Here is a 115,343-nt window from a genome sequence, read left to right as displayed (position 1 = left end):
GGCCGATTTGGCACGTCGTCGTGGCTGCTGGCAAGATATGACGATCCCCGTCCGCTGCCACCCCAGCCGGTCGGGAGATCCGGTGATCACGATCACCCCGGCACCATGCCCGGACACACCCGTCCGGTTTTCTCGCTCGACGATCTGTGCAGCGACACGCTCTTTCCAAACCGTCGAACCCTTGCCTGAATGATGTCGAACGACGACAGTGGCACAGTGCGTTTCGACGGCGTGGTCAGCGCATCTCAGAGCCCCCGAAAACCATTAATACCTATTACCGAACGGTAACCGTCAAACGGTTGAGTCCGCACCGAGCAGGAGTGAAATCGTGTCACCCGTGACTGAAGCAGTGAACGCCACCGCGACCCCGTCGACCAATGCGGCGAATCTGGCCGACATCACCACGGAAGAAATTTTCGCGGGTCACCTCGGTGGCAAGCTGTCGGTCGAACTCACCGCACCACTCGAGACCCAGCGCGACCTGTCCATCGCCTACACCCCCGGGGTGGCGAAGGTGTGCCTCGGCATCGCCGAGGACGAATCCCTGGCCAAGACCTACACCTGGGCCGAGCGCCTGGTCGTGGTGGTCTCCGACGGCACCGCCGTACTCGGCCTGGGCGATATCGGCGCGCGCGCCTCGCTGCCCGTCATGGAGGGCAAGGCGGCGCTGTTCAAGAAGTTCGCCGGTCTCGACTCCATCCCGCTGGTGCTCGACACCAAGGATCCGGACGCCATCGTGGAGACCCTGATCCGCCTGCGCCCGAGTTTCGGCGCGGTGAACCTGGAGGACATCTCCGCCCCGCGCTGCTTCGAGATCGAGAAGCGCGTCATCGAGGCGCTGGACTGCCCGGTCATGCACGACGACCAGCACGGCACCGCCATCGTGGTGCTGGCCGCCCTGAAAGGCGCGGCCGCACTGCAGCAGCGTGACATGTCCGCCATGAAGGTCGTGGTCTCCGGTGCCGGCGCGGCCGGTGTGGCCTGCACGAACATCCTGCTGGCCGCCGGTGTCTCCGACATCATCGTGCTCGACTCCAAGGGCGTGGTGAGCCAGGACCGCACCGACCTCAACGAGGTCAAGGCCGAACTGGCCCAGCGCACCAACCCGCGCAATGTCACCGGCGGCGCGGCCGAGGCGCTGGCGGGCGCGGACGTGTTCCTCGGGCTGTCGGCGGGCACCGTCGCCGAGGAGCTCATCGCCGCCATGGCGCCCGAGTCCATCGTCTTCGCCATGTCCAACCCGAATCCGGAGATCCACCCGGAGGTGGCCGCCAAGTACGCCGCCATCGTGGCGACCGGCCGCAGCGACTTCCCGAACCAGATCAACAACGTGCTCGCCTTCCCCGGTGTCTTCAAGGGCGCGCTGGACGCCGGAGCCCGCCGCATCACCGAGGGCATGAAGGTCGCCGCCGCCGACGCCATCTTCGGTGTCGTCGCCGACGAACTCTCCGCCGACAAGATCATCCCGAGCCCCCTCGACCCGCGCGTGGCCCCGGCCGTCGCCGAGGCCGTCGCGGCCACCGCCCGCGCCGAGGGCGTCGCGTAGCCCGCAGACGTTTCACGAGGACGGGGTCCGGCTCCAGGGAGCCGGACCCCGTCCTTCGCTTCGGCCGCCCCACATTGTCGCCGGATACGCGGTGGGTTCTGGAGTCCCCGGCGGGTGCGGGGGCACTGCACCGAATCTTGTCCGGTGCTGGTTGCCGCGGGTGGCGGCGACCGGGATGCCCGCGACGAGGCCGTCGCTCGGTGGCGGGCGTTGTCGCGGCGTGCGCGGCTACAGGGCGTGCGCGTCGAGCCAGGCGCGGGCCAGGTCGGCGGGAGAGGCGTTGTCGTCGCGGACCTGACGGACCATGGTGGCGAGGTCGGCGGTGGTGAGTTCGCCCGCCACATAGTTCAGTTTCCGGGTCTGGTCGCCGGTGAGCGCACCCTTGCGGAGGACGGGGAGGACCTGCTGGGCGCGGAAGGCGTAGTCGGGGTCGGCGATGGTGGTGAGGGTCTCGGGGGCGGGGCCGGGCAGGAAGGTCGGCGGGACCGTGAGTACGGCCGCCTGGATGTCGCCGGACAGGAGGGCGGCGCGGGCCGCGCTGTCGTCGGCGTACTCGGTGACCTGGGTGAGGTTGCAGCCGTAGGTGTTTCGCAGCGGTTCCCGCACGTCCCGGTCGGGGTCGAGGGCGGGGCGCAGCGGATCGGTGGGTGGACCGGTGGTGATGCCCACCCGCAGGTCGGCGCAGCGGGGAGCCAGGTCGGTCAGGGTGGCGGGGAGATTCTCGATGGTGCGGGCGGCGACCGTGACGCGCAGATCGGTGCCTTCGGCGGAGTCGGAGACCACCAGGCCCTCGGGCAGGGCGGCGTACACGCCTTCCAGGACCTTCGCCGGTGCGGTCGCGGTGGCGTCGGGATGCAGTGCGCGCAGCAGGTCGCCGGTGTCGTCGCTGGTCACGGTGATGGTGGCGGCGTCGAGTGCGGCGAGGTACTCGGCGCGGGTGCCGAGATCGGGTGCGACGGCGGTGCGGGCTCCGGCCCGCGCCAGCGCGCCCGCGTAGATCTCGGCGACCACCCGGGCCTGCGCGGAATCACCCGCGCCCACCACGATGACCGGGCCGTCGTCATCGCGAGCACAGGACGTCATCGCCGCCGACATCACCACCAGGGCCGCACCGAGCAGCCGACCGAAACCATTCCGCCCGAAGCGAACCGTTGCGCCGAACATGTGCGACAGTCTGCCTGGCGATGGCACGGGCGGTGGACAGCGGCACACTCGATTGCGCGAAACGCCCAGCAGAAGCCAGCGACAATTCGGCGAGCCAGGCAATATGGACACTCATGAGCGGTCCGGTCTTCCCATCCCGTGGCCGCTGTCGATCCGCTGGGATGTCGGAAGGACAGTTGTGAAATCCCCGATCACCACGCGTGGCCGCCGCGGACTACGCCCCGCTTTCACCGTTGCCCGGGTGGTCGCCGCGGCCGTCGCACTGGCGGCCGCCATGGCGCTCACGGCGTGCGGCGACTCCGATCCGCTCTCGGGCGGTGGCGGCAGCTGCAGCACCGACGAGAATCAGGTCACGGTCGGATCGGCCAACTTCCCGGAATCCGAGACTGTCGCCAACATCTACGCGGAAGCCCTGCGCGCCAACGGTTTCAGCGTCGACACCAAGCTCAATATCGGTAGCCGCGAAGCCTACGTCCCGGCGCTGCGCAGCTGCTCGATCGGCCTGGTGCCCGACTACACCGGCAATCTGCTCCAGTACCTGGACGCCGAGGCGACCGCCACCTCCGCCGACGAGGTGAACGCCGCGCTCGCCGCCGCGCTGGGCGATCAGCTCGCCATCGCCGAGCCGGCGCCCGCCCAGGACTCCGACGCCGTGGTGGTCACCCGCGCCACCGCCGACCGCTGGAACCTGCGGACCATCGGCGATCTGGCCCCGTACTCGGCCGAGGTCAAGTTCGCCGCGCCCGCGGAATTCCAGGAGCGGCCGGGCGGTCTGCCGGGGCTGAAGGAGAACTACGACCTCGACATCGCGCCGAGCAACTTCGTGCCGATCGCCGACGGCGGCGGCCCGGCCACGGTGCGCGCGCTCGTCGAAGGTCAGGTGACGGCCGCCGACATCTTCACCACCTCGCCCGCCATCGCGGAGAACGACCTGGTGGTGCTGGCCGATCCGAAGAACAACTTCGCCGCCCAGAACGTGGTTCCGCTGTTCAACGCCGCCAAGAAGAGCGACAAGCTGGTGGCCGTGCTCGATGCCGTTTCGGCGAAACTCACCACGGAGGAACTGATTTCGCTCAATACCGCGGTCTCGGGCGCGAGCAAGACCGAACCGGCCGCCGCGGCGGCGGACTGGGTGCGGGCGCAGGGGCTCGACAAGCCGATCGCATAGGGAGGACCACGTGTCCGATATCGAGTTCCGCGGTGTCACCAAGACCTATCCGGACGGCACCACCGCCGTACACGATCTGGACCTGCGCATCGACTCCGGTTCCTTCACTGTCTTCGTCGGCCCGTCCGGCTGCGGCAAGACCACCTCGATGCGCATGATCAATCGAATGATCGCCCCCACCTCGGGGACGATCACCGTTGCCGGACAGGATATTTCGGCGACCGACCCGGTGAAGCTGCGGCTCGGTATCGGCTACGTCATCCAGAGCGCGGGCCTGCTCCCGCACCGCACCGTCCTCGACAACGTGGCCACGGTGCCGGTACTCCAGGGGGTGCGGCGCAAACAGGCGCGCCGGGCGGCGCTGGAAGTGCTGGACCGGGTCGGCCTGGATCGCGGCCTGGCGCAACGCTATCCGTCACAGCTGTCCGGTGGTCAGCAGCAGCGCGTGGGGGTGGCGCGGGCGCTGGCCGCCGATCCGCCCATCCTGCTCATGGATGAACCGTTCAGCGCGGTGGATCCGGTGGTGCGCGCCGAACTCCAAGCCGAAATGCTGCGGCTGCAAGCCGAATTGCACAAGACCATCGTGTTCGTCACCCACGACATCGACGAAGCGGTCACCCTCGGCGAACGCATCGCGGTCTTCGGCCCGGGTGGCGTGCTCCAGCAGTACGACACCCCCGACCATGTGCTGGCCCAGCCCGCCAACGACTTCGTCGCCGAATTCGTCGGCCGCGACCGGGGCTACCGGGCGCTGTCGTTCCGCTCCGCCGACACCGTGCCGGTTCTCGGCATCGCCACCGCGACCGAGGACCAGGTCGGCGGCCTGCGGCTGCTGCTCGGTGACTGGGTGCTCGTGGTGGACTCCGAACGCAAGCCGCTCGGCTGGATCGACGTCACCGGGGTGGAGGGCTTCCGCGCCGGAAACTCGCTGTCCGACTGCATGTCCGCGGGCGGCTCGCTGTTCCCGCCGGACGGCGACCTGCGGCTCGCGCTGGACGCCGCGGTCTCCTCGCCGTCGGGAATCGGGGTGGCCGTGGACGAATCCGGCGCGGTGCGCGGCGGCATCGACGCCGGCGACGTGCTCGAGGCACTGGCCCGCCAACGCTCCGGCGAGGACGCCGACCGCAACAAGCACTACTTCCAGGAATCGTCGACCGCCGACCGGGAGTCGTGATGACACGCCCCACGCCGGCCCGCGGCACCGCCCCACCGACTCCCGCCGCCGCACTGCTCACGTGCGTCCACGACTCGCCCGCGGTGGGCAGCGCGCGATGAGGTACCTCATCGACAATTTCGGCGAGATCGCCGGATACACCCGCACCCATCTGGTGCTGGCGCTGGTGCCGCTGCTGCTGGGCCTGGTGATCGCCATTCCGGCGGGTGCGGTGGCGCACCGGATTCCGTGGCTGCGGCGGGTAACCGTCACCGCGGCCGGGGTCGCCTACACCATTCCGTCGCTGGCGCTGTTCGTGATTCTGCCTCCGCTGCTGGGCATTTCGACCATCGACCCGTTGAACGTGATCATCGCGCTGACCATCTACTCGGTGGCGCTGCTGGTGGTGGCGGTGCCCACGGCGCTGGATTCGGTGCCCGCGGCGGTGCTCGACGCCGCCGACGCCATCGGCTACGCCAGCCTGCGCCGGGTGCTCACCGTCGAATTCCCGCTGGCGTTCCCGGTTTTCGTGGCGAATCTGCGGGTGGTGGCGGTCACCAATATCTCCATGGTGACCGTGGGCGCGCTCATCGGCGTCGGCGGTCTCGGCAAGCTGTTCACCCAGGGGTATCAGCGCGACTATCCGGACGAGATCATCGCGGGCATCATCGTGGTGCTGGTGCTCGCCCTGGTGATCGACCGGCTGCTCTACCTGCTGGGTCGGCTCGCCACGCCGTGGCTGCGCACCGGTCGTATGTCCGGCATGCGGCAGCGGATACGCGGTGCGGTCGATCCGGCCAAGGGCCCGGCGGCCCCGAACGGTGCCGCGGCTGCCTCGAAAGGCAGTGCGGCATGAATCTTTTCGTCCAAGCCTGGGAGTATCTGAGCACGGCCGACAACTGGTCCGGCCCGGCCGGTATCGCCGCCCGCCTGCGCGAGCACCTCTGGTACAGCTTCCTGGCCGTCGCCCTGTCCGCGGCGCTGGCGGTGCCGCTGGGCATGGTCATCGGCCACACCCGGCGCGGCTCGGCCTTCATCGTCGGCTTCGCCAACGCCATGCGCGCGTTGCCCACCCTCGGTCTGCTCACCTTCCTGGTGCTGCTCATGGGGCTGGGTCTGGTTCCGCCGCTGCTGGCGCTGATCACCGTGGGCGTTCCGCCGCTGCTGGCCGGGGCCTACGCCGGGGTGGCGAATGTGGACCCGCTGGTCGTGGACGCCTCCCGCGCCATGGGGATGCGCGAGTATCAGATCCTGCTGCGCGTGGAATCCCCCAATGCGCTGCCCATCCTGCTGACCGGGCTGCGCGCCGCCACCCTCCAGGTGGTCGCCACCGCCACCATCGCGGCCTACGTCAATCTCGGCGGGCTCGGCCGCTACATCTTCGACGGTATCGGCCTCTACCGATACGACCGGGTGCTGGTGGGCGCGATCCTGGTCGCCGCGCTCGCCCTGGCATTGGACGGCCTGCTCGCGCTGGCCGTGCGGGCGTCGGCTCCGGGCGTCGGCGGCTTCCATCCGCTATCGGCCCGCAAATCCAACCATTGACCCCCGCTGTGAGGTGGGTCACGATGGATTCGGCCCGAAGTAGTGCCGGATTCACTCACCCCACCCTCAGGAGGATTGTTGTGAAGGCCATGAAGGCACGCGACATCATGCACCGGGACGCCACCTGTGTCCCGGCCGACGAAACCCTGGACAGGGCCGCGCAGCTGATGCGCAATATGGACGTCGGCGCCCTGCCCATCTGCAATAACGATCGCCTCATCGGCATGCTCACCGACCGCGACATCGTGGTCCGCTGCATCGCCGAGGGCCACGACCCGAGCCGGGTGCGGGCGGGCGATCTGGCGCAGGGCACCCCGCGCTGGGTCTCGGCCGACACCGATGTCTCCGAGGTGCTCGAGATGATGGAGCGCGCGCAGATCAAGCGCCTCCCGGTCATCGACACCAGGAACGGCAAACGCCTGGTCGGCATGATCTGCGAATCCGACCTGGCCCGCAATGTGAGCGACGAGCAGCTCGCCCACTTCGTGGAGGCGGTCTCGGTACCGCACTGAGCACGTCTGCCCCGACCGGTCCGGGACGGCGGTGGCTGTCTGCTCCCGGTCCGGTGCGGCCCGCGGCGGCGGTACGGATGCGCCCGGTACCCGGTCGGTGCGGCTCAGCCGCGGCCGCGTAGCGTGACCGCCCCGGCCGTTGCCTGCGGTCGGGTCGCCGGGCGGCGGTAGTCCGCGCGCGACGCGACGGCGGTGCGTGCCGTCGGCGGTGGTCGGTGGTGGTCGGTGTCGGGTGTCGGTGGCGGTGGGATGGACGGTGTCGGTGTTCGGCCGGTCAGGCGCGCAGTGCCGCCGCGAGCACCGGATTCAGCGCCAGGGCGGGGAGGGAGTCGACGAGCGTGTCGACCAGCGCCTCGCGGGGGATGGGTTCCTCACGCAGCCAGGTGAGGGTGGTCTCCTCGACGAAGGCGATCCAGCCGCGCACGGCCAGGCGCAGGCGGGGGCGGTCCGGGTCGTCGACGGCGATGGGGGATTCGGTGAGGATGCGGTCGACGAGCGCGAGGCGGGTCTGGGTGACCAAGGCGACCAGCTCGGGGCTGGCGCTGGCCGGGCCGCGCAGCAGGGCCAGATAGGAGGTGCGGTTCTCGCTGACGTAGTCGACGTAGCGTTCGATCGCGTCGCGCAGCATGTCGTAGAGCGGGAGGGTGCGGTCGGGTGCGGTCCTCTCCAGGAGTTCGGCATTGGCGTATTGGACGATCGCCAGGTGGAAGTCCTGTTTGGACGGGAAATAGTGGAACAGCAGGCCGCGTGAGATCCCGGCCTGGGCCGCGATCTCTCCGATGGAGACGTCTTCGAGTGCGCGTCCGCGCAGCATCTCCACGCCCAGCGTGATGAGCTGTCGGCGGCGCTCCTCGGGGCTCAGGCGCACACGCTTGGATACTGTCCGGTCCCGGCTGCGTTCCCTACTCACCACACCGATACTACTGAACGTGAGTCAATACTGTTGACTCCCGCTCAATAAGCCCTTACGCTCGCTTATATGAGTCGCAAGGTTACAGACAAAGCTGTCGGCAACCGGCCTGCCCGTCACTCCCGCATCGTTATCGTGGGCAGCGGGTTTTCCGGTCTGGGCATGGCGATCCGCCTGAGTCAGCAGGGGCACGACGATTACCTCGTGCTGGAACGCGGACACGATGTCGGCGGCACCTGGCGCGACAACACCTACCCGGGCGCGGCCTGCGATGTGCCCTCCCAGCTGTACTCGTACTCCTTCGCGCTCAACCCGGACTGGAGCCGCTCCTTCTCCAAACAGCCGGAGATCCAGCGCTACATCCAGGGCGTCGCCGACTCCTACGGCGTACGCGACCGCCACATCTTCGGTTGCGAGATGACCGGCGCGCAGTGGAACGACGCCGCCGCGCGCTGGGACATCCAGACCAGTCAGGGCGCGTTCACCGCCGACATCCTGATCTCCGCCGTGGGCGCGCTGTGCGAGCCCAACCTGCCGGATATCAAGGGCATCAACGAATTCCAGGGCGAGATCTTCCACTCCGCGCGCTGGAACCACGACGCCGATCTGACCGGCAAGCGCGTCGCCGTGATCGGCACCGGCGCATCCGCGATCCAGATCGTGCCGAATATCGCGAAGCAGGTCGCGCACCTGGACGTGTACCAGCGCACCGCGCCGTGGCTGCTGCCGCGCATGGACCGGCCCTACCTGGCCCCGGAGAAGCTGGCGTTCAAGTACATCCCGGGTGTGCAGGCGCTCGCCCGCGCCGCCATCTACGCCGCCCGCGAGACCCAGGTGGTGGGCCTGGCCAAGTTCCCGCCCGCCATGCGCATTCTGGAGACCATCGCCCGCGCCAAGCTGCTCGCCGAGGTGCGCGATCCGGAGTTGCGCCGCAAGGTCACCCCGAACTTCCGCATCGGCTGCAAGCGCATGCTGATCTCCAACGACTACTACCCGGCGCTCTCCCGGGACAACGTGGACGTGGTCACCGACGGCATCAAGGAGATCACCGGCAACTCCATCGTCACCAAGGACGGGGTGGAGCGCGAGGTCGACGCCATCGTGGTCGCCACCGGCTTCCACGTCACCGACTCCCCGGTGTTCGAGACCATCGCCGGTCGCGACGGCCGCACCCTGGCCGAGATCTTCGACGCCACCGGTCAGCAGGGCTACAAGGGCTCGACCATCCACAATTACCCGAATATGTTCTTCCTGCTCGGCCCGAACGTGGGCCTGGGCCACACCTCGATGGTGTACATGATCGAATCGCAGATCAACTACATCGCCGACGCCGTCGCCACCATCGACAAGCAGGGGCTGCGCACCGTGGAGGTGCGTCAGGACGTGCAGGACGCCTTCAACGCCGAATTGCAGAAGAAGCTGGTCGGCTCCGTGTGGAGCACCGGCGGCTGCGCCAGCTGGTATCTCGACAAACACGGCAACAACACCACGCTGTGGCCGGACTTCACCTTCCGGTTCCGTAGTCTGCTCGAGAAGTTCGACGTCGCGGCGTACGACACCACGACCGCCGCCGTCGCCAAGGCATCCTGAATCCGTCCACCCCAACCGAAAGAGTGACCGTGAGCAACGACGCTTACTTCCAGGACAAGGTCTGCGTGATCACCGGCGCCGGATCCGGCATCGGCCGCGCCCTCGCCGAGGCGCTGGCCCGGCGCGGTGCGAAACTCGCGCTCTCCGATATCGATACCGAGGGCCTGGCCGAAACGGCGCGCCGCTGTGAGAAGTTCGGCGTGCAGATCAAGTCGGACCGGCTCAATGTGGCCGAGCGTGAGGCCGTGCTGCTCTACGCCGACCAGGTCAAGGAGCATTTCGGCAAGGTCAACCAGATCTACAACAATGCCGGAATCGCCCACCACGGCGACGTGGTCGCGACGCAGTTCAAAGACATCGAACGCATCATGGACGTCGACTTCTGGGGAGTCGTCAACGGCACCAAGGCATTTCTGCCGTACCTGATCGAATCCGGTGCGGGCCACGTGGTGAACGTGTCCAGCCTCTTCGGCCTGATCGCGGTCCCCGGCCAGAGTGCCTACAATGCCGCCAAATTCGCGGTGCGCGGCTTCACCGAGGCATTGCGCCAGGAAATGCTCATGAGCGGTGACCCGGTCAAGGTGACCTGCGTGCATCCGGGCGGCATCAAGACCGCCGTGGCCCGCAACGCCACCGTCGCCGAGGGCCTGGATCAGAAGAACCTGGCCGCGCTGTTCGACAGCAAGCTCGCCATGCACACCCCCGAGATGGCCGCCGAGACCATTCTGAACGGCGTCGGCAAGGGCCACGGCCGGGTGTTGATCGGTTGGGAGGCAAAGGTTCTCGACCTGTTCGTGCGCACCACCGCCTCGTACTACCAGCGCATCGCCGCCGTCGTGCAGAAGCGCGCCCTGCCCTGAAAGTGATCATGCCCGAGATCTCGCTGCCGCTGCCCGTCGCCCGCGCGGTACTACGACCGCTGTTCCGTGTCATGCTCAACGCCCGGCTGCCGTTCACCGTGCAGCGCCGGCTCATGGACGCCGGTGCGGCCGGTCAGCTGCTGCCGCGCGGCACCCGGGTGGAGCGCATCCGCCTGGGTGAGCGGCCCGCCGAAAGGCTCACCGCCGGACCGGTTTCCGACGCCATCACCGTGCTGTACCTGCACGGCGGCGGGTACACGGTCGGTTCTCCCGTGACGCACCGCGCCCTGGCCGCGGTGCTGGCCCGGGAGATCGGCTGCCGGGTGCACGTGCCGGACTACCGGCTCGCGCCCGAACATCCCTTCCCGGCCGCGCTCGACGACGCAGAGGCCGCCTTCCTGGATCTGGTCGCCACCGGTTACCGGCCGGAACGCATTGCGGTGGCCGGTGATTCGGCCGGCGGCGGACTGTCGCTGGCCTTGGCGCTGCGGTTGCGGGACCGGCACGGGTTCACCCCGGCCGCGCTCGGACTGATCGCGCCGTGGTCCGATCCCAACGAGATCCCCGAGCGCGCCAGCGATCTCGTGCTCACCAAGCCGTGGTCGCGCGCCTGCGCCGACGCCTATCTGGGTGACGCCGACGGTCTCGACCCCGGGTACGCGCCGCTGCTCGGCGACCTGCACGGCCTGCCGCCCACCTATGTGCAGGCCGACGTGGACGAACTGCTGCACGGTCAGTGCCTGCGGTTGGTCACGAAACTGGAATCTTCCAATGTTTCGGTCGACTTCAGCGAGAGCCGTGGGCTCTGGCACGTCTCCCAAGCGCAGGCAACTCTGGTAGAAGCCGCCGCGCAGGTGACCCGCGAGCTCGCGGAGTTCCTACGGCAGGCCCTGCGACCTGCGCAAACACGGTCCATCGGATAGTGTCCGAGCACCCGTGACCCCGGCCCGGCGGCCTGCCGCGGAACGTGTTCCGCAGGTCCCGCCGGGCGCTGCGCCGGAGCGTGGCGTAAATTACTGGCGAGTTAACCCACTGTGGAAGGGCAGCGATGCGAGAGTTCGAAGTCCCGGCTACCTACACCATTCCGGAGAACGCGAACATGTCGGACGGCGCGTTCCGGCATGCGAAGGAGACGCCGAACCTGGTCGTCTTCAACACTCCGGACGGTAACGGCGGCTGGAACGACGTCACGGCCACGGAGTTCGCCAAGACCGTGACCGATGTCGCCAAGGGGTTCGTGGCCTCCGGCATCGAGCTCGGCGACCGCGTCGCCATCATGGCCGCGACCAGCTACGAGTGGGTGGTGCTCGACTTCGCCATCTGGGCCGCCGGCGGCTGCACCGTCGCCATCTTCGACAGCTCCTCGGCCGAGCAGTGCCGCTGGATCCTGTCCGACTCGGCCACCAAGCTGATCGTCGTCCAGAACGAGCAGCACCGCGCCACCATCGGCGAGATCGAAGGCGGCCTGGGCGACCTGGGCGAGGTGCTCCAGATCGAGGGCGGCGCGGTCGCCGAGCTGATCAAGCGCGGCGCGGACCTCGACGACAGCGTGGTGCACGAGCGCCGCGCCCAGGTGAAGGCGGCCTCCCCGGCCACCCTGATCTACACCTCCGGCACCACCGGCCGCCCCAAGGGCGTCATGCTCTCGCATGCCAACCTGTACGCCGAGTCGGCCGCCGACCGCTCCGCCATGAGCGAATTCCTGCGGCCCGACCGCAAGTCGCTGCTGTTCCTGCCGCTGGCGCACGTCTTCGCCCGCGCCGTGGCGCTGGCCGCCTTCGACGCCGGTGTCACCGTGGCGCACACCGCCGACTGGACCACGCTGGTCGAGCAGTTCGGCAAGTACAAGCCGGACTTCATCCTCTCGGTGCCGCGCGTGTTCGAGAAGGTGTTCAACGGCGCCAAGCAGAAGGCGCACGACGGCGGCAAGGGCAAGATCTTCGACGCCGCCGCCGATGTGGCCGTGCAGTACTCCGAGGCGCTGCAGAACGGCGGCCCCGGTTTCGTGCTCAAGCTCAAGCACACCGTCTTCGACAAGCTGGTGTACGGCAAGCTGCGCGAGGCCATGGGCGGCCGCTGCGCCTCCGCCGTCTCCGGCGGCGGACCCCTGGGTGCGCGCCTGGGCCATTTCTTCCGCGGCGCGGGCGTCACCATCTACGAGGGCTACGGTCTGACCGAGTCCACCGCCGCCGTCAGCGTGAACACCCCCGAGCACATCAAGGTCGGCACCGTGGGCCGTCCGCTGCCGGGGCACGGCGCGAAGGTCGCCGAGGACGGCGAGCTGCTCATCAAGGGCCCGGTCGTCTTCGCGGGCTACTGGAACAACCCGGAGGCCACCGCCGACGCGTTCGCCGACGGCTGGTTCAAGACCGGTGACCTGGGCGCCATCGACGAGCAGGGTTTCATCTCCATCGTCGGCCGCAAGAAGGAGATCATCGTCACCGCGGGCGGCAAGAACGTCTCCCCGGCCATGCTCGAGGACTCGCTGCGTCAGCATCCGCTGATCAGCCAGGTCATGGTGGTCGGCGACGGCCAGCCGTTCGTCGGCGCGCTCATCACCCTCGACCAAGAGGCGCTGCCCGGCTGGAAGGACCGCAACGGCGTTCCGGCCGACACCGCCATGGAGCAGATCATCGAGAACCCGAAGCTGGTCGCGGAGATCAACGAGGCGGTGGCCGCCACCAACAAGCTGGTCTCGCACGCCGAGGCGATCAAGAAGATCCGCATCCTGCCGGTCGACTGGACCCAGGAGGGTGGCGAGCTGACCCCGAAGATGTCGCTCAAGCGCGCGGTGGTCATGAAGCAGTACGCCACCGACGTGGACGCGATCTACAACTGAACACCGATGAGTTCCGGCCGCGGCCGTCGTCTCCATTGCGGGGGCGGCGGCCGCTGCAGTTTCCCCGACCCGCCAGCGCGTGAGGAGGCATACCGTGAACCTGAACCCGTACCTGATCTTCAACGGCAACGCCGAGGAGGCGTTCACCTTCTACCAGAGCGTCTTCGGCGGCGAACTGGACATCACCCGCTTCGGCGAGATGGGCGGCGGTGACGAACTCCCGGCCGAGTCCAAGCACCTCGTCGCCCACGTAGCCCTCCCGCTGCGCGGCACCGCCCACCTGCTCATGGCCTCCGACTGCCCACCCGGCGAGACGGTGAACACCACCAACCCGCCCTACGCGGTCTCGGTCGACCTCGACCTGCGTGAGGAAGCCGAACGCATCTTCACCGAACTCGGCGCGGGCGGCGAGATCACCATGCCCTTCGGCAAGACCGAATGGTCGGAGGCGTTCGGGATGGTGACCGACAAGTTCGGGGTGCCGTGGATGGTGGGCTTCAGCCCGGTCGAGTAGCCGGGCGGGGTAGCCGCTCCCGGCGCTGTTCCCCATCGAGTCCGCCGCCGACAACGCACGCGTTCGCTTCACGTGAGCGCGTCATCGCCAGTCGGCGGAGCTCGACCTATGCCTGGATGACCTCGATCCCCACCAGTGCGCCCAGTGAGTCGCAGCTGGCCCAGGACTGGTTCTGCCCATAGTGTGCCGGGCCGTACTTCCAGTAGGTGAACGGTATGGGCCATGCGACGCAGGTGAGCTTCACCTGGTGCCAGGTCGGCAGCTCGCAGGTGGACATCCCGCCGGTGTTGAAGATGTTGTACACGTGACAGTTGGCCTGCCATACCGGCACGTCAGCCTGTGCTGTGCCGCCACCGGCGAGTACGGTGGCCGCGGCCGCGCCGGTTACGACGGCGCTGGCGGCGAGTCGCTTCGCTGAAAACATCCCGAACCTCCTGAATGGGTGATGCCAGACACATCGGGTTGGGGTAGCTGTCGTGTTACTGACTGTCTCTGTCGGTCGTGCGATGCCGCCGTGTCCCCGGAACGTCATCACATGTCGGCGCGGGCGAGCGCCTCGGCTTCCATCGCGGCTATGAAGTCGGCGACGTACGATCCGTAGATACCCCAGCTGTTCACACCGCCCAGCTCGACGAGGCGGAGCACGCCGTCGAGGCCCACACCGACGTCGACGGTGACCATGGTGGAGCCGTGGGCGAGTAGTCGGGCCGCCGCGGCCTCCGCGAAGCCACGGACATGATCCGGGACCGGAAGGAACGGCTCGATCGGGTACGAGCTTCCGCAGACGAAACGGCCGTTACGGCAGAAACACCGGTACTCACGCTCGAAGCTCACAACCTCGGAGACGACGACGAGCTCGTCGCGGTATTGGTCGTACGTCTGGAGCCAACGCCCCAGCTCTGCGATCGCATGCACGCCGGCGGGGAACAGCTTGTAGTTCGTATCGCTGCGAACGAAGACCTGGTCACCTCCGAACATGCGCCGGAGCGGTAGCTGGGGAACCGCCGAGAACGGCATGAACACGGCGGTCCGTCCGAGCAGGTCGTACACGTGGCGGTAGTAGAACGAGCAGCGCAGCGTCGCGTAGTCGTCGAACACCGCTTCCCCGAGCCCCGGAACGCGACGGAGGCTCCGCATCGTCGGCATCGTGCCGTACCCGACGACCGCGCGGCCCTCGTGGACGCCCGGCCAGCGGCCCATCATCGCATCATGCGGTTCCACGATCAGCGGGTCGTCGAGCGCGGCCGCGACGAGAGCGGAGCCGGGGAAGTCCTCGTGGAGATCGATGATCCATTGCGGTCGCATGACGCGATGCTATGCACGCCGGGCCGTCTGCAACCGGGATGGGGCAGAACATGATTCGAGATTCGACCGCGATATCCGGTGCGGTTTGTGCGGTCGGCGGACGATCATGGCTTTCACAGCTCAGGATTCGGTGTAGTCGTCGATTCTCTGGGTGATGAACGCGCCCAATGCCCTCCCGATGTCGTCTGCGACCCGGTAGTACATGGTGTCCACCTGGTGCAGTGGGACTGGTTCGGGATGGCCATCGAGGGTGGCCTGTTCGGTAGCGAAGTATCTGTCGAAGACCTCACGCGGCCCGGTGAGTATCGGGCGTTCGCCGCCCCAGGCCGGGAGCTGTGACGTGGCGTGGGCGTGATGCGCTGCCGACAAGCAGGCAGAAGCCAGTTCCGGTTGCCCCAAGAGTCGCAGTGTGCCGGGGAGATAGAACAGCTCCGAGGGATGGTTGTACAGGAACTGTTCGAAGCCGCCGTTGCGAATCTCGTTGTCGTACAAGGACATGATTACGACGATCCCCACCGGGGGTGGCAGCCTGTCGAACGGGATGCGCGGACCTCCAGTGCGCCATTCGGTTGGGTAGGACGAGTTGTCCCAGAAGACCAGGTCGGCGATTGTGGCGATTTCGCCGTCAGCGGCGAGGTCCAAGAGCCGTCGTCGATCGGTCGCCGGTAGTCGATGCTCCATTGCCGTAAGATAGCCAAATGTTAGCCTTCTGGCCGTGAAGACATGTGTGATGTGACATATAAAGCGCTTGTCGGCTGCTGTAGTAACGATGCTCGATATTAACTGTAACTATGAACCTCGCAACCGCTCTGGCCGCCCGCTCTGAATCGTCCATTCCCGAAGGAAAAGGTCGATGAGGGATGCTGTGCCGCCGATCAATCCGGACCGGGGTGCCACCTGCTGGACCTCGCTCGCACCGACGACTGTTTCGACCTCGATGATGACTTGGAGTCGTACTGGGCGGCGCAGCATCAATACGACTCGGACCTCGCTGACCTACAGACGGCTTTGCGGGAACGCTGGGGCGAGGGCGAACTGCTGACGCTGTGGGGCGACTCCGATCTTCCGCCTCCGGTTCCAGGTCGCTGAGTACGCGCCGGTGCTACGGATGATTGCGGACTACATTCCGGCATTGCGGATTTGGCGGCGCGGTGAGCGATGGATCGGCGTGTTCGTGGGGCAGGAGGACAAGGAACTGCCCCTACAGTTGCGGGTCGCCGTAGGGCTGGTCAGTGAGCTCCCGTGACGTGTCCGTGTGTCGGGGGTTGGAGATTGCTCCGTCGTGGTGGCTGCCGACGTGTGGGGCGTCGCGGGGCTAGGGTCGTCGATCATGGAACTTCTCCTGGCGATCGCGGTGCCGATGGCGGTGCTGGCGGGGTGTTGGTGGGTGTTTCGGGTTGTTCGGGGGAGGCAGCGGCGGGGTGTGCTGACCAACATGCCTCCGCGCACGTATGGGGATCTGATGCTTCCGGGGTATGACCCGACCGAGAGCAGGGCCGCCGAGAACTACGTCGAACAGGTCGACGACGATGGGCGGCCGCCTGGATTTCGGCTCGGCGACAGTTGACGGGGTTGTTCGCGAACCGTCTCGACACCCCGGACGGCGTGATCGCTCACGACCACTCGCGATACCCGCGCACCTGTCAGCAGATCCACACCACTGGCCGCGCAGCGGGCGGCCAGCTCGGTTGCTCTCGCTCGCGGTGTCCTCGATCGCCGCCCGCAGCCGAGTCCAGCCCGCCTCAACGTCGAACGGCGGCTCGGCCTCCGCGAGGTACCGGTCGTACGCCGGTACAGCGCCTTGATCGTGGCGTCGTTCATGGTCGGTCCCCGGCGTTGATATCGACCACGGATTCCGGTTCGACGTCGATCACCTCAGGGCCAGCCAGCAGGCTGAGCGCGTCCCGTACTTCGCCGCCCAGCTCCCGCAGCTCCTCCTCGGTGGTGACGGGCCAGCCGTCCTCGCCGACAGGCCAGATGCCGTCGTCACGGTGCTGGTAGGAGATGTGCCCGGTCATGCGCGGCTCCGGTTCGAGTCGGGCACGATCTTCCCGGCGTCCACGAGCACCTTCCACGCGGCAGCCTTGGTCTCGCACGTGTCGGGGTGGCAGTCGATGTGCACCTGCATGGCCAGGCGGGGGTCACGGCGCGCCCATTCCCGGTTGTGGTGATTGAGGTACTCGAACCGCATCGTCACCACCCCCGCAATGGCAGGTAGGTGCGCTGCGACTCAACCTCCAGCCGCGCCTGGAGCTGCGCGAACGGCAGGCCGTGGCGTGGCGGGGCGGCTGGTGGCCGTGGGTAGCGGCGAAGGCGAGTATGCCCGCGATGAGCAGGACGAAGGCGAGGAGTTCCATGGTCACACTCCCGCTGGGACGTCGAGGTGTGCACGGCCGATCGGTGTCTCGATGTAGGCGCGGCCGCGGCGGCTGAGCATCCAGGTCTCACGCCATATGCCGACGCCGGTGACGAGCAGTCCCAGGTAGGCGAGGCGGTCGATGGCGTGGCGGGCGGCTCTGGTGGATATGTCTGCGCTGTCAGCGATGCGGTCGGCGGTGAGATGGCCGCCTGGGGCGAGTGCGGCGAGGACACGCGCCTCGGTCGTGTTCATACCGGTTCCTCCGGTGTGTGCCGTGGCAGATATGAATGCGGCCCTGGCAAGGAGTGGAAAAATTCCGGAGCGGACGGGGTGATCGGCCAGGCCCTAGACGGTAACCGGGAACTCTTGCCGGAAGGCCCACCGGTCGGGCGGATACACGGCCTCGTCGAACTCGATCGGACTATCCCCGCTGTCGTACGCGACGAGCCAGTAGACCAGCACTGCTGACGGGTTCGGCAGACCGAGCACCTCACGCTCCTCGTCGGTGGCCTGTCGCGCCGACACCTGGTCGCGTGCATACAGGGACCGCAGGCCGAAGACATCCGACAGGTATGGAAGCGTCCCGCCGCGAATCCCCTCGGTGGTGTCGAGGAGTCGTGGCGCATCCTTGGTAAACGCGGCGGGGAACCATGAGATCGACAGCTCGGTCGGGCCGCTGATCACGTTCCGGATGATGCGACGCCGCTGCGCTACCTGTGCGCCCACCTCGAGCCCCAGGGCTGACGCGACGTGCGGCGGAGCATCCAGGATGCTTGCCGAGGCGAACTCGACCTTCTCTGTCGGCGAGTACATCGTGCCCATTGCTGCTGCGCGCTCGTATCGCTCACGGGCTCGCGGCGCCGCGTGAGGCTCCAGTACGAAAGTGCCCGACCCCCGCCGGCTTTCGACCAGTCGCTGCTGGCGGAGCACCTGCAGCGCCTTGGCCGCGGTCGGGCGCGCCACCTTCCAATCCGTGGCCAGTTCACGTTCGGAGGGGACCTCGTCGCCCGGTGCGAGATCGCCTCGCACGATCTGGTCGCGGAGGTGTCCGGCGATCTGTAGGTACTTGGGAAGTACCTCCTCGATTTCTGGCAACGCAATCCTTCGGTGAGTACCATATGCCACTAGCCACTATACGGACCTGAAGCAGATGTCGGGGTAGTGATGCATTCCGCGTTAGCGATCGCCGCTGGTGGTGGAGGCGACGCCATCACCGCCGCCATGCTCGCCACTGCCGTGCCGGAACTGCGGGTTAGCGCGATCATGAGCTATTCGTGGGATCGGTTCATGATGGACCCCGCGCCGGGCCCGCGAACACGCGCCGACTTCCAGGGGCTGGTCGAACACTGCGGGGTAGCGACGATCTCGGAGACGTCCACACTGCGGAAAGGGACGTCCACGCTGCCGCGATTGGCGGGCAGCATGGTGCACCCGCTGCTGTTGCTCGAGGCGGAGAACGGCGCGGCCGGGATGGCCGCAAGTATCGGCAAAGCGGCGCGGATGTTCAGCGCCGACGAGTTGATAGTGGTCGACGTCGGCGGCGACATCATCGCCGAAGGCCACGAGAGCGGACTTCTCAGTCCACTGGCCGATTCACTCGCTCTCGCCGCTGCCGTGATGACCGGGCTCCCCACTCGCGTGCTGGTCGCTGGCCCCGGCGTCGATGGCGAGCTGTCGCCGAGCGAGGTGCACGCGCGGTTCGCGGACCTTGGTGCGTACCAGGTCGCGAGCCTGACACCGGCAGATGCTGCGCCGTTCGCCGACCTCTGGTCCTGGCACCCATCCGAGGCGACCTCGCTGCTCGCGATGGCGGCCGACGGCTGGCGTGGCGTGGTTGAGACCCAGCGTCGCGCGGTCATAGACCTGACCGACGATACGACCGGGATCTACGAAGTGGACGGTCAGGCGCTGACGAAGTCATCACTGGCAGGGCTCCTCACATCGACGAGCAGTCTGGACCAGGCGGAGCAGATGTTGCGAAATCGCCGCGGCGGCCGGAGTGAACTCGATATCGAACGTCGCAAGGCTGCCGGCGAGCATTCCGAAGTCCGGGTGCCGACCCCCCGATCATTGAACGTCATCGACGCATACGGCAGCCATGCGCGGGACCGCGGTATTGATGCGCTTACTTTGCGACGCGTCGCCGAGTTGGTCCATGCCATCAGTCCGGCCACCACCCTGAAGCTGCGGGAGCTTCTGGCCTCGCAGCGCCGCGGGAACTTCTATCCGCCGCTGTATCGAGTCGGTTCGGCTAGCAGTGGTTTGTAAGCGCGTCTTCGATCACGGAACTGTTCCTGACGATTGTGGTGCTGGCGGGCTGTTAGTGGGTGTTTCGGGTCCTTCGGGGCCGGCACCGCCAGGGTTGTGGTGACAGCCGATTCACTTCCGAACGGACCGAACGGCGGGTGTGTGGACGCGGTCCAGGAAATCGGCGATGAGCGGGGCGATCTCGGCGAGGTGGGTTTCCAGGGCGAAGTGGCCGGTGTCGAAGAGGTGTAGTTCGGCGTCGGGGAGGTCGGTGCGGTAGGCGTGGGCGCCGGGGGCGGGGAAGAAGGGGTCGTTCGCGCCCCAGGTGATGAGGGTGGGGGGTGTGTGGGTGCGGAGCCAGGACTGCCATTCGGGGTAGCGGCTCACATTGGAGTGGTAGTCGAAGGCGAGGGCTACCTGTGCTTCCTTACGGCCGGGGAGGTCGAGGTAGTGCTGGTCCAGGGTCCAGCCGTCGGGGGAGAGCAGGGTGGGGTCGGGGACTCCGTGTTCGTACTGGCCGCGGGTGCCCTCCAGGGTGAGCAGCTGGCGGATGGCGGCCTCCGCGCCGTCCTGGTCGGGGCGCAGCGCGATGAAATCCTTTGCGCCGTCGGAGAGACCGGCCTCGTAGGCGTTGCCGTTCTGCACCACGAGGGCGGAGATCCACTCGGGGTGGCGGGCGGCGAGGCGGAAGCCGACCGGTGCGCCGAAATCGAAGACGTACATGGCGAAGCGGGTCAGGCCGAGGTCCTGCACGAAACCCTCGGTGATATCGGCCAGCCGGTCGAAGGTGTAGTCGAAATCGGCTGGGGTGACGGTGTTTCCGAAGCCGGGGTAGTCGGGGGCGATGAGTCGGTAGCGGTCGCCGAGTAGGTCGATGAGGCGGCGGAACTGATGTGAACCGGAGGGGAAGCCGTGCAGGAGCAGCAGGACGGGGGCGTCTGCGCGGGTGGGGGCCGATTCGCGGTAGTGGACCTCGACACCGTCGACGGTGCGGGTGCGGTAGTGGACCAGGGGGAGGGCGTTCATCGGATTCACATGCTTTCTAACGGAGATGATGCATTAGTTTCTAGCTTGCCCGGTTCTAATGTGTCAAGTGCTTGAGTTAGCATTAGGGAGTGATGGAGCTCGAACCGCTGATCGGCGAACCGCTGGCCCTCGACCTGGTGAACACCCGGCCGGTCGGCGGTGACCTGCTGGAAACTCCGGAACAGCTGGCGCACTGGCTGGCGCTGGAGGGCGACCGGCTGCCGGAGTCGGCGGCCGTGCGTCCCGGACCCGCGGAGCTCGAAGCGGTGCGGGCAGTCCGCGAACACGCTGCCGCCGTACTCGACGCCGTGCTGCACCACCGCCGCCCCCCGGCGGCGGCGCTGCGCGGACTGCACGAAGCGCAATCCGCCGCGCCCGCCATTCGACGGTTGGACTGGAACGGCGCGACACTGACCGCCACCCCGCACCGCGCGGGGAACGCGGCCGCCCGCCTGGCCGCGACCCTGGCCGACGCCGCCGCGGACCTCTGCACCGACCCCGCGGTGGCACGCGTGAAGCGTTGCGCCGCAGACGATTGCGTCATGCTCTTCCTCCCCGCCCACCCCCGCCGCCAGTGGTGCTCCGCCGAACGCTGCGGCAATCGCGCTCGCGTGGCCCGCTACTATCGGCGACACAGAGCCGACCCGCGCTGACCGATCGCGCCCTAGACTGCCGAAATGGGCTCGAGTACGGTCGGTTTCGGGGAACGCGGCATATCGGCACGACTGCTGACCCCGCGTCGGCTCGCGAAGGTCATGAGTCTCGCTCCGCCACTGCTGTTCCTGGGCGTCCACGTGGAACCGTTCGCCGACGACTGGACCTCGGTCACCGTGCGCCTGCGGGTGCGGCGCTGGAACTCCAATCACAATGGCGCGGCGCCCGGCTGGTCGCTGTTCGCCATGACCGATCCCTTCTTCGGCATGATGGCGCAGGGACAGCTCGGCGGCGCGTACCGGGTGTGGAACACCACCGCCGAGATCGACTTCGTGCGACCCGGCCGCGGCACGGTGTACTCGACCATGGAGATGCCGCGCGCGGTGGTGGACGAGATCCGTGAGCGGACCGCCGACGGCTCCAAATCCGAGACCGAACACGAGGCGCGCATCGTGGCCGCCGACGGCGAGCTGGTCGCGCGCGCGAGCCAGCGGCTGTACGTGCGGCGGGCGCGGGAGAGCGGCGTACCCGCATCGCCCTGACACGCCGTATCGCCGCGGGCCGTGACGTCACCGGAATGTCATAACTTGCCGCAGCTCAGCGGCTCGCACCGGCAGTAGGGTCGGAGGCGTGGCCGAACGGGAACTGCGGGTAGCGAGTGGCATCGTGGCGGCCGGGGCGATCCTCGGCGCGGCCGAACTGCTCGCCGCGATCGTCGCCGTGCAGAGCGCGCCGCTGGCCGCCGTCGGGGCCGGGGTGGTCGACCACACGCCGGACACGGTGCGCGAGTGGGCGATCGACACCTTCGGCACCAGCGACAAACTCGTGCTGTACCTCATCATGGGCGCGGTCGCGGTGACCGTGGCCGCCGGTGCGGGACTGTTGGAACGGGTGCGCCGACCGATCGGATCCATCCTGTTCGGGGCCTTCGGCGTGCTGGCGGCGGTGGCGGCACTGGACCGTCCGCAGGCGGTCTGGACGTGGGCACTCCCCACGCTCGTCGGCGTACTCACCGGGATTGCGTTGCTGCGCACATTGACCCGCCGGATCGCAGACCTAGCGGAGCGGACGAGCGCCCAGGAGCCATATCGCGCGTCCGGAACCGGCGGCACGAGAGCCGATGTGCCCGCCCGTCCGCAGGGTGTCGACTTCGCTGTGGATGGCCACACGTCGCCACCGCGCCGCACAGCGGAGCCGACCGGCGGTGACCACAACGCGCGGGCGGGAGACTCCGATCAGGCCGGACCTATCGCGGAGCCACATCCCGGTGTTCGTCCGGAGCCGAGCCGTGGAAGTGACGAAGGCGGTGCCGAGTCCGGCCGCGAGACCGTCTTCCCCGAACCGCTCGGCCCGCCGCTGGCGAGTGACCTCGCTCGGGCGGGCGGCACCGCGGCATCGGGCGGCAGCATGAGCACGGGCGGCGGTCCGGTTGAGCGTGACCGCGGCACGGCGCCCGCGTCCACCGTTGCCGATTCGGCCCGCATGGACCGGCGGGCGGCGGTACGCGGCATCGCCGTCGCGGGGGTGGCCGCGGTGGCGGCCGGGGCGGTCGGCCGGTGGCTGGGGGCGCGGGCCAGGGATGTGTCGGGGGAGCGGGCGGCGGTGACCTTGCCGCCGCCGAGCGACCCGGTGACGGTGCTCGAGGGGGAGGCGGATCTGCGGCTGCCGGGGTTGACGCCATACGTCACCCCCAATGCCGACTTCTACCGGATCGACACCGCGCTCATCCTGCCGCAGGTCAGCACGGACGACTGGGCGCTGCGCATCCACGGCATGGTGGATCGGGAAATCCGGCTGACCTACGCCGATCTCGCGACCCGGCCCGCCATCGAGCGGCTGGTGACGCTCGCCTGCGTCTCCAACCCCATCGGCGGGGACCTCATCGGCAATGCCAGCTGGCTCGGATACCGCTTGGACGAACTGCTGGCCGAGGCCGGGCCGCATCAGGACGCCGATATGGTGCTCTCCCGCAGCGCCGACGGCTGGACCGCGGGCAGCCCGCTGTCGGTGCTCACCGACGGCCGCGACGCCATGCTCGCCGTCGGCATGAACGGCGAACCGCTGCCGGTCGCGCACGGCTACCCGGCCCGGCTGGTGGTCCCGGGCCTGTACGGCTACGTCTCCGCCACCAAATGGGTCACCGAACTGGAGGTCACCAGATTCGATCGCGCCCAGGCGTATTGGACCCGGCGCGGCTGGTCGGCGCGCGGTCCGATCAAAACCGGCACCCGCATCGACACCCCGAACTCCCGCTCCCGGCTGAGCCCGGGACGGGTGGTCGTCGCCGGTATCGCCTGGGCGCAGCATCGCGGCATCCGCGCCGTGGAGGTCCGCGTCGACGACGGCGACTGGCAGCCCGCTCGGCTGGCCGCCGAACCCTCCGTGGACACCTGGCGGCAATGGGTCTTCGAATGGGACGCCACGCCCGGCGACCACACCGTCACCGCCCGCGCCACCGACGGCACCGGCGCGGTGCAGACCGCCGAACGCCGGGACGTGGTGCCCGACGGCGCGACCGGACACCCCCCGGTCACGGTGCGAATCGGCTGAGTTGTACCTCTGGGTCGGACTTTGATGGCAGAGTGTCAGCTGATTTCGTGAGGCCCGGGACAATCCACCGGGTACGCCCAGAGCAGTTCGGCCAACCGACAGCCGGCACGCGTGCATGACCGTTGACGGCACCCGAGCCGTGCGCCGAAGTCACGGAGAGGCGGCACCTGCATGACCCGTGTTTTGGATTGGGCCCGGCCGGAGAACCTTCAGCCCGAGCCCATCACCCTCGATATCTGGAAGCAGCTGCCGCACGAGTTCCGCCGACTCGTCGAGGTGGTCAACGGTGACGCCGTGCGGGCCGACAAACCCACCCTCGCGCAGCGCAATGCGGCGCGGCGGCTGTCGTCCATGCTGGAGACCGGGGCCGAGAAGCATATGAACCGCTACAACGACGGCTGGCTGTTCGTGGCGACCGATCTCGATGTGCTGCTGTGGGATCTGCCGCGCGTCACCGTGCGCCGCCCGGACGTGGCGCTGTTCTGCGGTGAGCCCTCCGATTTCGGCCCCATGCCCGCCGCCCGCATCAAGATCGCGGTGGAGGTGGTGTCCCCGGCCACCGAGCGCGTGGACACCGCCGACAAGACCGCCGAATACGCGCTGGCGGGTATCCCCTGGTACTGGCTGGTGCGGATGGACGGCGAGCGGGTGGCGTCCATCGACATCCATGTGCTGGTGCTGCGCCAGTACCGCCTGCACAAGCGGCTCCGGGCCGAAGTGGACTCGACCCTGGTGGAGATGCCGATCGAGATCCGGGTGGACTGGCACCGCCTGACCGGCCTGCTGCTCTGATCAGCGCACCGAATCCGCCGTGGCGGGTTGGGTTTTCGGCCGGTCCGGGCTGGGGCGGCCGACGAACAGCGCGGAGGCCACGACCCCGACCAGCAGCACGCAGGCCGGAAGGTACATGGACTGGCTCAACGCCGTGCTGATCTTGTCCAGCACCTCCGGCGGCATCGCGCCCATTCCCGGCGCGCCCTCGCCGATCGGACTGTCCGACGGCAGCCCCTGCGCCGCGATGCGCGCCGAGAGCAGCGCGGCGACGGCGGCCGAACCGAGCACCGAACCCACCTGGCGCGTGGTGTTGTAGACGCCCGCCCCCGCCCCGGCCTGCCGCACCGGCAGATTGTGGGTGGCCGTGGTGGCCAGCGGCGCCCAGATGCAGGCGTTGGCGATACCGGCGATGCCGCCGATCACCAGGAACACCGGAATCGGCGTATCCGGCGTCATGAACACGGCGAAACCGAACGTCGTGGTCGCGAACAGGGCGAAACCGACGGTCGGAATGACGCGCGGCGGCGTCCGATCCGACAGCTTGCCGATGATCGGCGCGCACACGCCGGTAATGATGGCCATGGGGGCCAGCACCAGCGCCGACCGCGTCGGCGACAGATCCCGCACCTGCTGCAGATAGAAGTAGAACGGTACGAAGATCGCGGTCACCGCCGCGCCCATGGCGGCGATGCCCAGATTGGACAGCGCGAAATTACGGTCCCGGAACAGGCTCAGCGGCACCAGCGGTTCCCCGGTATTGCGGGCCTGATTGACCAGGAACAATCCGAGCACCACCACCCCGGCGACGATCAGCGCCCAGATGACGGCGTCCCAATCCCGGCTGTTGCCCTCCTGAATGCCGAAGACCAGCAGGAACATGCCGACCGCGCTGAGCGCCACGCCCACCAGATCGAACCTGTGCGAACTGGTGTCCAGGGCGGGCACCAGCCAGACGGCCAGACCGAAGGCGATGATGCCGACCGGCACATTGATGTAGAAGATCCACTCCCAGCCGTGCGAATCCACCAGGAAGCCACCCAGAATCGGGCCGACCAGCGTGGCCAGACCCGCGACGCCACCCCACAGCCCCATGGCCGCACCGCGCTTGTCCGGCGGGAAGGTGCGGGTGATGACCGCCATGGTCTGCGGGGTCATCAGCGCCGCGCCGAGACCCTGCACCGCGCGCGCCGCGATCAGCATCTCGATGGAGCCGGACATGGCGCACCACAGCGAGGAGGCGGTGAAGACGGCCAAGCCGAGCAGGTAGACGTTCTTGGGGCCGAAGCGATCTCCGAGGCGTCCGGTGACCAGCAGCGGTACCGCGTAGGTGAGCAGGTAGGCGCTGGTCACCCAGATGACGCTGTTGATATCGGCGTGCAGGTCGGTCATGATCGCCGGATTGGCCACCGCGACGATGGTCATATCCAGCAGGATCATGAAGAACCCGACGACCAGCGCGTACAGCGCCAGCCACGGATTGCGTCGAGTGGTCATGGTTGTCGTTCCTCGTCCGGGTGGTGGGGTGGGCGGTTCATGGTGTGGGAGGGGTGCCACCGCCTTTCCGAACCTCGTCGAAGATGTCGTCGGTGACGGCGGCGGCCCAGTCGTGCCCGAGCCGCTCGTCGGGGGCGGGCAGGCGTTCGCCGGTCTCCGGATCGAATGTCTCCCAGGGGAGTTCGCCGCTCTCCAGTTCGGCGACGAGATCGCGCAACCAGTCGATCTCGGTGGCCTGCTGGGCGCGCAGATAGTCCAGGACCATCCAGTAGCGGCGGGGCACACTCTTGCGGCGTACCCAGGCGCGCAGGGCGTCGAGTTCGGCGATGTCGCCGTCCAGCCGGGCGATGCGTTCGCGCAGCGCTTCGAGCACCTGTTCGCGGGGCAGATTGTGGGATTCGGCCAGCGCCACCGGGAAGATCGGGTACTCGCGCAGCGGCCGCCGGAGCAGTTCGGTGACCTGGCCGCGCAGGACGGCGCGGCCCGCGTCGGTCATGCGGTAGATGGTGCGTTCCGGGCGGTTCCCGGCGCGGTCGGTGCCCTCGGCGGCCGCGAAACCGTGCAGGGTGAGGCGGTCCACGGTGTGGTACAGCGACCCCGGCCGAATCTTGATCAGGTGGTCTTCGCGCCGGGTCATGAGCAGTTGGTACATCTCGTACGGATGCATCGGCCGCTCCTCCAGCAGGGCGAGCACCGCGATCGCCATCGGCGTCAGCGATGCGCCCGCCGACTTCCTCGTCACCACCACGCCCTCTCCGGACTATCCCGCGCCGTATATTCCATGCGGAATATACGGCGCGGGAGCCCGGGCGGCAAGGCGGTGTGAGAGCGCTCATGGCGGGGTAGCCGTGGTAGCGAAGGCCGTGGCGCGCTCAGTCCGGCAGCGCCCGGCGGTAGCGCGCGATCAGGGTGCGCAGCGCATCGGCCAGTTCCGGCGCGTCCACCACCTCGAAATCGGCGTCGAGCATGCCCACGTACAGGGCGAGCTGGAGCGGATGGTCCGAGCCGGGCGTGAAGGCGCACCGGTCCGCGCCCAGTGACTCGATCTGCACTGGAATCGGAAGCCGCTCCCGCACATGGCTTTCCGGAGCGTGCACGATGATCCGCGCCCGGTACCGCCACGTGCCCTCGCCGACCCCGCGCTCAACCCGCGCGCTGATCTCGTGATCGGGCGGCAGCGCGTGGGCGCGGTCCGCGGGGCGTGGCGAGCAGAACGCCGCTGGGGTGCTCGAGAGTGCCCGCGCCGGGCGAATGGCGCGAACCGGGGCGCGCATGGCCGTTGTTGCGCGGGCGCACCGAGGGCCTCCCATCGCAGATCGGGAACCATCGGGGGTTGCCCGGGTAGGGCGGTATGTGCTGGGGTGTGTGCACCGGGGCGCGGTCGGGGGATCGTCCCATATGGCGGGATTCGATGTTCGGCGGAAGAAGGGGCGTTCTTTGCCGACGGGTGGTGAGCGGGACAGGTACGCGATCGTTCGCGCCTGGTGGAACGATCCGGTGGACTACCGGTGGCTGCTGCGGACCTTGGCGGCGCGCTCGGCGGACTGGCCCGTGCGGATCGTGGTCGGCGCGGGCGGGGCCGTCATGGCGGTGATCTCGGTGCTCACCTGGTTGTCCCCGGCGGGACCGCACGGGACGGTGGGGTATATCGTCTTCGCGTTCGTGACCTGCGGGGCGACGCTGTGGGCGTTGCGCTGGTGGTTGGGGCCGTGGCCGGGGGAGAACGAATCGCTGCTGCTGATCGGGGCGGCCGACCTGCTGGTGGTGTCGGCCTGCCTGATGGATCAGGACCGGGTGTACGGGTCGATCGGCGCGCTGCTGCTGGTGGTCACCGGCGGTTACGTGAGCGTCTTCCACAGCCCGCGGGCGCTGGCCGCCCACGCCGCCTTCTCGCTGGCGTCGGTGATCGTGCTGGCGGCACGGCTGGCGGGGGAGAGCGGCGATGTGGCGCTGGCGGTCGCGATCATCCTGATCATGGCCGTTGCCATCGTGGTGGTGCTGCCCGCCGTGCACTTCTGCTACTGGGTGCTGCGCACCGACGCGCTCACCGATGCCCTCACCACACTGCTCAACCGCCGCGGCCTCGACTACTACCTGTCCGGCCGGTTCGGTGTGGACGACGGCCGCGCGGTCTGCGCCATGGTCATCGACCTGGACGACTTCAAGGCCGTCAACGACACCTACGGGCATTCGGCGGGCGACGACATCCTGGTCCACACCGCGGCCCGACTACGCGCCTGCGCCGACGGCGACACCCTGGTAGCCCGCAGCGGCGGCGAGGAGTTCGTCGTCCTCGCCCACCTGGACCCGGCCGCCGCCCGGGCCGCGGCCGAACGCCTCTGCCACGCCATCGCCACCATGACCGGCCCGCACACCCCCGTCACCGCCAGCGTCGGCGTGGCCGCCTTCGAACACGGAGCCACCGCCGACGACCTGCTGCGCTGCGCCGACGCCGCCATGTACCAGGCGAAACAGTCGGGCGGCAACACCGTCGTACTCGCGGGTCGATCCGCGGCCAACCCTCCGTCAGCCGCACTGGGCAGCGGGACACCTTAGCCTTGGCTGCGGTTGCGCACCTGTCCGGTCACGAGGGTTCGATTCGCAGTTGCCTCAGTTCGGGCACCGCACGCTGGATGGTGGCGAAGTCGGTGTCGTTGTGGACCACGGTCGCGTCGTGACGCAGAGCGACGGCAGCGATCTGGATATCCGTGGTCTGGGCACCGCGACCAGCACCAATCTTCCACAGCGCGCCGCGAATTCGGCTGACCTGCTGCTCTACGTCCGAATCTGTTGCGAGCCAGCGAAATACGGAACCGTAGAGCTCGGTGATGAAGGTCAGGTCTCGCTTGTTGCGAGCGCTGAAGCGAGCCTCGTCCATGGTCACCATCGAGGAGCACAGCACGCCCAGTACCGCCAGCTCGTCCACCTTTCGGCGAGTGGTCGGCTGCGACCAGTAGTGCGACATCACGGACTGGTCCAGGAGATAGCGCGGACGATCGCCGGGAAGTGTCACGACCGACCCGGTGCCGACGGGTCGTCGAGCTCCTCATCGGTGAGAAACGGATTGTGGTCCATGCGCTTCAGTCGAGTCAGCGCCTCACGCTGCCGGTACCCCTGGACCAGCTCCGTCATGGCGAGGTTGATGACGGCCTTCTTCGTGGAGAGTCCGGTGAGGCGCATCGCCTCTGCCAGGATCTCGTCGGGAATCTCGACGGTCGTAGCCATACGCACCTCCGTATTATGAAGAATCGATATTCATAATACGTGGACTTCGTGATATCGAGGTTGCCGTGGTGGAACGCATCCGGACGCCGCGGTGCCGGCCGCGAATCGTTCGAGTGAACGACGTCGGGCCCGGCACCGCGGACGGGGTACTGAGTCAGGCAGTAGCCGCGAACGCCTCTTCGATGATCTCCTGCTGCTCCACCGCGTGCACCTTCGACGAACCCGAGGACGGGGCCGACATGGCGCGACGGGAGATGCGGCGCAGCTTGCCGAACCGGGCCGGGAGGATCTCCGGCAGGTTCAGGCCGAAGAACGGCCACGCACCCTGGTTGGCGGGCTCCTCCTGGATCCACACCAGATCGGTGGCGTTGGCGTAGCCCTCCAGCGCCTCGTTCAGGCGGAACTTCGGAATCGGGTACAGCTGCTCGACGCGCACGATGGCCACATCGTCGCGGCCGCGCTTCTGCTTCTCCGCCACCAGCTCGTAGTGGAGCTTGCCGGAGGTGAGCAGCACGCGCTTGACCTTCGACCGGTCGCCGTCGCCGCTCTCGTAGGTCGGCTCCTCCAGGACGGTGCGGAACTTGTTGTCCGTGAAGTCCTCGATATCGGAGATCACGGCCTTGTTGCGCAGCATGGACTTCGGCGTGAAGACCACCAGCGGGCGGCGGATGCCGTCCAGGGCGTGGCGGCGCAGCAGGTGGAAGTAGTTGGACGGCGTGGACGGCACCGCCACGGTCATCGAGCCCTCCGCGCACAGCTGGAGGAACCGCTCGATGCGGCCGGAGGTGTGGTCCGGGCCCTGGCCCTCGTGACCGTGCGGCAGCAGCAGCACGACCTCGGAGAGCTGACCCCACTTGGCCTCACCGGAGGAGATGAACTCGTCGATGATGGTCTGCGCGCCGTTGACGAAGTCACCGAACTGCGCCTCCCACAGCACCAGCGCATCCGGATTGCCCAGCGAATAGCCGTATTCGAAACCGACGGCGGCGAATTCGCTCAGCGCCGAATCGTGCACCGCGAACCAGCCGGCGTTCTTCGACCCGATGTTGTGCAGCGGGGTGTACTCCGCGCCGCTCTTGCGGTCGATGATCACCGAGTGGCGCTGGGTGAAGGTGCCGCGCCGGGAGTCCTGACCGGTCAGGCGCACCGCGTGCCCCTCGTCGATCAGGGTGCCGAAGGCGAGCAGTTCGGCGAACGCCCAGTCCACCTTGCCCTCGTAGGCCATTTCGCGGCGGCGCTCCAGCACCGGCTTGACGCGCGGGTGCACGCTGAAGCCCTCGGGCACGTTCACGAACGCGTCGCCGATGCGCTGCAGCACCGTCTTGTCGACGGCGGTGACCATATTCGGCGGGATCTGCTGGTCGTCCTCCACCGACTCCGACGGCTCCGGCCGGTATTTCTCCAGCTCGCGAACCTCGTTGAAGACGCGTTCCAGCTGACCCTGGTAGTCGCGCAGCGCGTCTTCGGCTTCCTTCATGGAGATGTCGCCACGACCGATCAGGCTCTCGGTGTAGATCTTGCGCACCGAGCGCTTGGTGTCGATCACGTCGTACATCTGCGGCTGGGTCATCGACGGGTCGTCGCCCTCGTTGTGACCGCGGCGGCGGTAGCAGATGAGGTCGATGACGACGTCCTTGTTGAACTTCTGCCGGTAGTCGACGGCCAGTTCGGCCACCCACACGCAGGCTTCCGGATCGTCACCGTTCACGTGGAAGATCGGCGCACCGATGAACTTCGCGATGTCGGTGGAGTATTCGGTGGAGCGCGAGTACTCCGGCGCGGTGGTGAAGCCGATCTGGTTGTTCACCACGATGTGCACGGTGCCGCCGGTGCGGTAGCCGCGCAGACCCGACAGGTTCAGGGTCTCGGCCACCACGCCCTGGCCCGCGAAGGCCGCGTCGCCGTGCAGCATGAGCGGCACGACGGAGAAGTTGCGCTCCTCCTCGCCCTTGGTGGACAGGTCCTCCTTGGTGAGCAGGTCCTGCTTGGCGCGGACCAGACCCTCCAGCACCGGGTCCACCGCCTCCAGGTGCGAGGGGTTGGCGGTCAGCGACACCGTGATGTCGTTGTCGCCGAACATCTGGATGTAGGTGCCCTGCGCACCCAGGTGGTACTTCACGTCGCCGGAGCCGTGCGTGGCGGCCGGGTTCATATTGCCCTCGAACTCGGTGAAGATCTTCGAGTAGGGCTTGCCGACGATATTGGCCAGCACGTTCAGGCGGCCGCGGTGCGGCATGCCGATGACGACCTCGTCGAGGGCGTGCTCGGCGCACTGATTGATGACCGCGTCCATCATCGGGATGACCGACTCCGCGCCCTCCAGCGAGAAGCGCTTCTGGCCCACGTACTTGGTCTGCAGGAAGGTCTCGAACGCCTCGGCGGCGTTCAGGCGCGACAGAATGTACTTCTGCTCGGCGACCGACGGCTTCGCGTGCTTCTGCTCGACCCGGTCCTGAATCCACTGCAACTGCTCGGGATCGAGGATGTGGGTGTACTCCACGCCGACGTGGCGACAGTAGGCGTCGCGCAGGATGGACAGCACGTCGCGCAGCTTCATGCGCTCCTGGCCGTGGAAGCCCGCCACATTGAACTCACGGTCCAGATCCCACAGGGTCAGGCCGTGCTCGGTGACATCCAGATCCGGATGCGAGCGGAACTTGTCCTTGACCAGCCGTAGTGGATCGGTGTCGGCCATCAGGTGGCCGCGGTTGCGGTAGGCGGCGATGAGCTCCTGCACGCGCACGCTCTTGTCGACGCCGCGCTCGGTGACGTCGCGGCGCCAGCGCACCGGCTCGTAGGGCACGCCCATGCCGTGGAAGATCTCGTCGTAGAACTCGTCGGAGATCAGCAGCTGGTGGATGGTGCGCAGGAAGTCGCCGGACTCCGCGCCCTGGATGATGCGGTGGTCGTAGGTGGAGGTGAGCGTCATCAGCTTGCCGATACCGATCTCGGCGAGCTGGTCGTCACCCATGCCCTGGAACTCGGCCGGGTACTCCATGGCGCCCGCACCGATGATCGCGCCCTGACCCGGCATGAGCCGCGGCACCGAATGGTTGGTGCCGATGGTGCCCGGGTTGGTCAGCGAGATGGTGACGCCCGAGAAGTCCTCGATGCCCAGCTTGCCGTCGCGGGCGCGGCGGACGATGTCCTCGTAGGCACTGTGGAACTGCGCGAAGGTCATTCCTTCGCAGTTCTTGATGGCCGCCACGACCAGGGAGCGGTTGCCGTCCTTGCCGGGCAGGTCGATGGCCAGACCCAGGTTGGTGTGCGCCGGGGTGACCGCGTTGGGCTTCCCGTCGATCTCGGCGAAGTGCCGGTTCAGGTTCGGGAAGGACTTGACCGCCTGCACGATGGCGTAGCCGAGCAGGTGGGTGAAGGAGATCTTGCCGCCGCGGGTGCGGGCCAGGTGATTGTTGATGACCAGCCGGTTGTCGATCATCAGCTTCGCCGGGATGGCGCGCACGGAGGTGGCGGTGGGGATGGTCAGGGACGCCGACATGTTCTTCACGACCGCCGCGGCGGGCCCGCGTAGGACCTTGGCCTCATCGCTCGCGTCCGCCTTCGGCGCACCCGCGGTGGGGGCGGCGTTGGAGGCGGGGGCGGGAGTGGTCTGCGGGGTGCGCGCCTGCGCGGGAGCCGGAGCCTTGGCCTTGGCCGGTGCCGGGGCGGGCGCGGCGGCGGGCTTCGGGGCGGCGGGCTGCGGAGGGGCGGGAGCCGGAGCGGGGGCGGCGGCAGCGGCCGGGGCGGCGGCCTGGCTGTTGCCGTCGGCGTTGTTCTCCGGTGTGTAGTCGGCGAGGAACTCGTGCCAGCTCTCATCGACAGACGACGGGTCCTGTTTGTACTTCTGGTACATCTCGTCGACGAGCCACTGGTTCTGTCCGAACTGGTCTGTTGAGCTGCTCACAGCAGGTGTTCGCCTCATTTCGTTCTTCGCGCTGCGACGTTTGTGACGTGCCCGGCACGGGTAATCGGCAAGATTCGCGCCGATGCGCCCCCACTGAGGATATGCCCCCGCCCGATCGCCCGTGGGCGTGGACTACCACCGAGTGGACATCTCCCTTGGTGACGACTCGTCCTCGCCCGAGAATATTCCTTTCTCCGCACCCGCCGCAGCCCACAGGCGGGAGTACGTGCCCGCGGCGGCCAGCAGTTCGTCATGGGTGCCGATTTCGGTGATGCGGCCGTGCTCCACGACCGCGATCCGATCGGCCTGGGCGGCGGTGGCCAGACGGTGCGCGACAATGATCGCGGTCCGCCCGCGCGTCACCGATCTGCTCGCCACCAGCACCGATGCCTCGGCCGCCGGGTCGAGCACGGCCGTGGCCTCGTCGAGCAGCAGCAGATCCGGGTGCACCAGTTCGGCCCGCGCCAGGGCGATGAGCTGCCGCTGGCCCGCCGACAGCCCCCGGCCCCGTTCGCCGACCGGCTGCCCGAACCCGCGCGGCAGGGCCGCGATGGTGTCGAGCGCTCCCACCTCATCAGCCGCCCGCGCGATCTGTGAGGTGGTGGCGAAAGGTTTGCCAAATGAGATGTTGCTCGCCACGTCGCCGGTGAAGAGGTGAGCTTCCTGGGGCACCACGCCCAATCGGGAGCGGTAGTCGGTGAGCCGGTAGTCCCGGATGTCGACGCCGTCCACGTACACCGCGCCGGAACCCCGATCCCGGGGCATGTCGTAGAGCCGGGCCAGCAGTTTGACGATCGTCGACTTGCCCGCCCCCGTCGCGCCGACGAGAGCGAGGCTGCCACCTGCGGGGATGCGGAAACTCACCCCGTCGAGAGCCGGGGTAGGGGCGCTCGCGTACCGGAATCGCACATTCTCGAATACCACCTCACCGCGCAGTTCACCCTCGATCGGGACCGCGTTCCGCGGATCGGGCGCGATGGAGGATTCGGTGCGCAGCAGTTCGCCGATGCGCCGCAGGCCCACGCGCGCCTGCTGATAGCCGTCGAACAGCTGGGACAGCTGATGGATGGGCCCGAACAGCAGGCCCAGGTACAGCACGAACGCCACCAGCGTGCCCGCGGTCGTGGTGCCGCGCGCCACCTGCCAGGCCCCGGCGAACACCACGGCGGCCAGCGCCAGATCCGTCCACGCGCCGACGAAGGAGAAGAACACCGCGATGGCCCGCTGTGCCCGCATGCGGCTGGCCCGGTAGTCGTCGGAGTACCGGGCGAACCGGCGCGCGGCCAGGGGCTCGTGCCGGTACGCCTGCGCCACCCGCAGCCCCGACACGTTCTCCTGGAAGTCGGCGTTCACGGTGGCGGCGTGCTCGCGCGCCTGGCTGTAGGCCGAATTCGACACCCGCCGGAACACCCAGGTGGCCAGGGCCAGCGGCGGAATGGCGGCGAACACCACCAGCGCCAGCTGCGCGTCGATCAGCAGCAGCGCCGCCGCGATGCCCACCACGGTCAGCAGGCTGACCACCACCTCGGGCACGCCGGTCTGCAGGAAGGTCGACAGCGCGTCGATGTCGGTGGTCATCCGGGTCATGATCCGACCGGACAGTTCGCGCTCGTAGTAGTCCAGGCCCAGCCGCTGCAGATGCGCGTAACTGCGTACCCGCAGCCCGTACAGCACCCGCTCCCCGGCCCGCGACCCACACAGCAGCGCCACCGAGGCCACCACCCAGCCGACCGCGACCAGCGCCGCGCCGCCCCCGGCGGCCCACCCCAGCGCCCCGCTGTCCCCGGCGCTCACGCCGTGGTCGATGGCGAACCGCACGATGGACGGGAAGCCGACGCTCACCAGCGCGTCCAGCCCGAGCAGCAGCACGGTCGCCGCCACCAGCCACCGCACCGGCCGCAACGCCCGCCGCAGCCGGAATCCGGGGTCGGGCTCCCGCAACCGCCGGTCGTCCATCCCGGGCGACTCGGTGGCGGGCGCGAGTTTTCGCAGCGACCGCCGCACCTCCGGCGGCGTATCCGGATCGAACTCCTCGGCCTCGGTCGTGTCAGCCCGTGCCGGGTCGCGCCCGCTGTCCGGCACGGCGGTGCTCGCTTGCCGGCTGCGGCCCGAACCCCGGGTATCCGCGGCGAACCTGCCCTGCGGATCAGCGACCCCCACCCGGTGCCCGCCACGGGCCGGTCCGGCGGTCGCTGCGGCTCGATCGTCGCGTTCGGTATTCGCCGCTGCGTGATCCGACGTGGGGACGTGGTGGGTCGGCCCGGCGCCGGGTGGGTGATCGGCGAAGCTGTCGGCCGCCGGTCCGGTCGATCGGCGGTCCGAGCGGGTGTGCTGGCGGGAAGTCGCCGGGGGGAGTAGGCCGGAGGGATGGGCCGACATCCGCAGCGGACCCCGTTCTACGGGGTGCTCATGCTGCTGTTCGCCATGGTCGCCGGGCTGTGGGTGCGCGACTGGGCGGTCATGTGGTTGCGGGTGGTCGGGTTCGGGATGTTGTTCGCGGTGGCCGTCGCCGGATTCCTCATGACCTTCCGCGACTACTCCTGACGATGCGGTCGCCGCGGGCGTGCGCACGGTATCCACGCTCGCCGTGTCGGCTGGGTCGAGCACGGTCGTAGCATCGGGCGCGTCGAGCAGTGCGCGCGCATCGGCGGTCGGCGCGGTGAGGTCCGGGCCGGGGAGGCGGATGACGCGGTCGGCGCGGGCCAGGGTGGATTCGCGGTGGGCGAGGATGAGGGTGGTGCGGCCCGCGCGGCGGGGGAGGGCGTCGAAGATGGCCGCCTCGGTGAGGGCGTCGACGGCGGAGGTGGCGTCGTCGAGGACGAGGATGCGCGGATCGGTGAGCAGTGCGCGGGCCAGGGCGACGCGCTGGCGCTGGCCGCCGGAGAGGGTGAGCCCGCGCTCACCGACCACGGTGTCGTAGCCCGCGGGCAGCGCCTCGATGAATTCGTCGGCCGCGGCCACCGCGGCGGCGGCGCGGATCTCGGCCGCGGTGGCGTCGGGGCGGCCGAGGGCGATATTGGCGGCGATGGTGTCGGAGAACAGGAACGGCTCGTCGAACACCACGCCGATGGCCGAACGCAGGTCGGCGGCCCGCAGATCGGTGAGATCGGTCCGGGAGTCGCCGCCGCGCAGCACGATTCGACCGGCGTCGGGCGTGTAGAAGCGCGGCAGCAGCAGCGCGAGGGTGGATTTGCCCGATCCGGCGGGGCCGATGATCGCCACCGTCTCGCCCGGTTCCACCGTCAGCGCGAAATCGCGCAGGATGGGCTGCTCCGGATCGAATCCGAAGCTCAGCCCCTCGATCTCGATGCCGAGCGGCCCGTCGGGCAGGGCCACCGGATGTTCCGGATCGGTCCGGTGCGGTGCGCTGTCGATCACCTGGTGCACGCGTTCGGCGGCGGCGCGGGTCAGCTGCGCCATCACCAGCACCGAGGAGATGGTGCGGGCCGCCGCTGTCATGGTCGCCACATAGGCCGTGAACGCCAGGAAGGTGCCGATCCCGATCGACCCGTTCAACGCCAGCAGCCCGCCGACCGCGATCACGCCGACCAGCCCGGCCTGCGGGATGGCCGCCAGCGTCGGCGAGAACCGGGCGTCGAGTCGCGCCGCCCGCATGCGTTCGGCGAACAGCCGCCTGCCGTGCCCCTCGAGCACGCCGACCATGCGGGATTCCTGCCCGAAGCCCTTCACCACCCGGACGCCGGTGACGGTCTCCTCCACATGCTGGGCGAGATCGGCCGCCCGCTGCTGCGCCGACCAGGTGGCCGCGTACAGCCGCGGTCGAATCCGGTACACCACCACGGCGATGGCGGGCACCACCAGCAGCGCGGTGAGCGCCAGCGGCGGCGACAGCCACAGCATCACCGCCGCCGCCAGCACGAATTGCAGGGCCGCCATGGTCGACCAGGGCGCCATGGCGAGCAACCCCTGCACCAGTTGCAGATCGGTGATCGAGCGCGACACCACCTGCCCGGTGCGCAGCGCGTCCTGCCCCCGCCCGTCCAGCCGTTGCAGTGCTGCCAGCAGGTCCAACCGCAGCTCGTGCTGCACATCCAGGGCCAGCCGTCCCGCCAGCCAGCGCCGGGCGAAGGTGGCCGCGAACCGCCCCAGCGCGAGCGCGGCCATGAATCCGGCCATCACGCCGATGATCGCGGTATCGCCCGCCGTCGCCCCGTCCAGCGCGCGTTTGGCCAGCAGCGGCCCGGTCACCTCGACCATGGCCCCCGCGAGCAGGGCGGCGACAATGCCGAGCAGCACCCACGGATGCTCCCGGCACCGCGCCCACAATCGCCGAATCCACCCGCCGCGCGCGGATACCGCCGCCGGGCGGGTACTCGGCTCGCCAGTCTCGATCACAGTCATCTGTATCGACGGTATCTACCCGCACCGACGCGCTTTTGTTCCCGGCCGGACCGGGACACCGCTGGTGCGCCCGTCGACTAGAGGTCGCGCACGCGCAGGAACCACCAGGCCGCGGTCACCGTGCCGGCGGTCCACAGCAGCAGCACCACGATGGCGGCCGGGGTGTGGGCGATGAACGCGACATCGGCGAACGCGCCCGCGGTTGCGGTGGCGAGGGTGGCCGAGACCGGCAGGACGGTGGCGAAGCCCGGCACGCCCACCCCCTGCGCGACCACCCACACCAGCGGCTCCAGCAGCGTCCAGCCGACGACGACCGCCACGGCCTGGACGGGGGAGCGCAGCAGGTAGCCCAGCGCCGCGCCCAGCAGCGCCCAGCACAGCGCGCTCAGCAGCACGCCGCCGAGCAGTCCGAAGAGCCAGGCGTGCAGTTGCAGCCGCTCGCGGCCGAACAGCAGGAAGGCCCCGAGCCCGAGCACCTCGGTGAGCAGCACGGTGCCGACCGCGAAGGCCGCCGTCACAGCCATTTTCGAGCCGAACAGCAGATTCCGGTCCGGAGTGAACAGCGCGCTCACCGGCAGTGTGGCGTACCGGAATTCCGCCCCGGCGCCGACCGCGCCGAAGATTCCGGCCAGCACGATGGCGGCCGCCAGGGTCACCCCGACGGCGAGCAGCGCCGACCCCGCGGCCATCGGGTGTGAGATGCCGTCGCCGGCGATGGCCGTCTCCACCGTGAGCCCGGCGATGGTGAACACGATCGCGCCGACCAGCACCAGCGCCCCGGCCATGGTCCGGTTCATGCGCAGCGAGGTGACCTTGCGGACCTCGGAGGTACCCGCCTGGAGCACGGCGGGCGGCACGGTGCGGATCATCGACTACCTTCCGGTCGGAAACCTGTGCGGCACGGCGGATGTCACCGCGGCATCGCGTACAACGCCGGGGACGGTGGGGCGGGCGCGGCCCGGGTGAGGCTGGCGAGCACCTGATCCGGGTGGACGTGCTCGGCGCTGATCTCGGTGAGCTGCACCCGCGCCGCCGCGGCCGCCGCCTCCAGCCGGTCGAGGGTGACCTCGGCGACGGCGAGCCGACCGTCCGGCCGCATCACCGCGTCCGTGAAACCGTGGGCGGCGAGCGCGGTGGCCAGCGCGATCTGGCTGGAGGATTTGACCAGCAGCCGATCCGGGTGACTGCGCCGCAGCCGCGCCGGACTGCCCTGGTAGGCGATGGCTCCGCGGTCGAGCACGATCAACTCGTCGGCCATCGGCAGCGCCGCGCTGAGGGTGCGGGCGGTGAAAACGACGGTCCCGCCGCGCCGGGCGTGCGCCCGCAGGAACTCGGTGAGCCACGCCGTCTCCCCGGGATCCAGGCCCAGCGTCGGCTCGTCGAGCACCAGCAGTGGTGGATCGCCGAGGAGTGCGGCCGCCAAGGCCAGCCGCGTGCCCATCCCCGGTGTGAAGGACTGGATGCGCTGACCGCTCACCGTATCCAGGCGCACCAGAGTGAGCAGTTCGTCCACGCGAGCGTCGGAAACTCCCGCGGCACCGGCGAATACCCGCAGCTGGTCGCGAGCGGTGCGGGCGGGGTGCAGTCCGCGCGGGGTGAGCGCGGCGCCCACCGCCCGGCGTCCCCGCCGCACCCCGGAGCCGCTCGTGTGCACGGTGCCGGAGGTGGGCGGCAGCAGGCCGAGCAGCATGCGCAGCACGGTGGATTTGCCCGCCCCCGCCGGGCCGACGAGTGCCGCGACCGTTCCGGCGGGCACCACGAAACTCACGTCGCGGACCACGGTCTCGGTGTCGAAGGTCTTGTGCAGGCCCGCGACGGCGAAGGCGAGCGGCCGCGCCGGGCTCATCGCGCCTGCTTGTCTGCCGCGTCCAGTGCGGGCAGCGGGTCGGCGTCGATGACGTGCGGTTGCGGCCAGGTGCGCGGCGGGGTGCCGAATGCCTGCCGGGAGTTGTCGATGAGCCGGTGGCCCAGCGCCCGGTTGCCGAAACCGCCGACGGCGGCGCCGATTCCGGCGGGCAGCACCTTGCCGAACATGAGCGCGCTGCGTTTGGTGATGAACTGCACCAGGAATCGCTTGAGCAGCGAATCGTTCATGCTGCTGATGCCGGGAATCTTGTTGGCCAGCAAGGTGCCCCAGTTCTTGGCGGAGTGGCCGACGCTCTTCTGCACGATCTCCATGCCGCTCTCGCCGAGCACCACGGCGAGCACCAGCGCGCGGCGGCGCTCGTTGTCCTCGGGTGCGACGCCGTGCACGGCGGCGACGGCGAGGGTGAACACCGCGGAGGCTTCCAGGAAGAACGCGGTCTCCGCGGACATGGCCGCCACCGAGGCGATGGTGCCGACGCCGGGCACCGCGGCGGCCGCGCCGACGGCGGTGCCGCTGCCGGTCACCGTGGTCAGGTACAGCTTCTCCAGTCGCGCGATGATCTGCGCCGGGGACTCGTCCGGATGGGCCTTGCGCAGCCGTTCCACGTATTTCGCGACGGCAGGCGCCTGCACCTGTGATCCGTTGTCGAGCAGTGAGACGACCGTCTTCTCCAGTCCGCCCTTGAACATCGACAACACCCCTCTCCTCCGGTCCGCTGACCAGAACTCTATGGCACGAAGACAACGATCCGCGATGTACGGCGGTTCCGGCTCGGTCACCGGTGGTCTCCGGGACGAGCCGTTGTCGCCGTACCGGCGGGATACCTGTGCAATACCCAGAATGCGGCCTCCGGCTCGCCCGGTCCGCGTGGCGGACGCGACGCTCCGTGCGCGCGGGTGATGGCGCACCGCGTGCCGGGTGGTGGTGGTCCGCGTGGCTCGGTCGGACGGGGTGAGGGCGCGCATCGCATGCCGGGGTGGTGGTCCGCGTGGCTCGGTCGGACGGAATGGTGAATACCGCGTGCCGGTGGTGTTTGGCCCAAGTCACGCTCGGGCAGGTGAGGTGGTGAAGGTGCCGCGGGTCGCCGGTGGCCGTGGTGGACGGCGAGGGCTTCGTGCCGATGGGTGGTGGCTGTCGGTGCGCGGGCTTACCGTGATCAGGTGACCGGAGTGTCCGAGGGTGCTCGGGGCCTGCCCGATCCGCGCCTGCGACCGTATGTCCTCTCCTACGAGGGCTACCTGCTGCGCGGCTTCGAACCGGGGACGCATGTGGGTATGCCCGCGACCGCGCTGACCGTGCTGGTCACCATCGACGAGCCGGTGGAGGTGCCGGTGTCCTCGCATCCGAAGCAGGCCGGTGGCCGGTGGGACATGCTGGCCAGCGGATTGACCGTGCACCCGGCCCTGATCGCGCACGACGGTTTCCAGCACGGTATCCAGTTGGGTGTGACGCCGCGCGGGGCCCGCGCGCTGCTGGGCGTGCCCACCGCCGCGCTGGGATCGTGGCTGGTGGATCTGGATGACCTGCTGGGCGCGCGGGCGGTGGAGCTGCGGGACCGGATCTCGGGGACGACCGACTGGTCGGAGCGGTTCGCCGTGCTGGACGACATCCTGCTGCGCGAGGTGCGCCCGGTGCCCTGGGCCGACGAGCTCACGCGGGCCTGGGACCTGCTCTCCGGACCCGGCCCCGGGGTGCGGGTGGGTGAGGTGGCCGCGGAGATCGGCTGGAGCCGTCGGCATCTGGTCAACCGGTTCACCGCCGAATTCGGCATCTCGCCGAAGGACGCCGCCCGCATCGCCCGCTTCGAGCGTTCGCATCGGCTGCTGCGCCTGCCGGATGTGCCCGCGCTCGCGGAGGTCGCCGCCCGCACCGGGTACTACGACCAGGCGCACATGGCCCGGGAATGGCGTGAGTTCGCCGGGGTGCCGCCGTCGGTGTGGCGGGAGCGGGAGGTGTTCCCATTCTTCCAAGACCAACTGCCGTACGCGGCGGGATCCTCGCCCCATGACTGAATCGACCTCCACCACGCGGACCTCCACCACGCCGACGCCCGCCGCATCGACGTCCGCCGTGCACCCCGCCACCGCGATCTGGCCGTGCCTGACCTACCGCGACGCCCGTGCGGCCGTCGACTTCCTGGAGCGGGCCTTCGGATTCGAGACCCGCGCCTGCTACGCCGAGGGCGAGGTGGTGCACCACGCCGAACTGAGGTGGCCGGGCGGCGGCGGAGTCATGCTCGGCTCTTGGCGCGAGGATATGGCCGCCCGAGAGCTGCCGCCCGGCGCGGGCTGCGTCTACCTCGTCCTCGACGACGTGGACGCCATGTACTCCCGCGCCCGCGCGGCCGGGGCGAGCGTCACCCGGGAACTGCGCGACGAGGAGGGCTACGAGTCCCGGGGCTTCACCGTCCGCGATCCCGAGGGCGTGTACTGGAGTTTCGGCACCTACCGGGGACACGTCGAGCCCTGAAGAACGCGCCGCCGCACTCGGCCCGGGAGCGCCGATTCCGGGCGCTGTGGCGCGCCGTCCTACACGCCCACGATGTGGAGCGCCGGTGCTGTCCGCGCCGCGAGCGTCCCGCTATGCCCCGTGCTCGGGCGGTACGCGCTCCGCCTCGACCGGCGGCGGGGGTGGGGTGCCGTCGCCGAAGGGTTTGCCGCCCAGGGCTTCCCGTCCGTGCGGGGTGAGCCAGTTCGCCAGCTGCGGGCCCTTGGGCACGATCCCCGTCGGGTTTATGTCCCGGTGGACGATGTAGTAGTGCTGTTTGATCTGCGTGAAGTCGACGGTGTCCCCGAAGCCGGGCGTCTGGAACAGGTCGCGGGCGTAGGCCCACAGCACCGGCAGCTCGGTCAGCTTCTCGCGATTGCACTTGAAATGCCCGTGGTACACGGCGTCGAACCGGACCAGGGTGGTGAACAGCCGCACATCGGCCTCGGTAATGGTGTCGCCCACCAGATAGCGCTGGCCGCTGAGCCGGTCGGAGAGCCAGTCCAGCGCCGTGAACAGCCGGTCGTAGGCGGCGTCGTAGGCGTCCTGCGAGCCCGCGAACCCGCAGCGGTAGACGCCGTTGTTGACCTCGGTGTAGACCCGCCGGTTCACCGAGTCGATCTCGGCGCGCAGGTCCTCCGGGTACAGCAGCGGCGCGCCCGGCCGGTGGAATTCGGTCCACTCCGTGGAGAAGTCGAGCGTCATTCGCGCGTAGTCGTTGGTGACCACCTGCCCGGTGCGCTCGTCCACGACGGCGGGGACGGTGATGCCGCGCGGATAGTCGGGGTAGCGCGCGAAGTACGCGTCCGCCAGGAAGTGGATGCCCAGTACGGGATCCACGCCGCCCGGGTCGAGATCGAAGGTCCAGCTGCGCTTGTCGTGGGTCGGCCCGCAGAGGCCGAGGGACAGCACCGGTTCCAGCCCGAGCAGCCGCCGCACGATGAGCGTGCGATTGGCCCACGGGCAGGCGCGCGCCGCGACCAGGCGGTAGCGGCCGGGCTGCACCGGGTAGCCGTCGCGTCCGTCGGCGGTGATCCGGGTGGTGATGTAGTTGGTGTCGCGCGTGAACTCGCCGGGTTCGACGTAGCTGCCGCTCTGCGAAGTGTCCGAAGCCGAGGTAGTCACCCGGCCAGTCTGTCAGAAGGCGCGCACTCCCAGTAGGGCGTGACACCGTCCGCGGGCGGACTGTCGCCCGGTCGCGCCAGCGCCTAGATTCGCCCTCATGACCGACACCAAGCCGACCCGTCTCGAATACGTCACCACCGAGGGTGGCGCGCAGGCGGCGACCATCACCATCGCGCATCCGCCGCTGAACCTTTTCGACAAGGCCCTGATGGAGGCCCTCGCGGCCGATATCGCCGAGCTGTCGGCCACCCCGCCGCGGGCGCTGCTCATCCGCGCCGAGGGCAAGCTGGTGTCGGGCGGCGTGGATGTGCACATCTTCGACGGCCTCACCCCCGAGCAGGGCGCGGAGCTGTGGCGGACCCTGTTCGCCCGCATCATCCATCCGCTGGAGGCGCTGCCCTGCCCGGTCGTCTTCGCCGCGCACGGCCTCACCCTGACCGCGGCCTTCGAGGTCTCGCTGGCCTGCGATGTCATCCTGGCCGCGCCCAAGGCCAAGTTCGGTCTGGTGGAGACCGTGGTCGGGCTGACACCGTCCATGGGCGGCCCGCAGCGGCTGGCCGAGCGCGCCGGATCCGGCCGCGCCCGCGAATTCGTCATGACCGGTGACCTCTACGACGCCGCCACCATGGCCGACTGGGGTGTGGTCAACGCCGTCCACGAGGACGTCGACACCGCCGCCCGCGCCCTGCTGACCCGTCTCGCCGACGGCCCCACCAAGGCGCACGCCGCCACCAAGCAGATCATCGAGGCATGGCGCTCCGGCGGTGTCGCCCACGCCGATTCGGTGACCCCGGCGGTCTCCGGCGCACTGTTCGACACCGCCGACCTGAAGAGCGCGGTCCGCAGCTTCCTCGAGGTCGGCCCGGGTAAGGCGAAGTACTCGGGCGACTGACCCGGCGCGGCGGCCACCATCGGTCAGCCGAGCCGAAGCCACACTCCCACGCCGAAGACCCGGGACCTCCAGCGCCGTGAATCCGCCCGGAGCGGGCGCAGGGCAGATCGAACACAGCGGCCATCGAACCCAGCAGAAATCCAGCACAGTGTGTGACGTGCATCATATAGTCACTGGTGCCTGATGGCTCGAAGGCACTCGGAGGAACGGATGTCGCAGTTACTGGTCGAATATCCCCAGGCGTCGTGCGAATCGCGAAAAGCCTGGAGCGGCAACCCTCTCGCGCGCGGTGCCGACGGCGTGCTGCGGTACGGCAATCTGAACCCGGCGCTCACCGAGCTGCTGGACATCCAGGTGCATTCCTTCGCGGCACGGGAGGCGGTGGTCGAGATCGGCGGCCCCCGCCTCACCTACCGCGAACTCTGGTATTCGGCCTCCCGCATTGCGGGCGGGTTGCAGGAGCACGGTATCGGCTACGGCGACCGGGTGGCGGTGCGCATGCCGGTCGGGGTGCGCTGGGTGCAGGCGTTCCTGGGGGCGCTGCTCTCCGGCGCGGTGCCGGTGCTGGTGCACGAGGGTCTTCCGGATGCGCTGGCGGAGCGGGTGATCCACGACAGCTGCGCGGATTACATCCTGGACGGCGGCGGCAGCGCTGCCGGATTCCGGGAGGCGCTGCCCGACGCCGCGGCCTTCATCGACGACGGCGCTTCCCTGACCGAATTGGCCCTGCTCTGCTACACCAGCGCCGCCCACGGCGCGGACCCCAAGGGGGTGGAGCTGACCAACGAGAATCTGCTCTCGGCCATTCGCTCCGTGGTCGGGGCGCTGGATCTGCCCACCGATGGGCTGCGAAATCTGTTGCTGCTGCCGCTGTCCCATGCCAGCGGCTGCGTGGATCAGCTGTTGCCGACCTTCGCGGTGGGCGGCACCGTGGTGCTGGCCCCCGACCCGGAGGCGGTCGCGGAAGCGCTGGTGACCGAACGCATCGACATGGTCTCGGCCACGCCGCGGGTGTTCGCGGGGCTGGTGCCCGAACTGACGGGGCTGCGCCTGGACCGGGTCGGGAGGGTGTGCAGCGCGGGCCATCGCGCCGAACTCGCCGCCGCCGAACCCGGGACCGCCGACACGGTCGCCGACGCGCTGCGCGAGATCTTCCCCGAGGCCCGTCAGTGGTCGGTGTGGGGTGCGACGGAGACCAGCGGCATCGGCCTGGCCCGCGACGACACCGCCACCCGCGATGCGCTCGGATTCGCCTTCGGCGGAACCGAACTCGCGCTCTGGGGTCCGCGCGCCGACACCGGCCGCGGCGAACTCCTCTGCCGCGGCCCGAATGTCACCCGCCGCTACTGGAACGATCCGCAGACCACCGAATCCCGTTTCACCGGAACCTGGTTCCACACCGGCAACCAGGTCAGCATCGACCCGGACGGCTTGGTCCGCCGTGCCGACCGATAGGCGACGTACCCCACTCGCCCGCCGCCGTAAATTCGATTGTCCGGGACCGCTCGGATCGGCGAAGATCGACTTCCCGCACCAGCTTTCGCCCGTGGTGTAATCGGCAGCACCCGAGATTTTGGTTCCCGGTGTCCAGGTTCGAGTCCTGGCGGGCGAGCTCATTCCAGTAGGCGGGCGCGCAGTGCCTCGCGGCGGTCGGGGGTGATGCCGATCTCGGCGAGATAGCCGTCGATGCCGCCGTACATGTCCACCATGGATGCGGTGCCCGCGGCGAGGTAGTCGGCGCGCACGCCGAGCAGGTCGTCGGAGAGTTCCTCATTGCTGCCGGAGGCGATGAGCGCCCGCAGGGTGGGGACGGCGTCATTGCTGCGCAGGTAGTCGGCGAAGATGTCGTCCTCGGTGACGTCGACGGCGCGGAGCACGGTGGCGACGGCCCAGCCGGTGCGGTCCTTGCCCGCCGCGCAGTGCACCAGCGCGGTGCCGTTGAGGATCGAGTCGGCGATGGTGGCGATGGCGGTGTGCGCCTCGGGCAGGGCGGGGAAGCGGCGGTAGACCTCGAGCATGTGCGCGGACGCGGTGCTGTGGCGGCGGGCCTCGTGCGGCGGCGCTTCGCCCATGCGCGGATCGAACGGGGTGACGTTGAGCCGGATGCCCTCGGGCAGCGAGTCGTGGCCGAGGTAGTCGATCTCGGCGTGGCCGCGCAGATCGTGCACGTCGGTGATGCCGAGTTCGAGCAGGGTGGCGTGGCCGTCGCCGTCGAGGCGGCTGAGCTCGGCCGACCGCATGAGGATTCCCGAGCGGACCTTCGCGCCGCCACCGGTGCGTGCGCCCGCGACGTCGCGGTAGTTGAAGGTGCCGGGGATGAGGAACTGATCGGAGCCCGCTGAAGTCACCGGACCAGGCTATCGGTACGGCGGTATACCGTGGGTGTCGATGTCGGATCGATGGGACGAATTCGTGCTACGACCAGGGGGCTTTACGGCTTACACCTGTGTCATATGGCACAGTATGTGGCATTGTCCGGAATCGCATCCATAAAATACCGTTCGGTCGACTAAGTCGGCGTTTACCAGGTCGCCAGCCTAATGCCGAACATTCCTGTTCGATCGCACCACTGTTCCGATTAGGTAACAAAACAGTCTTCAGGTACGAAAATGGCTATCAAAGCTGATCGAGCACCCAGAAAAACCTTTACCATCGGTACCTGTTGAGCGGTTGCGTCCGGGGTAGAAGCCTCGGGGGATCAGTGTCGATCCGCAACCTGCTGAGCGAGCCGCGCAGTGCGAGGTGCGCGAGTTCTTTCGCTGAGGGAGTCGTCGTTGAGCGCTGGAAAAACAATTCATATCGGAGTGCGGCCCGCCATGACCGAGTCGATCGAGAAGGCCGCCGCCTCACTCGATTTCACCGGTACCCGGGCGCTGCGCGTACTGCTGCACGCCGGGATCAGCGCGCTGTGGCCGATTATCAAGGCCACGCCGGAGCGGCAGATCGAGGCGTACGAATCCACCCTGGCCGTCCTGCGCCGCCGCTGGGAGAACCAGTCGGTCTGCACCCCGGATCCGGTGGCGTCGGCCATGTACCGGCAGATGGATGCCGATGTGGTGTCCTTCCTGCATCTGTGCGCCGAGCGCTCGGACACCGAATGGCTGGAGCCGGTGGAGGCCATCGCCGCCTACCTGGTGGCGGTCATGCAGGGCATCGTGCTGCGCTGGCTGGCCGACTGCGATGACGAAACCGCCCTGGTCGTCCTCGACGACCTGGTCTCGAGTCTGTCGACCAAGGCGCTCGATCGCGGCTGAGCCGGTACTCCGCACGGCGGTGCGCCCGGTGGCAGCGGGCGCGCATCGGTCGGGATGATCCCGAAGCGGAGGGATAGCGCACGGCCGGAATGCTGGACGGATGACCAGTTTCGTGGTTGAGTGGCTTATGTGACCGATTCGTCGCTGATCAGCGGGCTGCACGCGGCCACCGTCGATCTGGATCCGCCGCTGGCCGCCGTCGACCTCGCCGCCCTGCGGGCCAATGCGGCCGACCTGGTACGCCGGGCGAACGGCGTGCCGATCCGGGTGGCGAGCAAATCGGTGCGGTGCCGGGCCGTGCTGGAGGAAGTACTCGGCAAGGACCTCACCGTCGACGGCGGTTTCGCCGGCATCATGGGCTACTCCCTGCGCGAGGCGATCTGGCTGGTCCGCGAGGGAGCACGCGACATCCTGCTCGGCTATCCCACCGCCGACCGCGCCGCCCTGGCCGAACTTGCCGCCGACGACACGCTGCGCGCGGCCATCACCCTCATGGTCGACGACGTCGATCAACTGGACTTCATCCGCGCCGCCGTCGGCGCCGAACACGTGCACCCGCGCGTCTGCCTCGACGTGGACGCCTCCCTGCGGATCGGGCCGCTGCACCTGGGAGTGCGCCGCTCGCCCGTCCGCACCCCGGAACAGGCCGCCGCGCTGGCCGCCGCGGCCGTCCGGCGCGGCTTCCAGATGGTCGGCGTCATGACCTACGAGGCGCAGATCGCGGGCCTGCCCGATACCAATCCCGCTGTGCGCCTGGTGAAGAAGGCATCCGCGGCGGAAATCCTGCGCCGTCGCCGCAAGGTGCTGGAGGCGGTGCGCTCCGAGGTCGGTGAACTGGAGATCGTCAACAGCGGCGGCACCGGCTCCATCGAGGTGAGCATCGCCGACCCGGACGTCACCGAGGTGACCGCCGGATCCGGGCTGTACCTGCCCACCCTCTTCGACGGCTACCGCAACCTGGCCCGGCGTCCGGCCATGCACTTCGCCCTGCCGGTGCTGCGCCGCCCGGCCCCGGGCATCGCCACCGTCTTCTCCGGTGGTTTCATCGCCTCCGGCCCGGCGGGTGCGTCGCGGGTGCCGAAGCCGGTGTGGCCCTTGGGATTGAAGCTGATCGGCACCGAGGGGGCGGGCGAGGTGCAGACCCCGCTCACCGGAGCGGGCGGACTCCGCATCGGCGATCGCGTGTGGTTCCGCCACGCCAAGGCCGGTGAACTGTGCGAGCGATTCACCGAAGTGCACTTGGTGGAGAACGGCATTCGCACCACCGTGCCCACCTATCGCGGTGAGGGGAAGTGCTTCGGCTAGACCCGATCCAGTTGCAGGAACGCCGCCAGATCCGACAGTTCCGCTGTGCCCGTGGGCAGATACTCCGCCAGCAGCGGTGAGCGCACGATGACCGCCGCCCACATGGCGCGGGAGATGGCGCTGGTCAGCCAGTGCCGGGAGAGCAGCGGCGCGACCCCGTACGGGGCGTCCTTGGGGGCAGAGGTCGTCATGGAGACCAGCACCACCGCGGCCTCGCGGCCCTGGAAGTGATCGGGGGTGCCGACGAGCACATCCTCGATCCGGGCGCGGGACAACGAGGTTCGAATCCGCGCCACCTGCGCGTGATACGGCGCGACCACCAGGATGTCGTGCGGATGCAGGCGGCGCGTCACAGCTCCGGTATGCCAGGGCAATCCGAGCAGGGTGCGCACCTGGCGCACGATTTCCCGGGCCTCCTCGGCGGATTCGGTGGCATTGCCGTGGTGCTCGACCGTCACGGTCCGGATGCCGGGCGCGACGCCGTCGAGTTCCCGTGCCAGCGTGACGGTTTCGTTGGTGCGCAACCGATTGTCGTAGCGCAGCCGCGACACCGGGCCGCACATGCGCGGATGCATGCGCCAGGTGCGGTCCAGGAAGTAGCCGTACTCGGTGGGCAGCGTGCGGTGCGGGCCGATCAGCCAGCCCAGCACCGCCTCGTCCACCGGCTCCGGATGCGCGCCGTGCCCGGCGCGCGGCGCGGGATCGCCCACCAGCAGCAGGTTTCTGGCGCTCACCGCCACCGCGACCGCATCGGCCAGCGGGAATCGACCGGCGTCGGCGATCACCAGCAGATCCAGGCTGTCGCGCGGAATCCGTGCGGTGTCGGCGAAATCGTCGGGCAGGCCGCCGACCACACAGCCGTTGACGGCATTGTCGAGGAACCGCACATAGCGGTCGGCGTCGATACCCAGCCACTCCGGGGCCACCGTCTGCGCGTCCGCCTTGGCCACCAGTTCCGGCAGCACCCCGACCCGCACCACCGCGTCCAGCAGATGCTCCACCGCCACGTGGGAGCGCGCCACCACGCCGACCCGCCACTTGTACCGGGTCACCAGCCGTTCCACCGCGCGGGCGGTGGTGTCGGTCTTGCCGGTGCCGGGCGGACCCTGCACCGCCACATAGGAATCCGCGAGATCCAGCACGGCCGCGGTGACGGCGGCGGCGTGGTCGCCGAACACCTCCGGCAGCGTCCCGCCCGACAGCAGGCGCGGCGGGCGGCGGCACAGCAGGTCGAAGGTCGCCGTCGGCGGCACCTCGGGCAGGGTCACCAGCAGTTCGTTCGCCACATCCTCGATGGCGTCCTCGAGCCGGTCCTCCCGCGCCGGTGGGCACGGGGCGATGGCGGCGGGCAGCTCGTCGAAGGGTTCGCAGCCGGCGGGCAGCAGTTCCACCACCCGCACCACATCGTCGAAATTGGCGTCCAGCGCACAGCCCAGCACGGTCGCCCGCGCCAACGGGCGGCGGCCGGGGCGAGCCGGGATATCCGGTGTCGCACGGTCGTACAGGGTGACGACCGGGGTGCCCGGCGGGGGCGCCTGGCCGGTGCCGAGCCGTCCGGTGAGGGTGAGATAGCGGCGCATGGGGTGCTGGCCGGTGCTGTGCCAGTTGGTGTCCACGGTGCCCCAGTCGGCGATGAGCACGCCCGGGGTGTCGGCCCACTCCTCCACGGGGTGGTCGAGGCGGTCCGCGTGCGCCCAGCGCAGCGGTCGGCGCTCGCGGCGGTGGTAGCCCAGCGCGGCGGCGGTCAGCGCGGCGGCCAGGCGGGCATCGGTCCGCCGCCCGCCCGCGCTCCGGTCGGGGTGGGCCGGATCGGCGGCTGCGTCGTAGGCCGCCACACCACCCGATCGCGCGGCATCGTCGCGGACCGGACCGGCCGCGAACTCGCGCAATGCGGCCTCCACCGCCGCGGGCACCGGTTCGGCCACCATCTCATCGGGACGCCCCCTGGGATGAACGGCGTGCCCCTCGGCCAACTCCAGCAGCCAGTCCCGCAGCCGCGCCACCGCAACCCAGTCACCCGCGCCATCCGCCGCCGCGGCGCAGTCGGAATCGAGATGCGCGAGAGCGGCATGCTCCAACTCGGTCAGTGCCGCCGCGGGCAGCAGGGATTCGGTGAGCGCTCCGCCCGCGAACCCGCCATCGACGAATTCCGCCTCGACCCACACCGACTCGTCCGGGACGGTGGCGGCGTCCGCCACGAACTCGGCCTCGGGGTGTGCGGCCGGGGGAGCCGCGACGGCTCCGGCCCGCACGGGGTGAGCCCGTGCCCGGTCGGCATCGACGAACTCCGCACGGGCGCTCCCGATACCCAGGGTCCGTACGGCATCCGCTCGCCCGGCGGCTCGCATATCGGCGGCTTCGCCCCGCACCGCGTCGACACGGGACGTTTCGACGAGCCCGGTGTCGACATGGGTGGTCTCGGTGTGCGCTGTGTCGGTGTGGGCGGCCGCCGTGTGCGCTGCGTCGGCACGGGCGGCCAGCGTGTGCGCTGCGTCGGTCGCCGCCGTGTCCGCCGGTGCCGTGTCGGCGACGGACGCGTCGGTCAGGACGCGGGTCGTGCCGACCTCGGTGAGCACGGTGCGGTCGAGTACGGCCACCGCGGCGTGCGCGCGATGGCGGGCGGCGGTGTGGCCGTTGCCGACCGGGGGGCCGTGATCGGGTTCCGGTGGGCCGGGGGCGGTTTCGGGGTGTTCGTCGAAGTCGTTGGGGCCGAACAGGTTCGGTGGCAGGTGGTGCAGGCCGTAGGAGCGTTCGCCGACCAGCAGCGCCGACCGCACGATGGGGTACAGGTCGAGCAGGAGGGGCAGCAGGGCGGCGACGATGTCCTCGCCGTCCGGGTGCTGGTCGGCGAGTCCGGCCAGCAGCGGTCGCAGGCCGCCGCGGTAGTGGTGGATGCGCAGTCCGGGATGATTCCACTGCCATTCCGCGAGGAAATCCAGCAGGGCCGCGGCGTCGTCGGCCGGGTAGGGCCCGCGGGGCTCGTCGGAGCGGTCGTGGATCACGAAGGTGCGGAAGATGTTCTCCGGTTCCCCGGAACCGATGGTCACCAGCAGGTCGGTGGCGGTCCCCGCCTCCGGCGCGGTGACCGAGACGAACAGGTCACCGGCGGTGGGCGCGGGCAGCCCGCCCAGCGCGTCGGCATCCAGCACGGTGTAGATCGGGTGGCCCGTATGCTCCCGGTGCAACTGGAGTTCGGCCTGGCGGCGCAATGCCGTGAAGGTGGGCGCGGGCACCCCGGTCACCGCGCCGTCCGACGCGGCGAGCCGATCCACCGTGGTGATGCCCGCATCCCGCAACTGCGCACGCACCGCCGGGCGCATCCCGGCCACCAGCAGCAGATCGCGCCGCGCCTCCAGTTCGGCCGTGCAGGTGACGCATTGCCCGCAGGCGAGGAACCGCCGATCACCCCACTGCACCGGCAGCAGCTCGTTCAACTTGGCGTCGAGGATCAGCGCCAGCCGACCCCGGCGCGCCCGGTACACGACGGCGATATCGGCGAGGGTGTGCGTGCCCGCCTGCCCGCCGAGCCAGATCCGGGTATGCGGCGCGGGCCGGAAACCGGTGCGCTGCAACGCATCCGCAAAGGCAGCATGCTCCAGCAGGGTGCCGATCCGGGTCCGGCGGTTGGCGACCCCGGCGGTCAGATAGTCGTGTGTTTCGGGTGCGCTGTCCCGCAGCAGAAAATCGCAGCCGACAGCGAAGTCCCCTTCGAACAACACCGGACTCGCGATCACCTCGGCGTCTCCCCGCAGCGCCGCCACGGTGGCCTCGTGCGCCACGGCGAGCGCCGCGACGACCAGCGCCGGATCCGCACTCCCGGCCCCGGCACCCGTTCCCGCCGCACCCGTCCCCGCCGGATCGCGGAGCCCCAACTCGGCCATCCGCGCCGCCAGCCCGCCGCCCTCGAACCCCATCCGGTGGTCGTGCGCTGTCGGGGCCGGGTGGGTGATCTCGGTGCGGATGCGCACCACGCCGCTGCCGTGACGGTCGCGAAGGTCCGCGAGACGGTTTTCGCGCTCGGGGTCCGCCGGGCGCGGCAGGACACCCGGTGCGCGGTACTCCACCGGTCCCACCAGCCCCAGTTCGGCGTCGAGCGCGCGCAGCAGCGCGAACTCGCAGAGCGCCGCCTCCACCAGGTCACCGGTGCTGCACACGACACGATCACCGAACAGAATCAAGCGCGGCCCTCCTGTGCCTTCCTCGCCGACACCCGCACCCGGTCCACGCACCGTTGCGTGCCGAGTCGCGCAACAGCGTAGTAAGTGGAAGCGAAGCGGTGTGTTACGAGGTGGGGCCCGCTTCACCCCCGGCCCCACCCGCTTCCCGCCCCCGTCGGCAACCCCTGACGGGCGTTGTTGCGCGACAACATGACTCGTCCCGCCGCCGCACGCCACCCCCGCTCCCGCCCCGCCCGCAACCTCGCAACCCCATCCACCACGTCGGCGTGTCGCACTCCGCGTCGTCCGTCGAGGGGGAATCTGTGGCGGCATTGTGCGCGCAGGCGCCGCCACCAGTTCCCCTCGACGGCGGGGACCGGTGGAGAGCGGGGTCTGGGAGAATTGCGCGGTGCCGTATTTCGTCGGGGGCCGGGGTCGATTGCACTACCGCCACCGCCCGGTCGAGCCGTCCGGGGCCGCGCTCGCGCTTCTTCCGGGCAGCGGTCAGCACAGCGGCCACTATCACCGGTTCGCCGCCGGTCTCCGGGACTCCGGTATATCGCTGTGGTGTCTCGACACTTCCGGTCACGGGCTCAGCGAGGGCGATCCCGGACGTCCCGGCACGCTCCCGGAGCTGACGGCCGACGCGCTCGCGTTTCTCGCCGAGATCGGGTCCGCGTTCGGATCGTCGCCCGCGGGGGACGCCACGCCGCCCGTAACCGCGCCCCGATCCGCGTCGAGCGCATCGCGATCCGCGTGGGCATCCGGTTCCGATCTCCCGTCGGCCGCGGATCGACACCGGCGTAGGCAACCCCTGTTCCTGATGGGGCATTCGCTCGGCGCCGCCACCGCTCTCGCGCTCGTCGCGGCGGCCGATATCCCGCTGGCGGGTCTGATTCTGTGCGGCACCCCGGCGGCCGTTTTCGACGGCGCACCGCCGTCGTCGGCGCGTGGGGCCGGTGACGCACCGCGTTCCCGCTCCGGGCGCGGTCCCGGCACGCCGTATGCCCCACGCGGCATGGAACCCGCCGGGCGGCGCGTGGCCGCCGGCAATGGTGCCCCGCTGCTGCCGGACGAGCTTCCGGTGCTGGTGGTGCACGGTGTCGATGATCGGCGCGCGCCGATCGACCGGGTGCGTGACTGGGTGCGGACGGCTCCCGTCGACTTCCGCGCCTATCCCGGTGCGGGGCACGATCTGCTGCACGAGCCGGTGCACGCCGAGGTCACCGCGGATATCGCGGATTGGGTGTGCGCGCACCGTGGCACCGGGTGATTGCCCGGTGCCGAACGAGCCGCGCCGCAGGGTTCTTCGATCGATCCGACCGCCTTCGTCGCGCCTCATCGGCGATGTGCGGGTCGAGGCCGGAGTGGGGCTGAGTCGTTCGGTTCGCACGGTGGGGGAGAGCCGCCGGGGTTCACGCTGGGTGGATGAGCGGCTGGGCTCTCGTCGCGCGCGGCTGGTGCCCTACTCCGCGGCCTGTGCCGGACCGCGGAGCAGCCCCACGACCTCTTCGTCGGTGAGCTGGTGGAAGTCTTCGTAAGCTCCGCCGACACCGCCGAGGTGGCGCGGGACCAGCGGGCAGACCACGTCGTCGGCGCGGGCGCGGATGCGGTGCAGCGCCTCGGCCGAGGACACCGGCACGGCCACGATCAGGCGGCGCGGATCGTGCAGCCGGGCGATCTCACAGGCCACGGCCACCGTGGCGCCGGTCGCCATACCGTCGTCGACGATTACGACTACCCGGTCGCGCATCTGCAGCGGCGGTACCGCGCCGACCAGCAGTTGACGGCGGCGCTCCAGTTCCGCGCGCTCGACCCGCTCGACCTCGGCGATCTGCGCGTCTGTGACACCGGTGTGCCGCACCACGTCGTCATTGAGGACCCGCACCCCGTCCTCGCCGATCGCCCCCAAGGCCAGCTCGGACTGCCACGGCACTCCGAGCTTGCGAACCAGCAGCACATCGAGGTCACCGCCGATCTCGTCCCGCACGGCGGCGGCCACCGGAACCCCGCCCCGGGGCAATCCCAGCACCAGAGGGTTCATCGCGCGCAGGTGCCGCAGCGATCCACCCAGCGCGCGACCGGCGGCGACTCGATCCGGATAGATCATCGCCCCCAGTCTAGGCGTGCTCGTCGCCACCAGCAGGATTCCCGGAGACCCAACGGATGCGGCGGCAGCCGCCGGTCCGTCCCACCGGGCACGAACGCCGTGCGCCGCCCCGCCCGTCCCCGCGCGCTGTGGTACACGGACCGTGCGGGCAAGTCCACGGGTCGTGCGGGTAATGGTGCGCAGGCCGGTCGGACGTGGAGCGGCGGTAGCCGGTGCGGGGTTGGCCGCGCGGTGCATGAGCCAGCGCGGCGTGGGTAGACGGGTCGGTGGGTCCGTGAGATGTGGTGGGTGGGGCGGTGTGTGCAGGTCGACATGCTGTGCCCCGGCGGTGGTGCGGAACCGCTCGCCCCGGGGACTCTGGTCAGCGGCAGCGGGGGCGGGCTCGCTCGGTGGCGATGGTGGATCTCCGCAGCGACAGGCGCGGGGTTGTGGTGCGCACGCTCTCGGAGTACGCCGCGTGAGGAGGGCGGCGGTCGGAGTGGATCGGTGGGTTCGTGTGGGCGTGGTGGGTGGTCGCGGGCAGGTCGGCTCGGTGTGCCCCGGAGTGGTTCGGAAGCGCTCGCTCGGGGCCCTGGGGCGGTTGCGGTTGCCGCTCACTCGGTGGCGATGGTGAATCTCCGCAGCGACAGGCTCGGGTTGGTGGCGCGCACGCTCTCCAGGTAGGCCACGTCGATGTGGGCCGTGGCGATGCCCGCGTGCTCGCCGAGTTCCGCGATCACTCCGCCGGTGGGGTCGATGATCATGGAGGAACCCGCGCCCTTGGGTGCGCACTGGTCGGCGGCGGCCACGTACAGGGTGTTCTCGATGGCGCGGGCACGCAGCAGGGTGGTCCACTGATCGACCTTGCCCGGTCCCGGTATCCATTGCGCGGGCAGCAGCAGCACCTGCGCACCGGCCGCCGCGATGCGTCGGCAACCCTCGGGGAAGCGCAGGTCGAAGCAGGTTTGCATACCGAACACCACGCCGTCCACGGTGAAGGTCTGCGGTGGGTCTAGCGGTCCGGGCAGCACCACCTCGGATTCGCGGAACCCGAAGGCGTCGTAGAGGTGCACCTTGCGGTAGACGGCGGCGAACTCGGCCTCGGGGGTGGCGGCGACCAGGGTGTTGAAGATGCGGTCGGCGGGCAGGTCACCGCCCGGCGCCTCCGCCACGCCCGCCACCAGGTGCACCCCGAACTCGGCGGCGATACCGCGCAATCCGGTCACGAACGGTCCGGTCAGCGGTTCCGCGACCGACACCACCCGCTCGTCCAGCCGCTTCACCGAGTACATCGAGTACTCGGGCGCGACCACGACCTTGGCCCCCAATTCGGCGGCCGCCCGCACCTCCTCCCGCAGCGCCGCGAGATTGGCCCCGACATCGGTGCCGGGTCCGAATTGGATCACCGCGATATCGACGGCGGGCCCGGCGGTGGATTCGTCGGCCGGGTGCACGGCGGCGGCCGGTTCGTGGGCGAAGGCGCTCATGCATTCAGAAGTACCCGATTCCGCCGCGCGGCGATACCGGGATCGGTACGCGATCCCGGCCCGCCACCGGACGGCCACCGCGCCATCCCGGACAAGCCCGGCCCGGCGATCATCGGCACCGCCGAGCTCGAGTGCGGCGGTCAGGTCACCCGGTAGGCGATGATCGCGCTGCTGAGGTTCGTCGATGGTGTACTGCGGTGCACAGGCGGCGCGGTGGCGTGTTCGCGTGTGCGGCGGTGTTGGGGCTGTGCGGCGGCTGCGCGGTGAGTTGGTGGGCGTGTGCGGCGACGCGGTGGGCGTGTGCGGTGAGTCGGTGCGGTATGTGCGCGGTCGGCCGCATGGTGCGGTGCCGCTGTGTGAGGGACGGTGCGCGCCGGGGTGCTGCGGTGCGGGGCGGCTGCGCGCCGGGGTGCCGTGGTGTGCGGGAGTCGGCATCGCCGGGGTGCTGCGGTGTGATCGGGCGGGCGGCAGTTCCGTGGGACGGCTGGCAGGGGATTCGGGGTGGTGGTGGAAAGGGCTGTGGGGGCTGGGGATTTCGGTGGTGTCGAGGTATGCGATGCCGACCGTTCGGTTACCTGGGTCTCACCCGGTCGGCCCGATGGTCGAGGTGACCACAGCCAAGCAGTAAACTTGCGGCCAATGAGCACCTCACCGGCCGACAGCGTTTCGATCGACGACGAGAGGGACGCGACCGGCCCGTCCTTCGCCGATCTGGGCATCGATGACCGCATTCTGCGGGCCATCGCCGATGTCGGCTACGAGTCGCCGTCGCCCATCCAGGCGGCGACCATCCCGCCGCTGCTCGACGGCGCGGACGTGGTGGGGCTCGCGCAGACCGGCACCGGCAAGACCGCCGCGTTCGCGATCCCGATCCTCATGGGCCTGCAAGTCTCCGGCAAATCGCCGCGGGCGCTGGTCCTGGCCCCGACCCGTGAGCTGGCCATCCAGGTGGCCGAGGCGTTCGAGCGCTACTCCGCGCATATGCCCGAACTGCATGTGCTGCCCATCTACGGCGGCCAGAACTACGCCGTCCAGCTGTCCGGACTGCGCCGCGGCGCGCAGGTCGTGGTCGGCACGCCCGGCCGGGTGATCGACCACCTGGAACGCGGCACCCTGGACCTGACCCAGCTCCAGTACCTCGTGCTCGACGAGGCCGACGAGATGCTGAAGATGGGCTTCCAGGACGATGTGGAGCGCATCCTCCGCGACACGCCCGAGTCCAAGCAGGTGGCGCTGTTCTCGGCCACCATGCCGACCGCCATTCGCAAGATCTCCAAGCAGTACCTGCACGACCCGGTGGAGATCACGGTCAAGGCCAAGACGGCCACCAACACCAATATCGGCCAGCGCTGGGTGCAGGTGTCCTATCAGCGCAAGCTGGACGCGCTGACCCGCATCCTCGAGGTCGAACCCTTCGAGGCCATGATCATCTTCGTGCGCACCAAGCAGGCCACCGAGGAGCTGGCCGAAAAGCTGCGCGCCCGTGGGTATTCCGCCGCCGCCATCAATGGCGACATCGTGCAGGCGCAGCGGGAACGCACCATCGGCCAGCTCAAGTCCGGCGCGCTCGACATCCTGGTCGCCACCGACGTCGCCGCCCGCGGTCTCGACGTGGAACGCATCTCGCACGTCGTCAACTACGACATCCCGCACGACACCGAGTCCTACGTGCACCGCATCGGCCGCACCGGCCGCGCGGGCCGCAGCGGTGAGGCGCTGCTGTTCGTCGCCCCGCGCGAACGCCGCCTGCTCGACTCCATCGAACGCGCCACCCGCCAGCCGCTCACCGAGATGCAGCTGCCCAGTGTGGAGGACGTGAACACGCAGCGCGTCGCCAAATTCGGCGACATGATCACCGAGAATCTGTCCGCGGCGAATCTGGCGCTGTTCCGCAAGCTCATCGAGGACTACGAGCGCGAGCACAATATCCCGCTGGTGGATATCGCGGCCGCGCTCGCGGTCGGCTCGCACGACGGCGACAACTTCTTCATGGAACCCGACCCGGAGCCCGAACGCCGCCCCCGGGAACGCGGCTCCCGCTCCTTCGAGGGTGACCGCCCGCGCCGCGAAGGCCCGTCGCGCCACCGCCAGTCCGGCGCCGAAATGGCCACCTACCGGATTTCCGTCGGCAAGCGCCACAAGGTGGTGCCCGGCGCGATTGTCGGCGCCATCGCCAACGAGGGCGGCCTGCGCCGCAGCGACTTCGGCCACATCAGCATCCGCCCGGACCACAGCCTGGTCGAACTTCCCGCCGACCTCTCCTCGGAAACCCTGGACGCCCTGCGCCGCACCCGCATCAGCGGCCAGCTCATTCAGCTCCAGCTCGACTCGGGCCCGCCCGGACACCGCCCCCTGACCCGGGGCCCCCGCCGCGACCACGGCGGCGGCAAACGCACGGAACGCCGCAAACCCCGCGCCTGAGCTGTGTTTGATTTGCCCTCCGCTGCGCTCCGGGCGGATTCGCGGCGCTGGAGGTCCCGGTTCTTCCCTCCCTCCGCTCCCCCGCTTCGCTCCTCCGCTCCGGTCAGTCCAGAACCGGGACGCGCCGCGAATCGCCGGGTGGCTGGTCGACAGGTGCTCGCATTCGAGTACAAGTGCCGGATGCCGGGACCTGAGCGTGGGTGGTGACTACGCCGGACTCGCCCGAGCGCGTCGGCCAGACCCGAGCCCGCCGGCTCGGGTGGGATGGGGTGGTGCCGTAGCGGGTGAGCCCGTCGGTTCGTAGCGGGCTCGGATGCCGGATCGGGTTGGGGCCGTGGTCAGTTCGGTGCGGGGGCGTCGGCCGGGGCGGGTTGTTCGGAGGCCGGGGCGGGAGCGGCCGGGTCGGCCGGGGCCTCGGGGGCGGGGGCCGGGAGGTCCGGGACGGTGAAGAGGCCGACGGTGGGGGTGACGACGCAGCGGGCGCCGGGGTAGTCGATGGTGCCCCAGAGGGAGGCGATGACGTTGCCGGGGCCGGAGTCGACGGTCTTGGACAGGCTGGGGAGGTTGTACTCGGAGACGTCGTCGAGCATGTTGATCCCGCTGCGGCCGTTGTTCACGTTCAGCCAGACCACGCTGAGGCCGGAGGCCAGCGGCATGCCGGAGTGCTGGGCGACGGCCTGGAAGCGGAGGGTGCCGGGGGCGGCGCCGAGGCTGTCGGGAGTACCGCCCGCGATGGCGGAGGCCGCGGTCAGGCTGAGCGGCATACCGGTGCCGCAGCCGAGGGTGGGCGCCATGTAGGCGAACGGGGCGAATGCCACATTGCCCAGCTTGGCGGCGGTGACGAGCTGCGCGGCCTTGGCGGTGGAGCGCACCGCCGCCTCGGCGTCGGCATTGCCCTCGGCCGTGTCGGTGAGCTGCTCGATGGCGATGTCGACGGGTGAGGGCTGCGGCTCCGCGGGTTCGGCGTGGGCGACTGCGGTCGTGCCTAGCGCCACCGTGGCCGCGATGGCGGTCGCGGACGCGGCGCGGCGGAGGGTCCTGCCGTTCACTCGTATTGCTCCTCGAGATTTCGATGGGCGCGGCCGCCGGATGTCTTTTCGGCCGCGCTGATCCCCCGCAAATTACCAGCCGTGTGCCCGGCGTGGGGGGTGAGGCCGCGCCGCCGGTGTGATGCTGGTGACAGACCGACCGTTACCCAGTGGTAGCTTTGAGACACCCACTTGGCCGTGTCTTTTAAGCCCGAGACGCGGAACACATACGGCGAACGCCTGGAGACGCGATGAAGCTAGCTCTCTCACCCGATGAGGTGACATTCCGGGACGAACTGCGCGAGTTCTACCGGACCAAGATCCCGGCCGAGATCCGCGACCGCGTGAAGTACGGCCGCGAACTCTCCCGCGAGGACATCGTCACCACCCATCGGATCCTCAACGAGCACGGTCTCGCGGTGCCGAAGTGGCCCGTGCAATGGGGCGGGCAGAACTGGTCGCCCATGCAGCTGCACATCTGGGAGGACGAGATGCAGCTGGCCTCGGTCCCCGAGCCGCTCACCTTCAACGCCCAGATGATCGGCCCGGTGATCGCCCAGTTCGGCTCCGAGGAGCTCAAACAGCGCTTCCTGCCGCCGACCGCCAACCTCGACATCTGGTGGTGCCAGGGCTTCTCCGAGCCCGACGCCGGTTCCGACCTGGCCTCGCTGCGCACCACCGCCGTGCGCGACGGCGACTCCTACATCGTCAACGGCCAGAAGATCTGGACCACCCTGGCGCAGTACGCCGACTGGATCTTCTGCCTGGTGCGCACCGACCCGAACGCCAAGAAGCAGGCGGGCATATCGATGCTGCTGTTCGATGTGAACACCCCGGGCGTGACCATCCGCCCGATCAAGCTCATCGACGGCCATCACGAGGTGAACGAGGTCTTCTTCGAGAACGTCCGGGTGCCCGCCGATCAGCTGGTCGGCGAGGAGAACATGGGCTGGACCTACGCGAAGTTCCTGCTCGGCAACGAGCGCACCGGCATCACCGGCGTCGGCCGCACCAAGGTCAAGCTGGGGTTGGCCAAAGAGTATGCGGCGCAGACCAAGTCGGGCAGCGGAACGCTCATGGACGATCCGGTCTTCGCCGCCCGCGTCGCCGAGCTGGAGAACGAACTGCTGGCGCTGGAGCTGACCCTCATGCGCGTGGTCTCCCAGCCCCTCGAAGGCAAGCCGAATCCGGCGTCGTCGGTGCTCAAGCTGCGCGGCACCGAATTGCAGCAGGCCGCGACCGAACTGCTCATGGATATCGCCGGACCCGACGCGCTGCCGGTGCACGCCGCCGACATCGCCTCCCCGGAGTGGGCGCAGATCACCGGCCCCACCTACCTCAACTACCGCAAGACCAGCATCTACGGAGGGTCGAACGAGGTGCAGCGCACCATCATCGCCTCCACCATCCTCGGATTGTGAGGCGCCGCCATGGATTTCGAACTCACCGATGAACAGATCATGCTGCGCGACACGGTGCGCGAGGTGCTGGCGCGCACCTACGACCCGGAGTCGCGGCTGAAGATCACCGACACCGATCTCGGCTGGAGCCGGGACGTGTGGGGGCAGCTCGCCGAATTGGGCGTGCTGGGACTGGCTTTCAGCGAAGCGGACGGCGGTATGGACGCGGGCCCCGTCGAGACCATGGTGGTGCTCGAGGAGATCGGCCGCTGCCTGGCCCCCGAACCGCTGCTGGACGCGGTGCTGCTGCCCGGTTCGCTGGTGGCGAGCGTCGGCACCGCCGAACAGCGGCAACGGGTGCTGCCCGAGGTGGTCGCCGGGCAGCGGCTGCTGGCCTTCGCGCACGAGGAGCCCGGACTGCGGTGGCCGTCGGCGGACCTGGCCACCACCGCTGTGGCGCAGGGTGATTCGTACGCGCTGACCGGTGTGAAGAATCCGGTCCCGCACGGCGACTGCGCCGACACCCTGGTGGTCAGCGCGGCGCTGCCCGACGGCGGCACCGGGCTGTTCCTGGTCGACGCGGACGCGGTGGCGCGCAAGCCCTTCCGCACATTCGACGGGCGGCGCGGCGCGCAGCTCGAATTCGACGCCGTCCCCGCCGAAGTGCTCGGCACCGGCGGTGACGTCCGGGCCGCCGTCGACGCGGCGCTGGTCCGGGCACAGGCCGCCCTGTGCGCGGAATCCCTGGGCGCCATGGCGGAGTCGCTGCGGCTCACCACCGAATACCTGAAGACGCGCAAGCAGTTCGGGGTAACGCTGTCGAAGTTCCAGACGCTGTCGCAGCGGGCCGCGGACATGTACGTGTCGCTGGAACTGGCCCGCAGCATGAGCTACTACGCCACCGCCGCCCTCGCCGACGGCACCGTGGACCCCGTGATCGCCTCCCGCGCCCGCCTACAGGTCGCGCGCGGTGCGCGGCACATCGGCCAGGAAGCCGTGCAGATGCACGGCGGTATCGGCATCACCACCGAATACCCGGTGAGCCACTACGTCGCCCGCCTGACCGCCATCGGCCGCACCCTCGGCGGAGAGCTGGAGCATCTCCGGGTCCTCGCCGACCGCGTCGCCGACTACGGACTGGCCGAAATCTGACCGGCTTCCTCGCGCACGCTGGTGGCCCCTCCGAAACCGGAGGGGCCACCGTCATTGTCGACGCACTCCCGCAGCTCGCCGGCACCGCCGATCCGGGATCGTCGGGGACGGTCGCGCCCGCGCTCAGCCGTGCTCGACGGCCCGCCGATACCGTGCGTGCACCGGAGCCTGTCGTGTCGCCGGGCCGATAACCGGGGGGACGTCGTGCCGGTTCCGGCGGGGCGGTGCCGCTGCGCAGGGGAGTTCGGCTACTCCTCGATCTCTTCCTCCGGGAAGGTCGGCACCGCGGTGGTGGTGGGCAGGTCCGCGGTGGTGGTCGGCGGGTCCGCGGTGGGGGTCGGCGGGTCTTCGGTGGGGGGTCGGGTGAGCGTCTCGGTGCGCTCGGTGGTGCTGGGTGTGGTGGGGCGGGGGATGGTCGGGCGCGTGGTGCGGGTGGTGGGCTCGGTGTCGGAGTATTCGCGGTCGTCGTCGGCCTTGGCCGCGACGGTGGTGGTCGTGGTGGTGCGGCGCGGCGGGCGGTCGGCGGCGACGCGCCAGGTGGGGGAGGGCGGGATGACGATGACCGGGGTGGTGGTGCTGGAGCGGGCGTAGCCGGAGGGGGCGGCCTGGAGGTCGGCGTTGAGGGGAGGGGGCGCGACGTAGGTGTCCTCGCGATCCAGGCCGCAGGAGCCGATGAGGACGAGGCCGAGGGAGACCGCTCCGGCGGCGGCGACCGCGCCCATCATGGGGGCGGGCAGTCGTCGCGAGCGGCGCTCGTCGTGATCGTCCGCGCGGCTGTTGCTGCCGTCCATCGGTGAGCTCTCCTCATTCGTCTCGAGTGGGGCTCACCCTAATCGAGGCCGCCCGCCGAGGCCACGCGGGCGGTCGGTTCGAATCCCGTCCCGCGCGGTGGGTTCCGCCGTAACAAGACAATCTCAAACAGCGGTAATTCACATATCGAATTGGTCAACTCTGCGTGTTGCGTGCCCGTGTCGCGTGGACATTCCGTTGCCGACCCGTAATGTGTGACCAAAGTTACATGTGAGACGCCCGGAATTAGCTGAGGGACGCGCGCAGGTTCACGAAGTCGTCAGCGCGGAACTCATGGGCGTCATCTAGGAGTAGATGATGGGAGCTTCCTCGACATCCCCGCTGCGCACGGCCGCGCAGCCCGTGGAATCCCCGGATTCCCCGGCGGACCGGCCGCAGCGGATGACCGAGATCCTGGCCCGGGCACTCGCCTGGTTCATATTCCTCGGGGGCCTGGTGGGCGCCGGATTCGGAATCGCCGGACTGCATGTCGAAATCACGGTCGCCGGATTGATTCTGGCGTGCACCGCGGGGCTGGTTTTGTTACGGCTACGCGCGGACTTCACCCGCGGATAACCCATTCGAACGCCTGCGCCTTCGACCGCGCGCCCTCGGCCGTCCGGGATCGATTGGGCTCGCCGAGTTCGGCCAGCAATGCTTCCGACATCCGCACCAGCTCGCCGAGAACCGGCGGGGTGAACCAGTCCGGTCGCGTCGCGAACAGCAGATCCTCACTCGAGGTGTTGCCGCTCGCCCCCGGCGCGAACGGGCATCCGCCCAGCCCGCCGAGCGACCCGTCCACCACATCGGCCCCGGCCGCGGCCGCCGCCAGGGAGTTCGGCACGCCCATACCCCAGGTGTCGTGGCCGTGGAAGACGATGCGCCGCCCCGCGTCGCGGGCGCGCACGGCCGCGACCAAGGCGGCCACCTGCCCGGGATGCGCCTGCCCGAGGGTGTCGGCGAGCACGATATCGTCCGCGCCCGCGGTGCGCGGATCGGCGGCGATGGACAGCACCCGCTCCGGATCCACCGGCCCGTCGAACGGACAGGTGAAAGCCGTTGCGAGGCAGAGCTGAATCCGTCCGCCCACCTCGCGTGCCAACTGGATGGCGGCGGGCATGGCCGCCACGCTGTCCTCGGTCGAACGGCCGATATTGGCCCGGTTGTGGGCATCGGAGACCGAGAAGCAGTACTGGAAATTCCGCACACCCGCCGCGGCGGCCTTCTCCACGTGCCGCGGGGTGGCGACCCACAGCCAGCACCGCCGCAACTCCTCCGCGCTCAGCGCGGCCACCACCTCCAGGCTGTTGGCCATGGGCGGCACCAGGTCCGGCCGGGCGAGGGAGCCGATCTCCAGCTCCGGCACGCCGAGGGTGAGCAGCCGTCGCACCATCTCCACCTTGTGTTCGGTGGGGAGGACTTTGCCGGTGAGTTGCAGACCGTCGCGCAGGGTCACATCACGGAGTATGGGCATCGTGCGGTGCTGTGGCGCTTCGCCGGTCCGCTGCGCGGCGTCCCCGGTCCGCTGAGTCGCGCCGTGCTGCCGCGTCGGGCCGCCGGGCTGTCGTGACGTGTCGCGGGTCTGCGTGGTGTCGCCGGATTGTTGCGCCGCACCGCTGAGCTGTGCCGCACCGCCGAGCTGCGTCGAGCCGTCGTGTTGGTTCATCGGTCCGTCTCCAGCGCGTCGAGTTCGGCGTCGGACATGCCGAGCAGGTTCGACAGCACCTCTCGGGTGTGCTCACCCAGATCGGGGCCGACCGACCGGATGGGCAGGGATGCGCCGCCGATCACGGGCACGATGCCGGTGAAGCCGACCTCCTTGGGTTCGGGCTCGCCCACATCCACCCGGAAGGGCTGAATCATATTGCGTGCCTTCAGCTGTTCGTCGGCGACCAGATCGGCGGCGGTGTAGATGGGTCCGCACGGGATGGCCGCCTGTTCGAGCACCTGCAGCGCCTCGTCGCGGGTGTGCCGCCGCGTCCACTCGGCAATGGCGGCGTCGAGGCGTTCGCGGTGCTGCCAGCGCCCGGCATTGTCCTGGAGTTCCGGGTCGGCGGCCAGGTCGGGCCGGTCGATGACGCGCATGTAGCGCTGGAAGATGGCGTCCCCGTTGCCGCCGATAATGATGCTGGTGCCGTCGGAGCACGGGTAGGCGTTGCTGGGCGCGATGCCCTCCATGCGCCCGCCGACGCGTTCGCGGGTGATGCCGTAGGCGAGGTAGTCGGGCACCAGCGATTCCATGACCGACAGGATCGACTCGTTGAGCGCGACGTCGATGATCCGCTGCTCCAAGGGAACCCGCTCGACTCGTTCGCGCTGGAACAGCGCCATGACGGTGCCGAAGGCGGCGTAGATGCCCGCGATGGAATCGCCGATGGAGACGCCGACGCGCACCGGCGGGCGATCCGGGTCGCCCACGAGTTCGCGCAAACCCCCCACCGCCTCGGCGACGGCGGCGAAACCCGGACGCTGCGCGAGCGGGCCGGTCTGCCCGTACGCCGAGATCCGCGTGATCACCAGCTTGGGATTGGCCGCGGTCAGCACCTCCGGCCCCAGCCCCCACTTCTCCAGCATGCCGGGCCGGAAGTTCTCCAGCAGCACATCGCACCGCTCGATGAGCTCCAGCACGATCCGCCGCCCCGCCTCGGTCCGCAAATCCAGCGTGATCGACTTCTTGTTCCGGTTGACGGTCCGGTACAGCATCGAGGTGTCGCCGCCGTACAGTCGCCAATTCCGCAGCTCGTCCCCGGTCTTGGGGCGCTCCACCTTGATCACCTCGGCCCCGAAGTCCCCGAGGATCCGCCCGGCGGTCGGCGCCGCGACGTAGTTCCCCAACTCCAGCACCCGCACGCCGTCGAGCGGCCGAATCTCCATCGTCACACCGTGAACTCTAGAGCCGTCGACCGCATGCCCGCCCCGCGTCGGCGGCGATCGGCGCGAGTTGGCGAATGATCCGCCGCAACCGGTCGGTATTGAACCGCTCGAATGTGGTAGGTCCGGTGCGAGCCCGGTCGCGGACGCCCGACCGGACTTGACGTCCGGCCAGCGAATCGGTCTCGCGTCAGCCCGTGGCCGATGCCGCGTTGCCGGTCGCCGGCCCCGGTGTGGGTTGCCCGCGCGACCGGCGGCTGGCCCGGGTCCTAGCCGACCTGTTCGCGCAGGTAGGCGAGGTCGTCGGCGACGCCTTCGGCCGGGGTCTCCAGCACGATCGGCGCATCCACGGCCCGGCACACCTCCACCAGCAGTTGCGGGTCGATGGTGCCGTCGGCGAGGTTGGCGTGCCGGTCGGCCCCGGAGTCGAAGGCGTCGCGGGAGGAGTTGAGGTGTACCAGGTCGATGCGGCCGGTGATGGCCTTGATCCGGTCCACGATGCCGAGCAGTTCCTCACCGCCCGCCCAGGCATGGCAGGTGTCGAGGCAGAAGCCCGCGCCGTAATCGCCAACGGCCTCCCACAGCCGCGCGATATTGTCGAAATGCCGGGCCATGGCGTGGTTTCCGCCCGCGGTGTTCTCGATGAGGATCGGCACCGCGAAGCCGCCCTTGTCCGCCTGGCGCTGGAACAGTTTGCGCCAGTTGACGATCCCCTCGGCCATTTCGGCGTCGGAGCGCACGTGGCCGCCGTGCACCACCAGTCCGAACGCGCCGAGCTCCGCGGCCGCCTTCGCCTGCTGCGCCACCGCGTTGCGCGACGGCATGCGTAGCCGGTTGTTCACGCTGGCCACATTGATCTGGTACGAGGAGTGCACCACCACCTCGATCGGGCTGGCCTTGATCTCATCGGTGCGCGGATGCGGTGTCGGCTTCTCCCAGCCCTGCGGGTCCACCACGAACATCTGGATGACATCGGCCCCCAGCTTCTCGCCGAAGCCGATGGGGTCGCTGTCCATCCGCACGTGTGCTCCTAGACGCATGAGGCCAGCGTATCCACCCCCACCGACAACCATGCCAAGCGATCCATAACTGTTGCGTAAGCGGGCCGGCAGAAGATAAGCCCGTAGAACTACACAGCCTGTCAGCTCGATTCGGTGGTAGACAATGATGCGGCACACGCTGGTTCGCGGCCTCCAGCGCCGCGAACCCGCCCCGGAGCGCAGCTGAGGGGCAATTGAATACGGAAGTGGGAACGAGCAATGCTGTCCAGCGGTGACGTTTTCGCCGGCTATGTCATCGAGCGCCAGCTGGGCCGCGGGGGCATGGGCTCGGTGTATCTGGCCAAACACCCGCGCCTGCCCCGGCTGACCGCGCTCAAGCTGTTGAACCGGGAGATGGTGTTCGACAAGGAGGTGCGCGCCCGCTTCGAGCGCGAGGCCGACCTGGTCGCCCAGCTCGACCACCCCAATATCGTCACCGTCTACGACCGGGGCATGGACGACGAGCAGCTGTGGATCTCCATGCAGTACATCGACGGCGTGGACGCCGCCAATGTGGACGCCCGCACCCTCCCCCCGGAGCGGGCCGTGCAGATCGTGGCCGAGACCGCCGACGCGCTCGACTACGCGCACCGCAACGGCGTCCTGCACCGCGATGTGAAACCGGCGAACATCCTGCTCGCCCGCGCCACCGGCGGTAAGGGCGAGCGGGTCTATCTCACCGATTTCGGCATCGCCCGGCTGCGCGACGACACCGGCCATCTCACCCAGACCGGGACGTTCACCGCCACCCTGGCCTACGCCTCGCCGGAACAGCTGACCGGCTCCGCGCTGGACGGTCGCTCCGATCAGTACTCCCTCGCGTGCAGCCTGTTCTGGCTGCTCACCGGTACGGGTCCATTCGCGGCCACCAATCCCGCCGCCGTCATCCAGGGCCATCTGCAGAATCCGCCGCCGCCGCTGAGCACCGCGCGCCCCGGCCTGCCGCCCGCCCTGGACATGGTGCTGCACAAGGCCATGGCCAAACGTGCCGACGAACGCTTCGACAGCTGCGCCGAGTTCGCCGCCGCCGCTCGCCGCGCGCTGGCTTCGCCGAGTGCGTCCGGCGTGCCGCTGGCGAGTTCGAACACCGCCCCGCCGCAGCTGCTCCAGCAGTTGCGACCGCCAACGCAACCGCCCACCGCGACGGCCCCGCCCACTCCGTTCCAGCAGACCGGCACCGCGGCGGGCACCCTGACCCCGCCGTCGCAGCCGAGCTACACCGCGCCCCGCCAGACCAACCAGTTCGCGCAGCCGGGGTACACCCCGCCGCCCTCCTTCCCCGGACAGCAGTTCACGGGTCCCGGGGCGCTGCCGCCGCAGGGCTTCCACGGTCCGCCGCCGCAGGGCAAATCCAATGCCGGGCTCATCATCGCGGCCATCGTGGGCGTGGTCCTGCTGCTGATCGTCGCCGTGGTGGTGATCGTCGCGGCGAGCGACAGCGGCACGACCACCACCGCGGGTGACACCACGACCACGACCACGACCGCGGCGACCACCACCGTGGTGGCCGACCGAGCGGTGGACGCGCAGTCGCTGACCGCCGAATTCCCGAGCATGGTGCCCGCCGGCACCACCGGAGACGTTGGCTACAACGGCGCCACCTGCTACCTGGCCGATCCGAGCAGCCCGCCGGAGAAGACCGAGGGCGAACCCGACTTCATGACCTGGGCGGTGCAGTGGCGCTGCTTCGGCGGCGCGGACAACGCCGACCCGTTCTACCGTCTCTACGCCTACTCCACGGCGGCCGAGGCGCAGGCCGTGGTCGCCGCCCTCGCGCCCGACCAGCGGACCACCGACACCAATGGCGGCAAGACGTACACCAACTACCAGTTCGGCGGCAATCGCCCGCGCATGGTCACGGTGTTCACCGGTGACGACAACCGCACCCAGTACCTCATGTACACCGACGGCATCGTGGGCACGCTGGACGAGGTATTGGCCTGGTGGCGGTCCGCCCCCCTGAACTGACGGCTTGCGCGAACGCCGCGATCCACTCGTCGTCGTGGGCTTTTGTGAATTCCCTGAGGGTGCGTGTTTCCGGGTGTTCCCCGATGGCGTCCGGTCGCGATCCTCGACACACTGGACACCATGACTTCAGACGCCTCGGCTTCCGTCGCCCTCGACAAGTCGGCCCCCGCCTCGGTCGCCGCCCGCGCGACCGACCTGGTGAAGCTCTACGGTTCCGGTGACACGCAGGTCAAGGCGCTAGACGGAGTGTCGGCGGAGTTCGCCAGGGGGGAATTCACAGCGATCATGGGCCCGTCCGGTTCGGGCAAGTCCACCCTCATGCACTGCCTGGCCGGTCTCGACTCGGCCACGGCGGGCACCGTGCACATCGGTGACACCGACCTCACCACCCTCTCCGACAAGCAGATGACCAGCCTGCGCCGCGACCGCATCGGGTTCGTCTTCCAGGCGTTCAATCTGGTGCCCACCCTCACCGCCATGGAGAACATCACCCTGCCGCTGGATATCGCGGGCCGCAAGGGCGATGAGGAGTGGCTCGCCACGGTGGTCAAGCGCCTCGGCCTCACCGACCGGCTCGGGCATCGGCCCGCCGAACTGTCGGGCGGCCAGCAACAGCGCGTGGCGTGCGCCCGCGCGCTGGCGGGCAAGCCGGACATCATCTTCGGCGACGAGCCGACCGGCAACCTGGATTCGCACTCCTCGGGTGAGGTGCTGTCGATCCTGCGGGCGGCGGTGGACGAATTCGACCAGACCGTCGTGATCGTCACCCACGATCCGCGCACCGCCTCCTTCGCCGATCGCGTCGTGTTCCTGGCCGATGGCCGGATCGTCGACGAATTGCGCGACCCCACCGCCGATTCCGTCCTCGACAAGATCAAGTCCCTGGAGACGATCTGATGTCCGGCAGCCCCATGCGCAAGGTCGCCTTGCGCAATCTCGCCGCGCACAAGGTGCGCTTGGTGCTCACCGTGCTGTCGGTGGTGCTCGGAACCGCCTTCATCGCGGGGTCTTTCGTCTTCACCGACACCCTCCAGCGCACGTTCGACAATATCTTCGCCAATCAGGCCAGGGGCGTGGACGTCCGGATCAGCCCGGAGGACCAGCAGTCCATCGGGGTACCGCTCACCCTGGTCGACAAGGTCACCGCCATGGACGGGGTGCGCACCGTGGCTCCGGGCGCCAACGGACCGGTCACCCTGCTGAAGGACGGCAAGGTGGTCCAGACCGGGGGTGCGCCGACCATCGGCGAGGCGTACCTGCCGCCGGAACGGGCGGTGGCCGAACCGCAGCGGTTCGTCGACGGCGGACCGCCCTCCGAACCCGGGCAGGTCGCCGTCAACCAGGGTGGCGCGGACCGCGCCGGACTGCGGGTGGGCGATCCGGTCACGGTGGTCACGCCAGCGAAGGGCAATGTGCCCGTAACCATCTCGGGTATCTACCAACTCGACGGCGGTGGTGCGACCGGCGGCTTCATCGGCCTGCAGTTCGACTACGACGAGGCCATGCGGCTGTTCACCGACGGCGAGCATGTGGCCTATCTGGACATCGCGGCGCGGTCCGGGACCGACCCGGACCGGTTGCGCTCCGAAATCGTCACGGCTTTCCCCGATTACAAGGTGCAGAGCGGTGACGAGGTCCGCGAGGACATGAAGCAGCAGCTCGGTGACGCGCTCAAGTTCATCAATTACTTCCTGCTCGCCTTCGGCGCCATCGCACTGATCGTCGGCACCTTCATCATCTACAACACCTTCTCCATGCTGGTCGCCCAACGCCTGCGGGAACTGGCGCTGCTGCGCGCGGTGGGCGCGAGCCGCGGACAGGTGGGCCGCTCGGTCGTCGGTGAGGCGCTGATCGTCGGATTGGTCGGCAGCGCACTGGGTCTCGCGGCCGGCATCGGTCTCGCCTATGGGCTGGCGGCGTTGCTCAACGCCTTCGATCTGGGGCTGCCCACCGGGGCCATGGCAGTGCTGCCGCGCACGGTGGCGGTGGCGCTGGTGCTCGGCGTGGTCGTGACGGTGGTGAGCGCCTACGCGCCCGCGAGTCGCGCCGCCCGGGTGCCGCCGGTGGAGGCCATGCGCGAGGAGTTCGCCTCGCACTCCGAATCGCTGCGGCTGCGCACCATCGCGGGTGCGGTGCTGGCGGTGATCGGCGTGGCACTGGTGGTGCTGGGTGCACAGAACACCGGCGGCAATGCCGCCGCCACCGTCGGAATCGGCGCGGCCGCACTGATTCTCGCGGTGCTCTTCGCCTCGCCCGCGCTGTCGCGCCCGGTGCTGGCGGGGCTCGGGGTGCTGGTGCGGCCGTTCGGTCCGGTCGGACGGATGGCGCGCAACAACGCCATTCGCAATCCGCGCCGCACCGCGGCCACCGCCTTCGCGCTCACCCTGGGGCTGATGCTGGTCTCGGCCATCGGCATGCTCGGTGCTTCGGCCAAGGCCAGCGTCGGGGACCTCGTGGACAAGGGCGTCAAGGCCGACTACATGCTGTCGGGGCCGCCCGGCGCACTCATCGGTGTGCCGTTGCAGGCCACCGACGAGGTGAAGGCCGTGCCCGGCGTCGAGGAAGCGGTGGCGTTCCACGGTCTCGCCCTGAAGGTCGGCGGTGAACAGGTTTTCGGCACGGTGCCGGAGGGGCCGTTGGACCGCGTGCTGTCCTACGACATCCAGCAGGGCAGCGGCTCCCTCGGGGACGACCAGATCCTCGCCTCGGAAACCCTTGCCTCCGACAATGGTTGGCGGGCCGGGCAGACCGTCGAGGTATCCGGCGTGGACGGGAAGAAATACCAGGTCGAGGTGGCGGGCATCTACGCGGACACCCAGCTGCTGCAGGCGCTGGTCGCGCCCATGTCGCTGTACGAGCAGACGGTGCCGACCAGCTTCCGCAGCAGCTTCATGGTGGCGGTCGTGGCCGCGCCCGGTACCGATATCGCCACGCTGCGCACCGGTCTGGAGCAGGCCACCGAGAAGTACGGCAACGTCCAGGTGATGGACCGGGAGGACTTCAAGGGTGTGCAGGGGCGTCAGATCGACACCATGCTGGCCATCCTCTACGGGCTACTGGCCCTGGCGGTGGTGATCGCCATTCTCGGCATCGTCAACACCCTGGCGCTGTCGGTGGTGGAACGCCGCCGCGAGATCGGCATGCTGCGCGCGGTCGGTATGCAGCGACAGCAGGTGCGGCGCTCGATTTACCTGGAGTCCATGCTGATCGCCATCTTCGGCGCGGTGGTCGGTGTCATCCTCGGCCTGGGGCTCGGCATCGGATTCCTGCGCACCCTGCAGGATCTCGGCCTGGGGACCATCGCGGTGCCGTGGGGGCAGATCGTGGGCATGCTCATCGCCTCGGGCGTGGTCGGCGTGCTGGCGGCGCTGTGGCCCGCGGTGCGCGCGGCCCGCACGCCGCCGCTGGCGGCCATCGCGGATCTGTAAGCGGTTCCGCGTGCGCCCCTTCCGCCGCCCCGCGCCGATCGGCGCGGGGCGGCGGCGTGGAGCTGGAGGCGCGCTGTTGGGGGTGTCTCGGTGGTGACCGGGCGAAGCCGCCGGGCGCGGCGGACGGGACCGCCGGGAGCGTGGTGCGGGTGGGGCCGTCGGCGGTGTCAGGCCAGGGCCACGATGACGATCACCGCGATGACGGCGATGATCACCGCCGCCACGATGCCGAGGATGATGCCGGTATTGGAGCCGGAACCCTGTTGGGGCGGGACGTAGTTCGTGGGCGGAGCCTGATATCCGTACGGCTGGGGCGGGGTGCCCTGCGGGGTGAACGGCGCGGACTGCTGGTAGGGGGCCGGGCGGGGCATCGACTGGCTCGGGTTGAACGCCGACGACGGGTTCGGCTGTCCCGGTAGCGGATTGTGCGCCGACTGTGGATTGTGTGGCGTGGACTGCGGATTCGGCGAGCCCGCCTGTGGGTACGGCGTGGACTGCGGGCCGATCTGCCCCGCCTGCGGGTTGTAGGGCGCGGGTGTCGGATTCGGTTGGCTCGCTTGCGGATTGTGCGGGGCCGACTGCGGTCCCAGCGGTCCGGGGTGCGGGGCCGGTTGCGGATTCAGCGGACCCGGCTGCGGATTGAACGGTGCGGACTGCGGATTGACCTGGCCCGGTGACGGGGTCGCCTGGCCCATCGGGCCCTGCTGGCCGACGAGTGGGCGCGGCGACGACGGCGTATACGTCGGTGGCACGACCGGTTGCGGTCCGGCCGGGGTGGGCGGGCGCGGCGGCTGCACCGGCTGCGGGGGCGCGGTGCGGGAGATGGTGAACGCCCGCTCGGCCGCGCTCGCGAACTCGGTGCAGGAGTGGTAGCGGTCCTGCGGGCGCTTGGACAGCGCACGGGCCAGCACGCCGTCGACGGCGCGGGGCAGGTCCGGGCGCAGGGCGCTGGGCAGGCGGGGGCGCTCCTGCAGATGGCCGCGGATCACCGCCGCCGGACTGGTGCCCTCGAACGGCACGCTGCCGGTGAGCAATTGGAACAGCGTGCAGGCCAGCGAATACTGATCGGAGCGGCCGTCCAGCGTCGCGCCGGTCAGCTGTTCCGGCGAGGCGTAGGCCAGGGTGGCGGTCACGGTGCCGGTCTGGGTGAGATGACCGGTGTCGTCGCGCAGCCTGGCGATGCCGAAATCGGTGAGGTACACCCGTTCACCACCCGCCCCCGCGCGACCCGAGCGGGCCAGCAGGATATTGGCGGGCTTCACATCGCGGTGCAGGACGCCGATGCCGTGTGCGTAGTCGAGGGCCTTGGCGGTCTCGGTGATGATCTGCACCGCGCGCAGCGGCGGCAGCTTGCCCGGATCGACGGCGGCGGCGTTCACCCCGTCGATGTACTGCATGGAGATCCACAGCTGCTCGTCCACCGCACCGCGGTCGTAGACCGTCACGATATTCGGGTGATCGAGCTGGGCGACCAGATCGGCTTCCCGGATGAACCGGGCGCGGATCTCGTCATCGGAGAACATCTCCTGATTGAGCAGTTTCAAGGCCGTCATGCGCGGCAGCCGCGGATGCTTGGCCAGGTAGACCGAACCCATACCGCCGCGGCCCAGTTCGCGCTCGATGACGTAACCGGCGAAATCTTCACCAGAGTCCAGCAACCGAGAGCCCCCGTTTCCACGAGTCGAATCGCCAGGCAGCCTAGCAGTGTTTGCGTGCCCCGATTCCGAGCTCACTGCCAATATGTTGCCTGAACTGGGCGTATTCATTGTGCGACCGGAATCCGGCGATCCGGCCGGGCCGCCGGGCGCAGTCCGCCTGTAGCCGGGGCCGCGGCCCGCCCCGCGTGGGCCGGGATGCGGCCCGTCGCGTGTCGGTCGGCATCCCGGCCCGCCCCCGCCCGGGTCAGGACGAGGCCCGCCCGGCGTTCTGCTCGGCCCACCGCCGCACATCACCCCGGTCCAGGGCCACCGCCAGCAGATCCGGGAAGCGGTCGGGGGTGCAGGCGAAGGCGGGGACGCCGAGGGCGTCCAGGGCGGCGGCGTTCTCGCGGTCGTAGGCGGGCGCGCCGTCGTCGGACAGCGCCAGCAGCACCACCACCTGCACGCCCGCCTCGGTCATGGCGCGCACGCGCCGCAGCATGTCGGCGCGGACACCGCCTTCGTACAGATCGGAGATGAGGACGAACAGGGAGTCGGCGGGGCGGGTGATCAACCCCTGTGCGTAGGCGAGGGCGCGATTGATGTCGGTGCCGCCGCCGAGTTGGGTGCCGAACAGCACGTCCACCGGATCGGCGAGCTGATCGGTCAGATCCACGACGGCGGTGTCGAACACGATCAACGAGGTGCGCAGCGACCGCATGGAGGCCAGCACCGCCCCGAACACCGACGCGTACACCACGCTCGACGCCATGGAACCGGATTGGTCGATGGCCAGCACCACATCGCGCCGCACCGCCTGCGCCTTGCGGCCGTAGCCGACCAGCCGCTCCGGGACGACGGTGCGGTACTCGGGCAGATAGGTGGCGAGATTGCGGCGAATGGTGCGGTCCCAGTCGATATCCCGCGGTTTCGGCCGCGCTACCCGCGCCGCCCGGTTCAGCGCCCCGCCCACCGCCGCGACGGTCCGTGCGGCGACGCGCCGCTCGATCTCGCGCACCACCCGCTCGACCACCATGCGTGCGGTGGCCCTGGTGGTCTCCGGCATCACCTTGTTCAGGCCGAGTAGGGTGCCGACCAGATGCACATCCGGCTCGACCGCCTCCAATAGTTCCGGCTCCAACAGCAATTCGGTGAGATTCAGCCGCCGCACCGCGTCTCGCTGCATCACCTCGACCACCGTGGACGGGAAGTACGAGCGGATATCACCCAGCCAGCGCGCCACATTCGGCGCCGATCCGCCCAGCCCGCCGGAGCGCCGCCCGCCCTGCCCCGTGCGGGCGTCGGAGTCGTACAGCGCCGACAGCGCCCGGTCCATGGCGGCGTCCTCCGCGCTGTCCAGCCCGCCCAGCCCGGCCTCGGCCGCGCCGCCGAGCACCAATCGCCAACGCCGCGCGTGAGTTTCGTCCAACTCGCTCATCGGAGCGCCTCCAGGATCTCGCGGGTGGCCCGCAGCGCGATCGTCCCCCGCTCGACGTCGAGGTTCGCGGTCGCACCGGAGGCGGGGGCCGCCGTACCGTGCCGGATCGCCGCGGCGATGGACTGTCGTTCACCGCTGTCGAAGTCGCCGAAGGTGCGGCGCAGCAGCGGCAGGACGGCGACGAAATCCGGTTCCGTCAGCCCGGCCAGCCAGGAATCTATGAGCGCCAGCAGGTTTCGGTCGTGCACGAGCAGCAGGCCGCGGCCGCCGAGGAAGCCGTCGATCCAGGCGGCCTTGTCGGCGGCGGTGCGGCCCACCGAGAGCGCGGCGGAGAGCCGCCGGGCCGACTCGGCGGCGTCGACGACTTCGGCGTCGCGGAGCAACCGCACGGCGCGGCCGACCAGGCCGCCGTGCACGTCGTCGCGGTCGGCCAGCCCGCGCAGGGCGGTGAGCCAGGCGTTCGTGGCCCAGGCGTCGGCGCGGGTGGCCAGCGCCAGGTGCACGGCATCGAGGCGGGCGCGCAGCTCGGCCGCCGCGTCGGCGTCCAGGCCGGTGACCGCGCTCGGCAGGCCCGCGCACACCCGGACCAGCAGCCCGTCCGCGACCCGGGCCAGCGCGGCGGTATCGGTGCCGCGCACATCGCCGTAGCGCAGGGTGCGCAGCAGCTCGGGCAGCGCGGCCAGCTGATGGGTGATGTCGTGGTCCAGCGCCGCCACCGACTCCAGCCGGATGATCAGCCCGTCGACGGCATCGCCCAGGGCGGCCAGCAGGGCGGCGTCGAGGGCGGCGGCCACCTCCGGCAGCCCGGTATCGGGTGCCCGCACGCGGTCGAGGATCCGCGCCGTGGCGGCCGTCGCCAGGGTGGTGCCCCAGCGCGACGCCTCCACCACCGCCATCACCAGCTCGGGCCGCCACCGCAGCGTCCAGGTCTCGCGGAAGGTGCCGGTGCCGCGCACCTCGTCGGCGGTACGCCGCCCCCAGTCGATGCCGAGCAACTCCAGGCGGTGCAGCAGTTGGGATTTCGCCATATCGCGCTCGGTGCGCAGATCCAGGTCGAGGGTGCGTTCCCGGGCTTCCTGCCGCAGCCGCAGGGTTCTGATCCGCGCCCGCAGGTCCGCCTCCAAGGGGACGGTGGGCGTGTCCTCGGGCACGGTCCCCAGCGCCTCACCGATCACCAGCTCCCGGGTGACCAGATCCAGCATGGTCTCGTCACCGTCGCACAGCACCGACCGGGTGGCCTCGGTGACCTCGGACAATCCGGCCAGCGGCCGGCCGCGCAGGGTGGCGAGGGTCTCGGCGAGCCGGACGGCCTCGATGATGTGCGCACTCGACACCGGCAGGTCGTGCCGCCGCAGCATCCCCGCCACCTTGGTCAGCCAGCGCGCGATCGGCTGCTCGGTCTCGGCGAACAGGTGCCGGTACCAGCCCGGCGAGGTGATGCCCGCCCCGTACCCGGACGAAGTCGACAGCCGCGAATGCGTCCACGGCACCCAGGTGAGTGTGGTCTTCACTTTCGGCATGCCCTTCAGCAGTCGCGCGTCCGCGGCCGCCGGAGGGAGCTTCCCGCTCAGTGCGGGCGCGTGCCAGGCGCCGCACACCACGGCCAGCCGCCGCGCGCCGTCCTTCAGCGCCTTGCGCATGACCTGCCGCATCTGCGCCTCCCGGCGCAAGGTGTGCGCATCGACCACGATGTCGACCGCGTCCGGCCGCGCCGCGACCGCGTCGGCCCCAGCGCTTCCCCACATCTCGCTCGCACCGTCCGCCGTATCCCTCGGAGAGGTCTGTCCCGGATCGCGCGCGTCGATGGCGGCATGCGGCATCGCACCGGGTTGGTGCGCCGTCGTCGTGGCGTCGGCGTCGGCGGGGGCTCCGCCTCGCGCGCGGCGGTCGTCGGCGCTGTCGCGGGCCGCGTCGTCGGCGGTGACGCTGTCGCGGGTAGCGGCGTCGACAGCGGGCGGGTCAGCGGCTTCGTCGGGCGCGGAGTCGTTCGCAGGCACCGCCGCCTCGCGCAGCGCCGCCATTGCCTCGTGCACGGCGTCGAAGATGTCGGCGTCCGAACCGGATTCGACAATGGCGTCCCACCAGCGCTCGGCATCGTCGTAGCCGCCGACGGTGGCCAGCAGGCTCAGCGGGTCGGTGCGGTCGCCGGGTTCCCCGGCAGCCGCGAGCGCGTTGGCCGCGGGCAGGTCGCAGAAACCCACCCGCACACCGTGTTCCACCCCGTAGCGCAGCGCCTGCCACTCCGGGGAGAACTCGGCGTAGGGCCAGAATGCCGCCGTGGACGGCTCATCCGGCCGATAGGCGAGCAACGCCACCGGTGGCGTCATATCCGCGGCGGCCACATAGCGGACCAGATCGTCGGCGTCGGCGGGGCCCTCGATGAGAATCGCGTCGGGGCGGAACCGCTCCAGCGCCAGCCGCAGCGCACGCGCGGAGCCGGGCCCGTGGTGGCGGATGCCGAAGATCCGGGTCCGCGGTGGCGCATCGCCGTCCGGCGTCCGCGTATCGCCGTCCGGCGGCCTAGCGGCGGGAGCGCTCATGTGTGCACCTCGCGGCAGGCGCGGTAGAAGTCGGCCCAGTCCTGGCGCCGACGCACCACGGCTTCCAGATATTCGGTCCACACCACGGTGTCGGCGACCGGATCCTTGATGATCGCGCCCAGCACCGCACCCGCCACATCCCCGGCGCGCAGCACGCCGTCACCGAAGTGCGCGGCCAGCGCCAGCCCATTGGTGATCACCGAGATGGCCTCGGCGGTGGACAGCGTGCCGGACGGCGACTTGAGTCTGGTGCGCCCGTCCACCGTCATCCCCGAACGCAGCTCCCGGAAGACCCGCACCACCCGCCGGATCTCCTCCGCGGCGGCGGGCACGGTGGGCAATTCCAGTGCGGCGCCGAGTTCTTCGACCCGCTTGGTGACGATCGCGACCTCGTCGTCCTCTCCGGCGGGCAGCGGCAGTACCACGGTATTGAAGCGTCGCCGCAGTGCCGAGGACAGCTCGTTGACGCCGCGGTCGCGGTCGTTGGCCGTCGCGATCACATTGAAACCCTTGGCCGCCTGCACCTCCGTGCCGAGTTCCGGCACCGGCAGCGTCTTCTCCGACAGCACGGTGATCAGCGCGTCCTGCACATCCGAGGGAATACGGGTGAGTTCCTCGATCCGGGCGATGGACCCGGCCCGCATGGCCGTCAGCACCGGCGACGGCACCAGCGCCGCCGCGCTCGGTCCCTCCGCCAGCAGGCGGGCGTAGTTCCAGCCGTAGCGGACCGCCTCCTCCGTCGTCCCCGACGTGCCCTGCACCAGCAGGGTGGACGCACCCGAGATGGCGGCTGAGAGATGTTCCGACACCCAGGTTTTGGCGGTGCCCGGCACACCCAGCAGCAACAGTGCGCGATCGGTGGCCAGGGTGGCGACCGCGACCTCCATGAGACGCCGCGGCCCCACGTACTTGGGGGTGATGACGGTGCCGTCGGCCAGCGGGCCGCCGAGCAGATAGGTGACCACCGCCCACGGCGACAGCCGCCAGGACGGTGGACGCGGGCGGTCGTCGGCGGCGGCCAGAACGGCCAGTTCGTCGGCGTAGGTCTGTTCGGCGTGCGGGCGCAGCAGGGCGTCCCGGTCCGCGGTGCTGGTCACTGCAACTCCTCGAGCATGATCCGACGTTCCACGAGATCCGCGGCGAGCTGATCGAATGCCTGCTCCCAGTACGGTTCTCCGCAGCGTCGGGCGGTGGTGGCGACGGCGGGCGCGGCCGTCACCGGGAAGTGGGTGGCGGCCGCCCGGAACAGCGTCCGGTATGCCCCCGGCACCAGACTGGGCGCGCCGGGGCGGTCCGCGCTCAGCCGCGCCCGCTCCAGGAGCAGGCGCAGCACGTGCTCGGCCACCGGTGCCGGCCAGGGATGCGGTAGCGCCCGCAGCAGCGATTCGATCTCGGCCAGCCAGCTGCTGTCCAGGCGGCGCAGGTGCCGCACCTGATCGTCGAGCGGCTGCACGGCGAACAGTTCACGCAGCTTCTCCATATCCGGATCGCCAGCCACCGGCGCCTCGGCCATGATCGCGAACAGCGCCCGCGCCCAGGCCGGATCACGTTGTGCCAGGGCGGCGTCGGCCCAACCGTGCAGCATCGGGCCGCGCAGCCCCTCCGCCATCGGCGTCCGCACCGCTTCCTCGGGCGGACCCAGCAGCGGTTCCCAGTGTCGCAGCGGCGTCGCGGCCACCACTCGGTGCAGCCATTCGGCGGCCAGATCCGGTGCGCCGTCGGCGCGGTAGGCGGTGAGGGGGAAGGGATCCCCGACGCCGTCGCGGCGGGCGGCGTCATCGAGCACACCCGGGCCGGTGGTGGTCAGGCGCGGTCCGTCCGGGTGCGCGCCGACGGTGAGCCATGCGCTCGCGCGCCGCTCCATGCGCCGGGCGAAAGCCGAATCCGGTAGGCGGGTCAGTAGATCCGCGGCCAGCCTGCGCACCTCGGCGCGGCGATCGTCCAGCCCGGATTCCAGCAGCGGTGCGTCGGCCGCGGACAGGCCGTCGGCCAGCACCGCCAGCAGCTCCACCATGCCCGGTCCGGATTCGGTGGGCCATGAGTTCGCGAGGGCGGTGCGAGCCGCGTCGGCATCGGTGCGGCGCAGCCGCGCCAGCCAGGCCCGGCGCTCCGCCGGCCGGCCGTGCGACCACACCGAATCGTCGTCCGCGGCGGCGCGGACCAGACCGCGCCAGCCGGGATGCCGCGCCGCCAGCCAGCGGCCGCGCGCACCGGCCAGGCGCAGCAGCGATTCCCGGTGGACGGCAACCGATTTTGCGCGCTCCAGCAGGCGGCTGCACATGGTGTCCGGGGCGCGGTAGTCGAACGGTTCGGCCGCCGCGAACCACTCCGCCAGGAAGGACGAGGTGCCGGTCAGCAGGGCTCCCAGCCGCGCCGCGGCGGCGGGCGGCAGCGGTGGACGCGGGTCTTCCTCGGCGGTATCGGACTTCTCCGCCGCACTCGGTGACACCGCTCCACGCAGGAAACAGTCTTGCAGGGCAACGGCTTCGAGCAGCGCGACGGCCGGATCGTCGCCGGATCGGGCCGCCGCCGCGACGAATGCCGGAAGCGCGGCGGTATCGGCGGCGCGCCGGGCGGTGCCGACCAGTGCCGTGGAGACGAGTTCCGCGATGCCCGGCTCGGCGGCGGCCGCGGTGCCGGGACGGCCACCCAGGGCACTCGCCGTCGGCGGCGTGGCGACCGAGACACCGTCCGCCGCCACCGCGTCCACAACCGCCCCCGCCGCGTGGACGGCGAGCGGCACCAGCCCGTCGGTGGTCCACTCGCCCACCACGGTCACCGGATGGCCGCCGGATACGCCGAGCATGCGCCACGGTTCGCCGTCCTCCACTGTGATCGGAAGCGAATCCCCCACGGCTTCGACCACATACCAACCACTTTCGGTCCGCACCGGCACCACGTCGACCAGCAGCATCGGCCACGAGCGCAGAAACGGATCCGCCCCCACCGCCACGGCGTGCTCACCCAACGCGTCGGCAATACCGAGCCCGGTCGACGCGATGGGGTCCGACAGCCCGGTGGTCCCGGTGGATTCCGCGAGCGAGGCGGCGGTGCCGGATCGCGGTGCGGCGGCAGTTGCGTGTCCGGCCGGGCCGGTCGGTGTGGCGAGGGAGCGATGTTCGCTCGCGGCCGCCGGTGCTGCCGCCGGGGTTTCGGGTCCGGCCGTCGCCGCGGTGCTGTCGAGCCCGGATGCTGTGGTGGCCGATGGCGTGGCGCACGTGCCGGGTTCGGCCGACGCGGCGACGCCGTGTGGGGCCGCCGTGGCGGCGGATGCACCCGTGGCGGCGGTGCCGTGGCCGGTTGCCGCGGTGGTGTCGGGTGCGGCATCGGTGGCGGTCGAGGATGGTGCCGTGGTGTCGGACCCGATCGCTGTGGCGGCGTCGCCGAGGTCGGCTGTTTCGGCGGTGGGTTCGGACGGTGTCGTCGGGGCGCTGTCGAACTCGGGTGCGGTGCTCGGAGCGCGGTCCGCGCCCGCCGTGGGGGTGCGGGACGGATCGCCGGTGGTGTCGGGTTCGGCGGGGCCGTGGCGCTCGCCCCAGATCGCGCGCAGCGGTGCCGCGGCGGGGTAGTAGTGCAGGTCCGCGTCGATGCGGAAGCCGGGCGCGGGGGTGCCCTGGGGGAAGGTGGGACTGCCGAAGTGGTGGTCGAGCAACAGTGCCCAGCGTCCGGTCGTGGTGCCGCGCAACCAGATTCGGCGGGAGTACAGGCCGTCCTCGACCGTGGTGCGGATGGCGAGCACCAGCCAGGTGTCGCGCACCGCGGGTTGTTCGCGCACCGAATCCACGGACGTGGGGTAGCCGATATGGGTGCGCACGCTGGCGCGCAGGCCGGGGGAGAGGTGATCGAGCCGCTGGTGGGCGGCGACCAGCAGGTGCAGACGGCCGAATTCCCGCAACAGCCGCTGCGGCCAATCGGCCCGCGCTCCGACGCGCCCGAGGTCACGCAGCGCCCGCGCCACCCCGGGTGCCTGCGCGTCGACCATCCGCGCCGCCACCGCCTCGAATGTCCGCGGTGATCGATCCACCTGCGCCAGACCGGTCCGAACCTGATCGGCCAGCCATCTGTCCAGATCCGCCAGCCCCGCGCTCACCCGCGCGCGCCGCTTGTCCGACCGCTGCCCGGCCACCGCCGACGGATCGCCGGATACCGTCGCGGTCTCTCGCGTAGGCATCGTTCCCCCTTCCTCGTTGTCCGGATTTCTATCGCAGACCACCGACAAGTACGGCTGTTCCGGGCGGACAGCGCCAGCATCGGAACACGGGTGCCCACCGATCGGAACGCGCGCGCCCGCCGCCGGATTCGCTCCGGACGGCTCGCGATCCCGGAGGCGGATGCGGTCCGGCGTGATCCGCACCCACGCACCGCGCCCCGGACTCGAGTCGCACCGCGCTCCGGACCGGCGTCGCACCGCGCTCCGGACCGGCGTCGCACCGCGCTCGGACCGGCGTCGCACCGCGCCCCGGACCCGTCGCACCGGCGCGGTAGGGTGCGCATCATGCCTCGCGTCGCGATCGAGTACTGCACGCAATGCCGCTGGCTGCTGCGCGCCGGCTGGATGGCGCAGGAACTGCTGAGCACCTTCGCCACCGACCTTTCCGAGGTGGCGCTCGTCCCCGGCGAGGGCGGCATCTTCCGCATCAGCGTCGACGGCGATCAGATCTGGGAGCGCAAGGCCGACGGCGGCTTTCCCGATATAGCCGTGCTCAAACAGCGCGTCCGCGACAAGGTGGCCCCCGGCCGCTCCCTCGGTCACACCGACAAACGCCAGGAGAGCCCGGACTGACGCGCGCCCGTCACTCCCGAGCCCGACGCGGTCGCCCCGAATCAGCCGCGTCGTGAGCCGGGCGCGTTCGGGCCTGCCGCCGCGTATGGACCCCGATCGGCCGAGCCGTTCTCGGTCCGGCCATGAGCCGACTGCCGTCGCCGCAGCCGCGGTGCCGCACGGGCGTTCGGACCGCGGGCGAGTCATCCGTGGTCACCCACCCCGGCGGATCGTGGGGTCACCCGGACCGGCGGATCGTGGGGTCACCCGGACCGGCGGGCCATGGGGTCACCCGGACCGGCGGGCCATGGGGTCACCCGGACCGGCGGATCGTGGGGTCACCCGGACCGGCGGGCCATGGGGTCACCCGGACCGGCGGATCATGGGGTCACCCGGACCGCTGCCGGGCCATGCGATCAGCGGCCCGGCCGTACGCAGGGGTGCGATCACCCCGGCGTCAGCGTGCGGACCGTGGGCAACAGCGGACACCGTCGCCGCCGTCGGGGGAAACGACGACGCGCGATCGCGACAGCCCGGACTGTCGTGGCCTCAGCCGCAGCAGCCGCCGCCACAGCAGCCGCCGGCCGGGGCCGCGGGGGCGGCGGGGGCCGGGCTGCCGCCCCCGCGGGTGACCGCCGCGAAGGTGGTCAGCAGTTTCACGGTGTCCTCGTGCCCGTGCGGGCAGGTGGCCGGTGCGGACGCCTCGGCCATGGGACGCGTCAGTTCGAAGGTGTCGCCGCAGCCGCGGCAGCGGTACGCATAACTCGGCACGACGTCAGGGTAGACCAACGCCACGCTGGTCGGCGGTGTCGATAGCGCGGTCGTATCAGCCAGTACCCTCGATGACGGAGTACGAGGAGGTCTGGTGTGAGTGCTGCGGAACCCTTCGACGCCCTCGAGGCGGATGTTCTCGCGAACGGCCCGGTGGCCGAGACCGAATACGGGGCGGTGCGCGGCCGCCGCGAGGGCGATGTGCACGTCTGGCGCAGCATCCCCTACGCCGCCGCGCCGGCCGGACCACACCGGTTCGCGCCGCCGCGACCACCCGAGCCCTGGGAGGGCGTGCGCGACTGCCTGGAGTACGGCGAGATCGCCCCGCAAACCCTCGGCGTCATGGTGCCGGTCGATTCCACCCTGCGTATGGGCGAGGACTGCCTGTGGGTGAACGTGTGGGCCCCCGCCGCGCCCGCCGACGAACCCCGCCCGGTCATGGTGTGGCTGCACGGCGGCGCGTACTGCCTGGGCACCGCCGCCCAGGAGATCTACGACGGCCGCAAACTGGTGGAGACCGGCAATGTGATCCTGGTGTCGGTGAACTACCGGATCGGGGTGCTCGGCTTCCTCGACCTGTCCTCGCTGGGGCCGGAGTTCACGCCGAACCTGGGTCTGCGCGACCAGATCGCCGCCCTGGAATGGGTGCGCGACAATATCGCCGCCTTCGGCGGCGATCCGGGCAATGTCACCCTGTTCGGGGAATCCTCGGGCGCGGGCTGTGTGACCGCGCTGCTGACCGCACCTCGCGCGGCGGGCCTGTTCCATCGCGCCATCGCCGAATCACCGCCCGCCACCACGGTTTTCGGCCGGGAGCGGACCGAGGCCGTGGCCCGCCGTTACCTCGAGATCCTGGACCTGCCCCGCGAGCGCGTGCGCGACCTGCTGGAATGTCCGATCGACGTGCTGCTCCCGGCCGCCGGGGTGCTGCTGGACGAGGTGCCGCTCACCGAACCCGGCCGCCTGGCCGCCGCTCCGGTGGTGGACGGTGACATCCTCCCGGCGTATCCCACCGAACGCTTCCGGGACGGACGCTCGCATCGGGTGCCGCTCATCATCGGCACCAACAAGGACGAGGCGTCGCTGTTCCGGTTCTTCCGCTCGCCGATCATGCCGGTCACCCCGGATGCGGTGAACGCCATGCTGCGCAGCGTGGCCGAGGAGCATCCGGGGCTGTCGCACGAGCGGATCGCCGAGATCACCTCCGCCTACCCGGATCTCAGCTCCACGCGCGGGGCGCTGGCCATGTCCACCGACGCCGCGTTCCGGATGCCCGCGCACTGGGTGGCCGACGCCCACTCCCGGCATTCGCCCACCTGGATGTATCGCTTCGACTACGCCACCCCCATGCTGCGCGCGGCCCGGGTCGGCGCCGGACACGCCACCGAATTGCCGTACGTCTTCGGAAATTTCGGCTCCTTCAACTACGACCCGACCTTCTGGCTGGGCGGACGAAAAGTGGCGCAGGAGGTTTCGGGCCGCATCATGCGGCGCTGGCTGGCCTTCGCCGAACACGGGGTGCCCGCGGCGCTGGACGGGTCCAAACACTGGCCGCCCTACCACGAGAACACCCGCACCACCCTGGTCATCGACACCAACGACCGGGTGGTGGACGACCCCGACCGCGACCGGAACGCGGTGTGGGGCAGCGAGGCCGTGGGCTTCTACTAGACCGGCGCGTGCGCTCGATTGCCGAGCGCCACCGGCATGCGCTGATATCCGTGCAGCGTGAACAGCTGTCGCAATTCGGGTTCGCCCGCCAGCGACAGCTCCGGGAACTCCTCGAAGAGGGTGCGCAACGCGTGCGTGGCCTCCATCCGCGCCAGCGCGGCCCCCAGGCAGGTGTGGATGCCGCTCGAAAAGGTCAGGTGCTCACGGGCGTTCGAGCGGGTGATATCGAAGCGGTTGGGGTCGGTGAACATTCCCGGATCCCGATTGGCCCCCGCCAGCGAGAGCACCACCACCGCGCCCCGCCGCAGCCGGACGCCGTCGAGTTCCACATCGCACAGCGCCTGCCGGGCGGTCGTGCGCACCGGCGGATCGAACCGCAGCACCTCCTCCACCGCACCGGCCCACAGGTCCGGTTCCGCGCGCAGCCGCGCCAGCTGCTCCGGATGCGCAAGCAACTGCACCACCGCGTTGCCGATGAGGTTGACGGTGGTTTCGAAGCCCGCGCCCATGAGCAGGGTGGCGGTGGCCTTCAGTTCGCGTTCGTCGAGGTGTCCGGCGGTGACCAGGCTGCTGAGGATGTCCTCGCCCGGCTCCCGGCGCAGCCGCGCGATATGTCCGTCGAGGTAGCGGTCCATCTGCGCGATGGCGCCCGCCGCGCCGCGCCAGCTGCGCCAGGTCAACCCCAGATCGAGCATGGGCGTGGTGCGGTCGCCCCACTCCAGGAACTCCGCGCGCATGTCGTCCGGGAAGCCGAGCATCTCGGAGATGATGGCGATCGGCACCTGCGCGGCGAAGGCGGAGACCAGGTCGGTCGATTCGTTCGCCGGGAGCGCGTCGATCAGTTCCGCGGTGACCGACTCCACCCGATCCCGGAGGCGGCCGATGGCGCGCGGGGTGAAGGCCGCGGACACCGATTTGCGGATGCGGGTGTGATCGGGCGGGTCGATGGTGAGCATGGACGGCGGCTCCACCGGATTGGCGGGCAGCGCGGCCTTGCGCACCAGGGCGCGCACCGGTGCGGGGGTGTTCACATTGTCGATAACGAAGACGCCGAAGCGGTTGTCGCGCAGCATGCTTCGGTTGATCTCGTAGTCGGTGGTGATCCACGCGTACGGGGTTCGCACCAGCCGCCCCCGCGCCCGCAACTCCTCGATGAGCGGATACGGGTCGCGCTGCGATTCCGGCTCGGTGTGCAACTTGCCGAACGGGTCGCCGCGGCGGGCCTGCCAGCGCATCACCCAGCGGTGCGCACCCTGCTCCACCATCCATCGAATCCAGTACCGAGGCATCATCGCCGCTGACTCCCGTCGTCGTCGGATGCCTAGACGGTACGGAAACCGGTGTGTCCGGCGAAACGTTCCACGGCGGGAACCGCACGTCCTACCGTGGTATGAGTGCGTACCGCGGCGCGCGCGGGCGTCGATCAGTCGCCGCGGCGCGCGGTGACCCGCTCGCTGGCCGCCCGCCGCTCCTGCGCCGCCGGATCCGGATGCGCCACCTGCACCAGCGACGCACCTGCCGCCAGCACCGCCACCAGGCCGTCGATCAGCTCGGTCGGCGTCTCCCACGGCGTGGTCGACAGCACCCGGTCCTCGGCCGTGAAGCCTTGCCGCGCGGCGGATTTGCGGGCCTCGTCCAGGACCGCGCCCGCGGTCATGCCGTCCAGCGCCGCACCGACGCCGCCGGGCAGGAACTGATCGCCGTGCACGCGCACCGAGGTGGCGTAGTCGGTGACGCCGACCGGCAGATCCCGCACCGGCATGCCCATCGGATCCAGCGACAGCGCGGCCACCTCGGCGATGCCGTCGGCCTCGTCGACGCGGTCGGCGGTCACCAGCGCCAGCTCGGCGTCCGGGTCGGCGCGCAGCACCACCTCGGTGCCCGCCCACCAGCAGCCCAGCAGCACCGCGGCGGTCTGCCAGTGCGCGGGCAGCAGCACGGCCACCCGCGCGCCGGGAGTGAGCCCGAATTCGTCGCGGATCATATTGGCGGTCTTGGCCGCCCAGTTGGCGAGGGTGAGCGCGGACAGTTCGATACGCGCGCCGGTGGCGTCGTCGTAGTAGGTGATGCGGGGGCCCGCGGGGTCGCGGGCGAGGATCGGGTCGAGCACCGCTTCGGTGAGGGTCTCGGTCAGTTCACGCATTTCGGTCCGTTCTGCCCGGCGTCGATGGGTGGGGCGGGCGGCACCGGGGTGGGGGTGGTCGACATTCCGGTGAAGTCGACGCCGCCGTCCGCCGACGAGCCCGGACCAGAGTAGTCACCCGCCAGCAGCACACGCACCGCCCCCGCCGCCAGGCCCGCCTCGCTCATGACCGGCAGGCCGCCCAGGGCCTCGGCGACGGCGCGCGCCCCGGGATCGCCGGCGCTGCTCGCCAGCACCCGGCTGCTCTGGACGGGGCCGCCGATCCAGTTGTCCACGGTGCCGGTGCCGAACCCCTTGCCCGCCAGCGCCTGTGACACCTGACCGGCCAGGCCTCCGATGGAGCTGGCGTTGTACACATCGGCGGTGACGGTGGACGGGTCGACGCCGTCCTTCTTCTCCTCCGGCTTCTCCTCGCCGACCATGGCGGCCACGTACTTCTGGACGGCCTCCGGATCGACCTTCACCACCGAGACGCCGTCGTCGGTGAGGCCGTTGAGGTCTTCGACCGGAATGGTCTCGAATTTCACCTGGCCGCCGGAGAGATCCTGGAGCTGGCCGAGGAAGTCCAGCACGTTCCAGCCGTCGTCGAGCACCACGGTGCGCCCTACGGCGTCGCTGAGCTGTTGCAGGCGGCCCGGATTGGTGAGCGTCTTGGCGCTCAGCACCTGATTCACCAACTGCGCCATGTACACCTGCTGGCGCACGATCCGATCCAGGTCGCCCCGGGGTAGTCCGTGCCGCTGCCGCACGAAGCTCAGCGCCTGCGCACCGTCGAGCCGCTGCTCGCCGGCGGGGAAGTCGGCGCCCGAATACGGTTCGTAGACGGCGTCGTTCAGACATACCTCGACACCGCCCACGGCATCGGTGAGCAGGACGAAACCGAGCAGACCCACCTCGGCGTAGTGGTCAACGGTGATGCCGGTCAGGTTGGCGACCGATTTGATCAGCGCCTGCCGCCCGGCCTCGGTGGACTTCGCATCGGCCGCGGTCGAGTCCACACCCTTGTCGAGCAGCTTCTGCTGTTCGGTGAACTTGGTGGTGCCGAAGGCCGAATTGATCTTGCCCCGGCCCTGGCCCGGAATGTCCACGTACGAGTCGCGCGGGATGGAGATGGCCGTCGCGGAACGTCCGTCGTTGGGCACCCGGATGAGCACGATGGTGTCGGTATTGAGGCCCTCCTCGTCACCGGCGTGCAGCAGGGCCCGCTCGGTGTCGGTGAGCGGATTGCCGTGCGCGTCGGTGCGGCTGTCGATGCCGACCATGAGGATGTCCACCGCGCCGTCGCGGCCTCCGCCCAGCCCGAGATTGCCGATGCGCTCGATGCTCGACACCAACCCGTCCACCTGATGCCAGCCCAGACCGGTCACGACCAGCACCGCCACCGCGGCGGCGGCGGACAGCGCGCGCAGCGCACCGAGCCGCCCGGCCCGCGTCCGCGCGGCCGGTCGTCGCGATGGCAGCGGCGTCGATACCCTCGTGCGTTCCGGCAATCCCCGTATCCTTTCCCGACCGTGCCCACTGCCCGGCCCGGACAGCGTCCCGGTCGGTATCCGTGGAACTACCCCCTGAGTGCAGGCTAGACGCGCGACGGAGCGGGACGGTGGAAGCCGCTACCCGTGCGTTGCGTGCCGCGCGGCCGGCGCTGTCCGGCGGCTATGGCGACCGCGCGCCGGGACCGCCGTCGTTCCGGCAGGTCGCACCGGTGGCCGCCCGGCCGGCGCGACGTGCCAGACTGGCCGGCGTGACTCTCCCCTCCGTGACACCTGTCACCGGGCGGCTGGTGGTGACCGGGGCGCGGGGTCAGCTGGGCCGTGCGCTGCTCGACCTCGCGCCCGACGCCCGCGGCTACACCCACGCCGACCTGGACATCACCGATCTGGACGCGGTGCGCGCCGCGCTGCGGTCCGGCGATGTGGTGATCAACTGCGCCGCCTACACGGCCGTGGACCGGGCCGAAACCGATGTCGACGCGGCCTGCGCCGTCAATGCCCGCGGGCCGATGGCGCTGGCGGTGGCGTGCGGGGAGGTCGGGGCGCGGCTCATCCACGTCTCCACCGACTACGTGTTCCCGGGCACCGGATCGCGACCGTACGAGACCACCGACCCCACCGGGCCGGCCTCGGTGTACGGCAAGTCCAAGCTGGCGGGGGAGCGGGCGGTGGCGGATCTGCTGCCCGACACCGGTCATATCGTGCGCACCGCCTGGGTGTACACCGGGGCGGGCGGCGATTTCGTCGCCACCATGCGCCGTCTGGAGCGGGAACGGGAGACCGTCGACGTGGTGGACGATCAGATAGGTTCGCCCACCTACGCCCCCGATCTCGCGGCGGCGCTCGTCGAACTCGCCGAACATCCCGACGCGCCGCGAATTCTGCACGCCGCCAACGCAGGACAGGCCAGTTGGTTCGATCTGGCGCGAGCGGTGTTCGCCGATATCGGAGCCGATCCGGACCGGGTCCGGCCCTGCTCGACCTCGGCTTTCCCGAGACCCGCTCCCCGCCCGGCATATTCGGTTCTGTCCACGACGTCCTGGACCGCGGCCGGGCTGTCGCCACTGCGCCCCTGGCAGGATGCGCTGAACGACGCGCTCGCCGCCGCTTCCGACTAGGCTGGTCGCCCGTGAGCCCCTCGGATTCAGTCGGACGGCCGACACTGGCCGTCGTCACGGTGACCTACTCGCCCGGTGAGCACCTCGAGCACTTCATCAGCACCCTCGCCACCGCCACCAGCGAGAAGCCCCAGGTCATCCTGGCCGACAACGGATCGAACGACGGCGTGCCGGAACTGGTCGCCGACGCCAACGAAAATGTGCGGCTGCTACGCACCGGCGGCAACATCGGCTACGGCGGCGCCATCAATCGCGCCGTCGCCGAGATCGATCCGGAGATCGAGTTCATCCTCATCGCCAACCCGGATATCCGGTGGGGTACCGATTCCATCGACGAGATGCTGGCCGTCGCCGAACGCTGGCCGCGCGCCGGAGCGCTCGGACCCATGGTGCGCGAGCCCGACGGCAGCGTGTACCCGTCCGCGCGGCGGGTGCCCGGGCTGGCCGACGGTGCGGGCCACGCCATTCTCGGCACGCTGTGGCCGTCCAATCCGTGGACCCTGCGCTACCGGCAGGACAACGAGGAGATATCCGAGCGGGCGGTCGGCTGGCTGTCCGGTTCCTGCCTGCTGGTGCGCCGCGCCGCCTTCGATTCCATCGACGGCTTCGACTCCCGGTACTTCATGTACATGGAGGACGTGGACTTCGGCGACCGCATGGGCAAGGCGGGCTGGCACAATGTATTCGTGCCATCGGCCGAGGTCACGCATGCCAAGGGCCATGCCGCCGGCAAGCACCCCGAGGCCATGCTGCCCGCCCACCACGCCAGCGCCTACCGCTTCCAGGCCGACCGGCATCCACACTGGTGGCAGGCGCCGCTGCGGTGGGCGCTCAAGGCCGGACTTGCGATCCGGTGCAGGCTTGCGGTTCGATCCGCTCTGCGCGAACGCGACCGCGCGGCCGGTACGGACTGAGCGGTCCGCTCAGGCACAATGACCCGGCCGCGCTGTGTGCGCGGCCGGACAGCTCGGCATGCGCCGACGCGACCGAATGACGACCTGAAACAGGGGAGAAGATGTCCAACGGAACGGATGCGGTGATCCTGGTCGGAGGCCAGGGGACGCGCTTGCGTCCGCTGACTCTGTCGGCACCCAAGCCGATGCTGCCCACGGCCGGCCTGCCGTTCCTACAGCATCTGCTGGCCCGCATCGCCGACGCCGGAATCCACCACGTGGTGCTCGGGACCTCCTACAAGGCCGAGGTCTTCGAGGAGCATTTCGGCGACGGATCCGACTTCGGGCTGGAGATCGACTACGTCACCGAGACCGAACCGCTCGGCACCGGCGGCGGCATTCGCAATGTGCTGCCCAAGCTGCGCGCCGACACCGTGATGGTGTTCAACGGTGACGTGCTGGGCGGCACCGACCTGGGCGCGGTACTGGAGACCCACCACACCACCGACGCCGATGTGACCCTGCACCTGGTCCGCGTCGGCGACCCGCGCGCCTTCGGCTGCGTGCCCACCGACGAGTCCGGCCGCGTCACGGCCTTCCTGGAGAAGACCCAGGACCCGCCGACCGACCAGATCAACGCCGGGTGCTACGTCTTCCGCCGCGAGTACATCGAGAAGATCCCCGCCGGACGACCGGTATCGGTGGAGCGCGAGGTGTTCCCGTCCCTGCTCGCCGAGGGCGCGCACATCCAGGGCCACGTGGACACGTCCTACTGGCGCGATATGGGCACCCCCGAGGACTTCGTCCGCGGCTCGGCCGATCTGGTGCGCGGCATCGCCCCCTCCCCGGCCCTGCCCGGCCAGCGCGGCGAATCCCTGGTCCACGCCGGCGCGGGCGTGGCCCCCGGCGCCCTCCTCATCGGCGGCACCGTGGTCGGCCGCGGCGCCGAGGTCGGCGCGGGCGCCCGTCTCGACGGCGCGGTCCTCTTCGACGGAGCCTGCGTCGAGGCCGGGGCCACTGTCGAACGCTCCATCATCGGCTTCGGCGCCCGCATCGGTCCGCGCGCCCTCGTCCGCGACGCCGTCATCGGTGACGGCGCCAATGTCGGCGCCCGCTGCGAACTACTACGCGGTGCGCGCGTCTGGCCCGGCGTCGAACTGCCCGACGGCGGCATCCGCTTCTCCACCGACGTCTGATACCGGCGTCCGGACACCCGATGGCGCATGCCGGGTGGGCCGAGTTCGCGCGCATCCTGCGCTACAAACAGAACTGGCGCGCAGGCACCGTCGCTATCGCTGATCGGTGGTTCCCGTCGAGCAAACGCTGCTCTACCTGCGGCACCGTCAACACTCGCCTCCGTTTGGCCGATCGGGTGTTCACGTGCGTGTGTGGGCTACAGCTGGATCGGGATGTGAACGCGGCGGTCAACCTCGCCCGCTGGCCTGCCATGGTGAAAGACCTATCACGATCCCCGGACCTTCCAGCAGGGGGCCGGGTCACCAAAGCCCGCCGACGGGAAGGCGCTGACCGACACCCCGCAGGTGTCGGTGCAACCGGCCCGGTGGACGCGGGAACTGACACTCAGCCGCTCGCGGTGTGAGTGCCGGACGCCCGAGAAGGGCGCTGTCGAGTAACCCGTCAACCTGGGTTGTTCAACAGGCTGTCAGACCGCCCACTTCTCCGGATTCAGGTGGTACTGAACGATGGCCGTGGCGTGACCGTGGCCCATGCCGTGTTCGCTCTTCAGCCAGTTCACCAGGTCTTTGTGACCGTTGTGACCGGATTCCCGGACGGCGCTCAACCACTCGTCCACGGTGCGGCCGTACTTGGCTTCGATGGCGGGGAAGTAGGACGCGGGTCCGTGGGGCTTGGTGGTCATGAGTGGGCTCCTTCTCGGGGTTCGGAAGGTATGACGGACCGGCGGACGTGGATTAATCGCTGTGCGATGCTTTCGCCCGATTCGCCCTTCCCGCTTTCGTGCGTGGCGCCCGGCGATTCGGATGCACCGCCGGCCAGCGGACCGACTCGATTGATCGATTCCGTCAGATCAGGGTGATCCCGGACAGAATTCACCTTTCGGGCGGACGCTCACCACCGGGCCGGGGCCTAGAGTGTGATCATGGCTGACGCTGTGGTGGTCGGGTCGGGGCCGAACGGGCTGGCGGCGGCCGTGATCCTGGCCCGCGCCGGACTGCATGTCCAGGTGTACGAGGCGGAGGAGACGGTCGGCGGCGGCTGTCGCACCGCCGAACTCACCCTGCCCGGCTTCCGGCACGATGTGTGCGCGGGCGCGCATCCCATGGCGGTCGCCTCGCCCTTCTTCCGCGCCTTCGACCTGCCCGCGCACGGTGTGGAACTGCTTGCGCCGCAGGTGTCCTACGCCCATCCGCTCGACGGCGGGGTGGCGGGCCTGGCGTGGCACGACCTCGAACAGACCGTGGACGGCCTGGGCCGCGACGGCAAGAACTGGCGGCGGCTGTTCGGACCGCTGGTGCGCAAGTGGGAGGACCTGGTCGGCCTGGCCATGTCGGATCTGCGGCATCCACCACTGGATCCGCTGGGACTGCTGCGCCTGGACCCCGGCATCGAACTGCGATTCGCCAAACGCCTGCTGGAACAGGCGAGTCCGCTGTGGAATCTGCGTTTCCGCGAACAGCTCGCCCCCGCCCTGCTGACCGGCGTCGCCGCGCACGCCATCATCCCGCCGCGTGCCGTACCGGCCGCCGGTGTCGCCATGCTGCTGGGCGCTCTCGCTCACGTGGGCGGCTGGCCGGTGCCGCGCGGCGGCTCGCAGGCCATCGTCGACGCCCTCGCCGACGACCTGAAAGCCCATGGCGGACAGATCTTCACCGGCCACCGCGTCGACTCCATCGACGAGTTCGAGGATGTGCGCGCGGTGCTGCTCGACCTGGCCCCGGCCGAACTGCGCCGCATCGCCGAACACCGCCTGCCCGCCCGCTACGACGCCGCGCTGCAACGCTTCCGGTACGGCGGCGCGGCCTGCAAGGTGGACTTCGCGCTCTCCGGACCCGTCCCGTGGCAGGCCGTCGGCTGCGACCGCGCGGGCACCCTGCACCTGGCGGGCAGTCGCGCCGAACTCGTGGCGGCCGAACAGGCGGTGGCGCGCGGCGAGCACGCCGAACGCCCCTACGTGCTGGCCATCCAGCCCGGCGTGGTCGACGAAACCCGTGCTCCCGCAGGAAAATACACGCTCTACACCTACGCGCATGTGCCCAACGGATCCACCCGCGATCTGACCGAGACCGTCATCGCGCAGGTGGAGCGCTTCGCCCCCGGCTTCCGCGACCTGATTCTCGCCTCGCACGTCCGCACCGCCGCCACCATGCCCGCTCACAATGCCAACTATGTCGGCGGCGATATCTCCGCGGGCGCGATGACCCTGCGCCAGACCGTCTTCCGCCCGGTCCCGCGCTGGAATCCGTATCGCACACCGCTTCCCGGCGTCTACCTGTGCTCGTCGGCCACCCCGCCCGGCCCGGGGGTGCACGGCATGAACGGCATGCTCGCCGTGCGGCATGTGCTGCGCCGCGAGTTCGGGCTGCGCACCGACCCGATCGAACTGCTGGAATCCGAACGCCTGCACCGCAAACCGGTGTAATCGAACCCGACGCCGGGTAGTCGATCCGGACGCGGCCGAAGTATCGCGTGCGTCGGGAACCGCCGCTCGCACTCGCACCCCGGCGTCGTCGATGGCCGCCGCAATCCGATCTCGGCAAGACGGGCAGCTTGCTGGACACCGGCAGGCAGTCGGGGCGCGCTACCGAGCGTGCGGGGAGGTTACGCGATTCGTAGCCGTCTCGTAATGGACTGGACTAGACTTAGTCATTACTGTAGGGGTATGGCAGCAGTGAATATCCATGAGGCCAAGACACACCTGTCCAGGCTTCTCGAACGCGTCGCGAAGGGGGAGCGCATAGTGATCTCGAAAGCGGGCAAGCCGATTGCCGACCTGGTGCCACACCGGGCTACGCCCGTGACGTTCGGTGGCTTGAAGGGGCAGCTAGCGTACGACGACAGCGTCTTCGGTATCGATCCAGACATCCAGCGGATGTTCTATGGGGATGATGCCGATGCTCCTGCTTGACAGTCAGACGGTGGTGTGGCTGCTCGATGACAGCCCCCGCCTGGGCGCGCGGGCGCGCGCCACGATCGCGGCTGCCACAGAGGTCTACGTATCGTCCGCGACAATCTGGGAACTGACGATCAAATCCATGCTCGGGAAGCTGACGATTCCCGTCGAGTTCACCGAAGCGGTCACAAGTCAGGGGCTGTCGGTTCTCGATATCACGGGAGCGCACGCGGAAGGCATACGACATTTCCCCGAATTGCTGCGGCACGACCCCTTCGATCGTTTGATCGTTTCGCAGGCGTACTGTGAGCGTCTTCGCTTGCTCACCGCCGACGCCGTGCTGCTCGGCCTGGAACGAGAATTCATCACCGACTCGACCGCGTAGCCGCTCGGTCGCTATGCGCTCGGTAAGGCGGTGGCGCTGCGGTACAGGTCCGGCTCCAGGTACATGACCTTGGCGATCGGCACCGCCGCACGCACCCGTGCCTCGGCGTCGTCGATGGCGGCGGCGATATCGCCGATCTCCAGCCCGGGCACGATGGCGACCTTGGCCGCCACCAGCAGCTCCTCCGGGCCGAGGTACTGGGTCTTGAGGTGGATGACCCGGTCGATCCGGCTGCCGTCGACCAACTGCTCGCGAATCAGCTTGTCGTCCTCGGCGACCGCGCCCTCACCGATGAGCAGGCTCTTCATCTCCACGATGAGGATGGCGGCGATGACGCCCAGCAGTACGCCGATGCACAGCGTGCCGATGCCGTCCCAGACCGGGTCGCCGGTGACGACGGTCATGCTGACCGCGCCGAAGGCCAGCATCAGGCCGATCAGCGCGCCCGAGTCCTCGAGCAGCACTACCGGCAGTTCCGGATGCCGCGAGGTGCGGATGAACCGCCACCAGCTGGCGTCGCCCTTGAGCGGGCGCGACTCCTTGACGGCGGTGATCATGCTGAAGGTCTCCAACCCGATCGCGATACCGAGAATCACGATGGCCACCATCGGACTGGACAGTTCCTCCGGATGCTGGACCTTGTGTACGCCCTCGTAGAGCGCGTACAGCGAACCGAGCGCGAAGATCACCAGCGCGACCACGAACGAGTAGAAGTAGCGATTGCGCCCGTACCCGAACTGGTGCAGGTTGTCGGCCTCCTGCGCGGCCCGGCGCTGCCCGAACAGCAGCAGACCCTGATTGCAGGTGTCGGCCACCGAGTGCACGGCCTCCGCCAGCATGGACGCCGATCCGGTGATCCCCGCGCCCACGAATTTCGCGACCGCGATACCGCCATTGGCGGTCATCGCCGCGATGATCGCCTTCCTACCGCCACCCGCAGCCACCGTTCGTCCCTTCCGGAGCCCTGTGATCCTGACGATTCGCCGGGCTCAGAGTACCGCCGCGATGATCAAACGGAGGCGCAGAACAGCTGTGCCGGACCGTCTATCGCCTGCGCGGTGATCGGCGCGTCGGTGGCGGAGATCCAGGCCGCGCGGCCACACGGCACCTCGAGGTCGTGACCGTGCTGGGACAGGCGCACCGCGCCCAGGGTGCACAGTGCGATCTTGGGGCCGGAGGCGGGCAGCGGGAGCGGTGGTTGCCCCTCGGCCAATTCCACTCGCCGCAGGGTGAATTCCGCCGCGGGCGTGCGGTACCGGTACATGCCCGCGGCTTCCGTCTCCGGCGCCACGACGGGCAGGTCGAGGGGTTCGAAATCCAGGACGCGCAATAGTTCCGGCACGTCCACGTGCTTGGGGGTGAGGCCGCCGCGCAGCACATTGTCGGAGTTGGCCATGATCTCCACGCCGACGCCGCGCAGGTAGGCGTGCAGATTCCCGGCCGCGAGAAACAGGCCCTCACCGGGTTCGAGGGTGATCCGGTTGAGCAGCAGCGCCGCCAGCACCCCGGCATCACCCGGATACGCCTCGGCCAGCTCCAGCGCGGTCTTCACCTCGGCGGTGAATTCCTTGCGCGCGCCGTTGTTTCCGGCGTCGCGGTCGGACAGGTAGCGCACGCAGCCGTCGAGCATCTTGGGCAGCAGGGTGGCCAGCGCGGACTGCGGCAACGCGATCCAGGTGGTGAACAGGGTGCGCAGGCCCGCCGAATCGGGCTGGGCGGCAAGCAGATCCGCGTAGGAGGCGAGTTCGGGCACCGCCAGGGCCTGGAGCAGGCGCACGGTGGCATTCGGGTCGCGGAATCCGGCCAGGGCCTCGAAACGGTCCAGGGCGACGACCAGTTCGGGCTTGTGGTTCTCGTCGCGGTAGTTGCGCATGGGCGAGTCGATGGGCACGCCCGTGTGGTTCTCCCGCGCGAATCCGGCGCGTGCCTGTTCGAGGCTGGGATGCGCCTGGAGTGACAGCGGTTCCTCGGCGGCGAGGATCTTCAGCAGGAACGGCAGCCGTCCGTCGAACTCGCCCGCGACCGGGCCGAGTTCGCGTTGTGGATCGGCTGCGAGCAGCTCGAGCAGTGAGCGATCGTGACCGTTGACGCGCACCCGCGCCGGATCGGCGGGGTGTGCACCGAACCAGAGTTCGGCTTCCGGATGCGCGGACGGGACCGGTCGGCCGCACAGCTGAGCGAGCGCGGTGCGCGAACCCCAAGCATAGGAGCGCAGCGCACCAACGAGTTCGTGCACTAGTAGTGTCCCCCGTCGTAGTGTCCCGGCGTCGTTGCCGGACGGGAACCGAGTAGTCGTAGATACGCAGCGGCCATCTCCAGGCGCAGGGCCAATACCGCGAGCTGTTCCAATTCTCCGCCTCGTCCGGCGGGAGCGGCCTGGCCTTCGGCGGGGGCGGGCGATCCCGCGCCCATGAGGTCCACGTCGACATTGACCAGATCGGCGTCCACCAAACCCTGGCCCGCGCCGAAGACGGCCAGCCGCCGCCGCGCCGCCACCTGATCGGCGTCCGCGGTCACCACGAACACCCGCACCTTGTCCACGGGGGCGGGACCGTCGAGCTGCTCGTCGTGGAACAGCGGGTCGTAGCCGGGGGCGTCCACCCCGGCGGCCTCCACCATGCGGGCGTGCGCGGCCACGGTCTCGGCGAGATCGGCCGAGGCCACGATCTGACCGGCGGTGGCCAGCAGCACCTCGGCCGCGTGCTCGGCCAGTTCGATGGCGGCGGGGGAATCGCCCGCGAGCACGATGCGGCGCTCCCGCATCCGGGTGGCGAGGGCTTTGGCGGGATTGTGGAAGGACTCGTTCTGCGGGCCGCCGCGCAGCGCCTCGGCATCCAGCAGGTCGGCGAGCGAACTCAGGTCGGGAACCAGCGGTGCGATGCGGCCGGGGTCCAGCGCCGTCAGCACGGCGGTGCCGACCGCCAGGAACCGCAGCATCCGATTGTGGTCGAGGACGGGCACGCGCGGGGGCAGCACGGTGGCCCGGCCCGCGGCGACGGCGCGCATCGGACCCTCGTCGGGAGCCGCGACCACCACCTCCGCGCCGCGGCGCAGCGCCCGGTCCACCGCCTCGGCCAGCCGCGGATCGCCCGCGTCGTCACCGGCCACCAGCACCACGTCGAGGGGACCCACCCACGGCGGAATCGTGGTGGCGGGCACGACCGGCAGATTGGCGCGGTCGCCGAGTGCGGCGATCAGAATGCCCGCCGCCCGGGCCGCCCGGCCCGAGCCGGACACCATGACCAGGCTGCGCGGCCGCATACCGGTGAGACGACGCAGGATGTCCTCGTCGATGGCCGCGGCGGTGGCGCGCACCTGCGCACCCGCCGACGCGGCGGAACGCAGTGTCCCTCCGGAATCGGCCGCCTCCAGCGAGGCGACGTCATCGAGGTCCAGAACCGGTGTCCCAGCGATCATGGGCGTTGCCACCTCCCCTCATCGGGTCACCCGCGTGCGAATCCACGCTCTGTGATTCCACTATTCCAGTCAGCCGCGCACGATGCTCAGAATCTCGGTTACGAGTGCGTCTACTTCCTCCTGCGATCGGGCTTCGACATTGAGGCGCAGCAGCGGTTCGGTATTGGAGGCACGCAGGTTGAACCACGCGCCTTCGGGCAGTTGCACGGTCACGCCGTCGAGCCGGTCCACCGCGGCGGCCCGATCGCGGAACGCCTCCACCACCGCCATGGTCCGCTCCTTCGCATCCGCCACTGTTGAGTTGATCTCACCGGAGCCCGCATATGTTGCATAGGCGGACGCGAGCTCGGACATCGGGCGGTCCTTCTCGCCCAGCGCGGCCAGCACGTGCAGGGCCGCCAGCATGCCGGAATCCGCGCCCCAGAAGTCGCGGAAGTAGTAGTGCGCGGAATGCTCACCGCCGAAGATCGCGCCGGTGGCGGCCATCTGCTGCTTGATGAAGGAGTGGCCGACGCGGGTGCGCACCGGGGTGCCGCCGAGTTCCTGCACCAACTCCGGCACCGCCTTGGAGGTGATCAGATTGTGGATGACGGTCGCGCCCGGCTCCTTGGCCAGCTCACGCTCGGCCACCAGCGCGGTCACCGCCGACGGGGAGACCGGGTCGCCCTTCTCGTCCACCACGAAGCAGCGGTCGGCGTCGCCGTCGAAGGCCAGCCCGATATCGGCCCCGGTCTGGCGGACGAACTCCTGCAGATCCACCAGATTCTTCGGATCCAGGGGATTGGCTTCGTGATTGGGGAAGGTGCCGTCGAGTTCGAAATAGAGCGGTTCGATGGTGAACTGCGGCAGCGTGCCCAGGACGGCGGGCACGGTGAAGCCGCCCATGCCGTTGCCCGCGTCCACGGCGATGCGCAGCGGGCGCGACGCGCTCAGATCGACCAGTTTGTGCAGGAAGGCCGCGTAGGCGGAGAGCAGGTCCTGCTCGGTGGCGGTGCCCGGCTCGCCGTCGTAGGCGGGCACGCCGTTGATCACCTCGTCGGTGATGGTGGCCAGGCCGGTGTCCTGCCCGACCGGAAGCGCCTTGGCGCGGCACAGCTTGATGCCGTTGTACCGGGCCGGATTGTGCGAGGCGGTGAACATGGCGCCCGGGCAGTCGAGATGGCCGGAGGCGAAGTACAACTCGTCGGTGGAGGCCAGGCCGATGTGGACCACGTCGAGGCCCTGGGCCTGTACGCCCGCGGCGAAGGCGGCGGCCAGCGCGGGGGAGGAGTCGCGCATATCGTGGCCGATCACGACCTGCCGCGCGCCCTCCTCGCGCATCAGCCGCGCGAACGACGCACCGACATCCTTGACGAAATCCGCGTCGATCTGTTCGCCCACTACCCCGCGAACGTCGTACGCCTTGATCACTGCATGAACGGAATCGGCAGACCGGGCGACTGTCATAGCCAACACCCTAGTAGGAGAACCGCTGTGCTGGTCCGCCTGCCCGACTTCAGCGCCCGGTCGAGTGCGCATCAGGGGATCAGCCGGGTGGGTCGGGGAGGACCCGGAGGTGACCACGGCGTCCGGTGCGTCCGGTGCGGGTGGTGCGCTGCGGGGGTGCGTAGTCGGAGTATCCGGGATATCCGGGCTGTTCCGGTTCCGGTGACCGCCGTCGTAGCCCCGCTTCGCGCACGGCCTCGGCCAAGGCGGTCAGATCGTCGTCATCCGGTGTGCTGGACGAGAACCCGCCCTCGTGCCGCACCATCTCCCAGCCCTTCGGGGCGGTAATCCGGGACGCATGTGTTTCACACAGATCCCAGGAGTGCGGCTCGGCCACCGTGGCCAGCGGCCCGACCACGGCCGTCGACTCGGAGTACACATAGGTCAGCGTCGCGACGGCCGGGTTCTTGCAGCCTGGACGGCAGCAACGACGCATGGGAATCACGCCAAGCAGGGTAACCCCCCTCACGCCTCGCCGGGGACAGACACGCTCAATGTTGCCGGTCTCACTCCGGCGGTTCCCCGCATACAGGACCTTTCCACCCAGCGATTCCACCCGAATTCCCCCACGCCCACCCCACCCGGGACCACCCCCGCACCCCCGCCGCGTCGCCATCGCCCACCCCACGGTGCAGCCGCCCATCAGCCCCGGCGGAGGACCACTTCGCCCGCATTGCCGTACGCCCCCTTCATCCGCGCCCCGGCCGCCCACCGCGCCCACTCCTCATAAGCGCCCACCGCGTCCTCTCGTCGCAAGCGCCTGCCGCGTCCTCTCGTCGCAAGCGCCTGCCGCGTCCTCTCGTCGCAAGCGCCTGCCGCGTCCTCTCGTCGCAAGCGCCTGCCGCGTCCTCTCGTCGCAAGCGCCCACCGCGTCCTCTCGTCGCAAGCGCCTGCCGCGTCCTCTCGTCGCAAGCGCCTGCCGCGTCCTCTCGTCGCAAGCGCCCACCGCGTCCTCTCGTCGCAAGCGCCGCTGCGTCCACTCGTCACGAGCGCCTGCCGCGTCCACTCGTCGCAAGCGCCCTGCCGCATCCACCCTCCGATTCGCGGCGCGTCCCGGTTCTGGACTGACCGGAGCGGAGGAGCGAAGCGGGGGAGCGGAGGGAGGGAAGAACCGGGACCTCCAGCGCCGCGAATCCGCCGGAGCGGAGCGGAGGCAATCGAACGCAGTAGATTCTTCGTATGACCCGTTCACGTAAGAGGCGACCGCCCACCGCGCGGTCGGTGATCCGCCGCGGGCGGGGTGTGCGCGGGCCGATGTTGCCGCCGACCGTTCCGGCTTGGCGCACTCGCGGCCAGCAGTTCGACCGCCTCGTGCTGGAGGCGTTCGCGCCCCTCGACGGCCGCTGGCACGACCGCCTCACGAAGCTCGATATCGCGGTCGACGACGTCCCGAAAATCCGTCCGCTGCACCCGGATTCGGTCACCTGGCCGGATGAGGTGGTGGCCGACGGCCCGGTGCCGCTGTCGCGGCTGATTCCCGCGGGCGTGGATCGCCACGGCGTGGCCACCCGTGCCCGCGTGGTCCTGTTCCGCAAACCCCTGGAGTTGCGCGCGGGCGACCCCGACGACCTGGTGGATCTCCTGCGCGAGGTGCTGGTCCAGCAGATCGCCACCTACCTGGGCGTAGACCCGGACGTGATCGACCCCGCCCCGGAGTAGATCAGGACGTGGTCGACGCGGTCTCGGCGTGGATCCGGAGGTGATCGACGCGGTACCGGAGTGGATCCGGACGTCTACGCTGCCCCGGCGTGCACCCGGAGGTGATCGACGCGGTACCGGAGTGGATCCGGACGTCTACGCTGCCCCGGCGTGCACCCGGAGGTGACCGACGCGGCCCGTAGTCGACCCGGACGTCTTCGACGCTGCCCGCGCGCGGTCGAGCCGTGTCGGTGCGGCGTGGGGGGAACCGAGTGGGCTTGCCGCTCGGGAGAATTGGTCACCCGTATGCCGCGCCGGGCTGGGTAGCCGTGCGGATTCCGTCGGGTGCTGGGGATTCGGTGGAGAGTGGCCCACCCTCATCGGATCTCGTCGCGATGGTCGCGACGGGATCGGGGGCCTACTCGTCCGGCTGTGCTACCTCGCCACCTCATCGGCGGCGGGGCGAAAACTCAGGTGGTGCAACGGATTGCCGCTGCGATACCTCAGATGATTCCTCGCTTGAGGCGGCGGCGTTCGCGTTCGGAGAGCCCGCCCCAGATGCCGAAGCGCTCATCGTGGGCGAGGGCGTACTCGAGGCATTCGTCGCGGACCTCGCAGCCCTGACAGATGCGCTTGGCCTCGCGGGTGGAACCACCCTTCTCCGGGAAGAACGCCTCGGGATCGGTTTGGGCGCACAGGGCCCGCTCCTGCCACTGTTCGGCGTCCATCTCCCGGCTCGAACGCGCGACGGCGTCGAGCATGTCGTCCATCCCGGTGACGATCAGGCTGAGCCGCGGCGCCTCCGGTTGGAGTTGCGTGCGGGCCCACTGTCCCCCGTGGTGCCGTGTCGTCATGTCACCCCCCTCGTATCCGATTCGGTTGTCGGCGCAGAAGTCTGGTGCTGCGCCTGCTGTGGAATCGGTTTGCGATACACCGCCCGGAATGCCTGACGGGGCCAGCTCATCGGCCATCGCTCCGCCTCCTCACTGTGTGTTAGCGCAGAATGATTAATCCGTCGACAGCCGTTCCCACCGACGGCCCAACACCGCGACGTTGTCCCGCGGACATCCCCGAGCTAGCGCCATCCCGTTGCGAACATCTGTTCGAAAATCCGTTCGCGCCTTGCTCTCTCGCGCGAACCCGGAATGACATGCCTGTGATTAGACACGCCGGGCGTGGCGGTGGTCAAGCCGCCGAAGCTATTCCGTTACCATCCTCGATCCCTTTACCCGAACCGCGGCGACTCAAACCAGCAAATGACCGGCAAATATGGCGTACGGCGGGTTCCCGCGACGACCGCATAGGCTGTGCGGATGTGACTGGAGAACAAGCGGAGAGCGCGCCCGGCACCGGCCTGCGGATCGCGGTCCTGGTCGGCGGCGTCGGCGGCGCGCGGTTCCTGCAGGGCGTGCGCGAGCTGCTGCCCGGCGCGGACGTGACTGCCATCGTCAATATCGGCGACGACGTCTGGATGCACGGCCTGCGCATCTGCCCTGACCTGGACACCTGCATGTACACCCTGGGTGGCGGCATCGATCCGGAGCGGGGCTGGGGGCATGCGAACGAGACCTGGAACGCCAAGGAGGAACTGGCGAGATATCAGGCTCAGCCCGATTGGTTCGGGTTGGGGGATCGCGATATCGCCACCCATCTCATCCGCAGTGAAATGCTGCGCCAGGGGTACCCGCTCTCGGCGGTCACCGAGGCCCTCTGCAACCGGTGGCAACCCGGCGTGAAGCTGCTCCCGGCAACCGACGACAGGTGTGAAACTCACGTCGTGATCGATGACCCGGAGAATGCTGGCGAACGCCGCGCGATCCATTTCCAGGAGTGGTGGGTTCGCTACCGGGCCAATGTAGAGACCCATGGATTCGTGACTATTGGGGCTGATGTGGCGAAACCGGCCCCGGGTGTGACGGAAATCATAGAATCCGCGGATGCGGTGTTGCTGGCCCCCTCCAACCCCGTCGTGAGCATCGGCGCCATCCTGTCCGTGCCCGGCATTCGCGGCGCGCTGCGCACCACTACCGCCAAGGTAGTCGGCATCGCGCCGGTGATCGGTGGAAAACCGTTGCGCGGCATGGCCGATGCCTGCCTGTCGGTGATCGGCGTCGCGTCCGACGCCGAATCCGTCGGCAACCACTACGGCGCGCGCTCGGCCACCGGCATCCTGGACGGCTGGCTGGTGCACAGCACCGATACCGCCGTGGTGCCGGGCGTCGAGGTGCGCAGCGTGCCGCTGCTCATGACCGATCCGGCCGCCACCGCCGAGATGGTGCGCGAGGCCCTGGATGTCGCGGGAGTCAAGCCATGAGCGCGGAGCGGGTGACCGACCACGCGGTGGGCGGCGAGCTGCGCATCCTGCCCGTCCACGGACTGCCCGAATTCCGTCCCGGCGACGATCTGGCCGATGCCGTCGCGGCCCGGGCGCCCTGGCTGGAGGACGGGGACATCCTGGTGGTCACCAGCAAGATCGTCGCCAAGGCCGAGGGCCGCGTGGTGGCCGCCCCGACCGATCCGGAGGCGCGGGACACCGCACGCCGGGAACTGGTGGCGCGGGAGGCGGTGCGGGTACTGGCCCGCAAGGGCCGCACCCTGATCACCGAGAACAAGCTCGGCATCGTGCAGGCCGCCTCCGGGGTGGACGGCTCCAATGTCGAACAGGGCGAATTGGTGCTGCTCCCGGTCGATCCCGACGCCAGCGCCAAGGCGCTGCGCACCGCGCTGGCCGACCGGCTCGGCGTGCGGGTCGCCGTGGTCGTCACCGACACCATGGGCCGCGCCTGGCGCAACGGCCAGACCGATACCGCCATCGGCTCCTCGGGCCTGCGGGTCCTGCACGACTACAACGGGGCGGTCGACGGGCAGGGCAATGAACTGCACGTCACCCAGGTCGCCGTCGCCGACGAGCTGGCCGCCGCCGCCGATCTGGTGAAGGGCAAACTCGCCGGCGTGCCCGTGGCCGTGGTGCGCGGACTCGAATACGGCGACGACGGCTCCACCGCCGCGGACCTGCTGCGCCGCGGCGAGGAAGACCTGTTCTGGCTGGGCACCGCCGAGGCCATCGAACAGGGCCGCCGGGAAGCGCTGCTGCTGCGCCGCTCGGTGCGGCAGTTCGCCGACACCCCGGTGCCGCCCGAGATCATCCGCTCCGCCGTGGCGGACGCCCTCACCGCACCGGCTCCCCATCACACCCGCCCGGTGCGGTTCGTCTGGGTGCGCGAGCGGGGGCTGCGGCTGCGGTTGCTGGAAGCCATGGCGGAGAAGTGGCGCGCCGACCTCAAAGCCGACGGGCTGAGCCCCGAACGCGTGGAGCGGCGGGTCGCCCGCGGCCGCATCCTCTTCGACGCCCCCGAGGTGATCATCCCGTTCTGCGTGCCCGACGGCGCGCACGACTACCCCGACGCCACCCGCCGCGCGGCCGAGTCCACCATGTTCACCGTGGCGGTGGGCGCGGCCGTGCAGGGCCTGCTGGTCGCGCTCGCCACCCGGGGCGTCGGCAGCTGCTGGATCGGCTCCACCATCTTCGCGCCGGAGATCACTCGCGCGGCGCTCCGCCTGGAGGATGACTGGAATCCCCTGGGAGCCATCGCGATCGGCTACGCGCCGGAGGAACTGGCGCCCCGCGAACCGCGCGATCCCGGCGTCGGTCTGGTGGAACTGTGAGCCGTCGATCACTTCGAGGTCCGGCGAGCTACGGCGCAGTCGTGAGCCGTAGATCACTGCCGGGGCCGGCGAGCGACGGCGCGGTTGTGGGCCGTCGGCCACCACTGTGTCCGACGCTGCGCGGCGAGGAACGACCGGACCTGGCGCGGCGCAGCGTGCCCGGCACCGTGGCGGTCGCCGCGCGGGCAATCGACCACGGCCTGCCGGGGGTGCCCGGGTGAGCGCGGAATCACTGCACAAGTCGGCCGTCGAACTGCTCGAAACCTGGTCGCCGCCAACGACGTCCGACGAATCCCTGCGCGAGGCCATGCTGGCGTTCCTCGGCTCGGCTCCGCGCGGCTGCCTGCGTGAGCACGCGCCGGGCCACATCACCGCCTCGGCGGTGGTGTTCTCCCACGACGGCAGCGAGGTGCTGCTCACCCTGCATCCGAAGGTGGGCCGCTGGATTCAGCTGGGTGGCCACTGCGAGGAGGCCGACGACACGGTGTCGGCGGCCGCCTTCCGGGAGGCCGTCGAGGAGTCCGGCATTCCGGACCTGGTACTGGAGCCCGGCCTCTACGGTGCGCAGGCCCACCCCATCACCTGTTCGCTCGGCGTCCCCACCCGCCACCTGGACCTGCTCTTCCGCATCCGTGCCCCCGAGGGGGCCGTCCCGGTGCGCAGCTCGGAATCCGCGGACCTGCGCTGGTGGCCCGTCGACGCCCTCCCGGCGGACGCGGACGTCCTGCTGCGCTGACCGTGCTGTTGCCCCGATGGACGCGGGTGTGCCGCTGCGCTGAGCGCGCCGTCGCCCCCGCAACATCCGGATGAGCTGCCGTACTGATCATGTCGGCCACCCGGCGCACCCGGACCCGCACCGTGGGCTCCGCGTCGCCGAGGCGGTTCGGTGAACATGGCTGGCACGGTCGCACCCACGCTGGAGAGCGGCGAAGCTCCCATCCACCGAACACGCCGATGTCGTGAGGTCGATACCCGTGTTATGTTCGGCGAGTACACGTTCTCAGGGCGGGGTGGAAGTCCCCACCGGCGGAAATGGCGTCCGGACCGATCCGGTGCGCACGAGCCCGCGAGCGCCGCGCGGTCCACGGACCGGGCGGGTCGAGCAGATTCCGGTGTGATTCCGGAGCCGACGGTCACAGTCCGGATGGAAGAGAACGCGGCGCATCGGCCTTCCCGTCGAACACGGGTGGGCCTGTTCGCGTCGCCTTGCCCTGGGTGACAGCGAACAGGAGGAAACTCATGTCACCCACCCGTATCGCCCTCGTCGCGGCGCGCTGGCACGCCGACATCGTCGACCGGGCCGTCGAGGCCGCCCGCATCGCACTGGCCGACCACGGTTACACCGAGGTCGACGTGATCGAGGTGCCCGGCGCGTTCGAAATCCCGTTGCGGGTCAAGCGTTTGGCCGCCAGCGGTGACTACGTCGGGATCGCCGGTGTCGCGCTCGTGGTCGACGGCGGCATCTACCGGCACGACTTCGTCGCCGCCACCGTCGTGGACGCGCTCATGCGGGTGCAGCTGGAGACCGATGTGCCGGTGTTCTCGGCCGTGCTCACCCCGCACCACTTCCACGAGCACACCGAGCACCTGGACTACTTCGCCCGCCACTTCACGGTCAAGGGAACGGAATTGGCGAATGCCATCGCGGCCACGGTCAGAGTTCCCGCCGCCGCGTCCTGAACCTGCCCCCGGACGACGGACGTCCCCGCACCGCTGCCGCGCCCGCTGTGGGCTGCGGGGGCATGTGGTGCGGGGACGTCGGCCACCGATTCGCCAGGGGTGCGTCTCGGCGGCGACTGGTTCCGGCCCGGGAAATGTTGGGCAGATCAGGCCGGAACCAGGGTCTTCCTCACTTCCGGCTCGGGTGCGTCCGCCGGATGGTCGTCCACCATGGTCGTCTCGTCGAAGGGCAGTTTGCGGTCCAGCACATCGCGCACCTGCCCGGCGTCGACGGTCCGGGTCCAGGTGCCGACCAGCACGGTGGCGACGGCATTGCCCGAGAAGTTGGTCAGCGCACGAGCTTCGGACATGAAGCGGTCGATGCCGACGATGATGCCCACCCCGTCGAGCAGGTCGGGCCGATGCGACTGGAGCCCGCCCGCGAGGGTGGCCAGGCCCGCGCCGGTGACACCCGCCGCGCCCTTCGACGCCACGATCATGAACAGCAGCAGGCCGAGCTGTTCGGTCCACGCCAGCGGCCGGCCCATGGCGTCGGCGATGAACAGCGTCGCCATGGTCAGGTAGATGGCGGTGCCGTCCAGGTTGAACGAGTATCCGGTCGGAACCACCACGCCGACGGTGGTGCGCTCCACCCCGAGGTGCTCCATCTTGGCGATGAGCCGCGGCAGCGCGGACTCCGAGGACGAGGTCGCCACGATCAGCAGGTATTCGCGCGCCAGGTACCGCACCAATTTGAAGATCGACACCCTGGCCACGGCCCACATCAGCGCGCCGAGCACCCCGAACACGAACACCACGCAGGTCAGGTAGAACGCGATCATCAGCACCGCCAGCTGCTTGACCGCGTCGAGTCCGGTGCGGGCCACCACATTCGCGATGGCGCCGAACGCGCCGACCGGGGCCAGCCACAGGATCATGGTGAGAATCCGGAACACCAGCTTCTGCAGCAGCGCCACCCCGCGCAGCAGCGGTTCACCGGTCGGGCCCATGGCCTGGATGGCGAATCCCACCAGCAGGGCCACGAACAGTGCCTGCAGCACACTGCCTGCGGTCAGCGACGACACCAGCGTGGTCGGCACGATGCCGGAGATGAAGTCCCAGGTGCCGCCCGCGCCGTGGGCGTCCTCGGCGTACTTGGCGGCGGCCCCGGCGCTCGCCGACAGATCCAGTCCGGTGCCCGGCTGCAACAGGTTGCCGACAACCAGCCCGATGGCCAGCGCGGCCGTCGACATGAGCAGGAAGTAGGCGACGGCCATGCCGCCCACCTTGCCGACCCGCGCGGCCGCCCGCACCGAACCGATGCCGAGCACGATGGTGCAGAAGATGACCGGCGCGATCATCATCTTGATCAGGCTCACGAACAGGGCGCCCAGCTCGCCCACCGACCTGCCCACACCGGGGGCCAGCCAGCCCACCAGGATGCCCGCCAGCACCGCCACGATGACCGCCGAATACAGCCAGTGGGTGCGGTCGCGGCGGGGTCGCCGCCGCCCTGTCGTCTCGCCGTGCACTGCCGTTTCGCTCATCGGGGTCGTCCTTCGCCGGTCGCTGCGTGAGCGCACTCACACACTTTTCGGTCAGAATGATGGGCCGCGGCAGTGATGCCGGTCACTGTTTCGTTCATTACGTTCATGGAAGGCCACCGGGTGAAGCGACGAGTCCAGCGCCGTCGGCGCAGTCTGGCCGGACGGGTGTTCGTGGTGCAGCTGGTGGTGTTGGCGCTGGTCATCGGTGCGGGCACGGCCCTGGGGGTGTTGCAGACGCGGCGGGAGCGCGACGAGGCGACCCGTCGTCAGGTGATCGATGTGGCCGTGACGCTGGCGCAGGCTCCGTCCACCCTGGCGGCGCTGCGCAGCCCCGATCCGCCCGCGCTGCTGCAACCGGTGACCGAGCGGATTCGCACCAGCGTCGGCATGGATTTCATCGTGGTGATGGCACCCGACCGCACCCGCTACACGCACACCGATCCGGGGCGGATCGGGAAACCGTTCAGCGGCACCATCGATCGGGCGCTGGCGGGGGAGACCTTCACCGAGACCTACGCCGGGAGCCTGGGGCCGTCCATGCGCGCGGTGACGCCGGTGCGCGATGCCGACGGCCGTATCGTGGCGCTGGTGTCGGCGGGCGTCACCCGGGCCCGGATCGGCGATCAGGTGGAGGACCAGCTGCCCGGCATCCTGGGCATCGCGGCGGCGGGCCTGGTGCTGGCCACCATCGGCTCACTGCTGCTGCGGCGCAGACTGCTGCGGCAGACCCACGGGCTGGCCCCGGACGAATTGCGCGCCCTCTACGAACATCACGAGGCCGTGCTGCATTCGGTGCACGAGGGGCTGCTCGTCTTCGACGCCGAGGGAGAGGACGCCGTGGTGGTGAACGATGAGGCGCGCCGGCTGCTCGGGCTGCCGGAGGGGCCGGTGCGCCGGACGGATCTGCCGCGGTCGTTGCGGCAGTTGGGTTTCGAGGCGGTGCGCGACGAGGTGCATGTGACTGCGGACCACGTGCTGGTGGTGAATCAGGATGTGGTGGAGCGCGAAGGTCGGCGCATCGGTACCGTGGTCACCCTGCGTGACCATACCGAATTGCGGGATGTGCTGGGCGAACTCGATTCGGTGCGCGGTTTCGCCGACGCCCTGCGCGCCCAGGCGCACGAGGCGGCCAACCGGCTGCACACCGTCATCACCATGGTCGAACTCGGCCACACCCGCCAGGCCGTCGATTTCGCCACCGCCGAACTGGAGTTGACCCAGTCGCTCATCGACCGCATGACCGGTGCGGTGGCCGAACCGGCCGTGGTGGCGCTGCTGCTGGGCAAGGTCGAGCAGGCCGCCGAGTTCGGGGTGGAGCTCACGGTGAGCGGGGACACCGCGCTCGAGTCCACCGAACCGCTCACCCCGAACGAAATGGTCACGCTGCTGGGCAATCTCATCGACAACGCGCTCGACGCCGTCGGGCGCGACGACGACGCGTGGGTGGAGGTCACCGTGCGCAATGATCAGGAGGGACTGTTCGTGCGGGTGGCCGACAGCGGGGCGGGGATGTCCGAGGAGGTGTTCACCCGCGCCACCGAACGCGGGTATTCGACCAAGACCGACCACCATGGGCTCGGGCTCGCCCTGGTGCGCCGGTTGGTGACGCGGCACGGCGGTGAGCTGCGCGCGGTGCGCACGCCGGAATCGGCCGTGGTCGTGAGGTTCCAGCGATGACGGGGACCGACGCGGACCGCGCGACGATCCGGGTGCTCGTGGTGGAGGACGAACCCGCCATCGCCTCGGCGCACCGCTCGTACGTGGCGCGGGTGCCGGGTTTCGAGGCGGTGGCGGTGGCGCACAGCGGACGCGCGGCCTTGGACGCGGTGGCCAAGGCCGCGCGGGCGGGCGAACCCGTCGACCTGGTGCTCATGGATATCGGGCTGCCCGATATGAGCGGTCTGGATGTGGCCGCGGCACTGGCGCGTTCGCGGCGGCGGCCCGATGTCATCGCCATCACCTCCGCGCGCGATCTCGAGGTGGTGCGGGCGGCGGTGGCGCACGGGGTGGTGCTGTATCTGCTGAAGCCGTTCACCTTCGCGGCCTTTCGCGACAAGCTGGAGGGCTACCTGGAATTCCGGGCGGCGCTGCCCGACGAGACCGACGCGGTGTCGCAGCAGGACATCGACCGGGCCTTCGGCGCGCTGCGCACCACCGACACCAAGGTGGGCACACCCAAAGGTATTGCGCCGCAGACATTGCAGGAGATCACCCGGGTGCTGCGCGATGCCGCCGCCGGGCTGACGGCCGGGGACGCGGGACGGGCCATCGGGGTGTCCCGGGTCACCGCCTGGCGTTATCTGGAACGGCTGGCCGATGACGGCGTGGTGCGGCGGCAAACCGACTATGGTCGCACCGGGCGTCCGCGCGTCCGCTATGTGTGGGGTCGGTGAGCGCGGCGGACGAGAGTCGTTCCCCGTCTTCGCAGCTCCGCTGCGGCGGGTTGCGCTCACAACAATTTGGTATGAGAGGGTCGTACGGTTTGCTGCGTCCAGTGGGTTACCGCAGTGCGGCTGCGAGTTCGCTCAGGGGGGTTACGCAGGTAGTGGAGTTCACCACGGGTTTGCCTGTGATATGCGGTGATAGGCATCACATCGTCGAGTCCCGCACAACCAACTGCCTGGCATGTAACCGTTGCCACCTTTGCTCGGCTACGTGTGACGTAACGGCGGTAGGGTCTGTACATATCTACCTGCGAAGTTCCAAAGGTATCTGATTAGCGGGGAAAACGTGCAAATGGTTGGCAAACGTTCGGGTTCTCCCGATCCGAAACGCCACCTGTGGGTGTTGGGGTTGATTGCCCCGGGATGTGCGTTGCTGCCCTCACAGCTGGTGTTGCACACCGGCTCCGAGGTGTTCTGGTGGATCGGTCCGATCATCGTGCTCATCGTCATTCCGGTGCTGGACTGGGTCGTGGGCGAGGACGGCACCAATCCGCGCGACGAGGACTACGAGCTATTGTCCAACGACCGCTACTACCGCTGGTGCACGTATCTGTTCCTGCCCATCCAGCTCATCGGTCTGATCATCGCCTGCTACATGTGGGCCGGTGACGAACTGAGCCTGACCGACAAACTGGGACTGGCGGCCACGCTCGGCTTCGTCAGCGGCATCGGCATCAACGCCGCGCACGAACTCGGGCATCGCGTCGAACACCTGGAGCGCTGGCTGTCCAAGATGGCGCTGGCGCAGTCGGGCTACGGGCACTTCTTCGTGGAGCACAATCGCGGACACCACGCCCGCGTCGCCACGCCCGAGGACCCGGCCAGCGCGCGCATGGGCGAATCGCTGTGGGGATTCCTGCCGCGCAGCGTATTCGGCGGCTTCCGGTCGGCCATCGCCCTGGAACGCGACCGGCTGTGCCGAAAAGGGCACGGCTGGTGGAGTATCCACAACCACATCCTGCAAGCGTGGTCCATGACGCTGGTGCTGTTCGGCGGGCTGCTCATCGCCTTCGGCTGGGCGGTGCTGCCCTACCTGCTGTTGCAGGCGGTGATCGGGGCCGGGCTGCTCGAGACGGTCAACTACGTCGAGCACTACGGGCTGCTGCGCCGCCGCCGCGCCAACGGCCACTGGGCCCGCTGCTCCCCCCGGGACAGCTGGAACTCCGACCGCCTGGTCACGAACATCTTCCTGTTCCACCTCCAGCGGCACAGCGACCACCACGCCAATCCCGGCCGCCGCTACCAAACCCTGCGCAGCTCCGACGAGGCCCCGCAACTCCCCGCGGGCTACGCCACCATGATCGTGCTGGCCCTCATCCCCCCGCTGTGGCGACTCGTCATGGACCCGCGCCTGCTGGCCCACTACGGCGGCGACATCAGCCAAGCCAACCTCCACCCCCGCAAACGCGCCCGACTACTGACCCGCTACGGCCTGACAACCGCAGCCTGACCGGACCGCCACACCACTCCGCTCGGCCTGCTGCGCTCGGCTGTTCCCCTCGACCGCTGTGCTCGGCCGTTGCGCTCGGCTGTTCCGCTCAGTCGTTGCGCTCGGCCGCTGTGTGCGGGCTGTTGCGCTCGGCCGCTCCGCTCGGCTGTTGCGCTCGACCGCTGCGCTTGGGCAGTCTGCGCCAGGGGCGCAGGGTGGGCAAGCGCAGCACCCTCCGGGACAAGCACATCCGCCCAGGCCGCCCGCCGTGCACGTCGCGCAAGCGATCCACACCGCGCTCCCTCCTGAGCGGTGCGCGCAAGCGATCCACATCGCACGGCGCACCCACTCAGCGGTCCGGCACGTTGCGGTGCAGCTCGTCGATCCACGCCGCGGCCGAGGCGTCGCTCGGCGCCCGCCAGTCCCCGCGCGGCGAGAGCGACCCACCCGACCCGACCTTGGGCGCGTTGGGCAGGGTGGAGCGCTTGAACTGGCTGGTCTGCACGAACCGGCGCAGGAATTCCCCCAGCCAGTGCTTGATGGTGGCGATGTCGTACTCGTTGCGCTGGTCCGCCGGGATCAGATCGGGCCAGCGCCCCCGGTCGCGGTCTCCCCAGGCGTGCCGCGCCAGGTAGGCGATGCGGCTGGGCCGGTCACCGAAGCGCAGCAGATGGTAGAGGTGGAAGTCCTGGAGCTCGTAGGGCCCCACGGTGGCCTCGGAGCTCTGCGCGGGCGCATCGCAGTCCCCCGGAATGAGCTCCGGTGAGATCTCGGTCGCCAGAATGGATTTCAGCACCTCGCCGGCCTCCGCCCCCAGACCGTCGGTGTCGATGGTCCAGGCCACCAGGAATTTCACCAGCGTCTTGGGCACCGACGCGTTCACGCTGTAGTGCGCCATGTGGTCGCCCACACCGAAGGTGCACCACCCGAGGGCGAGTTCGCTGAGATCGCCGGTGCCGACGACCAGCGCCCGGTGCATATTGGCCAGCCGGAACAGATGCGAGGTGCGGTCACCGGCCTGCACATTCTCGTACGTGACGTCGTATTGCGGCACCCCGTCGGCGGCCGGATGCCCCAGATCCCGCAGCATCTGGGTGGACGACGGCCGGATGTCGATCTCGTGCGCCGTCGCCCCCACCGCGCGCATGAGCCGACGTGCGTCCTCCAGGGTGCGGCTGCTGGTGCCGAAGCCGGGCATGGTGTAGGCCAGCACGTTCGAGCGCGGCAGCCCCAGCCGGTCCATGGTCTTGGCGGCGACGATCAGCGCCACGGTGGAGTCCAGGCCGCCGGAGACACCGATGACGACCCGCTGCGAGCCGGTGGCCGCCATACGCGTGCTCAGGCCCTCCACCTGGATGTGGTGCACCTCGGCGCAGCGCTCGTTGCGGCTGGCCGGATCGGCGGGCACGTAGGGGAAGCGCGGGATCTCCCGTCGCAGCGGCACCGCGCCCGTGGGGACCGGCAGGTCCAGTTCGATGCGCCGGAAGCGGCGCAGCCGGTCGCGGTGGTCGTGCACATTGTCGGCGAAACTGGTCATGCGCAGTCGGTCGGCGGCCAGCCGGTGCAGGTCGATATCGGCCGTCACCAGCTGGGGCTGTTCGGCGAACCGTTCGCCCTCGGCGAGCAGATTGCCGTTCTCGCAGACGAGGGCCTGCCCGTCCCACGCCATATCGGTGGTCGACTCCCCGTGTCCGGCGGCCGAATACAGGTAGGCGGCCATATACCGCGCCGAGTGCGAGGTGCACAGGTCGCGCCGGTAGTCGGCCTTGCCGATGACGATATTGCTGGCGGACAGGTTCACCAGCACCGTCGCCCCGGCCAGTGCGGCGAATCCGCTGGGCGGCAACGGCACCCAGCCGTCCTCACAGATCTCCAGGTGGGCGACGAAGCCGGGCACGTTCGCGGCCGGGAACAGCAGATCGTCTCCGAACGGAACCCGTTGTCCGGCAATGGTGATGTGGTCGTCGAGCGATTCCCGCGCCGCCGCGTACTGCCGTTTCTCGTAGAACTCCCGGTAGTTCGGCAGATAGCTCTTGGGCGCGGCGCCCAGCACCCGGCCGCCCTGGATGACGATGCCGCAGTTGAACAGCCGCCCCTGTGTCCGCACCGGTGCGCCCACCACCAGCACGGTGGCGATATCCACGCTCTCGGCCACGATCCGCGTCAGCGCCGCCCCGACGGCGTCGTCGAGCGCGTCCTGATGGAACAGATCGTCGGCGGTGTAGCTGGACACCCCCAACTCGGGGAACACGGTCAGCACCGCGCCGCGCTCGGCGGCCCGCCGCGCCAGCACCAGGGTCTGCTCGGCGTTGTAGGCCGGGTCGGCCACCCGCACCCTCGGCACGGCCACCGCCACCCGCGCGAACCCGTGCCGATACAGCGAATCGAACGGCAGTTCCTGTGCCACCGGCGGTCCCCTTCGCGTTTCGGCGAATCGATCTTGCCTGCCCGCAATCTACCCACCCCCGCTCCGGAGGCCCACCAGCCGTCCCCGGTCGGTGTCCCGGCCGCGCGGATTCGCGGGACGGGTCGCAGTGCCCCGCCGCGCTCCGCGCACCCCCGGTAGGGGGTTTCCGGGGCGCAGGCCCGGGTATGTCGCGAAGTTGGACTAGCCTTGCCTGGGGAAGCAGCCGACCAGGAGAGGCAGATGACGACCGCA

99 protein-coding genes, 1 tRNA gene and 1 riboswitch are annotated in these 115,343 nt (G+C 69.8%); of the genes, 52 read left to right on the top strand and 48 right to left on the bottom strand.

Going from position 1 to position 115,343, the window contains the following annotated elements; translation table 11 throughout:
• The first annotated feature begins 337 nt into the window (after positions 1-337).
• Positions 338-1,546 (top strand): NADP-dependent malic enzyme, encoded by a 1,209-nt coding sequence (locus tag QMO76_RS09025; RefSeq protein ID WP_306360741.1) that lies wholly within the window; start codon positions 338-340, stop codon positions 1,544-1,546.
• 228 nt (positions 1,547-1,774) lie between these two features.
• Here QMO76_RS09025 and QMO76_RS09020 read toward each other — a convergent pair whose 3' ends face one another.
• Positions 1,775-2,710, bottom strand: coding sequence for a glycine betaine ABC transporter substrate-binding protein (locus QMO76_RS09020; protein ID WP_306360740.1), 936 nt, complete (start codon positions 2,708-2,710; stop codon positions 1,775-1,777).
• Between the two features lie 274 nt (positions 2,711-2,984).
• Between QMO76_RS09020 and QMO76_RS09015 the strand changes: the two genes are divergently transcribed.
• From QMO76_RS09015 to QMO76_RS08995, 5 genes are all read left to right on the top strand, one after another.
• Entirely contained in the window at positions 2,985-3,878 is an 894-nt protein-coding gene (locus tag QMO76_RS09015) for an ABC transporter substrate-binding protein (protein WP_306361129.1), read from the top strand.
• A 10-nt stretch (positions 3,879-3,888) separates the two neighbouring features.
• Positions 3,889-5,052, top strand: coding sequence for an ABC transporter ATP-binding protein (locus QMO76_RS09010; RefSeq protein ID WP_306360739.1), 1,164 nt, complete (start codon positions 3,889-3,891; stop codon positions 5,050-5,052).
• 97 nt (positions 5,053-5,149) lie between these two features.
• Entirely contained in the window at positions 5,150-5,887 is a 738-nt protein-coding gene (locus QMO76_RS09005; protein WP_306360738.1) for an ABC transporter permease, read from the top strand.
• On the top strand, positions 5,884-6,576 hold the full coding sequence (locus QMO76_RS09000; RefSeq protein WP_306360737.1) for an ABC transporter permease: 693 nt from the start codon (positions 5,884-5,886) through the stop codon (positions 6,574-6,576). The genes QMO76_RS09005 and QMO76_RS09000 overlap by 4 nt, the downstream gene beginning before the upstream one ends.
• 89 nt (positions 6,577-6,665) lie before the next feature.
• Complete coding sequence (locus QMO76_RS08995; protein WP_306361128.1) at positions 6,666-7,088, top strand: CBS domain-containing protein; 423 nt, start codon at positions 6,666-6,668, stop codon at positions 7,086-7,088.
• Positions 7,089-7,362: 274 nt separating this feature from the next.
• Here the strand turns inward: QMO76_RS08995 and QMO76_RS08990 are convergent, their stop codons facing one another.
• A complete protein-coding gene (locus QMO76_RS08990) occupies positions 7,363-7,998 on the bottom strand; it encodes a TetR/AcrR family transcriptional regulator (RefSeq protein ID WP_306360736.1) in 636 nt (211 codons plus the stop codon).
• Between the two features lie 69 nt (positions 7,999-8,067).
• Between QMO76_RS08990 and QMO76_RS08985 the strand changes: the two genes are divergently transcribed.
• The 5 genes from QMO76_RS08985 (at position 8,068) to QMO76_RS08965 (ending at position 13,801) form a co-directional block, all read left to right on the top strand.
• Entirely contained in the window at positions 8,068-9,588 is a 1,521-nt protein-coding gene (locus tag QMO76_RS08985; protein ID WP_306360735.1) for an NAD(P)/FAD-dependent oxidoreductase, read from the top strand.
• Positions 9,589-9,617: 29 nt separating this feature from the next.
• Positions 9,618-10,448 carry an SDR family oxidoreductase gene (locus tag QMO76_RS08980; protein WP_306360734.1) on the top strand — a complete coding sequence of 277 codons (831 nt, stop codon included), beginning with the start codon at positions 9,618-9,620 and terminating at the stop codon, positions 10,446-10,448.
• An 8-nt stretch (positions 10,449-10,456) separates the two neighbouring features.
• Positions 10,457-11,371: an alpha/beta hydrolase gene (locus tag QMO76_RS08975; RefSeq protein WP_306360733.1), complete on the top strand. Its 915-nt coding sequence runs from the start codon at positions 10,457-10,459 to the stop codon at positions 11,369-11,371.
• 125 nt (positions 11,372-11,496) lie between these two features.
• Positions 11,497-13,287, top strand: a complete 1,791-nt coding sequence (locus QMO76_RS08970) for a long-chain fatty acid--CoA ligase (protein ID WP_306360732.1) — start codon at positions 11,497-11,499, stop codon at positions 13,285-13,287.
• 94 nt (positions 13,288-13,381) lie between these two features.
• Positions 13,382-13,801, top strand: coding sequence for a VOC family protein (locus QMO76_RS08965; protein ID WP_306360731.1), 420 nt, complete (start codon positions 13,382-13,384; stop codon positions 13,799-13,801).
• Between the two features lie 106 nt (positions 13,802-13,907).
• Here the strand turns inward: QMO76_RS08965 and QMO76_RS08960 are convergent, their stop codons facing one another.
• The 3 genes from QMO76_RS08960 to QMO76_RS08950 all read right to left on the bottom strand — a co-directional run bounded on the left by QMO76_RS08960 (position 13,908) and on the right by QMO76_RS08950 (position 15,604).
• Positions 13,908-14,225 (bottom strand): hypothetical protein, encoded by a 318-nt coding sequence (locus QMO76_RS08960; protein ID WP_306360730.1) that lies wholly within the window; start codon positions 14,223-14,225, stop codon positions 13,908-13,910.
• 107 nt (positions 14,226-14,332) lie between these two features.
• Positions 14,333-15,106, bottom strand: a complete 774-nt coding sequence (locus tag QMO76_RS08955; protein ID WP_306360729.1) for an ATP-grasp domain-containing protein — start codon at positions 15,104-15,106, stop codon at positions 14,333-14,335.
• Between the two features lie 120 nt (positions 15,107-15,226).
• The gene (locus QMO76_RS08950; RefSeq protein WP_306360728.1) at positions 15,227-15,604 is read right to left on the bottom strand and encodes a hypothetical protein; all 378 of its coding nucleotides are present in this window, start codon (positions 15,602-15,604) and stop codon (positions 15,227-15,229) included.
• A gap of 610 nt (positions 15,605-16,214) precedes the next feature.
• Between QMO76_RS08950 and QMO76_RS08945 the strand changes: the two genes are divergently transcribed.
• Both QMO76_RS08945 and QMO76_RS08940 read left to right on the top strand, forming a co-directional pair.
• A complete protein-coding gene (locus QMO76_RS08945) occupies positions 16,215-16,352 on the top strand; it encodes a hypothetical protein (RefSeq protein WP_306360727.1) in 138 nt (45 codons plus the stop codon).
• An 84-nt stretch (positions 16,353-16,436) separates the two neighbouring features.
• Complete coding sequence (locus QMO76_RS08940) at positions 16,437-16,673, top strand: hypothetical protein (RefSeq protein ID WP_306360726.1); 237 nt, start codon at positions 16,437-16,439, stop codon at positions 16,671-16,673.
• A gap of 250 nt (positions 16,674-16,923) precedes the next feature.
• Here QMO76_RS08940 and QMO76_RS08935 read toward each other — a convergent pair whose 3' ends face one another.
• The 4 genes from QMO76_RS08935 to QMO76_RS08920 form a co-directional block, all read right to left on the bottom strand.
• The gene (locus QMO76_RS08935; protein ID WP_306360725.1) at positions 16,924-17,124 is read right to left on the bottom strand and encodes a hypothetical protein; all 201 of its coding nucleotides are present in this window, start codon (positions 17,122-17,124) and stop codon (positions 16,924-16,926) included.
• On the bottom strand, positions 17,121-17,297 hold the full coding sequence (locus QMO76_RS08930; protein ID WP_306360724.1) for a hypothetical protein: 177 nt from the start codon (positions 17,295-17,297) through the stop codon (positions 17,121-17,123). The genes QMO76_RS08935 and QMO76_RS08930 overlap by 4 nt, the downstream gene beginning before the upstream one ends.
• 168 nt (positions 17,298-17,465) lie before the next feature.
• Positions 17,466-17,717, bottom strand: a complete 252-nt coding sequence (locus tag QMO76_RS08925; protein ID WP_306360723.1) for a hypothetical protein — start codon at positions 17,715-17,717, stop codon at positions 17,466-17,468.
• Between the two features lie 93 nt (positions 17,718-17,810).
• Positions 17,811-18,560, bottom strand: coding sequence for a GntR family transcriptional regulator (locus tag QMO76_RS08920; RefSeq protein WP_306360722.1), 750 nt, complete (start codon positions 18,558-18,560; stop codon positions 17,811-17,813).
• A gap of 69 nt (positions 18,561-18,629) precedes the next feature.
• Here QMO76_RS08920 and QMO76_RS08915 point away from each other — a divergent pair, with 69 nt between their 5' ends.
• Positions 18,630-19,733, top strand: coding sequence for a DUF1152 domain-containing protein (locus tag QMO76_RS08915; RefSeq protein ID WP_306361127.1), 1,104 nt, complete (start codon positions 18,630-18,632; stop codon positions 19,731-19,733).
• Positions 19,734-19,844: 111 nt separating this feature from the next.
• On the opposite strand, the gene QMO76_RS08910 is transcribed toward QMO76_RS08915, so the two are convergent.
• Complete coding sequence (locus QMO76_RS08910; RefSeq protein WP_306360721.1) at positions 19,845-20,738, bottom strand: alpha/beta fold hydrolase; 894 nt, start codon at positions 20,736-20,738, stop codon at positions 19,845-19,847.
• A gap of 92 nt (positions 20,739-20,830) precedes the next feature.
• Between QMO76_RS08910 and QMO76_RS08905 the strand changes: the two genes are divergently transcribed.
• From QMO76_RS08905 to QMO76_RS08890, 4 genes are all read left to right on the top strand, one after another.
• Complete coding sequence (locus QMO76_RS08905; RefSeq protein ID WP_306361126.1) at positions 20,831-21,391, top strand: CGNR zinc finger domain-containing protein; 561 nt, start codon at positions 20,831-20,833, stop codon at positions 21,389-21,391.
• 24 nt (positions 21,392-21,415) lie between these two features.
• Positions 21,416-21,934: a PaaI family thioesterase gene (locus tag QMO76_RS08900; protein WP_306360720.1), complete on the top strand. Its 519-nt coding sequence runs from the start codon at positions 21,416-21,418 to the stop codon at positions 21,932-21,934.
• 88 nt (positions 21,935-22,022) lie between these two features.
• Positions 22,023-23,942 (top strand): molybdopterin-dependent oxidoreductase, encoded by a 1,920-nt coding sequence (locus tag QMO76_RS08895; protein WP_306360719.1) that lies wholly within the window; start codon positions 22,023-22,025, stop codon positions 23,940-23,942.
• Positions 23,943-24,113: 171 nt separating this feature from the next.
• Positions 24,114-24,734, top strand: a complete 621-nt coding sequence (locus QMO76_RS08890) for a Uma2 family endonuclease (RefSeq protein ID WP_306360718.1) — start codon at positions 24,114-24,116, stop codon at positions 24,732-24,734.
• Here QMO76_RS08890 and QMO76_RS08885 read toward each other — a convergent pair whose 3' ends face one another.
• From QMO76_RS08885 to QMO76_RS08875, 3 genes are all read right to left on the bottom strand, one after another.
• Positions 24,735-26,210: a DHA2 family efflux MFS transporter permease subunit gene (locus QMO76_RS08885; protein ID WP_306360717.1), complete on the bottom strand. Its 1,476-nt coding sequence runs from the start codon at positions 26,208-26,210 to the stop codon at positions 24,735-24,737.
• Between the two features lie 37 nt (positions 26,211-26,247).
• Positions 26,248-26,952 carry a helix-turn-helix transcriptional regulator gene (locus QMO76_RS08880; protein WP_306360716.1) on the bottom strand — a complete coding sequence of 235 codons (705 nt, stop codon included), beginning with the start codon at positions 26,950-26,952 and terminating at the stop codon, positions 26,248-26,250.
• Between the two features lie 130 nt (positions 26,953-27,082).
• A complete protein-coding gene (locus QMO76_RS08875; RefSeq protein WP_306360715.1) occupies positions 27,083-27,484 on the bottom strand; it encodes a WYL domain-containing protein in 402 nt (133 codons plus the stop codon).
• A 163-nt stretch (positions 27,485-27,647) separates the two neighbouring features.
• On the opposite strand from QMO76_RS08875, the gene QMO76_RS08870 reads away from it, so the two are divergent.
• On the top strand, positions 27,648-28,766 hold the full coding sequence (locus tag QMO76_RS08870; RefSeq protein WP_306360714.1) for a GGDEF domain-containing protein: 1,119 nt from the start codon (positions 27,648-27,650) through the stop codon (positions 28,764-28,766).
• 28 nt (positions 28,767-28,794) lie between these two features.
• Here the strand turns inward: QMO76_RS08870 and QMO76_RS08865 are convergent, their stop codons facing one another.
• The 7 genes from QMO76_RS08865 to QMO76_RS08835 form a co-directional block, all read right to left on the bottom strand.
• Positions 28,795-29,223, bottom strand: coding sequence for a type II toxin-antitoxin system VapC family toxin (locus QMO76_RS08865; RefSeq protein ID WP_306360713.1), 429 nt, complete (start codon positions 29,221-29,223; stop codon positions 28,795-28,797).
• A complete protein-coding gene (locus QMO76_RS08860) occupies positions 29,220-29,435 on the bottom strand; it encodes a type II toxin-antitoxin system VapB family antitoxin (RefSeq protein ID WP_306360712.1) in 216 nt (71 codons plus the stop codon). The genes QMO76_RS08865 and QMO76_RS08860 overlap by 4 nt, the downstream gene beginning before the upstream one ends.
• A gap of 154 nt (positions 29,436-29,589) precedes the next feature.
• The gene (locus tag QMO76_RS08855; RefSeq protein ID WP_306360711.1) at positions 29,590-33,357 is read right to left on the bottom strand and encodes a multifunctional oxoglutarate decarboxylase/oxoglutarate dehydrogenase thiamine pyrophosphate-binding subunit/dihydrolipoyllysine-residue succinyltransferase subunit; all 3,768 of its coding nucleotides are present in this window, start codon (positions 33,355-33,357) and stop codon (positions 29,590-29,592) included.
• Between the two features lie 114 nt (positions 33,358-33,471).
• Positions 33,472-37,701: an ABC transporter transmembrane domain-containing protein gene (locus tag QMO76_RS08850; protein ID WP_306360710.1), complete on the bottom strand. Its 4,230-nt coding sequence runs from the start codon at positions 37,699-37,701 to the stop codon at positions 33,472-33,474.
• Between the two features lie 77 nt (positions 37,702-37,778).
• Positions 37,779-38,570, bottom strand: coding sequence for an ABC transporter permease (locus QMO76_RS08845; protein ID WP_306360709.1), 792 nt, complete (start codon positions 38,568-38,570; stop codon positions 37,779-37,781).
• A gap of 41 nt (positions 38,571-38,611) precedes the next feature.
• Positions 38,612-39,547: an ATP-binding cassette domain-containing protein gene (locus QMO76_RS08840; RefSeq protein ID WP_306360708.1), complete on the bottom strand. Its 936-nt coding sequence runs from the start codon at positions 39,545-39,547 to the stop codon at positions 38,612-38,614.
• On the bottom strand, positions 39,544-40,257 hold the full coding sequence (locus QMO76_RS08835) for a hypothetical protein (RefSeq protein WP_306361125.1): 714 nt from the start codon (positions 40,255-40,257) through the stop codon (positions 39,544-39,546). The genes QMO76_RS08840 and QMO76_RS08835 overlap by 4 nt, the downstream gene beginning before the upstream one ends.
• 471 nt (positions 40,258-40,728) lie before the next feature.
• On the opposite strand from QMO76_RS08835, the gene QMO76_RS08830 reads away from it, so the two are divergent.
• Together QMO76_RS08830 and QMO76_RS08825 are read left to right on the top strand one after the other, a co-directional pair.
• A complete protein-coding gene (locus tag QMO76_RS08830; RefSeq protein ID WP_306360707.1) occupies positions 40,729-41,580 on the top strand; it encodes an AraC family transcriptional regulator in 852 nt (283 codons plus the stop codon).
• Positions 41,573-42,037: a VOC family protein gene (locus QMO76_RS08825; RefSeq protein WP_372341928.1), complete on the top strand. Its 465-nt coding sequence runs from the start codon at positions 41,573-41,575 to the stop codon at positions 42,035-42,037. The genes QMO76_RS08830 and QMO76_RS08825 overlap by 8 nt, the downstream gene beginning before the upstream one ends.
• Positions 42,038-42,148: 111 nt before the next feature.
• On the opposite strand, the gene QMO76_RS08820 is transcribed toward QMO76_RS08825, so the two are convergent.
• The gene (locus QMO76_RS08820; RefSeq protein ID WP_306360706.1) at positions 42,149-43,180 is read right to left on the bottom strand and encodes a glutathione S-transferase family protein; all 1,032 of its coding nucleotides are present in this window, start codon (positions 43,178-43,180) and stop codon (positions 42,149-42,151) included.
• A gap of 97 nt (positions 43,181-43,277) precedes the next feature.
• On the opposite strand from QMO76_RS08820, the gene QMO76_RS08815 reads away from it, so the two are divergent.
• From QMO76_RS08815 to QMO76_RS08805, 3 genes are all read left to right on the top strand, one after another.
• The gene (locus tag QMO76_RS08815) at positions 43,278-44,072 is read left to right on the top strand and encodes an enoyl-CoA hydratase/isomerase family protein (protein WP_306360705.1); all 795 of its coding nucleotides are present in this window, start codon (positions 43,278-43,280) and stop codon (positions 44,070-44,072) included.
• Between the two features lie 210 nt (positions 44,073-44,282).
• Positions 44,283-45,527: a class I adenylate-forming enzyme family protein gene (locus tag QMO76_RS08810; protein ID WP_306360704.1), complete on the top strand. Its 1,245-nt coding sequence runs from the start codon at positions 44,283-44,285 to the stop codon at positions 45,525-45,527.
• An 85-nt stretch (positions 45,528-45,612) separates the two neighbouring features.
• Positions 45,613-45,684, top strand: a tRNA-Gln gene (locus QMO76_RS08805).
• A gap of 1 nt (position 45,685) precedes the next feature.
• Here QMO76_RS08805 and QMO76_RS08800 read toward each other — a convergent pair.
• Entirely contained in the window at positions 45,686-46,420 is a 735-nt protein-coding gene (locus QMO76_RS08800) for a tyrosine-protein phosphatase (protein WP_306360702.1), read from the bottom strand.
• Between the two features lie 468 nt (positions 46,421-46,888).
• Between QMO76_RS08800 and QMO76_RS08795 the strand changes: the two genes are divergently transcribed.
• Both QMO76_RS08795 and QMO76_RS08790 read left to right on the top strand, forming a co-directional pair.
• On the top strand, positions 46,889-47,326 hold the full coding sequence (locus QMO76_RS08795) for a TetR family transcriptional regulator (RefSeq protein WP_306360700.1): 438 nt from the start codon (positions 46,889-46,891) through the stop codon (positions 47,324-47,326).
• Positions 47,327-47,455: 129 nt separating this feature from the next.
• Positions 47,456-48,631: an amino acid deaminase/aldolase gene (locus tag QMO76_RS08790; RefSeq protein WP_372341927.1), complete on the top strand. Its 1,176-nt coding sequence runs from the start codon at positions 47,456-47,458 to the stop codon at positions 48,629-48,631.
• On the opposite strand, the gene QMO76_RS08785 is transcribed toward QMO76_RS08790, so the two are convergent.
• A complete protein-coding gene (locus QMO76_RS08785; protein ID WP_306360698.1) occupies positions 48,628-52,809 on the bottom strand; it encodes a bifunctional RecB family nuclease/DEAD/DEAH box helicase in 4,182 nt (1,393 codons plus the stop codon). The two genes, QMO76_RS08790 and QMO76_RS08785, sit on opposite strands and share 4 nt — an antisense overlap.
• Before the next feature lie 313 nt (positions 52,810-53,122).
• Here QMO76_RS08785 and QMO76_RS08780 point away from each other — a divergent pair, with 313 nt between their 5' ends.
• Complete coding sequence (locus tag QMO76_RS08780; protein WP_306360697.1) at positions 53,123-54,061, top strand: alpha/beta hydrolase; 939 nt, start codon at positions 53,123-53,125, stop codon at positions 54,059-54,061.
• Positions 54,062-54,253: 192 nt separating this feature from the next.
• On the opposite strand, the gene QMO76_RS08775 is transcribed toward QMO76_RS08780, so the two are convergent.
• Together QMO76_RS08775 and QMO76_RS08770 are read right to left on the bottom strand one after the other, a co-directional pair.
• Positions 54,254-54,898 (bottom strand): phosphoribosyltransferase, encoded by a 645-nt coding sequence (locus tag QMO76_RS08775; protein ID WP_306360696.1) that lies wholly within the window; start codon positions 54,896-54,898, stop codon positions 54,254-54,256.
• A gap of 593 nt (positions 54,899-55,491) precedes the next feature.
• Complete coding sequence (locus QMO76_RS08770) at positions 55,492-56,364, bottom strand: carbon-nitrogen hydrolase family protein (protein WP_306360695.1); 873 nt, start codon at positions 56,362-56,364, stop codon at positions 55,492-55,494.
• Positions 56,365-57,003: 639 nt separating this feature from the next.
• Here QMO76_RS08770 and QMO76_RS08765 point away from each other — a divergent pair.
• On the top strand, positions 57,004-58,785 hold the full coding sequence (locus QMO76_RS08765; protein WP_306360694.1) for a DEAD/DEAH box helicase: 1,782 nt from the start codon (positions 57,004-57,006) through the stop codon (positions 58,783-58,785).
• A 338-nt stretch (positions 58,786-59,123) separates the two neighbouring features.
• Here QMO76_RS08765 and QMO76_RS08760 read toward each other — a convergent pair whose 3' ends face one another.
• Complete coding sequence (locus QMO76_RS08760) at positions 59,124-59,834, bottom strand: hypothetical protein (RefSeq protein ID WP_306360693.1); 711 nt, start codon at positions 59,832-59,834, stop codon at positions 59,124-59,126.
• A gap of 230 nt (positions 59,835-60,064) precedes the next feature.
• Here QMO76_RS08760 and QMO76_RS08755 point away from each other — a divergent pair, with 230 nt between their 5' ends.
• Positions 60,065-61,234, top strand: a complete 1,170-nt coding sequence (locus QMO76_RS08755) for an acyl-CoA dehydrogenase family protein (RefSeq protein ID WP_306360692.1) — start codon at positions 60,065-60,067, stop codon at positions 61,232-61,234.
• A gap of 9 nt (positions 61,235-61,243) precedes the next feature.
• Positions 61,244-62,365 (top strand): acyl-CoA dehydrogenase family protein, encoded by a 1,122-nt coding sequence (locus QMO76_RS08750; protein ID WP_306360691.1) that lies wholly within the window; start codon positions 61,244-61,246, stop codon positions 62,363-62,365.
• Between the two features lie 248 nt (positions 62,366-62,613).
• Here the strand turns inward: QMO76_RS08750 and QMO76_RS08745 are convergent, their stop codons facing one another.
• Complete coding sequence (locus QMO76_RS08745) at positions 62,614-63,156, bottom strand: hypothetical protein (protein ID WP_306360690.1); 543 nt, start codon at positions 63,154-63,156, stop codon at positions 62,614-62,616.
• A gap of 313 nt (positions 63,157-63,469) precedes the next feature.
• Here QMO76_RS08745 and QMO76_RS08740 point away from each other — a divergent pair, with 313 nt between their 5' ends.
• Positions 63,470-63,730, top strand: coding sequence for a hypothetical protein (locus QMO76_RS08740; protein WP_306360689.1), 261 nt, complete (start codon positions 63,470-63,472; stop codon positions 63,728-63,730).
• Here the strand turns inward: QMO76_RS08740 and QMO76_RS08735 are convergent.
• The 3 genes from QMO76_RS08735 to QMO76_RS08725 all read right to left on the bottom strand — a co-directional run bounded on the left by QMO76_RS08735 (position 63,717) and on the right by QMO76_RS08725 (position 67,065).
• On the bottom strand, positions 63,717-64,628 hold the full coding sequence (locus QMO76_RS08735) for a hydroxymethylglutaryl-CoA lyase (RefSeq protein WP_306361123.1): 912 nt from the start codon (positions 64,626-64,628) through the stop codon (positions 63,717-63,719). The genes QMO76_RS08740 and QMO76_RS08735 overlap by 14 nt on opposite strands.
• A 188-nt stretch (positions 64,629-64,816) precedes the next feature.
• Positions 64,817-66,028 carry a CaiB/BaiF CoA-transferase family protein gene (locus QMO76_RS08730; RefSeq protein ID WP_306361122.1) on the bottom strand — a complete coding sequence of 404 codons (1,212 nt, stop codon included), beginning with the start codon at positions 66,026-66,028 and terminating at the stop codon, positions 64,817-64,819.
• A gap of 266 nt (positions 66,029-66,294) precedes the next feature.
• Positions 66,295-67,065, bottom strand: coding sequence for a deoxyribonuclease IV (locus QMO76_RS08725; RefSeq protein ID WP_306360688.1), 771 nt, complete (start codon positions 67,063-67,065; stop codon positions 66,295-66,297).
• A 219-nt stretch (positions 67,066-67,284) separates the two neighbouring features.
• Here QMO76_RS08725 and QMO76_RS08720 point away from each other — a divergent pair, with 219 nt between their 5' ends.
• The 3 genes from QMO76_RS08720 to QMO76_RS08710 all read left to right on the top strand — a co-directional run bounded on the left by QMO76_RS08720 (position 67,285) and on the right by QMO76_RS08710 (position 72,461).
• Positions 67,285-69,033 (top strand): serine/threonine-protein kinase, encoded by a 1,749-nt coding sequence (locus QMO76_RS08720; RefSeq protein WP_306360687.1) that lies wholly within the window; start codon positions 67,285-67,287, stop codon positions 69,031-69,033.
• A gap of 120 nt (positions 69,034-69,153) precedes the next feature.
• A complete protein-coding gene (locus QMO76_RS08715) occupies positions 69,154-69,930 on the top strand; it encodes an ABC transporter ATP-binding protein (protein ID WP_306360686.1) in 777 nt (258 codons plus the stop codon).
• Positions 69,930-72,461 carry an ABC transporter permease gene (locus QMO76_RS08710; RefSeq protein WP_306360685.1) on the top strand — a complete coding sequence of 844 codons (2,532 nt, stop codon included), beginning with the start codon at positions 69,930-69,932 and terminating at the stop codon, positions 72,459-72,461. Before QMO76_RS08715 ends, QMO76_RS08710 begins: the two co-directional genes overlap by 1 nt.
• A gap of 167 nt (positions 72,462-72,628) precedes the next feature.
• On the opposite strand, the gene QMO76_RS08705 is transcribed toward QMO76_RS08710, so the two are convergent.
• From QMO76_RS08705 to QMO76_RS08685, 5 genes are all read right to left on the bottom strand, one after another.
• Complete coding sequence (locus QMO76_RS08705; protein WP_306360684.1) at positions 72,629-74,119, bottom strand: serine/threonine-protein kinase; 1,491 nt, start codon at positions 74,117-74,119, stop codon at positions 72,629-72,631.
• 244 nt (positions 74,120-74,363) lie between these two features.
• Positions 74,364-75,536: a VWA domain-containing protein gene (locus QMO76_RS08700; protein WP_306360683.1), complete on the bottom strand. Its 1,173-nt coding sequence runs from the start codon at positions 75,534-75,536 to the stop codon at positions 74,364-74,366.
• The gene (locus tag QMO76_RS08695) at positions 75,533-78,076 is read right to left on the bottom strand and encodes a DUF5682 family protein (protein ID WP_306360682.1); all 2,544 of its coding nucleotides are present in this window, start codon (positions 78,074-78,076) and stop codon (positions 75,533-75,535) included. Before QMO76_RS08695 ends, QMO76_RS08700 begins: the two co-directional genes overlap by 4 nt.
• Positions 78,073-79,173, bottom strand: a complete 1,101-nt coding sequence (locus tag QMO76_RS08690) for an AAA family ATPase (RefSeq protein WP_306360681.1) — start codon at positions 79,171-79,173, stop codon at positions 78,073-78,075. Before QMO76_RS08690 ends, QMO76_RS08695 begins: the two co-directional genes overlap by 4 nt.
• Positions 79,170-82,247, bottom strand: coding sequence for a DUF5691 domain-containing protein (locus QMO76_RS08685; RefSeq protein WP_306360680.1), 3,078 nt, complete (start codon positions 82,245-82,247; stop codon positions 79,170-79,172). Before QMO76_RS08685 ends, QMO76_RS08690 begins: the two co-directional genes overlap by 4 nt.
• A gap of 324 nt (positions 82,248-82,571) precedes the next feature.
• On the opposite strand from QMO76_RS08685, the gene QMO76_RS08680 reads away from it, so the two are divergent.
• Positions 82,572-82,859, top strand: a complete 288-nt coding sequence (locus QMO76_RS08680; RefSeq protein WP_306360679.1) for a SelT/SelW/SelH family protein — start codon at positions 82,572-82,574, stop codon at positions 82,857-82,859.
• A 528-nt stretch (positions 82,860-83,387) separates the two neighbouring features.
• On the opposite strand, the gene QMO76_RS08675 is transcribed toward QMO76_RS08680, so the two are convergent.
• Positions 83,388-83,609 (bottom strand): zinc ribbon domain-containing protein, encoded by a 222-nt coding sequence (locus QMO76_RS08675; RefSeq protein WP_306360678.1) that lies wholly within the window; start codon positions 83,607-83,609, stop codon positions 83,388-83,390.
• Between the two features lie 153 nt (positions 83,610-83,762).
• Here QMO76_RS08675 and QMO76_RS08670 point away from each other — a divergent pair, with 153 nt between their 5' ends.
• Positions 83,763-85,280 carry a carboxylesterase/lipase family protein gene (locus tag QMO76_RS08670; RefSeq protein WP_306361121.1) on the top strand — a complete coding sequence of 506 codons (1,518 nt, stop codon included), beginning with the start codon at positions 83,763-83,765 and terminating at the stop codon, positions 85,278-85,280.
• On the opposite strand, the gene QMO76_RS08665 is transcribed toward QMO76_RS08670, so the two are convergent.
• The 3 genes from QMO76_RS08665 to QMO76_RS08655 all read right to left on the bottom strand — a co-directional run bounded on the left by QMO76_RS08665 (position 85,277) and on the right by QMO76_RS08655 (position 88,913).
• On the bottom strand, positions 85,277-86,572 hold the full coding sequence (locus tag QMO76_RS08665; RefSeq protein WP_372341926.1) for a cytochrome P450: 1,296 nt from the start codon (positions 86,570-86,572) through the stop codon (positions 85,277-85,279). The two genes, QMO76_RS08670 and QMO76_RS08665, sit on opposite strands and share 4 nt — an antisense overlap.
• Positions 86,573-86,703: 131 nt before the next feature.
• Entirely contained in the window at positions 86,704-87,423 is a 720-nt protein-coding gene (locus tag QMO76_RS08660; protein ID WP_306360676.1) for a TIGR03089 family protein, read from the bottom strand.
• Complete coding sequence (locus QMO76_RS08655) at positions 87,411-88,913, bottom strand: LCP family protein (protein WP_372341925.1); 1,503 nt, start codon at positions 88,911-88,913, stop codon at positions 87,411-87,413. The genes QMO76_RS08660 and QMO76_RS08655 overlap by 13 nt, the downstream gene beginning before the upstream one ends.
• Positions 88,914-89,164: 251 nt before the next feature.
• Between QMO76_RS08655 and rfbD the strand changes: the two genes are divergently transcribed.
• From rfbD to QMO76_RS35315, 4 genes are all read left to right on the top strand, one after another.
• Positions 89,165-90,031 (top strand): dTDP-4-dehydrorhamnose reductase, encoded by an 867-nt coding sequence (gene rfbD / locus QMO76_RS08650; RefSeq protein ID WP_306360675.1) that lies wholly within the window; start codon positions 89,165-89,167, stop codon positions 90,029-90,031.
• A gap of 11 nt (positions 90,032-90,042) precedes the next feature.
• Positions 90,043-90,945, top strand: coding sequence for a glycosyltransferase family 2 protein (locus QMO76_RS08645; protein ID WP_306360674.1), 903 nt, complete (start codon positions 90,043-90,045; stop codon positions 90,943-90,945).
• Positions 90,946-91,046: 101 nt separating this feature from the next.
• On the top strand, positions 91,047-92,120 hold the full coding sequence (locus QMO76_RS08640; protein ID WP_306360673.1) for an NDP-sugar synthase: 1,074 nt from the start codon (positions 91,047-91,049) through the stop codon (positions 92,118-92,120).
• A 20-nt stretch (positions 92,121-92,140) separates the two neighbouring features.
• On the top strand, positions 92,141-92,524 hold the full coding sequence (locus QMO76_RS35315; protein WP_372341924.1) for a zinc ribbon domain-containing protein: 384 nt from the start codon (positions 92,141-92,143) through the stop codon (positions 92,522-92,524).
• 63 nt (positions 92,525-92,587) lie between these two features.
• On the opposite strand, the gene QMO76_RS08635 is transcribed toward QMO76_RS35315, so the two are convergent.
• On the bottom strand, positions 92,588-92,803 hold the full coding sequence (locus QMO76_RS08635) for a DUF4287 domain-containing protein (protein ID WP_306360672.1): 216 nt from the start codon (positions 92,801-92,803) through the stop codon (positions 92,588-92,590).
• 240 nt (positions 92,804-93,043) lie between these two features.
• Here QMO76_RS08635 and QMO76_RS08630 point away from each other — a divergent pair, with 240 nt between their 5' ends.
• The 3 genes from QMO76_RS08630 (at position 93,044) to QMO76_RS08620 (ending at position 95,399) form a co-directional block, all read left to right on the top strand.
• Positions 93,044-94,543, top strand: a complete 1,500-nt coding sequence (locus tag QMO76_RS08630) for an NAD(P)/FAD-dependent oxidoreductase (RefSeq protein ID WP_306360671.1) — start codon at positions 93,044-93,046, stop codon at positions 94,541-94,543.
• A gap of 240 nt (positions 94,544-94,783) precedes the next feature.
• Entirely contained in the window at positions 94,784-95,029 is a 246-nt protein-coding gene (locus tag QMO76_RS08625) for a type II toxin-antitoxin system Phd/YefM family antitoxin (RefSeq protein ID WP_306360670.1), read from the top strand.
• Positions 95,001-95,399: a type II toxin-antitoxin system VapC family toxin gene (locus tag QMO76_RS08620; RefSeq protein WP_306360669.1), complete on the top strand. Its 399-nt coding sequence runs from the start codon at positions 95,001-95,003 to the stop codon at positions 95,397-95,399. The genes QMO76_RS08625 and QMO76_RS08620 overlap by 29 nt, the downstream gene beginning before the upstream one ends.
• An 11-nt stretch (positions 95,400-95,410) precedes the next feature.
• Here QMO76_RS08620 and QMO76_RS08615 read toward each other — a convergent pair whose 3' ends face one another.
• From QMO76_RS08615 to QMO76_RS08595, 5 genes are all read right to left on the bottom strand, one after another.
• Complete coding sequence (locus tag QMO76_RS08615) at positions 95,411-96,343, bottom strand: cation diffusion facilitator family transporter (RefSeq protein ID WP_306360668.1); 933 nt, start codon at positions 96,341-96,343, stop codon at positions 95,411-95,413.
• Positions 96,344-96,408: 65 nt separating this feature from the next.
• Positions 96,409-97,635, bottom strand: coding sequence for a mannose-6-phosphate isomerase, class I (gene manA, locus QMO76_RS08610; protein ID WP_306360667.1), 1,227 nt, complete (start codon positions 97,633-97,635; stop codon positions 96,409-96,411).
• On the bottom strand, positions 97,635-98,816 hold the full coding sequence (locus QMO76_RS08605; protein ID WP_306360666.1) for a tobH protein: 1,182 nt from the start codon (positions 98,814-98,816) through the stop codon (positions 97,635-97,637). Before QMO76_RS08605 ends, manA begins: the two co-directional genes overlap by 1 nt.
• A gap of 69 nt (positions 98,817-98,885) precedes the next feature.
• The gene (locus QMO76_RS08600) at positions 98,886-100,262 is read right to left on the bottom strand and encodes a phosphomannomutase/phosphoglucomutase (RefSeq protein WP_306360665.1); all 1,377 of its coding nucleotides are present in this window, start codon (positions 100,260-100,262) and stop codon (positions 98,886-98,888) included.
• 79 nt (positions 100,263-100,341) lie between these two features.
• A complete protein-coding gene (locus QMO76_RS08595) occupies positions 100,342-100,737 on the bottom strand; it encodes a DUF3499 domain-containing protein (protein ID WP_372341948.1) in 396 nt (131 codons plus the stop codon).
• Positions 100,738-101,480: 743 nt separating this feature from the next.
• Here QMO76_RS08595 and QMO76_RS08590 point away from each other — a divergent pair.
• Positions 101,481-101,960 (top strand): metallopeptidase family protein, encoded by a 480-nt coding sequence (locus QMO76_RS08590; protein ID WP_306360663.1) that lies wholly within the window; start codon positions 101,481-101,483, stop codon positions 101,958-101,960.
• A gap of 482 nt (positions 101,961-102,442) precedes the next feature.
• On the opposite strand, the gene QMO76_RS08585 is transcribed toward QMO76_RS08590, so the two are convergent.
• On the bottom strand, positions 102,443-102,709 hold the full coding sequence (locus QMO76_RS08585; protein WP_306361119.1) for a WhiB family transcriptional regulator: 267 nt from the start codon (positions 102,707-102,709) through the stop codon (positions 102,443-102,445).
• A 584-nt stretch (positions 102,710-103,293) separates the two neighbouring features.
• Here QMO76_RS08585 and cofD point away from each other — a divergent pair.
• From cofD to QMO76_RS08560, 5 genes are all read left to right on the top strand, one after another.
• Positions 103,294-104,253 carry a 2-phospho-L-lactate transferase gene (gene cofD / locus QMO76_RS08580; RefSeq protein ID WP_306361118.1) on the top strand — a complete coding sequence of 320 codons (960 nt, stop codon included), beginning with the start codon at positions 103,294-103,296 and terminating at the stop codon, positions 104,251-104,253.
• A complete protein-coding gene (locus QMO76_RS08575; protein WP_306360662.1) occupies positions 104,250-105,605 on the top strand; it encodes a coenzyme F420-0:L-glutamate ligase in 1,356 nt (451 codons plus the stop codon). The genes cofD and QMO76_RS08575 overlap by 4 nt, the downstream gene beginning before the upstream one ends.
• Before the next feature lie 41 nt (positions 105,606-105,646).
• Entirely contained in the window at positions 105,647-105,826 is a 180-nt protein-coding gene (locus tag QMO76_RS08570) for a hypothetical protein (protein ID WP_306360661.1), read from the top strand.
• Positions 105,823-106,341, top strand: a complete 519-nt coding sequence (locus QMO76_RS08565) for an NUDIX hydrolase (protein ID WP_306360660.1) — start codon at positions 105,823-105,825, stop codon at positions 106,339-106,341. Before QMO76_RS08570 ends, QMO76_RS08565 begins: the two co-directional genes overlap by 4 nt.
• Positions 106,342-106,597: 256 nt before the next feature.
• Positions 106,598-106,765, top strand: a riboswitch (FMN riboswitch).
• Between the two features lie 55 nt (positions 106,766-106,820).
• Positions 106,821-107,285, top strand: coding sequence for a 6,7-dimethyl-8-ribityllumazine synthase (locus QMO76_RS08560; RefSeq protein WP_306360659.1), 465 nt, complete (start codon positions 106,821-106,823; stop codon positions 107,283-107,285).
• Between the two features lie 146 nt (positions 107,286-107,431).
• On the opposite strand, the gene QMO76_RS08555 is transcribed toward QMO76_RS08560, so the two are convergent.
• The gene (locus QMO76_RS08555) at positions 107,432-108,811 is read right to left on the bottom strand and encodes a cation:dicarboxylate symporter family transporter (RefSeq protein WP_306360658.1); all 1,380 of its coding nucleotides are present in this window, start codon (positions 108,809-108,811) and stop codon (positions 107,432-107,434) included.
• Positions 108,812-108,916: 105 nt separating this feature from the next.
• Between QMO76_RS08555 and QMO76_RS08550 the strand changes: the two genes are divergently transcribed.
• The 3 genes from QMO76_RS08550 to QMO76_RS08540 all read left to right on the top strand — a co-directional run bounded on the left by QMO76_RS08550 (position 108,917) and on the right by QMO76_RS08540 (position 112,705).
• Positions 108,917-110,488: a sensor histidine kinase gene (locus tag QMO76_RS08550; protein ID WP_306360657.1), complete on the top strand. Its 1,572-nt coding sequence runs from the start codon at positions 108,917-108,919 to the stop codon at positions 110,486-110,488.
• Positions 110,485-111,204: a response regulator gene (locus tag QMO76_RS08545; RefSeq protein ID WP_306360656.1), complete on the top strand. Its 720-nt coding sequence runs from the start codon at positions 110,485-110,487 to the stop codon at positions 111,202-111,204. The genes QMO76_RS08550 and QMO76_RS08545 overlap by 4 nt, the downstream gene beginning before the upstream one ends.
• Before the next feature lie 343 nt (positions 111,205-111,547).
• A complete protein-coding gene (locus tag QMO76_RS08540) occupies positions 111,548-112,705 on the top strand; it encodes an alkane 1-monooxygenase (protein WP_306360655.1) in 1,158 nt (385 codons plus the stop codon).
• A gap of 328 nt (positions 112,706-113,033) precedes the next feature.
• Here QMO76_RS08540 and QMO76_RS08535 read toward each other — a convergent pair whose 3' ends face one another.
• Positions 113,034-115,091 (bottom strand): NAD(+) synthase, encoded by a 2,058-nt coding sequence (locus tag QMO76_RS08535; protein WP_306360654.1) that lies wholly within the window; start codon positions 115,089-115,091, stop codon positions 113,034-113,036.
• Between the last annotated feature and the right edge of the window lie 252 nt (positions 115,092-115,343).

It is taken from the genome of Nocardia sp. CC227C (assembly GCF_030767025.1).
GTDB lineage: Bacteria > Actinomycetota > Actinomycetes > Mycobacteriales > Mycobacteriaceae > Nocardia.
This window is presented reverse-complemented; position numbering and strand designations above follow the sequence as displayed.

What these genes read in the sequence shown, in the direction of transcription:
- QMO76_RS08925 (WP_306360723.1), bottom strand. Translation starts at nt 17,717, where the DNA reads ATGAACACGACCGAGGCGCGTGTCCTCGCCGCACTCGCCCCAGGCGGC.
- QMO76_RS09005 (WP_306360738.1), top strand. Translation starts at nt 5,150, where the DNA reads ATGAGGTACCTCATCGACAATTTCGGCGAGATCGCCGGATACACCCGC.
- QMO76_RS08720 (WP_306360687.1), top strand. Translation starts at nt 67,285, where the DNA reads ATGCTGTCCAGCGGTGACGTTTTCGCCGGCTATGTCATCGAGCGCCAG.
- QMO76_RS08695 (WP_306360682.1), bottom strand. Translation starts at nt 78,076, where the DNA reads ATGAGCGCTCCCGCCGCTAGGCCGCCGGACGGCGATACGCGGACGCCG.
- QMO76_RS09015 (WP_306361129.1), top strand. Translation starts at nt 2,985, where the DNA reads ATGGCGCTCACGGCGTGCGGCGACTCCGATCCGCTCTCGGGCGGTGGC.
- QMO76_RS08985 (WP_306360735.1), top strand. Translation starts at nt 8,068, where the DNA reads ATGAGTCGCAAGGTTACAGACAAAGCTGTCGGCAACCGGCCTGCCCGT.
- QMO76_RS08940 (WP_306360726.1), top strand. Translation starts at nt 16,437, where the DNA reads ATGGAACTTCTCCTGGCGATCGCGGTGCCGATGGCGGTGCTGGCGGGG.
- QMO76_RS08915 (WP_306361127.1), top strand. Translation starts at nt 18,630, where the DNA reads ATGCATTCCGCGTTAGCGATCGCCGCTGGTGGTGGAGGCGACGCCATC.
- QMO76_RS08545 (WP_306360656.1), top strand. Translation starts at nt 110,485, where the DNA reads ATGACGGGGACCGACGCGGACCGCGCGACGATCCGGGTGCTCGTGGTG.
- QMO76_RS08735 (WP_306361123.1), bottom strand. Translation starts at nt 64,628, where the DNA reads ATGCCCATACTCCGTGATGTGACCCTGCGCGACGGTCTGCAACTCACC.
- QMO76_RS08605 (WP_306360666.1), bottom strand. Translation starts at nt 98,816, where the DNA reads ATGATCGCTGGGACACCGGTTCTGGACCTCGATGACGTCGCCTCGCTG.
- QMO76_RS08885 (WP_306360717.1), bottom strand. Translation starts at nt 26,210, where the DNA reads ATGACCACTCGACGCAATCCGTGGCTGGCGCTGTACGCGCTGGTCGTC.
- QMO76_RS08590 (WP_306360663.1), top strand. Translation starts at nt 101,481, where the DNA reads ATGACCCGTTCACGTAAGAGGCGACCGCCCACCGCGCGGTCGGTGATC.
- QMO76_RS08600 (WP_306360665.1), bottom strand. Translation starts at nt 100,262, where the DNA reads ATGACAGTCGCCCGGTCTGCCGATTCCGTTCATGCAGTGATCAAGGCG.
- QMO76_RS08555 (WP_306360658.1), bottom strand. Translation starts at nt 108,811, where the DNA reads ATGAGCGAAACGGCAGTGCACGGCGAGACGACAGGGCGGCGGCGACCC.
- QMO76_RS08855 (WP_306360711.1), bottom strand. Translation starts at nt 33,357, where the DNA reads ATGAGGCGAACACCTGCTGTGAGCAGCTCAACAGACCAGTTCGGACAG.
- QMO76_RS08950 (WP_306360728.1), bottom strand. Translation starts at nt 15,604, where the DNA reads ATGTCCTTGTACGACAACGAGATTCGCAACGGCGGCTTCGAACAGTTC.
- QMO76_RS08640 (WP_306360673.1), top strand. Translation starts at nt 91,047, where the DNA reads ATGTCCAACGGAACGGATGCGGTGATCCTGGTCGGAGGCCAGGGGACG.
- QMO76_RS08585 (WP_306361119.1), bottom strand. Translation starts at nt 102,709, where the DNA reads ATGGACGACATGCTCGACGCCGTCGCGCGTTCGAGCCGGGAGATGGAC.
- QMO76_RS08845 (WP_306360709.1), bottom strand. Translation starts at nt 38,570, where the DNA reads ATGATCCGCACCGTGCCGCCCGCCGTGCTCCAGGCGGGTACCTCCGAG.
- QMO76_RS08840 (WP_306360708.1), bottom strand. Translation starts at nt 39,547, where the DNA reads ATGAGCCCGGCGCGGCCGCTCGCCTTCGCCGTCGCGGGCCTGCACAAG.
- QMO76_RS08750 (WP_306360691.1), top strand. Translation starts at nt 61,244, where the DNA reads ATGGATTTCGAACTCACCGATGAACAGATCATGCTGCGCGACACGGTG.
- QMO76_RS08810 (WP_306360704.1), top strand. Translation starts at nt 44,283, where the DNA reads ATGTCGCAGTTACTGGTCGAATATCCCCAGGCGTCGTGCGAATCGCGA.
- QMO76_RS08935 (WP_306360725.1), bottom strand. Translation starts at nt 17,124, where the DNA reads ATGACCGGGCACATCTCCTACCAGCACCGTGACGACGGCATCTGGCCT.
- QMO76_RS08850 (WP_306360710.1), bottom strand. Translation starts at nt 37,701, where the DNA reads ATGACTGTGATCGAGACTGGCGAGCCGAGTACCCGCCCGGCGGCGGTA.
- QMO76_RS08900 (WP_306360720.1), top strand. Translation starts at nt 21,416, where the DNA reads ATGGGCTCGAGTACGGTCGGTTTCGGGGAACGCGGCATATCGGCACGA.
- QMO76_RS09000 (WP_306360737.1), top strand. Translation starts at nt 5,884, where the DNA reads ATGAATCTTTTCGTCCAAGCCTGGGAGTATCTGAGCACGGCCGACAAC.
- QMO76_RS08635 (WP_306360672.1), bottom strand. Translation starts at nt 92,803, where the DNA reads ATGACCACCAAGCCCCACGGACCCGCGTCCTACTTCCCCGCCATCGAA.
- QMO76_RS35315 (WP_372341924.1), top strand. Translation starts at nt 92,141, where the DNA reads ATGGCGCATGCCGGGTGGGCCGAGTTCGCGCGCATCCTGCGCTACAAA.
- QMO76_RS08680 (WP_306360679.1), top strand. Translation starts at nt 82,572, where the DNA reads ATGCCTCGCGTCGCGATCGAGTACTGCACGCAATGCCGCTGGCTGCTG.
- QMO76_RS08995 (WP_306361128.1), top strand. Translation starts at nt 6,666, where the DNA reads ATGAAGGCACGCGACATCATGCACCGGGACGCCACCTGTGTCCCGGCC.
- QMO76_RS08715 (WP_306360686.1), top strand. Translation starts at nt 69,154, where the DNA reads ATGACTTCAGACGCCTCGGCTTCCGTCGCCCTCGACAAGTCGGCCCCC.
- QMO76_RS08625 (WP_306360670.1), top strand. Translation starts at nt 94,784, where the DNA reads ATGGCAGCAGTGAATATCCATGAGGCCAAGACACACCTGTCCAGGCTT.
- QMO76_RS08970 (WP_306360732.1), top strand. Translation starts at nt 11,497, where the DNA reads ATGCGAGAGTTCGAAGTCCCGGCTACCTACACCATTCCGGAGAACGCG.
- QMO76_RS08730 (WP_306361122.1), bottom strand. Translation starts at nt 66,028, where the DNA reads ATGGAGATTCGGCCGCTCGACGGCGTGCGGGTGCTGGAGTTGGGGAAC.
- QMO76_RS08795 (WP_306360700.1), top strand. Translation starts at nt 46,889, where the DNA reads ATGACCGAGTCGATCGAGAAGGCCGCCGCCTCACTCGATTTCACCGGT.
- QMO76_RS08755 (WP_306360692.1), top strand. Translation starts at nt 60,065, where the DNA reads ATGAAGCTAGCTCTCTCACCCGATGAGGTGACATTCCGGGACGAACTG.
- QMO76_RS08910 (WP_306360721.1), bottom strand. Translation starts at nt 20,738, where the DNA reads ATGAACGCCCTCCCCCTGGTCCACTACCGCACCCGCACCGTCGACGGT.
- QMO76_RS09020 (WP_306360740.1), bottom strand. Translation starts at nt 2,710, where the DNA reads ATGTTCGGCGCAACGGTTCGCTTCGGGCGGAATGGTTTCGGTCGGCTG.
- QMO76_RS08825 (WP_372341928.1), top strand. Translation starts at nt 41,573, where the DNA reads ATGACTGAATCGACCTCCACCACGCGGACCTCCACCACGCCGACGCCC.
- QMO76_RS08540 (WP_306360655.1), top strand. Translation starts at nt 111,548, where the DNA reads ATGGTTGGCAAACGTTCGGGTTCTCCCGATCCGAAACGCCACCTGTGG.
- QMO76_RS08835 (WP_306361125.1), bottom strand. Translation starts at nt 40,257, where the DNA reads ATGTTCAAGGGCGGACTGGAGAAGACGGTCGTCTCACTGCTCGACAAC.
- QMO76_RS08665 (WP_372341926.1), bottom strand. Translation starts at nt 86,572, where the DNA reads ATGATGCCTCGGTACTGGATTCGATGGATGGTGGAGCAGGGTGCGCAC.
- QMO76_RS08575 (WP_306360662.1), top strand. Translation starts at nt 104,250, where the DNA reads ATGAGCGCGGAGCGGGTGACCGACCACGCGGTGGGCGGCGAGCTGCGC.
- QMO76_RS08630 (WP_306360671.1), top strand. Translation starts at nt 93,044, where the DNA reads ATGGCTGACGCTGTGGTGGTCGGGTCGGGGCCGAACGGGCTGGCGGCG.
- QMO76_RS08710 (WP_306360685.1), top strand. Translation starts at nt 69,930, where the DNA reads ATGTCCGGCAGCCCCATGCGCAAGGTCGCCTTGCGCAATCTCGCCGCG.
- QMO76_RS08740 (WP_306360689.1), top strand. Translation starts at nt 63,470, where the DNA reads ATGATGGGAGCTTCCTCGACATCCCCGCTGCGCACGGCCGCGCAGCCC.
- QMO76_RS08890 (WP_306360718.1), top strand. Translation starts at nt 24,114, where the DNA reads ATGACCCGTGTTTTGGATTGGGCCCGGCCGGAGAACCTTCAGCCCGAG.
- QMO76_RS08700 (WP_306360683.1), bottom strand. Translation starts at nt 75,536, where the DNA reads ATGAGCGAGTTGGACGAAACTCACGCGCGGCGTTGGCGATTGGTGCTC.
- QMO76_RS08550 (WP_306360657.1), top strand. Translation starts at nt 108,917, where the DNA reads ATGGAAGGCCACCGGGTGAAGCGACGAGTCCAGCGCCGTCGGCGCAGT.
- QMO76_RS08775 (WP_306360696.1), bottom strand. Translation starts at nt 54,898, where the DNA reads ATGATCTATCCGGATCGAGTCGCCGCCGGTCGCGCGCTGGGTGGATCG.
- QMO76_RS08905 (WP_306361126.1), top strand. Translation starts at nt 20,831, where the DNA reads ATGGAGCTCGAACCGCTGATCGGCGAACCGCTGGCCCTCGACCTGGTG.
- QMO76_RS08975 (WP_306360733.1), top strand. Translation starts at nt 10,457, where the DNA reads ATGCCCGAGATCTCGCTGCCGCTGCCCGTCGCCCGCGCGGTACTACGA.
- QMO76_RS08945 (WP_306360727.1), top strand. Translation starts at nt 16,215, where the DNA reads ATGATTGCGGACTACATTCCGGCATTGCGGATTTGGCGGCGCGGTGAG.
- QMO76_RS08955 (WP_306360729.1), bottom strand. Translation starts at nt 15,106, where the DNA reads ATGCGACCGCAATGGATCATCGATCTCCACGAGGACTTCCCCGGCTCC.
- QMO76_RS08725 (WP_306360688.1), bottom strand. Translation starts at nt 67,065, where the DNA reads ATGCGTCTAGGAGCACACGTGCGGATGGACAGCGACCCCATCGGCTTC.
- QMO76_RS08620 (WP_306360669.1), top strand. Translation starts at nt 95,001, where the DNA reads ATGGGGATGATGCCGATGCTCCTGCTTGACAGTCAGACGGTGGTGTGG.
- QMO76_RS08960 (WP_306360730.1), bottom strand. Translation starts at nt 14,225, where the DNA reads ATGTTTTCAGCGAAGCGACTCGCCGCCAGCGCCGTCGTAACCGGCGCG.
- QMO76_RS08765 (WP_306360694.1), top strand. Translation starts at nt 57,004, where the DNA reads ATGAGCACCTCACCGGCCGACAGCGTTTCGATCGACGACGAGAGGGAC.
- QMO76_RS08745 (WP_306360690.1), bottom strand. Translation starts at nt 63,156, where the DNA reads ATGGACGGCAGCAACAGCCGCGCGGACGATCACGACGAGCGCCGCTCG.
- QMO76_RS08815 (WP_306360705.1), top strand. Translation starts at nt 43,278, where the DNA reads ATGACCGACACCAAGCCGACCCGTCTCGAATACGTCACCACCGAGGGT.
- QMO76_RS08860 (WP_306360712.1), bottom strand. Translation starts at nt 29,435, where the DNA reads ATGGCTACGACCGTCGAGATTCCCGACGAGATCCTGGCAGAGGCGATG.
- QMO76_RS08930 (WP_306360724.1), bottom strand. Translation starts at nt 17,297, where the DNA reads ATGCGGTTCGAGTACCTCAATCACCACAACCGGGAATGGGCGCGCCGT.
- QMO76_RS08685 (WP_306360680.1), bottom strand. Translation starts at nt 82,247, where the DNA reads ATGCCTACGCGAGAGACCGCGACGGTATCCGGCGATCCGTCGGCGGTG.
- QMO76_RS08595 (WP_372341948.1), bottom strand. Translation starts at nt 100,737, where the DNA reads ATGCGTCGTTGCTGCCGTCCAGGCTGCAAGAACCCGGCCGTCGCGACG.
- QMO76_RS08770 (WP_306360695.1), bottom strand. Translation starts at nt 56,364, where the DNA reads ATGAGCGCCTTCGCCCACGAACCGGCCGCCGCCGTGCACCCGGCCGAC.
- QMO76_RS08660 (WP_306360676.1), bottom strand. Translation starts at nt 87,423, where the DNA reads ATGCGTGAACTGACCGAGACCCTCACCGAAGCGGTGCTCGACCCGATC.
- QMO76_RS08875 (WP_306360715.1), bottom strand. Translation starts at nt 27,484, where the DNA reads ATGCGCGCCCCGGTTCGCGCCATTCGCCCGGCGCGGGCACTCTCGAGC.